This is a genomic window from Alcaligenes sp. LTN-3, assembly GCF_059735605.1.
In genome coordinates this window covers 112,183-227,525 of the sequence record NZ_JCAPDN010000003.1, presented here as the reverse complement: position 1 = coordinate 227,525, position 115,343 = coordinate 112,183, and the positions used below count along the sequence as shown (strand labels likewise).

The 115,343-nt window shown below is 57.6% G+C and carries 96 protein-coding genes (3 of these 96 cut by a window edge); 57 read left to right on the top strand and 39 right to left on the bottom strand.

Going from position 1 to position 115,343, the window contains the following annotated elements:
* Positions 1-2 carry a 2-nt sliver of an ABC transporter permease gene (locus tag AC6I6N_RS13960; protein WP_094195152.1) on the top strand. The gene continues 1,657 nt to the left of window position 1, outside the view, so just 2 of its 1,659 coding nucleotides fall inside the window; its start codon lies beyond the left edge, outside the window; the stop codon is cut by the window's left edge — 2 of its three bases fall inside, at positions 1-2.
* Positions 1-1,225, top strand: the 3' portion of a protein-coding gene (locus tag AC6I6N_RS13955) for a pyridoxal phosphate-dependent aminotransferase (protein ID WP_094195153.1). 2 nt of this gene lie to the left of the window's left edge; only the last 1,225 of its 1,227 coding nucleotides appear in the window; its start codon straddles the left edge of the window (only 1 of its three bases is visible, at position 1); it ends in the stop codon at positions 1,223-1,225. The genes AC6I6N_RS13960 and AC6I6N_RS13955 overlap by 4 nt, the downstream gene beginning before the upstream one ends.
* Before the next feature lie 19 nt (positions 1,226-1,244).
* The gene (locus AC6I6N_RS13950) at positions 1,245-2,123 is read left to right on the top strand and encodes a phosphonopyruvate hydrolase (RefSeq protein WP_081251413.1); all 879 of its coding nucleotides are present in this window, start codon (positions 1,245-1,247) and stop codon (positions 2,121-2,123) included.
* Between the two features lie 68 nt (positions 2,124-2,191).
* On the top strand, positions 2,192-3,250 hold the full coding sequence (locus tag AC6I6N_RS13945; protein WP_094195154.1) for a CobW family GTP-binding protein: 1,059 nt from the start codon (positions 2,192-2,194) through the stop codon (positions 3,248-3,250).
* 185 nt (positions 3,251-3,435) lie between these two features.
* Positions 3,436-4,509: a zinc-dependent alcohol dehydrogenase family protein gene (locus AC6I6N_RS13940; RefSeq protein WP_094195155.1), complete on the top strand. Its 1,074-nt coding sequence runs from the start codon at positions 3,436-3,438 to the stop codon at positions 4,507-4,509.
* Positions 4,510-4,641: 132 nt separating this feature from the next.
* Here the strand turns inward: AC6I6N_RS13940 and AC6I6N_RS13935 are convergent, their stop codons facing one another.
* From AC6I6N_RS13935 to AC6I6N_RS13925, 3 genes are all read right to left on the bottom strand, one after another.
* Positions 4,642-5,619 carry a tripartite tricarboxylate transporter substrate binding protein BugD gene (locus AC6I6N_RS13935; RefSeq protein WP_094195156.1) on the bottom strand — a complete coding sequence of 326 codons (978 nt, stop codon included), beginning with the start codon at positions 5,617-5,619 and terminating at the stop codon, positions 4,642-4,644.
* A gap of 209 nt (positions 5,620-5,828) precedes the next feature.
* Positions 5,829-7,349, bottom strand: coding sequence for an MFS transporter (locus AC6I6N_RS13930; protein WP_234354365.1), 1,521 nt, complete (start codon positions 7,347-7,349; stop codon positions 5,829-5,831).
* Positions 7,350-7,433: 84 nt separating this feature from the next.
* Positions 7,434-8,135: a glutathione S-transferase family protein gene (locus tag AC6I6N_RS13925; protein ID WP_094195157.1), complete on the bottom strand. Its 702-nt coding sequence runs from the start codon at positions 8,133-8,135 to the stop codon at positions 7,434-7,436.
* Positions 8,136-8,258: 123 nt separating this feature from the next.
* Here AC6I6N_RS13925 and AC6I6N_RS13920 point away from each other — a divergent pair, with 123 nt between their 5' ends.
* Positions 8,259-9,254, top strand: a complete 996-nt coding sequence (locus AC6I6N_RS13920; protein ID WP_094195158.1) for a 5'-nucleotidase — start codon at positions 8,259-8,261, stop codon at positions 9,252-9,254.
* A gap of 134 nt (positions 9,255-9,388) precedes the next feature.
* On the opposite strand, the gene AC6I6N_RS13915 is transcribed toward AC6I6N_RS13920, so the two are convergent.
* Positions 9,389-10,129, bottom strand: a complete 741-nt coding sequence (locus AC6I6N_RS13915) for an IclR family transcriptional regulator (protein WP_094195159.1) — start codon at positions 10,127-10,129, stop codon at positions 9,389-9,391.
* A gap of 252 nt (positions 10,130-10,381) precedes the next feature.
* Between AC6I6N_RS13915 and AC6I6N_RS13910 the strand changes: the two genes are divergently transcribed.
* Positions 10,382-11,977, top strand: coding sequence for a sulfatase-like hydrolase/transferase (locus AC6I6N_RS13910; RefSeq protein WP_094195160.1), 1,596 nt, complete (start codon positions 10,382-10,384; stop codon positions 11,975-11,977).
* A gap of 61 nt (positions 11,978-12,038) precedes the next feature.
* Entirely contained in the window at positions 12,039-13,022 is a 984-nt protein-coding gene (locus AC6I6N_RS13905; protein WP_094195161.1) for a Bug family tripartite tricarboxylate transporter substrate binding protein, read from the top strand.
* A gap of 217 nt (positions 13,023-13,239) precedes the next feature.
* Here the strand turns inward: AC6I6N_RS13905 and AC6I6N_RS13900 are convergent, their stop codons facing one another.
* Positions 13,240-13,698, bottom strand: coding sequence for a MarR family winged helix-turn-helix transcriptional regulator (locus AC6I6N_RS13900; protein WP_009463827.1), 459 nt, complete (start codon positions 13,696-13,698; stop codon positions 13,240-13,242).
* Between the two features lie 199 nt (positions 13,699-13,897).
* Here AC6I6N_RS13900 and AC6I6N_RS13895 point away from each other — a divergent pair, with 199 nt between their 5' ends.
* The 16 genes from AC6I6N_RS13895 (at position 13,898) to AC6I6N_RS13820 (ending at position 32,771) form a co-directional block, all read left to right on the top strand.
* Positions 13,898-16,108, top strand: a complete 2,211-nt coding sequence (locus tag AC6I6N_RS13895) for a thiamine pyrophosphate-dependent enzyme (RefSeq protein ID WP_094195162.1) — start codon at positions 13,898-13,900, stop codon at positions 16,106-16,108.
* A gap of 23 nt (positions 16,109-16,131) precedes the next feature.
* Positions 16,132-17,637 carry an indolepyruvate oxidoreductase subunit beta family protein gene (locus AC6I6N_RS13890; RefSeq protein ID WP_094195163.1) on the top strand — a complete coding sequence of 502 codons (1,506 nt, stop codon included), beginning with the start codon at positions 16,132-16,134 and terminating at the stop codon, positions 17,635-17,637.
* Between the two features lie 233 nt (positions 17,638-17,870).
* Entirely contained in the window at positions 17,871-18,386 is a 516-nt protein-coding gene (locus AC6I6N_RS13885; protein WP_009463824.1) for a MarR family winged helix-turn-helix transcriptional regulator, read from the top strand.
* 95 nt (positions 18,387-18,481) lie between these two features.
* Positions 18,482-18,925: an acyl-CoA thioesterase gene (locus tag AC6I6N_RS13880; protein WP_094195164.1), complete on the top strand. Its 444-nt coding sequence runs from the start codon at positions 18,482-18,484 to the stop codon at positions 18,923-18,925.
* A 131-nt stretch (positions 18,926-19,056) separates the two neighbouring features.
* Positions 19,057-21,393 (top strand): bifunctional salicylyl-CoA 5-hydroxylase/oxidoreductase, encoded by a 2,337-nt coding sequence (locus AC6I6N_RS13875; RefSeq protein ID WP_094195165.1) that lies wholly within the window; start codon positions 19,057-19,059, stop codon positions 21,391-21,393.
* Positions 21,394-21,414: 21 nt separating this feature from the next.
* On the top strand, positions 21,415-22,539 hold the full coding sequence (locus AC6I6N_RS13870) for a cupin domain-containing protein (RefSeq protein WP_094195166.1): 1,125 nt from the start codon (positions 21,415-21,417) through the stop codon (positions 22,537-22,539).
* A gap of 95 nt (positions 22,540-22,634) precedes the next feature.
* Positions 22,635-23,558: a fumarylacetoacetate hydrolase family protein gene (locus AC6I6N_RS13865; protein WP_009463820.1), complete on the top strand. Its 924-nt coding sequence runs from the start codon at positions 22,635-22,637 to the stop codon at positions 23,556-23,558.
* 15 nt (positions 23,559-23,573) lie between these two features.
* Positions 23,574-24,602 carry a carbon-nitrogen hydrolase family protein gene (locus AC6I6N_RS13860; RefSeq protein WP_108727025.1) on the top strand — a complete coding sequence of 343 codons (1,029 nt, stop codon included), beginning with the start codon at positions 23,574-23,576 and terminating at the stop codon, positions 24,600-24,602.
* Positions 24,603-24,850: 248 nt separating this feature from the next.
* The gene (locus tag AC6I6N_RS13855; RefSeq protein WP_108727026.1) at positions 24,851-25,639 is read left to right on the top strand and encodes a cyclase family protein; all 789 of its coding nucleotides are present in this window, start codon (positions 24,851-24,853) and stop codon (positions 25,637-25,639) included.
* 329 nt (positions 25,640-25,968) lie between these two features.
* Complete coding sequence (locus AC6I6N_RS13850) at positions 25,969-26,937, top strand: PDR/VanB family oxidoreductase (RefSeq protein ID WP_094195169.1); 969 nt, start codon at positions 25,969-25,971, stop codon at positions 26,935-26,937.
* Between the two features lie 23 nt (positions 26,938-26,960).
* Positions 26,961-28,295: an aromatic ring-hydroxylating dioxygenase subunit alpha gene (locus AC6I6N_RS13845; protein WP_094195170.1), complete on the top strand. Its 1,335-nt coding sequence runs from the start codon at positions 26,961-26,963 to the stop codon at positions 28,293-28,295.
* A gap of 2 nt (positions 28,296-28,297) precedes the next feature.
* Complete coding sequence (locus tag AC6I6N_RS13840; protein WP_009463815.1) at positions 28,298-28,780, top strand: aromatic-ring-hydroxylating dioxygenase subunit beta; 483 nt, start codon at positions 28,298-28,300, stop codon at positions 28,778-28,780.
* A 19-nt stretch (positions 28,781-28,799) separates the two neighbouring features.
* A complete protein-coding gene (locus tag AC6I6N_RS13835) occupies positions 28,800-30,431 on the top strand; it encodes an AMP-binding protein (protein WP_497943579.1) in 1,632 nt (543 codons plus the stop codon).
* A gap of 4 nt (positions 30,432-30,435) precedes the next feature.
* The gene (locus AC6I6N_RS13830) at positions 30,436-31,617 is read left to right on the top strand and encodes a thiolase family protein (protein ID WP_094195173.1); all 1,182 of its coding nucleotides are present in this window, start codon (positions 30,436-30,438) and stop codon (positions 31,615-31,617) included.
* Positions 31,617-32,018 carry a Zn-ribbon domain-containing OB-fold protein gene (locus AC6I6N_RS13825; RefSeq protein ID WP_094195174.1) on the top strand — a complete coding sequence of 134 codons (402 nt, stop codon included), beginning with the start codon at positions 31,617-31,619 and terminating at the stop codon, positions 32,016-32,018. The genes AC6I6N_RS13830 and AC6I6N_RS13825 overlap by 1 nt, the downstream gene beginning before the upstream one ends.
* Before the next feature lie 21 nt (positions 32,019-32,039).
* Entirely contained in the window at positions 32,040-32,771 is a 732-nt protein-coding gene (locus tag AC6I6N_RS13820) for an SDR family NAD(P)-dependent oxidoreductase (protein ID WP_094195175.1), read from the top strand.
* A gap of 38 nt (positions 32,772-32,809) precedes the next feature.
* Here AC6I6N_RS13820 and AC6I6N_RS13815 read toward each other — a convergent pair whose 3' ends face one another.
* Positions 32,810-34,231 (bottom strand): MFS transporter, encoded by a 1,422-nt coding sequence (locus tag AC6I6N_RS13815; RefSeq protein WP_094195176.1) that lies wholly within the window; start codon positions 34,229-34,231, stop codon positions 32,810-32,812.
* 68 nt (positions 34,232-34,299) lie between these two features.
* Between AC6I6N_RS13815 and AC6I6N_RS13810 the strand changes: the two genes are divergently transcribed.
* The 4 genes from AC6I6N_RS13810 (at position 34,300) to AC6I6N_RS13795 (ending at position 38,036) form a co-directional block, all read left to right on the top strand.
* Positions 34,300-34,740 carry a helix-turn-helix domain-containing protein gene (locus tag AC6I6N_RS13810; RefSeq protein WP_094195177.1) on the top strand — a complete coding sequence of 147 codons (441 nt, stop codon included), beginning with the start codon at positions 34,300-34,302 and terminating at the stop codon, positions 34,738-34,740.
* Positions 34,741-35,047: 307 nt separating this feature from the next.
* Positions 35,048-35,551, top strand: a complete 504-nt coding sequence (locus tag AC6I6N_RS13805) for a TRAP transporter small permease (RefSeq protein ID WP_094195178.1) — start codon at positions 35,048-35,050, stop codon at positions 35,549-35,551.
* 15 nt (positions 35,552-35,566) lie between these two features.
* Positions 35,567-36,856: a TRAP transporter large permease gene (locus AC6I6N_RS13800; RefSeq protein WP_094195179.1), complete on the top strand. Its 1,290-nt coding sequence runs from the start codon at positions 35,567-35,569 to the stop codon at positions 36,854-36,856.
* A gap of 142 nt (positions 36,857-36,998) precedes the next feature.
* Positions 36,999-38,036: a TRAP transporter substrate-binding protein gene (locus tag AC6I6N_RS13795; RefSeq protein WP_094195180.1), complete on the top strand. Its 1,038-nt coding sequence runs from the start codon at positions 36,999-37,001 to the stop codon at positions 38,034-38,036.
* A 214-nt stretch (positions 38,037-38,250) separates the two neighbouring features.
* Here the strand turns inward: AC6I6N_RS13795 and AC6I6N_RS13790 are convergent, their stop codons facing one another.
* The gene (locus tag AC6I6N_RS13790) at positions 38,251-39,639 is read right to left on the bottom strand and encodes a DUF6056 family protein (RefSeq protein WP_094195181.1); all 1,389 of its coding nucleotides are present in this window, start codon (positions 39,637-39,639) and stop codon (positions 38,251-38,253) included.
* Positions 39,640-39,970: 331 nt separating this feature from the next.
* Between AC6I6N_RS13790 and AC6I6N_RS13785 the strand changes: the two genes are divergently transcribed.
* The 5 genes from AC6I6N_RS13785 to AC6I6N_RS13765 are packed head-to-tail and all read left to right on the top strand — an operon-like array spanning position 39,971 to position 45,195.
* Complete coding sequence (locus AC6I6N_RS13785) at positions 39,971-40,858, top strand: SphA family protein (protein WP_094198222.1); 888 nt, start codon at positions 39,971-39,973, stop codon at positions 40,856-40,858.
* A 21-nt stretch (positions 40,859-40,879) separates the two neighbouring features.
* The gene (locus AC6I6N_RS13780; RefSeq protein ID WP_094195182.1) at positions 40,880-41,662 is read left to right on the top strand and encodes an SDR family oxidoreductase; all 783 of its coding nucleotides are present in this window, start codon (positions 40,880-40,882) and stop codon (positions 41,660-41,662) included.
* 57 nt (positions 41,663-41,719) lie between these two features.
* Positions 41,720-42,964, top strand: coding sequence for a styrene monooxygenase/indole monooxygenase family protein (locus AC6I6N_RS13775; protein WP_094195183.1), 1,245 nt, complete (start codon positions 41,720-41,722; stop codon positions 42,962-42,964).
* A gap of 25 nt (positions 42,965-42,989) precedes the next feature.
* On the top strand, positions 42,990-43,601 hold the full coding sequence (locus tag AC6I6N_RS13770; RefSeq protein WP_123050694.1) for a flavin reductase family protein: 612 nt from the start codon (positions 42,990-42,992) through the stop codon (positions 43,599-43,601).
* Between the two features lies 1 nt (position 43,602).
* On the top strand, positions 43,603-45,195 hold the full coding sequence (locus AC6I6N_RS13765; protein WP_125277912.1) for a phytoene desaturase family protein: 1,593 nt from the start codon (positions 43,603-43,605) through the stop codon (positions 45,193-45,195).
* Between the two features lie 22 nt (positions 45,196-45,217).
* Here AC6I6N_RS13765 and AC6I6N_RS13760 read toward each other — a convergent pair whose 3' ends face one another.
* On the bottom strand, positions 45,218-46,195 hold the full coding sequence (locus AC6I6N_RS13760) for an AraC family transcriptional regulator (RefSeq protein WP_094195186.1): 978 nt from the start codon (positions 46,193-46,195) through the stop codon (positions 45,218-45,220).
* 161 nt (positions 46,196-46,356) lie between these two features.
* On the opposite strand from AC6I6N_RS13760, the gene AC6I6N_RS13755 reads away from it, so the two are divergent.
* Positions 46,357-46,974 carry a flavin reductase family protein gene (locus AC6I6N_RS13755; RefSeq protein WP_094195187.1) on the top strand — a complete coding sequence of 206 codons (618 nt, stop codon included), beginning with the start codon at positions 46,357-46,359 and terminating at the stop codon, positions 46,972-46,974.
* Between the two features lie 333 nt (positions 46,975-47,307).
* On the opposite strand, the gene AC6I6N_RS13750 is transcribed toward AC6I6N_RS13755, so the two are convergent.
* Positions 47,308-48,087: an ABC transporter ATP-binding protein gene (locus tag AC6I6N_RS13750; RefSeq protein ID WP_094195188.1), complete on the bottom strand. Its 780-nt coding sequence runs from the start codon at positions 48,085-48,087 to the stop codon at positions 47,308-47,310.
* Between the two features lie 262 nt (positions 48,088-48,349).
* On the opposite strand from AC6I6N_RS13750, the gene panD reads away from it, so the two are divergent.
* Positions 48,350-48,910, top strand: a complete 561-nt coding sequence (gene panD / locus AC6I6N_RS13745) for an aspartate 1-decarboxylase (protein ID WP_094195190.1) — start codon at positions 48,350-48,352, stop codon at positions 48,908-48,910.
* Between the two features lie 168 nt (positions 48,911-49,078).
* Here the strand turns inward: panD and AC6I6N_RS13740 are convergent, their stop codons facing one another.
* From AC6I6N_RS13740 to AC6I6N_RS13720, 5 genes are all read right to left on the bottom strand, one after another.
* Positions 49,079-50,083 carry an ABC transporter ATP-binding protein gene (locus AC6I6N_RS13740; protein WP_086069875.1) on the bottom strand — a complete coding sequence of 335 codons (1,005 nt, stop codon included), beginning with the start codon at positions 50,081-50,083 and terminating at the stop codon, positions 49,079-49,081.
* The gene (locus AC6I6N_RS13735; protein ID WP_026483910.1) at positions 50,080-51,054 is read right to left on the bottom strand and encodes an ABC transporter ATP-binding protein; all 975 of its coding nucleotides are present in this window, start codon (positions 51,052-51,054) and stop codon (positions 50,080-50,082) included. Before AC6I6N_RS13735 ends, AC6I6N_RS13740 begins: the two co-directional genes overlap by 4 nt.
* A 3-nt stretch (positions 51,055-51,057) precedes the next feature.
* Positions 51,058-51,972 carry an ABC transporter permease gene (locus AC6I6N_RS13730; protein WP_094195191.1) on the bottom strand — a complete coding sequence of 305 codons (915 nt, stop codon included), beginning with the start codon at positions 51,970-51,972 and terminating at the stop codon, positions 51,058-51,060.
* 1 nt (position 51,973) lies between these two features.
* Positions 51,974-52,960 carry an ABC transporter permease gene (locus tag AC6I6N_RS13725; protein ID WP_094195192.1) on the bottom strand — a complete coding sequence of 329 codons (987 nt, stop codon included), beginning with the start codon at positions 52,958-52,960 and terminating at the stop codon, positions 51,974-51,976.
* 155 nt (positions 52,961-53,115) lie between these two features.
* Positions 53,116-54,687 (bottom strand): ABC transporter substrate-binding protein, encoded by a 1,572-nt coding sequence (locus AC6I6N_RS13720; RefSeq protein ID WP_094195193.1) that lies wholly within the window; start codon positions 54,685-54,687, stop codon positions 53,116-53,118.
* Positions 54,688-54,905: 218 nt separating this feature from the next.
* On the opposite strand from AC6I6N_RS13720, the gene dinB reads away from it, so the two are divergent.
* The 6 genes from dinB (at position 54,906) to AC6I6N_RS13690 (ending at position 62,815) form a co-directional block, all read left to right on the top strand.
* Complete coding sequence (dinB, locus tag AC6I6N_RS13715) at positions 54,906-56,075, top strand: DNA polymerase IV (RefSeq protein WP_257790045.1); 1,170 nt, start codon at positions 54,906-54,908, stop codon at positions 56,073-56,075.
* A 74-nt stretch (positions 56,076-56,149) separates the two neighbouring features.
* The gene (locus tag AC6I6N_RS13710) at positions 56,150-56,701 is read left to right on the top strand and encodes a sigma-70 family RNA polymerase sigma factor (RefSeq protein WP_335641216.1); all 552 of its coding nucleotides are present in this window, start codon (positions 56,150-56,152) and stop codon (positions 56,699-56,701) included.
* On the top strand, positions 56,698-57,678 hold the full coding sequence (locus AC6I6N_RS13705) for a FecR domain-containing protein (RefSeq protein WP_234354366.1): 981 nt from the start codon (positions 56,698-56,700) through the stop codon (positions 57,676-57,678). The genes AC6I6N_RS13710 and AC6I6N_RS13705 overlap by 4 nt, the downstream gene beginning before the upstream one ends.
* A gap of 78 nt (positions 57,679-57,756) precedes the next feature.
* Positions 57,757-60,291 (top strand): TonB-dependent siderophore receptor, encoded by a 2,535-nt coding sequence (locus AC6I6N_RS13700; protein ID WP_497943578.1) that lies wholly within the window; start codon positions 57,757-57,759, stop codon positions 60,289-60,291.
* Complete coding sequence (locus AC6I6N_RS13695; protein WP_094195197.1) at positions 60,291-61,352, top strand: serine hydrolase domain-containing protein; 1,062 nt, start codon at positions 60,291-60,293, stop codon at positions 61,350-61,352. The genes AC6I6N_RS13700 and AC6I6N_RS13695 overlap by 1 nt, the downstream gene beginning before the upstream one ends.
* Before the next feature lie 272 nt (positions 61,353-61,624).
* Positions 61,625-62,815 carry an acetylornithine transaminase gene (locus tag AC6I6N_RS13690; protein ID WP_497943577.1) on the top strand — a complete coding sequence of 397 codons (1,191 nt, stop codon included), beginning with the start codon at positions 61,625-61,627 and terminating at the stop codon, positions 62,813-62,815.
* Positions 62,816-62,947: 132 nt separating this feature from the next.
* On the opposite strand, the gene AC6I6N_RS13685 is transcribed toward AC6I6N_RS13690, so the two are convergent.
* Positions 62,948-63,760 (bottom strand): alpha/beta fold hydrolase, encoded by an 813-nt coding sequence (locus AC6I6N_RS13685; RefSeq protein WP_406611675.1) that lies wholly within the window; start codon positions 63,758-63,760, stop codon positions 62,948-62,950.
* 377 nt (positions 63,761-64,137) lie between these two features.
* On the opposite strand from AC6I6N_RS13685, the gene AC6I6N_RS13680 reads away from it, so the two are divergent.
* The gene (locus tag AC6I6N_RS13680) at positions 64,138-64,650 is read left to right on the top strand and encodes a 2,4'-dihydroxyacetophenone dioxygenase family protein (RefSeq protein WP_026483888.1); all 513 of its coding nucleotides are present in this window, start codon (positions 64,138-64,140) and stop codon (positions 64,648-64,650) included.
* Here AC6I6N_RS13680 and AC6I6N_RS13675 read toward each other — a convergent pair.
* Both AC6I6N_RS13675 and AC6I6N_RS13670 read right to left on the bottom strand, forming a co-directional pair.
* The gene (locus tag AC6I6N_RS13675; RefSeq protein ID WP_406611676.1) at positions 64,647-65,654 is read right to left on the bottom strand and encodes an AraC family transcriptional regulator; all 1,008 of its coding nucleotides are present in this window, start codon (positions 65,652-65,654) and stop codon (positions 64,647-64,649) included. The two genes, AC6I6N_RS13680 and AC6I6N_RS13675, sit on opposite strands and share 4 nt — an antisense overlap.
* 243 nt (positions 65,655-65,897) lie before the next feature.
* Positions 65,898-66,644 carry a sulfite exporter TauE/SafE family protein gene (locus AC6I6N_RS13670; protein ID WP_497943576.1) on the bottom strand — a complete coding sequence of 249 codons (747 nt, stop codon included), beginning with the start codon at positions 66,642-66,644 and terminating at the stop codon, positions 65,898-65,900.
* A gap of 89 nt (positions 66,645-66,733) precedes the next feature.
* On the opposite strand from AC6I6N_RS13670, the gene AC6I6N_RS13665 reads away from it, so the two are divergent.
* Positions 66,734-67,627, top strand: coding sequence for a LysR substrate-binding domain-containing protein (locus AC6I6N_RS13665; RefSeq protein ID WP_497943575.1), 894 nt, complete (start codon positions 66,734-66,736; stop codon positions 67,625-67,627).
* Between the two features lie 262 nt (positions 67,628-67,889).
* Here AC6I6N_RS13665 and modD read toward each other — a convergent pair whose 3' ends face one another.
* From modD to AC6I6N_RS13645, 4 genes are all read right to left on the bottom strand, one after another.
* Positions 67,890-68,792, bottom strand: coding sequence for a ModD protein (modD, locus tag AC6I6N_RS13660; RefSeq protein ID WP_108727049.1), 903 nt, complete (start codon positions 68,790-68,792; stop codon positions 67,890-67,892).
* Positions 68,789-69,442: a molybdate ABC transporter permease subunit gene (gene modB / locus AC6I6N_RS13655; protein WP_497943574.1), complete on the bottom strand. Its 654-nt coding sequence runs from the start codon at positions 69,440-69,442 to the stop codon at positions 68,789-68,791. The genes modD and modB overlap by 4 nt, the downstream gene beginning before the upstream one ends.
* 11 nt (positions 69,443-69,453) lie before the next feature.
* Entirely contained in the window at positions 69,454-70,164 is a 711-nt protein-coding gene (modA, locus tag AC6I6N_RS13650; RefSeq protein WP_230019513.1) for a molybdate ABC transporter substrate-binding protein, read from the bottom strand.
* A 281-nt stretch (positions 70,165-70,445) separates the two neighbouring features.
* Positions 70,446-72,611, bottom strand: a complete 2,166-nt coding sequence (locus tag AC6I6N_RS13645) for a malate synthase G (RefSeq protein ID WP_497943573.1) — start codon at positions 72,609-72,611, stop codon at positions 70,446-70,448.
* 999 nt (positions 72,612-73,610) lie between these two features.
* On the opposite strand from AC6I6N_RS13645, the gene AC6I6N_RS13640 reads away from it, so the two are divergent.
* Both AC6I6N_RS13640 and AC6I6N_RS13635 read left to right on the top strand, forming a co-directional pair.
* Positions 73,611-75,113: an AMP nucleosidase gene (locus AC6I6N_RS13640; protein ID WP_108727053.1), complete on the top strand. Its 1,503-nt coding sequence runs from the start codon at positions 73,611-73,613 to the stop codon at positions 75,111-75,113.
* An 18-nt stretch (positions 75,114-75,131) separates the two neighbouring features.
* Positions 75,132-75,590: a PaaI family thioesterase gene (locus tag AC6I6N_RS13635; protein ID WP_264672279.1), complete on the top strand. Its 459-nt coding sequence runs from the start codon at positions 75,132-75,134 to the stop codon at positions 75,588-75,590.
* Positions 75,591-75,676: 86 nt separating this feature from the next.
* Here the strand turns inward: AC6I6N_RS13635 and AC6I6N_RS13630 are convergent, their stop codons facing one another.
* The 4 genes from AC6I6N_RS13630 to AC6I6N_RS13615 all read right to left on the bottom strand — a co-directional run bounded on the left by AC6I6N_RS13630 (position 75,677) and on the right by AC6I6N_RS13615 (position 79,690).
* Positions 75,677-76,702 (bottom strand): DctP family TRAP transporter solute-binding subunit, encoded by a 1,026-nt coding sequence (locus AC6I6N_RS13630; RefSeq protein WP_094195222.1) that lies wholly within the window; start codon positions 76,700-76,702, stop codon positions 75,677-75,679.
* Positions 76,703-76,747: 45 nt separating this feature from the next.
* A complete protein-coding gene (locus tag AC6I6N_RS13625) occupies positions 76,748-78,049 on the bottom strand; it encodes a TRAP transporter large permease (protein WP_497943572.1) in 1,302 nt (433 codons plus the stop codon).
* Positions 78,046-78,567, bottom strand: a complete 522-nt coding sequence (locus tag AC6I6N_RS13620) for a TRAP transporter small permease (protein WP_230019508.1) — start codon at positions 78,565-78,567, stop codon at positions 78,046-78,048. The genes AC6I6N_RS13625 and AC6I6N_RS13620 overlap by 4 nt, the downstream gene beginning before the upstream one ends.
* A gap of 331 nt (positions 78,568-78,898) precedes the next feature.
* Entirely contained in the window at positions 78,899-79,690 is a 792-nt protein-coding gene (locus AC6I6N_RS13615) for an SET domain-containing protein (RefSeq protein WP_497943571.1), read from the bottom strand.
* Positions 79,691-79,746: 56 nt separating this feature from the next.
* Between AC6I6N_RS13615 and ilvB the strand changes: the two genes are divergently transcribed.
* From ilvB to AC6I6N_RS13585, 6 genes are all read left to right on the top strand, one after another.
* Positions 79,747-81,516: a biosynthetic-type acetolactate synthase large subunit gene (gene ilvB / locus AC6I6N_RS13610; RefSeq protein ID WP_108727057.1), complete on the top strand. Its 1,770-nt coding sequence runs from the start codon at positions 79,747-79,749 to the stop codon at positions 81,514-81,516.
* Between the two features lie 110 nt (positions 81,517-81,626).
* A complete protein-coding gene (locus AC6I6N_RS13605) occupies positions 81,627-82,592 on the top strand; it encodes a TRAP transporter substrate-binding protein (RefSeq protein WP_162988219.1) in 966 nt (321 codons plus the stop codon).
* Between the two features lie 12 nt (positions 82,593-82,604).
* Positions 82,605-83,102 (top strand): TRAP transporter small permease, encoded by a 498-nt coding sequence (locus AC6I6N_RS13600; protein WP_094195228.1) that lies wholly within the window; start codon positions 82,605-82,607, stop codon positions 83,100-83,102.
* A gap of 70 nt (positions 83,103-83,172) precedes the next feature.
* Positions 83,173-84,450: a TRAP transporter large permease gene (locus AC6I6N_RS13595; protein ID WP_094195229.1), complete on the top strand. Its 1,278-nt coding sequence runs from the start codon at positions 83,173-83,175 to the stop codon at positions 84,448-84,450.
* Between the two features lie 29 nt (positions 84,451-84,479).
* Positions 84,480-84,914 carry a CopD family copper resistance protein gene (locus AC6I6N_RS13590; protein ID WP_460196655.1) on the top strand — a complete coding sequence of 145 codons (435 nt, stop codon included), beginning with the start codon at positions 84,480-84,482 and terminating at the stop codon, positions 84,912-84,914.
* Positions 84,915-85,151: 237 nt separating this feature from the next.
* Positions 85,152-86,324, top strand: a complete 1,173-nt coding sequence (locus AC6I6N_RS13585; RefSeq protein ID WP_094195231.1) for a Fic family protein — start codon at positions 85,152-85,154, stop codon at positions 86,322-86,324.
* Positions 86,325-86,414: 90 nt separating this feature from the next.
* Here the strand turns inward: AC6I6N_RS13585 and AC6I6N_RS13580 are convergent, their stop codons facing one another.
* On the bottom strand, positions 86,415-89,021 hold the full coding sequence (locus AC6I6N_RS13580) for a DNA topoisomerase III (RefSeq protein ID WP_108727062.1): 2,607 nt from the start codon (positions 89,019-89,021) through the stop codon (positions 86,415-86,417).
* 113 nt (positions 89,022-89,134) lie between these two features.
* Here AC6I6N_RS13580 and AC6I6N_RS13575 point away from each other — a divergent pair, with 113 nt between their 5' ends.
* Positions 89,135-91,750: a GDYXXLXY domain-containing protein gene (locus AC6I6N_RS13575; protein ID WP_497943570.1), complete on the top strand. Its 2,616-nt coding sequence runs from the start codon at positions 89,135-89,137 to the stop codon at positions 91,748-91,750.
* Between the two features lie 247 nt (positions 91,751-91,997).
* On the opposite strand, the gene AC6I6N_RS13570 is transcribed toward AC6I6N_RS13575, so the two are convergent.
* From AC6I6N_RS13570 to AC6I6N_RS13535, 8 genes are all read right to left on the bottom strand, one after another.
* Complete coding sequence (locus tag AC6I6N_RS13570; protein ID WP_042484796.1) at positions 91,998-92,456, bottom strand: Smg family protein; 459 nt, start codon at positions 92,454-92,456, stop codon at positions 91,998-92,000.
* Between the two features lie 417 nt (positions 92,457-92,873).
* Positions 92,874-93,767, bottom strand: coding sequence for a tRNA glutamyl-Q(34) synthetase GluQRS (gluQRS, locus tag AC6I6N_RS13565; protein WP_497943569.1), 894 nt, complete (start codon positions 93,765-93,767; stop codon positions 92,874-92,876).
* 110 nt (positions 93,768-93,877) lie between these two features.
* A complete protein-coding gene (locus AC6I6N_RS13560) occupies positions 93,878-95,890 on the bottom strand; it encodes an acetyl/propionyl/methylcrotonyl-CoA carboxylase subunit alpha (RefSeq protein ID WP_497943568.1) in 2,013 nt (670 codons plus the stop codon).
* Positions 95,891-95,904: 14 nt separating this feature from the next.
* Positions 95,905-97,512 (bottom strand): carboxyl transferase domain-containing protein, encoded by a 1,608-nt coding sequence (locus AC6I6N_RS13555; RefSeq protein WP_094195235.1) that lies wholly within the window; start codon positions 97,510-97,512, stop codon positions 95,905-95,907.
* Between the two features lie 72 nt (positions 97,513-97,584).
* Complete coding sequence (locus AC6I6N_RS13550; RefSeq protein ID WP_230019501.1) at positions 97,585-98,766, bottom strand: acetyl-CoA C-acyltransferase; 1,182 nt, start codon at positions 98,764-98,766, stop codon at positions 97,585-97,587.
* Positions 98,759-100,627, bottom strand: coding sequence for a bifunctional isocitrate dehydrogenase kinase/phosphatase (aceK, locus tag AC6I6N_RS13545; RefSeq protein ID WP_108727066.1), 1,869 nt, complete (start codon positions 100,625-100,627; stop codon positions 98,759-98,761). Before aceK ends, AC6I6N_RS13550 begins: the two co-directional genes overlap by 8 nt.
* A gap of 12 nt (positions 100,628-100,639) precedes the next feature.
* Complete coding sequence (locus AC6I6N_RS13540) at positions 100,640-101,818, bottom strand: isovaleryl-CoA dehydrogenase (RefSeq protein ID WP_094195238.1); 1,179 nt, start codon at positions 101,816-101,818, stop codon at positions 100,640-100,642.
* 81 nt (positions 101,819-101,899) lie between these two features.
* Positions 101,900-102,292, bottom strand: coding sequence for a MerR family transcriptional regulator (locus AC6I6N_RS13535; protein WP_094195239.1), 393 nt, complete (start codon positions 102,290-102,292; stop codon positions 101,900-101,902).
* Between the two features lie 116 nt (positions 102,293-102,408).
* On the opposite strand from AC6I6N_RS13535, the gene AC6I6N_RS13530 reads away from it, so the two are divergent.
* Positions 102,409-103,485 (top strand): MBL fold metallo-hydrolase, encoded by a 1,077-nt coding sequence (locus AC6I6N_RS13530; protein WP_497943567.1) that lies wholly within the window; start codon positions 102,409-102,411, stop codon positions 103,483-103,485.
* Between the two features lie 113 nt (positions 103,486-103,598).
* A complete protein-coding gene (gene metC / locus AC6I6N_RS13525) occupies positions 103,599-104,795 on the top strand; it encodes a cystathionine beta-lyase (RefSeq protein WP_230019500.1) in 1,197 nt (398 codons plus the stop codon).
* 226 nt (positions 104,796-105,021) lie between these two features.
* Here the strand turns inward: metC and AC6I6N_RS13520 are convergent, their stop codons facing one another.
* The 4 genes from AC6I6N_RS13520 to AC6I6N_RS13505 form a co-directional block, all read right to left on the bottom strand.
* Positions 105,022-105,663 (bottom strand): thiol:disulfide interchange protein DsbA/DsbL, encoded by a 642-nt coding sequence (locus tag AC6I6N_RS13520; protein ID WP_094195242.1) that lies wholly within the window; start codon positions 105,661-105,663, stop codon positions 105,022-105,024.
* An 89-nt stretch (positions 105,664-105,752) separates the two neighbouring features.
* Positions 105,753-106,496: an SPOR domain-containing protein gene (locus AC6I6N_RS13515; protein WP_125277889.1), complete on the bottom strand. Its 744-nt coding sequence runs from the start codon at positions 106,494-106,496 to the stop codon at positions 105,753-105,755.
* Positions 106,497-106,510: 14 nt separating this feature from the next.
* Positions 106,511-108,196 carry an arginine--tRNA ligase gene (gene argS / locus AC6I6N_RS13510; protein ID WP_094195244.1) on the bottom strand — a complete coding sequence of 562 codons (1,686 nt, stop codon included), beginning with the start codon at positions 108,194-108,196 and terminating at the stop codon, positions 106,511-106,513.
* Between the two features lie 130 nt (positions 108,197-108,326).
* A complete protein-coding gene (locus tag AC6I6N_RS13505) occupies positions 108,327-112,079 on the bottom strand; it encodes a phospholipase effector Tle1 domain-containing protein (RefSeq protein ID WP_497943566.1) in 3,753 nt (1,250 codons plus the stop codon).
* 97 nt (positions 112,080-112,176) lie between these two features.
* Here AC6I6N_RS13505 and AC6I6N_RS13500 point away from each other — a divergent pair, with 97 nt between their 5' ends.
* The 3 genes from AC6I6N_RS13500 to AC6I6N_RS13490 all read left to right on the top strand — a co-directional run bounded on the left by AC6I6N_RS13500 (position 112,177) and on the right by AC6I6N_RS13490 (position 114,090).
* Positions 112,177-112,524 (top strand): DUF1840 domain-containing protein, encoded by a 348-nt coding sequence (locus AC6I6N_RS13500; protein ID WP_094195246.1) that lies wholly within the window; start codon positions 112,177-112,179, stop codon positions 112,522-112,524.
* Between the two features lie 86 nt (positions 112,525-112,610).
* Positions 112,611-112,931, top strand: coding sequence for a hypothetical protein (locus tag AC6I6N_RS13495; protein WP_094195247.1), 321 nt, complete (start codon positions 112,611-112,613; stop codon positions 112,929-112,931).
* 394 nt (positions 112,932-113,325) lie between these two features.
* On the top strand, positions 113,326-114,090 hold the full coding sequence (locus AC6I6N_RS13490) for a YwqG family protein (RefSeq protein ID WP_121737680.1): 765 nt from the start codon (positions 113,326-113,328) through the stop codon (positions 114,088-114,090).
* 388 nt (positions 114,091-114,478) lie between these two features.
* Here the strand turns inward: AC6I6N_RS13490 and leuA are convergent, their stop codons facing one another.
* On the bottom strand, positions 114,479-115,343 hold the 3' portion of the coding sequence (gene leuA / locus AC6I6N_RS13485) for a 2-isopropylmalate synthase (RefSeq protein WP_199827894.1). The gene runs 830 nt beyond the window's last position; the window shows 865 of its 1,695 coding nt (coding positions 831-1,695); its start codon lies beyond the right edge, outside the window — the gene reads right to left on this strand; its stop codon occupies positions 114,479-114,481.

The window sequence follows — 115,343 nt, the reverse complement described above, 5'->3', positions numbered from 1 at the left end:
GAGCTTTGTGCAATGTCAGGAAGAGATCGCGCTGGCCCAGCGCGTGTTGGGAGCCAAGGCATCGGCCACCAAAGAGATGACGCGTCTGGCCAATCAAATGAGGCAACAGGGACAGTCTGTGATTACCCTCAGTCAGGGCGAGCCGGACTTTGCAACCCCCGAGCATGTGCGTCAGGCGGCCAAAGAAGCGATTGATCGCAATGAGTCCCGCTATACCGAAGTAGCCGGCACCCTGGCCTTGCGTGAAGCTGTGGTGCGCAAGTTCGAGCGTGACAATGGCCTGCATTTCAGCCCGGATCAGATCCAGGTGGGTTGCGGGGCCAAGCAAGCCTTGTATAACGCCTTGCAGGCCACCGTGCAGGACGGGGATGAGGTCATCATCCCTACCCCTGCCTGGGTGTCTTACCCTGAAATGGTCTTGTTGGCAGGTGGCCAGCCGGTCATTGTGCGTTGCAGTGCCCAAGCCGGTTTCAAGCTGCAAGCCGACCAGCTTGAACGTGCCATCACCCCCCGTACCAAATGGCTGATGCTCAATTCTCCCTCCAATCCCAGTGGTGCCGTGTATTCACGGCAGGAACTGGAAGCGCTGGAGCAAGTGCTGTTGCGTCACCCGCATGTTTGGGTGATGGCCGATGATGTATACGAAAAAATTCGCTATAGCGATGAACCCTTCGCAACGCCTGCTGCCTTGTCTCCATACATGGCGGCGCGCACCTTGACCATCAATGGTGTCTCCAAGGCCTATGCAATGACTGGCTGGCGGGTGGGGTTCGCCGCCGGTCCGCTGCCTCTGATCAAGGCCATGAATCTGGTGCAGTCGCAAGCGACGTCCCATACCAGCTCCATCAGCCAGGCAGCGGCCGTGGCCGCACTGGATGGCCCCATGGATTTTCTGCCCGAGTTTGTGGAAGCGTTCCGCCGTCGCCGTGACAAGGTGGTAGCCGCGCTCAATGCCATGCCAGGCATTGAATGCGATCTGCCCATGGGGGCGTTTTACGTTTTCCCCAGCTGCCAAGGCGTATTGGGCCTGCGGGACCCGTCAGGCCAGTTGATCAGTACCGACAGGGACCTGTGCATGTATTTCCTGCGTAGTGCGGGGGTGGCCGTGGTGCCCGGTTCGGCGTTTGAACTGCCGGGCCACTTTCGGGTGTCTTATGCCTCCAGCGATCAGGAGCTGGAGGAGGCGATGAGCCGCATTGCCCAGGCCATTGCGCGACTGAGCTGATTCCTTACGGAGAAATAGTGTGAATAGCAAAAAAAACCAGGTGTTGAAAGAAGCGTTCTCCCAAGGGCGTTTGATGACGGCAATGGCCGCACATAATCCCCTGTCTGCCCGCCTGGCTCAGGATGCCGGTTTCGGGGCAATTTGGGGTAGCGGTTTTGAGTTGTCAGCCAGTTATGCCGTGCCTGACGCCAATATCCTGTCGATGGGAACCCACCTGGAGATGATGCGGGCGATCGCCTCGACCGTAGACATTCCTTTGATTGCCGATATTGATACCGGCTTTGGCAATGCGGTGAATGTCAGCTACGTCATCCCGCTGTACGAAGCAGCGGGCGCCAGTGCCATTGTGATGGAGGATAAAACCTTCCCGAAAGACACCAGCCTGCGGGCGGACGGGCGTCAGGAACTGGTACGCATTGAGGAGTTCCAGGGCAAGATTGAAGCGGCGTGCGCGGCACGCCGTGACCCTGACTTTCTGATCATTGCGCGGGTCGAGGCCCTGATTGCTGGCCTGGGGCAGGAAGAAGCCCTGAAGCGAGGGCTGGCTTACGAGCAGGCGGGTGCAGATGCCATTTTGATTCACTCCAAACAAGCCACGCCAGACCAGATTCTGTCCTTTGTGCAGGCCTGGACCGGCAAGGTGCCGCTGGTGCTGGTGCCAACGGCCTATCCTCAACTGACCGAGGCGGACATTGCGCAACTGGGCAAGGTGGGCGTGGTGATTTACGGCAATCATGCGATTCGTGCGGCCGTAGGGGCCATGCAAGCTGTATTCGCCCAGATTCGCCAGGATGGTGGCATTCAGAATGTGGATGCCGGTCTGCCTTCCGTCAAAACCATTATTGGTTTGCAAGGTGATGCCCATATGCGTCAGATCGAGGCCCGATTCCTGCGCTAGAAGGGGCAGCATTGGGCTTCGTATAATGGCTGATGGCCCGATGGCGGGCCCTTAGCCGGATAAATGCGATGCCCCAATCTGCACAAGGCCCTATCCCGGTCACGCTGTTGACCGGCTTTCTGGGCAGTGGGAAAACGACCCTGATCAATCGCGCTTTGCAAGAAGCGCAGATGGCCGACACGCTGGTCATCATCAATGAGTTTGGGCAGACGGCGCTGGACCATCTGCTGGTGGCGCACAGCCAGGAAAGTCTGGTGCAGGAGATGGGCAATGGCTGCGTGTGTTGCACCATACGGCGCGATCTGGTGCAGACCTTGCGCGATATTACCTGGCGGTTTTCCAGGGCGGGTCAGCGACAGTTTAGTCGAGTGTTCATTGAAACAACGGGGCTGGCTGATCCCGCCCCTATTATTCATACCTTGCTGGGCGAGCCTCAATTGGCGGGCAAATATCGTCTGGATGCGGTGGTTACGGTCGTTGACCTGGAGCATGCCAGCGAGACCTTGCGTCGCGAGGAGCTGGCCCGGCGGCAAGTCGCCTTAGCCGATCTATTGGTATTGAGCAAACGCGACTGCGTCGATGCCGATCGTGAGCAGGAGGTCAGCCAGCAATTGGCTGGATTGAATCAGGCCGCTCAGCGTCTGGTTTTGGATGTTGGGCAATCTATGGCGCCCTATTTGCTGGCACTGGGCGACCAGCAAGGCCAGTGGGCTGCGTGGGAGGCGTCCAGCCATGATTGTCTCCATGAGCATTATCACGACCATCATCACGACCATGGCGCCGGTGGTGCGCTGTCCGGGCAAGCGCGGCATGGGCATGCTGTCAGTGCGATCAGCGTAGCCGTGCCGGAGGCACTGAATGCGCAGCATCTGTCGGATTGGCTTGATGAGCTGTGTCGTTGGGCGGGTCCGCGCTTGTTGCGTTTGAAAGCGGTCTTGGCCGTGCAGGGCCGGGAGACGGCGCAGGTAGTGCATGCCGTGCAGCATCGGGTCTACCCGTTCGGATCCTTGTCGCAGTGGCCTTGGCCGCAACGGCAAGGGCGTCTTGTACTCATTACGCAGGATCTGGAACCAGCTCAAGTTTGGCAGCGGCTGTGTCAGTTGGATGCGTCGGTTCGTGCGGTGTGAGGTGCATTTTCCCCGTTCTTTGGCCGTTGATGGAAAACAGCCCATGAGATTGGTGAGTTTGATGGTCGTCAGTGTTTCCAAGAATATGGCTGGGTGCCGTAATTTCTATTTATAAAAATAAGATTAAGATGCATTTAGTCGATACACCTGTCTTGTAACGGCCCAGCACCTTGAAAGGAGTGATCATGAAGGCAATGGTTTATTACGGTGAAAATGACATCCGCTTTGAAGAACGGGAGAAACCGGACCTTCAAGCACCTACCGATGCCATTATTCGCATGGTTAAAACCACAATTTGTGGTACGGATCTGGGTATTTGGAAGGGAAAAAATCCAGAAATCCGTCGTGTGGCCGAAGAAAAAACCGGCAGTTTCAATGGCCGTATTCTCGGGCACGAAGGGGTGGGCATTATTGAGCAGGTTGGCTCAGCGGTAAAAAACGTCAAAGTGGGCGATAAGGTCATTGTGTCGTGCGTGAGCCGTTGTGGTACCTGCGAGAACTGCCAAAAACAACTGTACGCGCACTGCCGCAATGACGGCGGCTGGATTTTGGGCTACATGATTGACGGTACACAGGCTGAATACGTGCGCACCCCCTTTGCCGATACGTCCCTGTACCCTTTGCCTGCCGAACTGAATGAAGATGTGGCCGTGTTGCTATCCGATGCTTTGCCCACTGCGCATGAAATTGGCGTGCAGTATGGCAATGTGCAGCCGGGTGACACCATTGTCATTGTGGGAGCCGGCCCAGTGGGTATGGGGTGCTTGTTGACCGCCCAGTTGTATTCGCCCAGCCAGATCATCGTGGTAGACATGGACGAGAACCGACTGGCTATGGCCAAAGAGCTCGGTGCCACGCACATCATTAATTCGGCCAAGGAAGACCCCGTGGCTCGTATTATGGCCATTACCGATGAGCGCGGCGTAGATTGCGCGATGGAAGCGGTGGGCGTTGAAGCGACCTGGAATGTGTGCCAGCAAGTGGTCAAGGAAGGTGGTCATTTGGCCAATGTGGGTGTGCATGGCAAATCGGTGAATTTCTCGCTAGAAAAATTGTGGATCAAAAATTTGACCATTACCACCGGTCTGGTCAATGCCAACACGACAGGCATGCTGCTCAAAACATGCTGCTCGGGCAAGTTGCCCATCGAGAAACTGGCAACCCACCACTTCACGTTTGATCAGCTTGAAAAAGCCTATGATGTGTTCAAACATGCCGCTGACGAAAAAGCAATGAAGGTGATTGTCGACTTCGCCTGACGATTTTATGCCGACCCTGCCACGTAAAGCGCCTGTTTATTGCAGGCGCTTTTTTGTGGTTATGCAGATGGGGTAGGTTTTAAAAAAAGGACGCCTAAGCGTCCTTTTCAAAAGCCGTTGGGCTAACAGACTTTATTGGGGCTCTACGCCCACTTTCTTGAACAAGGCGGCCCACTGGGGAACTTGTTGTTCCACTTTGGCTTGCAAGGCGGCCGGGTTGGCTTCTTTGTCCATGACCGTCGCTCCCAGGGTGGACATGCGGCTTCGGAAGTCCTTGTCGGCCATGCCGGTCTGCAAGGCTTTCACCAAGGTGTCCACGACAGGCTGGGGGGTGTCCTTCGGTGCCCACATACCGTGCCAGATACCAACTTCAAAGTCCTTGAAACCGGACTCCTGCATGGTGGGGACGTCCGGTAAGGTTGGGACGCGTTGCGGGCTGGTCACGGCATAGACCTTCACTTTGCCGGATTTGATTTGTTGGGTGGTATTGGTGGTTTGGTCACACATGACGTCCACCTGCTTGCCCATCAAATCCGCAATGGCCGGGGCGGTGCCTTTATAGGGGACCGTCAGCAGCTCGATACCCAGCGCTTCGGTGAGCATGGTGCCGCACAGGTGGCTGGCTGCGCCAATCCCGGCGTTGGCCAGGGAAACCTTGTCCTGGTTGTCCTTCAAGTACTGCACCAGTTCCTGAATGTTGTTGGGCGGGAAGTCCTCGCGGGCAATGATGGTCATGGGAACGTCGACCACCAGACCGATGGGGGACATACCATTGATGGCGTCGTAGCCGGGTTTTTTGTACAGCGAAGGAGCCGTGGAAAAGCCGATGTGCATCAGCAGTATGTTGTAGCCGTCCGGTTTGGCACGGGCGACCTGGGAGGTGCCAATGGAGCCTCCGGCACCGCCCTTGTTTTCGACCACGATGGTTTCACCCAAGGCTGGGCGCATGGCTTCGGCCAGAGCGCGTGCCACGTTGTCCGTGGGGCCGCCCGCCGCAAAAGGGACCACCATATTGATGGGGTGGTCCGGATAACCCGCTGCCTGCGCGGTGACCGAGCAGGCCAAGGCCGCGCCCAGACTGACAAACAGCTTGTTTAATGCAACAGCCATAATGCCTCCTTGATAAGGATTGCTTATTCTTTTGGGAGATACCTGGATCCGGTCGCGTGGTGTTGCGAAGCGTTGCAGGAGTGGCTTTATTCTACTGAGTGCAAACGCCTTTCTTGTTCAGGTCTAACCCTAGTAAGAGGCGTAAATCGGCTAGGGGAATATACGGGGGCAAGCCACGACCTAAGGTGGTGGCTTGCCCAGGGACGGGTTCACGCAGAGGTCGGTTTATGCAGGACCGGCGTTAGGTAGGCGATGATGGCAACCGTCAGGGCGGCAGTGGCGACCAAGCTGCAAAAGATCATCAGACCCTGATCCAAGCCTAAGTGGTCGGCCAGCCAGCCCAGGCCCAAAATAGGCAAAATGGCACCCAGGTAACCCGTGATCAGGTAGGTGGAGGTCAGGCCGGCACGCTGGTGCGGGGGGGAGACACGTTGCACGATGGACATGCCGCCGTACATGCACAGGCCGTGGCCAAAGGCGGTCAGCAGTACGCACACAATGAACAGTAGCGAGGAGCTGGCCCACAGATTGATCAGCAAGGCGATACAGGCCAGGGTGAAGGACAGCAGCCCCACAATGACGCTGCGCTTGGCGGGCCAGCGGCGGATCAGTAACTGGAAACCCGAGGACAGAAACAGAATAATCCCGATGGAAAAGCCGCTGGTGGCCGGGCCGTGCCAAGGCACCATTTGCGCCATGAAGCTCGGTGCCAGAGAGGCAAACAGACTGAACATGGCAAAGGCGCAGCAGGCAGACAAGCAGCCAATCAGATAGGGGCGTCGTAAATGGGTGGCGGGCAGCGTCAGGCGCGGCATCCAGGTGCGCCAACTGTTCTTTTGCGGAACAGGCTGTTTGCTGGCAATGGGCTTGATCTGAAACAGGGCATAGATGGCCAGTACGCCCAGGATCATGGAGGGGATATAGCTGGAGAACAGTGGGTTCGGTATCCATTGTGCGATCAGGCCACCTACCACTGGGCCCAGGCCAAATCCAAAGGCCAGCATCAGCGAGGTAGTGGCCGCAGCGCGTTGCACATCCCCGCCCCGGTTAAATTGCCCCAGACCGATGGAGGCCGAGGTCACAATCATGCTGGAGGCCATCCCGATCATGATGCGGCTGAATAGAAAGCTGCCCACATCCCAGGCAAAGGCGGACAGGGTTACGCCGCTGGTGACCAGAATCAAGCCGGTACGCAGCACGGGCATAAAGCCTTTCATGTCGCTTAAGCGGCCCAGAAACAGCAGGCCCGTCAAGCCGGAGGCCATATACGCCACGTAGAGTTGGGTGATGTGGCTGGCGTTCAGATCCCAGCGATCCTGGTACAGCGGATACAGGGGGCTGGCCAAGGCCGTACCCATTACCCCGATACACATGGCGATACTGATCCACACGTAAGGGTCCCACTTGCTTTTCTTGCAGGGGGGCCGTGCCGTTGCGGGTTTGTCAGCGTCCGCTGCTTGGCTCGGGTGGCTCAGGTGATGTTCGACTCGTGCCTGTTGCAGGGTCTGGGCGGGGGCACTGGCGTGAAAGTCCTTGCAGCTTTGGGCGTCTTGCCAGCTTTCGTGCAGCACCCAGTGTCCGGGGGGCTGGTCCTTGCGCAATACATCGAAGCGTAAACAGGCGGTGTTGGCTCGGGCTTGTTCAGCCAGCGAGCCTGTATAGGTATCCTGCGCTTGCAGATCCAAATCGGTGAAATGGTAGTGTGTAGTACGAAAGTACGTATCGCCCATGCGACGCAATCCTTGACAGCGAAATCATTCGGGACCATCAAGGATACTCTTTCGTGTCTGTACTTACATGGCAAATAGCTGACACTAGGTTGGCTGGCGCAAATCCAGATGTACCTCAGCCACATGCAAGACCTCGGCCTCGTGGTCCGGGTCGCGCCAGGTGTCCTCACAGGCCATTTGATGCCAGTGTTGCATGGCAGGCAGTGCCAATAAGCGACTCATGTAGCTTTGGCACGTCTTGTCCAGCGTCAAACCATAGGTTTGCAAGCGAAATACCACGGGGGCGTAAAAGGCATCGACCGCGCTGAATCGCTCGCCGGCCAGGAAGGGGCCACCAAAACGGCTCAAACCTTCTTGCCAGAGGGTTTGCAGGCGATCCAGTTCACCTTGCAGGCGCATATCGTGCTGATGGTGATGGGCCCGCAAGGCAACGGCAAAGGGACACAGATTACGTAGCGAGGAAAAATTGGCGTGCATCTCTGCACTGGCGCTGCGAGCCCAGGCGCGTGCAATGGGGTCAATCGGCCAGACGCCGGGGTGCTGTTCGGCCAGATATTCAGCAATGGCCAGGCTGTCCCAAATAGTTTGCCCATTGGTATGCAACACAGGGACCTGGCCTGTCGGGGCCATTTCGTGAAAGGCCACAGTGCTAAAGGGATGGCCAAAGTTGAACCAGCGCACGTTAAAATCCATGCCCAAGTGGCTCATTAATAACCAGGGTCGCAAAGACCAGGACGAGTAGTGGGGATTGCCCAGGACAAGGGTATAGTTTCTGGAAGCTTGCATGGTGGCACGGGTTTACGAAGGGGATGGTGGTTGCACTGTAGTTGGCTTTGATCTGTTTGGGTAGTACTGGCGCCGTCTTGCCGTTTTGGTACGTGGTTTTTTTACTGACTTGTGGAGTCGTCCATGGCGTATGACCTGGAAAAACGATTGGTCATTGGCCTGGCCTCCAGTGCCTTGTTTGATCTGAGCCAGTCTCATCAGGTCTTTCTGGAGCAAGGGGAGGCGGCCTATCGCGATTACCAGTTGGCACGCGAGCACGAACCGTTAAAGCCGGGTGTGGCTTTTTCCTTTATCCGGCGTTTGCTGGCCTTGAATGATTTGTCGCCCGACGATCCCTTGGTGGAGGTCGTGTTGCTGTCGCGTAACGATCCCAATACCGGTTTGCGGGTTATGAATTCCATCCGCCATCATGATCTGGACATTACGCGGGCGGTGTTTTTGCAAGGGGGCGACCCCAGCCCTTATATTCAGCCGCTGTCTATTAGCCTGTTTCTGTCAGCCAACCAGGAGGATGTGCACCGGGCGGTGCAGCAAGGTTATCCTGCAGGCCAAGTGTTGAATTCATCCTACGAGGATGCCTACGATGACCAGCCTATCCGGGTGGCCTTTGATTTTGACGGGGTGATCGCGGACGACGAGTCCGAGCGCGTGTATCAGCAAGAAGGCGGCCTGCCGGCCTTTTTCGAGCACGAAGTGCGTTTGGTGCAAAAGCCCCATAATCCGGGCCTGTTGCAGGCGTTTTTGCTGAAATTGGCGCATATTCAGGAAGTGGAGCAGCAGCGTCAGGAGCAGGATGCCAGCTATGTGCCGCGTTTGCGGATTGCGATTGTGACAGCGCGCAATGCCCCGGCCCATGAACGCGTAATCAATACCATTCGTAGCTGGGGCATTGAGGTGAACGAGGCTTTCTTTCTGGGCGGCATTGAAAAGCGGCGGGTGCTGGAAGTCTTGCAGCCGCATATCTTCTTTGATGATCAGACCACGCACCTGATTCCGACCGCGCAGACCTTGCCCTCCGTGCATATTCCGTTTGGGGTGGTGAACCATCCGCCGGTGAAAGTGGCGGAGCCGGAGAAAAAGAAGGGTCGGAAACAGGAGCAGCGGAAATCAAAGCCGTAGATCAGGTGCTGTGATTGGCTAGTGCGGCTGCAGCGGGCTTAGTGCCAAGTGCGTTTGGTTTTAAAACCGCCCAAGACAAAGCCGCGAGCTGATGCGGGACCAGGCGCGGCTTGGTTCTTGTCGGCTCACAGTTCTCAGACTTGGGCCAGAGCGCGGCTAACAGCGCGTGCAGCGGGTTGAATCAGGCTGGCCAGGGCGTCGGGATTGATGGCCTCAAAGCGCTCCAGGCTTCCCAGCAAGGTCAGGCTGCCGAAGATTCGTTTGGCATCGTCAAACACAGGCGCGGAAATCCCGGCGATACCCGGATTGATCTGCTCCTTGGTAATGCAATAGCCCGCGCGGCGTAGCTCCTGCATATGGGCCGAAAAAACCGGCCATTCCTTGCCCAGGCCTTGCACATAGTCAATATGTTGATTTTTCTCGTACAGACGACGCAGATGGCGGGTGGGCAGATAAGCGGTAACGATACGCGCCGTGGAACTGCGGAACATGTCCATGGTTCGGCCACGGCCAAACAGCAGCTCGAAACGCCCCGGCCCGGTTTCCTGATGGGTGGTCAAGATGCGTTCGCCGTATTGCTGGCCGATCAGTACGTCCAGCCCGGTTTGCTCGACCAGCGAGCGCAACAGGGGGCGACAGCGGCTGACCAGCGGATCAAATTCGCGGATCAGCAAATCCATTTCTATAAACCGTGGCCCAGGGGCGTAGCCTTCTGGGCTGCGAATCAACAGGCCGCTATTGCACAGCTCTTTCAGATAGCGATAGGTGGTGGCGGGAGGGTAGCCCAGGCGGGTGCAGATGGTCTCCACATCCAGCACCGGCGTATGTGCACCGTACAAGTCCAGAATTTGCAGCATGCGTCGTAGACTATTCATGTGCCCTCGTAAAAACGGAGTGGTTGATTCCCTATTCTAACCACGCTCAGGCCTGTCAGTGGGGAGCAACAGCGAGCCTTACTCCGATCTACTGGTTTATACCTAAACAATCGGATTATTCGGAAATTTTTCTCAGACTGCGGTAATAATCGGGAATATAAGCGGGTCTGTTCTGTATTTGCTTACACATGGCCTACTCTTTTTGTGACGCTGGGCACCTTATGGACCCGGCCCCGGTTTGACGAGGTGGACATGGATCAGGCACAGCACAGCCAAGTGTCGTTGGAAATTAAAAATGTACTGTTCATCATGTGTGATCAGTTACGCGCCGATCATCTGTCCTGTTATCGCCCTGGTGGTGCGCTAAAGACGCCGAATCTGGATCGTTTGGCGGCGATGGGACTGCGGTTTGATCGCGCCTATGTGAACTCGGCTGTCTGCGGACCGTCACGCGCCTCGTACTACACCGGCCGCTACCCCTTGTCGCATCGGGTCACCTGGAACCGCGTCCCTCACCCCATCGACGAGCTGTATCTGGGCGATTATCTGGCCCAGTCGGGAAGGGACTGCCATCTGTTGGGCAAGACGCACCATGTACCGGACCCAGCTGGCGCCAATGCTCGACGGTTTCAGGTTCAGCCCGAGGCTGCCGAGCGTTTCTGGCAAGGTGGTTTTACCGCGATTGAGCGTTATGACGGCCATTTTGAAATGGGCCCGGATAGCGAATACCGCCAGTATTTGCAGGCCCAGGGTTACGACAGCGAGCGTCCCTGGGAAGACTATGTGATTGGCAGCCAGGATGCTCAGGGGCAGTTTGCGTCCGGTTGGTACATGCGCAATGCCAGCCTGCCCGCACGGGTACAGGCACAGGACTCTGAAACCGCGTACTTCACCCAGCGGGCCATGGATTTCATCACGGCCAAAGGCGAAGAACCCTGGACCTTACACCTGTCTTTCATTAAACCGCACTGGCCTTATAAAGCTCCGGCACCCTACCACGACTGTTTCGGCCCGGAAGACGCCTGTACCCCCTTGCGTGCGGAACACGAGCGCCAGAATGCGCATCCGGTGCATGCGGCCTATCAGCAGCATGAAGAGTCCCAGTCTTTTGCCCAGGACGAGGTCTGGCGCACCATCAAGCCCGTGTATATGGGCCTGGTCCAGCAGATTGATGATGAAGTCGGCCGTTTGCTGGACATGCTCGAGCAGCAAGATCGCCTGAAAGATACCCTGATCATTTTTAGCTCCGATCATGGCGATTTACTGGGCGACCACTGGCTGGGCGAGAAAGAGTACTTCTTTGAAAGCGCCATTCGCGTGCCGCTGATCGTGGTGGATCCACGAACCTCCGCGAATGCCACACGCGGCCAAAGCAGCGATGCCTTTGTGGAGTGTGTGGATGTCACCCCCACGATTCTGGATGCCTTGCATCTGCCCGCCCAGGAACACCGGGTGGAGGGCCGTTCCCTGATTCCGCTTTTGCACGGTCAGTCGGACTGGGCACGTGAATACACCGTGGCCAGCCTGGATTATGCCTATCGGGAAGCCCGCCAGATTCTGGGTCGTGGCGTGGACGAATGCCGTGGCCTGATGTTGCGTGATGGCGAGTATAAATACATGCATTGGCAGGGTTACCGGCCACAATTGTTCGATTTGAGGCAAGACCCTGACGAGCTGCACGATCTGGGCGCAGACCCGGCGTATGCAGCGGTTTGTCGGCGTATGAAAGAAGGCCTGCTGGACTGGCACGACACCCTGAAAGGACGTGCCAGCGAGAGCTGGGCTGCGGTAGAGGATCGTACCAATGCGCACGAGCGCATGATGAATATCTTGATTGGACGATGGTAAATGCGCTGCGGGGGCTACCAGTGGGTGGCGGACCGCAATCAATAACGATAAGGAGTGGACAATGAAGCAGCTTAAAAATACGACGCTGGCCCTGTTGGTGGCAGGTGTGGGGGCCTTGGCCCCGATGATGGCTCAGGCTGCCTGGCCGACGACGGATCAGGTTCGTATTGTGGTCCCTTACCCACCCGGCACTGAGCCTGACATTCTGGCCCGCGATCTGGGTGTGCATTTGAACAAGGCCACCGGCAAGGTGTTTGTGATTGAAAACCGCCCGGGTGCCAATGCCATTATCGGTACTGATAATGTTGCCAAAGCCAAGGGTGACGGTTCTGCCTTGCTGATGGTGGACAGTCTGGCGGTCTCCACCAATCCCCTGCTCTACAGTAACCTGCCCTACAAATGGGAAAAGGACTTAAAGCCGGTCACCACCGTAGCCGGTGTGAATCTGTACCTGCTGGTGCGTAATGACTTCCCGGCCAAGGATTACAAGGAGTTCATTGCTCAGGCCAAGAAAGCCAATGGTGATACCAATGTGGGTACAGGTGGTCGCGGACACGTTACGCACCTGGGTATGGGCTTGCTGGCCCGTGAAGAAGGCGTGAACTTCACCTACATTCCCTATAAGGGTATGGCCCCGGCCACAAATGCCATTTTGGGCGGTGAGACCGATGCCATGCTGGTTGGCGGTATTCTGGCTTCGCAACACGTGGATGGTGGCAAGGTGCGCGTGCTGGCGGTAGGGGCAGACAAGCGTACGGAGTTGCTGCCCAACGTGCCGACGGTGCAGGAAGCAGGCGGTCATGCCAACAGCATCCCCACGACCACCTTTGCGCTGTTCGCTCCTGGTACCACACCGGATGACACCGTAAAGGAGATTCAGGAACAGGTCGATGCGGCCCTGAAAACGCCCGAGATGCTGGCCGCTTTCAAGAGCCGTGGACTGGCCCAGTTCTACACCACCCCGGCCCAGACTCTGGAGCGCGTGCAAAATGACTCCAAGGTCTATGCTGAGTTGATTCCTACACTGGGTATTCAGCCTGAATAGGCGGGTTGTTTGATCGCACCCTGTGCCGGCCTGTTGGTCGGACAGGGTGTGATGAGACTGAATGGCTTGAGCGGACAAAAAAACACCACCCACGCACTGTTCCAGTGGTGCGCGGGTGGTGTTTCATGACGTTGGCGACCGTTAAAGACCGGACTCGAACCGTCAGAGCAGCCCCTTGCAGGGTTTGAACCAATAGTGTGACGGGTGTCGCTGCGTTTTACTGATCGTTGTAGTCGTGCTGCTCGGAGATCAGGCGCCGCAAGGTGGTCTTGAGGGCACCGACATCCAGTGGCTGCAGGCGCTGCACCACTTCCTGCTCGTGCAGGCGGGCCTTGGCAATCAGACCGGAGATCAGGGTTTGGCCTTCTTCGGTAATACGGACCAGCGTGATACGGCGGTCCACATCGTGGGCCACGCGGCGCAGCAAACCCTGTTTTTCCAGTCTGTCCAGCAAGCGGGTGACGGTCGGTTGTTTGGTCGTTGCAATACGAGCCAAGTGGCCGATACTGACTTCGCCCGCGCCCGACAGGGTGGACAGGACACGCCACTCGGAAATGGACAAACCGTTGCTTAGCACCACTTCGTGGAACTCGGCAGAGATCAGTTGGCTGGCCTGGGCCAATAAGGCGGGCAGGTAGTTTTCGACAAAGACGGTGTCGTGTTCGGTGGGGCTCATGTGCTTATTGTCATTACGGGCTAGTGGGTGCCACATGGTGGCAACAGGGCTCACTATAACCAAGCTGTCCGTTTGCGTGTCGCAAATAGTTTGCTGACTTTACTAGGGAAAACCATGAGGATGGATATGTTGAGATATAAACATATTCATATGAAAATAAATACCATGTTCATAATGAGCGGTAAGTAAGGAAAGAAAAATGGCTGAGCGATCGTTTGTCGAAGAAGTCAAAAAGCTGCGCCTGGGTGATGGAGACGTATTCAGTGGCGAAGGCATCCTGGCGGTGACCAAGGCCCTGCTGGAATCAGGCGTGTCCTACGTGGCCGGTTACCAGGGTGCACCTATCTCGCACTTGATGGACGTCTTGGCCGATGCCCAGGACATTTTGCAAGAGAACGGAATCCGTTTTGAAAACAGCGCCAGCGAGGCGACGGCGGCGGCAACACTGGCTGCGTCGGTTAACTACCCGCTGCGTGGCGCCATTACTTTCAAAGCAACGGTAGGCACCAACGTGGCCTCGGACGCGCTGGCCAACCTGGCCTCGGGTGGGGTCAAGGGCGGTGCGCTGATCATTGTGGGCGAAGACTACGGTGAAGGCTCGTCCATCATGCAGGAGCGTAGCCACGCTTTTGCCATGAAATCCCAGATGTGGATGCTCGATCCCCGCCCCAACCTGCCCTGTATTGTGCAAGCGGTTAAAGACGGCTTTGATCTGTCCGAAGCGTCCAATACCCCGGTGATGTTGCAGTTGCGGATTCGCGCCTGCCACGTGCATGGCCAGTTTGTGGCCTCGGACAACCGCCGCGCCAAGTTCACTATTAAAGAAGCCATGGAGCAACCCACACGCGATATCAATCGCATTGTGTTGCCGCCTGCCAGCTTCATGCACGAAAAAGAAAAGATCGAACAGCGCTGGCCTAATGCCGTCAAGTTCATCGAAGAGCGTCAGCTGAACGAGTTCTTTGCAGATGGCACCGATGATGTGGGCTTGATCGTTCAGGGCGGTGGCTACAACACCGTGATCCGTGCGCTGGAGCATCTGGATCTGGCCGATGTGTTCGGCGAATCCAAAGTGCCCATGTATGTCATGAACGTGGCCTACCCCTTGATTGAATCTGAAGTCGTTCGCTTTTGTGAAGGCAAGCGTGCGGTGCTGGTGCTGGAAGAAGGTCAGCCCAACTTTGTGGAACAGAACATCTCCGACATCGTGCGTCGTCACAATGTGGATGTGACGCTGCACGGCAAGGATCTGCTGCCATTGGCCGGTGAGTACAACACTGCCACCATGTTGAAGGGCCTGCGTGCCTTCATGGAAAAATACGGCCGCGTCGAGCCTCTGGCCCCTCGCAAGCCACGCGTGATTCCGATGAAAGTCGAGACCGTGGAGCGTCCTAAAGCTGAACAAGCCAGTCTGGTGGAAGTCGAAGCGGCTGAGATCAAACCCTTGGGCAGCCTGGACGAGAACGTCCACGCCCGACCCCCCGGGTTTTGTACCGGCTGTCCCGAGCGTCCTATCTTTACTGCCTTGAAGCTGGTGGAGCGCGAATTGGGCGAACACCACGTGTCGGCCGACATTGGTTGCCACCTGTTCTCCATTTTGCCGCCCTTCAACCTGGGTAACACCACCATGGGTTACGGCCTGGGTGGCGCCGGTTCGGCTGCTTTGAATGTGGATTCGGACAAGCGCGCGATCTCGGTCATGGGTGACGGTGGTTTCTGGCACAACGGTTTGACCAGCGGTATTGCCAACGCCGTGTTCAACCGCAGTGACAACCTGACCATTGTGATCGACAACAGCTACACCGCAGCCACGGGTGGTCAGGATATTCTGTCCTCCAAGGCCAAGAACGAAACCCGCAGTACCGGTCACCTGATCGAGAAAGCGGCGCGGGGTGTGGGTGTGGAATGGCTGCGCATGATTCGTCGCACCTACGACCTGAAGACCATGACGGCCACCTTGCGTGAAGCCCTGACGACCAAGGAAAAAGGTCCCAAGGTGCTGGTGGCGCAAAGCGAATGTATGTTGAACCGTCAGCGGCGTGAGAAAGGCCAGGTACGTAAAGCCGTGGCTGCTGGCGAACGTGTGGTGCGCGAGCGCTTTGGTGTGGACCCGGATACATGTACCGGCGATCACTCCTGCATTCGTTTGTCCGGTTGCCCTTCGCTGTCGATTCGCCCCAATCCGGACGCCCTGCGTCAGGACCCCGTAGCGAATGTGATGAACAGTTGTGTGGGTTGCGGTCTGTGTGGTGAGGTTTCCCACGCCGCGATTCTGTGCCCGTCTTTCTACCGTGCACAAGTGGTCAGCAACCCGACAGGCTGGGACAAGTTCCGCGAAAAAACCCGCCGTGGCTTTATCGGTTGGTTGCAGCGTCGTGACGCTGCTCGTCGTGATCGTCTGGCCTTCTAAGTACACCCGTAGAGATTCTTATCATGCAGATCAAACCAATCAAGATTGCTATTTTGGCCATGGGTGGCGAAGGTGGCGGCGTGTTGGCCGACTGGATCGTCAATCTGGGCGAACAAAACGGCTACTTTGCACAGACCACCTCGGTTCCCGGCGTGGCTCAGCGTACCGGCGCCACGATTTACTACGTGGAACTGTTCCCGCATTCGGCGGCTGTGGATGGCAAAAAGCCGGTGCTGGCCCTGATGCCTATGCCCGGTGATGTGGATGTGGTGCTGGCCTCCGAGCTGATGGAAGCCGGTCGCGCCGTACAACGTGGGCTGGTCACCGAGGACCGCACCACGCTGATTGCCTCTACGCACCGTGTCTATTCCATTGCCGAAAAATCGGCCATGGGCGATGGCCGTGTGGACGACAATGCTCTGATTGCGCACGCAAGCCAGGCGGCCAAGCGTTTTGTGTACTTCAATATGGAAAAAGCGGCCGAGGACTCGGGCAGCGTGATTTCCGCCGTGCTGTTTGGCGCCTTGGCCAGCACCGGCGTGCTGCCCTTTAGCCGCTCGCAGTTCGAGCAGACCATCGAGCGCGGTGGTGTGGGCGTCAAACCCAGCCTGAAGGCTTTTGGTGCCGCTTACGCCCGTGTCGCTGAAGGCGATGCAGGCAAATCCGATTCGGAAACCAAGCCGGTTGATATGGCTACGTTGGCCCCTCGCGATCCTGCAGTGGCCAAGCTGATTGACCGTGTCCGTGCCGAAGTGCCCGAGCAGGCCCAGCCTATCGTGGTGGAAGGGGTGCGTCGGGTTCTGGACTTCCAGGACGTGGCCTACGCCAATCTGTACCTGGACCGCCTGAAAAAGATCAGCCAGTTTGCCCGTCCTGACGATGTGGCCCTGATCCGTGAAACAGGCCGTTATCTGGCGTTGTGGATGTCCTATGAGGACGCCATTCGCGTGGCCGAACTGAAAACCCGCTCCAGCCGTTTTGACCGTGTACATAAAGAAGTGCGTGCAACTGACGGCCAGATCGTGGCAATCAATGAATACATGCATCCCCGTGTGGAAGAAATCAGCGAAATCCTGCCTTTTGCCAGTGTGGGCCGTTGGTTGATGCGTCCTACCTGGGGCAACAAGCTGGTGAAGTCGCAGACCAAATCCGGTCGTGTTATTCAAACCAGTTCGGTGCGCGGTTTCATTCCTTTGTACGTACTGTCGGGCTTTAAGCGTTGGCGTCGTCGTACGCTGCGTTACCAGGCCGAGCAGCAGCGTATTGAAGGCTGGCTAAAGCAGATCGAGCAGGCTGCCGATGCCCACCCGGCTTTGGCGCTGGAAATTGCTCAGTGCCAGCGTCTGGTCAAAGGTTATGGCGATACGCATGTCCGTGGTTTGCGTAATTACCAGACCGTGATGTCGGCGCTGGAGCGTAACCCCAGCACCCTGTCACCTGCCATCTTGGGTGCCTTGCGTGATGCGGCATTGGCCGACGAGCACGGCACCAAGCTGGAGGCGGCACTGCGCCAGTACGCTCTGGTGTAAAGGGTCACACCGGGCCGCTTTCGGGCGGCCTCGGTGAAAACCCTTGAGGACACGGATTTAACCCCCCAAATACTTTATTTCTAAAATATTCATAGTAGAATATAAATTCGGATTGGCACTGCGACCAAGGCCCTGAAAGCCATAGATCCTGTGTCTACTTGGCCACTTGTTCAAGCAAGAATATCCCGCCTGTTGGTCAAACTGAATTAGCCAAAGCTTGGGGGAAAAACAATATGAATCAAAGCGAAGCAGCACTCGAATTTTTGGTAGAGCCGGCCGATGCCGGTTTTGAAGGGCGCGTCGGTCCCAAGGACCCGGCCAGCCTGAAACTGTGGTTGCGCATGCTGACCTGCACCAAGCAGATCGAGGACGAAATCCGTCGCCGCCTGCGCCAGAATTTTGATATTTCGCTGGCCCGTTTTGACTATATGGCCCAGTTGTACCGCTACCCGCAGGGCCTGAAGATGGGTGAGTTGTCGCGCTATCTGATGGTGACCGGCGGCAATATTACCGGACTGACTGACGAGCTGGCCCGCGAGGGCATGGTGTCTCGTCAGAGTAGCCCGACAGATCGACGTGCCTGGGTGTTGCGACTGACCCCCAAGGGCAAAAGCAGTTTTGAGGCGATGGCCCAGGCCCACAGCGACTGGATTGCAGAAATGTTTGAAGGACTGGGTACCGAGGAAGTCGTGCACATCCATCAGCATCTGGGCCTGTTGCGGGTCCATCTGCAAAGCGCTGCTGGCTAGCATAAGGTGCATCCTGCCAGGCCTGTGAACCGGGCAGGATGCGGATAGCGTCACGAACAGGCGCACAAAACACTTGCTAAAAAGGTGTCTACAACATGGTTTCCAAGCTGTACGAACAAGAACATCGCATCCGTTTTTCGGAATGCGATCCAGCGGGTATCGTTTTTTATCCGCAGTACTTTGTGATGTTTAACGACCTGATGGAAGCATGGATCGACTCCATGACCCCCGAGGGTTTTCACAACATGATCGCCAGCAAACGGGTAGGCATGCCCTCGGTGCATATTGAGGCCGAGTTCAAGTCCATCAGCCGTATGGGTGATGATGTGGTGATGAGCCTGGGTGTGGAACGCATTGGCAATAGCTCCTTGACGCTGCTGTTGCGTTGCATCGGTAAAGATGGTGTGCTGCGTATGCAAGTGCGCCAGACCGTGGTGACCACCTCGCTGGAGACGCACCTGGGTATTTCTATCCCTGATTTTCTGCGCAACCCCATGCAAGAGTATGTGATTGCCCAGCCAGAAAGCAGCAAGGCTTGATCTAGTTTGAAGTAGTAGCAGGCAGTGTGCAGGTCAGCTATTTTTTTTTGATTTAAATAGTTGACTTGTATAATATTTATTAATAAATATACTATGCTCGAAAGCATGTATTCAGACCATACGGACATATCATGAATATCGTATGTATTGGCGGAGGCCCAGCCGGCTTGTATTTCGGTTTGCTGATGAAGTTGCAAAACCCTCAGAACGAGGTTTTTGTTGTCGAGCGCAACCGACCGTACGACACCTTTGGCTGGGGTGTGGTGTTCTCGGACGCCACCATGGAAAACCTGCGTGAAGCTGACCCCGTGTCCGCGCAGACCATCGGTGACGCGTTCAACCACTGGGACGACATTGAGTGCCATTTCAAAGGTAGCGCCGTGCGCTCCAGCGGTCATGGCTTTATCGGGATTGGTCGCAAGAAACTGCTGAACATCCTGCAAGCTCGCTGTGAAGAAGTGGGCGTCAAGCTGGTGTTCGAGACCGTGGTCACGGACGAAGCTGAATTGGCCCGCAAGTACAACGCCGATATCCTGATCGCTTCTGACGGCATCAACAGTGCTGTGCGTACCCGTTACGAAGACGTGTTTCAGCCTGATATCGACACCCGTAACTGCCGCTTTGTGTGGTTGGGTACGGAAAAAGTGTTCGATGCCTTTAACTTCATCTTTGTTGAAACCGAGCACGGCTGGTTCCAGGCTCACGCCTACCGCTTCCAGGACGGTCTGTCCACGTTCATCGTGGAAACGCCTGAAGAGACCTGGCAGAAAGCCGGTATTGGCGAAATGTCGCAGGAAGATGCCATTGCCTACTGCGAAAAGCTGTTTGCCGACCACCTCGATGGCAACAAGCTGATCAGCAATGCCACCCACCTGCGCGGTTCGGCCATCTGGATCCGTTTCCCACGCGTTATCTGCAACAAGTGGGTGCACTGGCAAGATTACGGCACCGGCAAGAAAGTTCCTGTGGTGCTGATGGGCGACGCCGCTCACACCGCTCACTTTTCTATTGGTTCCGGCACCAAGTTGGCCCTGGAAGATGCCATCACCCTGGCCCAGCACATGGACCACGAGTCCATGGAAGAGGCCCTGAAAGATTACGAAGCCGCTCGTAGCGTGGACGTATTGCGTATTCAGAATGCTGCCCGCAACTCGACCGAATGGTTCGAGAACGTGGCCCGTTACGCCAATATGAAGCCCGAGCAGTTCACCTACTCCATGCTGACCCGCTCGCAGCGCATCTCGCACGAGAACATGCGCATGCGTGACGCCGCCTGGCTGGAAAAATACGAGCGCTGGATGGCGACCGAAGCCGGCATGACGCTGGCCGACGGTGAAAAGGCCCCTTCGCCTATGTTTACGCCCTTCAAACTGCGCGATATGCAGTTGAAGAACCGTGTCGTGCTCTCGCCCACCTTGATGTACAGCGCCAAGGACGGTATGCCCGGTGCTACGCACCAAGTGCATTACGGCAGCCGCGCCATGGGTGGTGCTGGCCTGATCATGGCTGAAATGACGGCGGTGACGCCTGAAGGCCGTGTCACTCCCGGTTGTACCGGTCTGTGGAACGACGAGCAGGCCAATGCCTGGAAACCTGTAGTGGCTTTTGCCCACGAACAGGGTGCCAAGATTGGTGTGCAACTGGGCCATGCGGGCCGTCGCGGTTCGACGCAACTGGGCTGGGAAAAAGCCAATCAGCCGCTGGCTGAAGGCAACTGGCCCTTGGTGTCGGCTTCCGCCCTGCCGTATCAGGCGGGCGTAACTGCCGTGCCTGCCGAGATTACCCGTGCCCAGATGGACGAAATTCGTGACGCCTTTGTGGCTGCGGCCAAGCGCGCCGATCAGGCCGGTTTTGACTGCATCGAATTGCAAGCGGCCCACGGCTACCTCTTGTCCAGCTTCATCTCGCCGCTGACGAATCAGCGTAGTGACGAGTTTGGTGGTAGTCTGGAAAATCGCATGGCTTACCCGCTGGAAGTGTTTGCGGCTATCCGCGCCGTCTGGCCAGAGAACAAGCCCATCATGGTGCGTATCTCGGCAACCGACTGGGCCGAAGGCGGCAACACGGCGGACGACGGTGTGGAAATTGCACGCCTGTTCAAGCAAGCCGGTGCCGATCTGATCGACGTGTCCTCGGGTGAAGTGGTGCTGGAGCAGCAGCCAATTTACGGCCGCATGTACCAGACACCATTCTCCGACCGTATCCGTAACGAAGCCGGTATCGCCACCATGGCGGTGGGTTCGATCATGGAAGCGGATCACGCCAACAGCATTATTGCTGCAGGCCGTGCTGACCTGTGTGCCCTGTCGCGTGGCTTTTTGGCCGACGCAAACTGGCCTCAGCGTCAGGCTGCGGAGCTGGGTTACACCGACCTGGCCTGGCCCGTTCAGTACGAATGGGGCAAGGACTGGTTGCAGCGTCAAATCAAACGTGCGCCAGTGGCCCAGGACGGCCCTGCCAAGTCATAAAACACAGAAGGAGACAGCATCATGTCGGAAGAACGTTTTGACACCCACCGCGAAAGCGTGCTCGGTCGTGCAGATGTTGAGGACACGCCCGAATTGGTGAAGTACTACCAGGATTTGACTCAGTTTGAGGCCGGCGCCCTGTGGACCGTGGCCAACAAGATTGAGCCCTGGGAGCCCAAGTCTGACTCCGTGCCAGTGGTCTGGCGCTACCGCGACCTGCGCGACTACGTGTTGCGTTCGGTCGATCTGGTCAGCCCTGAAAAGGCCGGTCGTCGCGTGATTTACCTGAACAACCCCGGTCGCCAGGAAGTCTCGGCGGCGGTGGGTTGGCTGTACTCCGGTTTGCAGGTCATGAAACCGGGCGAAGCGGCTTCCGCTCATGCTCACTCCTCCTCGGCCCTGCGTTTCATTATGGAAGGCCGTGGTGCCTACACCATCGTGGACGGCCACAAGATGACGCTGGGCGCCAATGACTTCGTGCTCACGCCTAACGGCTGCTGGCACGAGCATGGCGTTGAAGCGGACGGCCTGCCTTGCATCTGGCAAGACGGACTGGACATCCCCTTGGTCAACGCACTGGAAGCCGGTTTCTACGCGGTTCACCCTGACTTGTCCCAAGCCATTACGCACCCCGTCAATGACGCGGTGGGTATCTGGGGTGGCCGTGGCCTGAAGCCAACCTTGCACGACTGGCAAAAACCGTATTCGCCCCTGCTCAAGTACGAGTGGGAGCCTACTTACGAAGCTTTGTCGGCCTACGCCAAGGTCACGGACGGCAGCCCATTTGATGGCGTCATCATGGACTACATCAACCCGCTGACTGGCGGCCCTGTCATGTCTACCATTGGCGCCAGCATGCAAATGCTGCGTCCTGGCGAGCACACCAAGGCCCACCGTCACACGGGCAGCATCATGTATCAATGCGCCAAAGGTGAAGGGTATTCCATCATCAATGGCAAACGCTTTGACTGGCGCGAACGCGACATTTTCTGCGTACCATCCTGGATGTTCCACGAGCACGTGAACGGTTCCTCGTCCGATGACGCTTGCCTGTTCTCGTTCCACGATCTGCCCGTGATGCGCGCCCTGAATCTGTACCGCGAAGAAGCGCTGGCAGAGAACGGCGGCCACCAGGTCCTGCTGTAAGACTACTTGTTTAACTTATTTGGACGGCCTGCCAAGGCGGGCCGACCCGATTTATTCAAGCCATCTGCACAAGATGGCCCAATCTGGAGATAGAAATGCGTCTTGTAACGTACCGTAGTGAAGTTGCTGCCGCTGGCCGCTTGGGTGCCATTGTGGGCGATCTGGTGGTTGACCTGGGTTACCTGGGCGACGCCACAGGCCACATGCTGCCTGACAATATGCTCGATTTCATCGACCTGGGCCCAGCCGCTGTGACTTCCACGGCTCGCTTGCTGGAAACCTACGCCGACGATATGCCTTTTGGTGTGGCGCTGCCCCTGGCCAACGTCAAGCTGTTGGCTCCTATCCCACGCCCACGCAAGAACATCTTTGGTATCGGTCTGAACTACGTGGAACACGTGGCCGAATCCAGCCGTACGCTGGACACCTCCAAAGAGCTGCCTAAACAGCCCGTGATTTTCTCCAAGCCACCCACCACCGTGGTTGGCCCTGGCGACGCTATCGAGCACAACAAGAACATCACTCAGCAAATGGACTGGGAAGTGGAACTGGCCGTGATCATGGGCACCCGTGCTCAGCGCGTGGCCAAAGAAGACGCCCTGAAGTACGTGTTCGGTTACTCCGTCATGATCGACGTGAGCGCCCGCGACTGCCGTCGTGCCGGTCAGTGGATTTACTCCAAAGGCCAGGACACCTACGCTCCTTTCGGTCCCGTGATCGTGACGGCCGACGAGCTGACCGATCCTCACAACCTGAACCTGAGCCTGACGCTCAACGGTGTGACCAAGCAAAGCTCCAACACCAAGCACATGCTGTTCAACGTGAACGACCTGATCGCAGACATCAGTGCCGGTATCACGCTGGAACCCGGTGACATCATCGCTACCGGTACCCCAGAAGGCGTGGGCGCTGGCCGTGATCCTCAAGAGTGGATGTGGCCTGGTGACGTGGTGCACGCAGTGGTCGAAGGCATTGGCGAATTGCGTCACCCCATCGTGGACGTGACCCCCCAAAACTAAGTAAAGGAGAGCATGATGCTGGAATTGCGTCAGTTCAAGGCCGCCGCCGTTCAGGCAGCGCCTGTGTTCCTGGACACGAATGCGACCATCGAGAAAGTATGTCGTCTGATCAATGAAGCAGCCGACAACGGTGCCGAGCTGATCGCCTTTCCCGAGGTGTTCGTCTCCGGTTACCCCTACTGGAGCTGGGTGATGAACCCGATCGAGGGCAGCCCGTGGTTCGAGCGCCTGTGCAAATCGGCCATCGAAGTGCCCGGTCCCGAGATCCAGAAGGTTGCGCAGGTTTGCCGCCAGCGCAAGGTCAATGTGGTGTTGGGTGTGAACGAGCGCAGTCCCGTTGGCATCGGCACCATTTACAACACGCTGGTCACCATCGGTGCCGATGGCCGCATTCTGGGTCGTCACCGCAAACTGGTTCCAACCTGGGCTGAAAAGCTGACCTGGGCCAACGGTGACGCCTCCTCGATGCGTGTGCATGACACTACCATCGGCCCGCTGGGTGCCTTGGCTTGCGGTGAAAACACCAACACGCTGGCTCGTTTCAGCCTGTTGTCGCAAGGTGAACTGGTCCACGTTGCCAGCTACATTGCCTTGCCCGTGGCACCAAAAGACTACGACATGGCCGAAGCGATTCGCCTGCGGGCTGCGGCTCACTGCTTTGAAGGCAAGGTGTTTACGGTGGTGGCTTGCTCGACGGTTTCCGAGGAAATCATCGAAGCCATGTCGGCCAGCCATCCTGAAGCACGTGAGCTGCTGGCTCGTCCCAACAGCGCGTTCTCGGGCATTATTGGTCCCGATGGCCGCGTGCAGGGCGAAGCACTGATCGACAAGGAAGGCATTGCCTACGCCGACATCGATCTGTCGCGCTGCATCCAGCCGCGTCAAATGCACGACATCACGGGTCACTACAACCGTTTTGACGTGTTTGACCTGCGTGTGAATCGCAAGGCGCTGACCCCTGCCCGCTTTTACGAAGGCGATGCCGCGTCCCAGCCAGACCTGAATCCTGCCGAGTTCTCCGTTCTGGACGACAAGGAAGTGTAAGCAGGTTCAAGACGGTCCCTTTCCAGTATTGGATCGGGACCGTTTTTTGACGGGTCGCTTTGCTCAAGCGACCGGCTCAAAAAAAACCGCCGTGGCCTGGCCGCAGCGGTTCAAGATGCACACTGCCTTTTGTAAAAAAGGGCAGCGCCGGGCCTGAAGGAGCGGGCTGTTTTAACGGCTGGTCCCTATCCTGCGCCTTGCAGGGCAGGCACTTATAACGATGACATAAGATCTAAGTAGGAGATGACATGAGCGACAAGAACCCATTGGCAGCCTTTATCCAGGCGATCGACAGCAAGCAGGTCCGTTTCGTGGATCTGACCCAGACTCTGTCTCCCAGCTTCCCCGCCTTGCAACTGCCCCCTCAGTTTGGCCAGACGGTGGGCTTCTCGATTGAGCGCATCAGCCAATACGACGAAAACGGCCCAGGCTGGTACTGGAACAACTTCACCTGTGGCGAACACACAGGTACCCACTTTGACGCGCCAGCACACTGGATCTCCGGTAAGGATCATCCCGACAACACCGTCGATACCATTCCGGTGGACAATTTCCTGCGCCCTGCCGTGGTGGTGGATGCTTCTGCTGAAGTGGCCCAGAACGAAGACTTCATCCTGACCTCGGAGTTTTTGCAGAACTGGGAAGCCAAGCATGGCCGTATTCCTGAAGGCGCCTGGGTACTGTTTCGCACCGACTGGTCCAAGCGCGTGAACGACGCCGAGGCGTTCCTGAACATGCGTGAAGACGGCGCTCACACGCCTGGCCCAGCACAGGAAGCGGTGGAGTGGATGATTCACGAGCGCAAGGTTCACGGTTTTGGCGTTGAAACCATCAACACCGATGCAGGTCAATCCTACGCTTGGCCTATTGCCTACCCTTGCCACACCCTGATGCACGGTGCCAACCGCTACGGTCTGCAGTGTCTGTGCAATCTGGATCAACTGCCCCCTCAAGGTGCGCTGATCATGTCGGCCCCTTTGAAGATTGAAGCTGGCTCTGGCAGCCCCTTGCGCGTCGTTGCGCTGGTTGCCCAATAAGTAGAAAAAGGGGGGACAACGGCAGAATTGTGTACAGTACGGTTCTGCTGTTTTCTCACCTAGTGGTTTTCCATTATATTCGGCAGTATATATTTATCCGTAAACTATTCATCAATAAAATAAATTCACAAAAGAATGAATAGCGATCCAGCCGTACAGCCAGTGTGGATGTCAGGCAGCCGGTTTTAGCGGAGACAGTAGACGAGCCTTACGCAGCCTTGATCGGCTACGAGATACCGTCCCATTGCCGCCTGCGGCGCTACATGATGCCATGGCTTGGCCTTTTCGGCTGGGTAATTGATGTAGTCATGCTCAATGGTAGGCACATGATGGATACTTTTGAACTCGTCATCCGGGACATCCAGAACGCATCCCCGCTGATTCGCAGTTTTACGCTCGAGCCTGCCCAGGCCGGTTCCCTGCCCGCGTTTGCGCCGGGCTCGCACCTGCAGGTACAGATCCCTGATCTGAACGATCACCGCTGTTATTCCTTGATTTCGCTGGACGCCGACACGGCACAGGGTCCGACCTGTTACCGATTGGGTGTGCGCCTGGAGGACAACAGCTCGGGTGGTTCGCGCTTCATGCACAGCCTCAAAGTCGGCGATACGCTGCGCGTGGCTGGCCCCAAGAACGATTTTCCCTTGCATGCTGCCGCTGCCGGCGAAACCGAAACCGTGCTGATTGCCGGTGGTATCGGTATCACCCCCATTGCCAGCATGGCCGCTGCCTTGCATCATCAAGGTCGCCCGTACCAACTGCACTATGCCGGTCGCAGCGTGGAACAACTGGCCTTTCTGGACGAGTTGACGGCCCTGTCCGGCCCGGCTCTGCGCCACTACGCGGATGACAGCGAAGGCCGTTTCTGCCTGAATACTTTGCTCGACGGTCTGTCCAAAGACCAGCACATTTACGTCTGCGGCCCCAAAGGCATGATTGATGCCGTGATCGAAGCCTGCAAGCAACGCGGCTGGCCTAGCGACCATGTTCACTTCGAGCTGTTCATTACCGCCGCTCCCCAGGAAGGCGACCAGCCTTTTGAAGTGGAATTGCGCCAGACTGGCGTGACCCTGCACATTCCCGCCGACAAGACCATTGTGGACGTGATGGAAGAGCAGGGCCTGGACCCCATGATCGACTGCAAGCGCGGCGAGTGCGGCGTCTGTACCTGTGATGTGATCGAAGGCGAGGTTGACCACCGTGACTACTTCCTGAGCGACTCGGAAAAAGCCAGCAACAAGGTCATCCAGATCTGTATTTCCCGCGCCAAGACCCCGCGTCTGGTGCTGGATCTATAAGCCCAAGGGCGACGGAGAACATGATGGAAAAGTATCGTGATAATCCCCAGGCCATCCGCGATTTGGTACGCGAGGCCGAGGTCCACAAGGATTTGTACATCAACCAGGAGCTGTTTGAACTGGAGATGGAGCAGTTGTTCGTCAATACCTGGGTCTACGTTGGCCATGCCAGCCAGGTGCCCAATAAAGGCGACTTCTACACCACGACGGTCGGTACGGAGTCCGTCATCATGGTGCGCCATACCGATGACAGCATCCGCGTGCTCTACAACCGCTGCCCGCACAAAGGCGTGCAAGTGGCGGGCGAGACCTGTGGCAACACGGGCAAATTCTTCCGTTGCCCCTACCACGCCTGGACCTTCAAGACCGACGGCTCGTTGCTGTCCATCCCTTTGAAGAAAGGCTACGAAAACACCGGCTTTGAATGCACCGAAGGCAGCAAGGGCATGGCGGCGGTACAGAACGTCAAGGTGTACCGCGATTTCGTGTTCTGTCGCCTGGCCGATGAAGGCGTGAGCTTTGAGGACTTTTTTGGTGAGTCCCTGAGCACCATCGACAATATGGTGGATCGCTCCCCCGAAGGTCGTCTGGAAGTGGCCGGTGGCGTAATGCGCTACATGCACCAGTGCAACTGGAAAATGCTGGTCGATAACCAGACCGATACCTGTCACCCCATGGTGGCGCACGAGTCCTCGGCTGGTACGGCTGTCAAAGCCTGGGAAGCGGCCCCTCCAGGTACGCCCAAGCCCATGGCGGTTGAGCTGTTCGCCCCGTTCATGTCGCCTTACGAGTTCTACGAAGGCATGGGTATTCGCGTGTGGGAAAACGGTCACGGCCATACCGGCGTGAGCAACTCCATCCACGCGGATTACTCCGAGATCCCCGGTTACTGGGACCAGATGGTCGAAGCCTACGGTGAAGAGCGTGCCAAAGCCATTTTGGGTGACACGCGTCACAACACCTGTTACTTCCCCAACATCATGGTCAAGGGCCCGATCCAGACCTTGCGTTTGTTCAAGCCGCTGGCCGCTGACAAGACCTTGGTGGAGTCCTGGACCTTCCGCCTAGTGGGTGCGCCTGACACCTTCCTGGAACGCACCCTGATGTACAACCGCTTGATCAACGCACCGACTTCCATGGTCGGCCACGATGATCTGGAAATGTACGAGCGTGCCCAGCAAGGCTTGCAGTCGCGTGGCCGCGACTGGATGAATCTGGCCCGTCTGGTGGAAAAAGACGAAGACCAGCAAAAGAATGTGGTGATCAACGGCACCAGCGAAATGCAGATGCGCGCCCAGTTCCGTGCCTGGCTGAAGTTCATGCTGCCCGAGCAGCAGGCTAAACAAGAAGAGGAATAACCATGAGCGAAATCAGCCGTCAGGCCCTTATCGATTTTGTGTATGCGGAAGCCCGCCTGCTGGATGAACAGCGCTACGAGCAATGGCTCGACCTGTTTACCGAGGATGGCTACTACTGGATGCCTCTAGTGCACGATCAGCAGGATGCTCGTTTGCATGCGTCCCTGATGCACGAGGACAAACTCTTGCTGCGTATCCGTGTGGAACGTCTTGCAGGCCGCCGTACCTTTTCCCAGCAGCCCAAGAGCCGCAGCCATCACTTGCTCCAGCAACCCACCGTGGAAAGCATGGACGAGGAAAAAGGCGAATACACCGTGCGTTGCGCTTTCCATTACACGGAAACGCGCGGCGACAACCAAGATATTTACGTAGGCTGGAATACCTACACCCTGGTGCGCCAGGACGACGCCTTGAAGATCCGTCTGAAACGAGTGGATCTGCTTAACTGCGACGCGCCTTTTGGCAATATCCAGTTGTTTATGTGACAGGACAGGAGAATTTTTGATGGCCAACACCACGGTCTACCAGGCTTTTCGAGACACCGCCCAGAAATGGGGCGACAAGCCCTTTGTATGTACCCTGCCTGAGACCGCTGAGATCTACGGTATTGAAGCGGGCGAGCTGACCTACGGTCAGGCGCTGGAGCGTATCGACGCCTTGCGCGGTGCTTACGCGGTTGCTGGCTACGGCCACGGTCACCGCGTCGGCATCCTGCTGGAGAACCGCCCCGTGTTCTTCCTGCACTGGTTTGCACTGAACAGCCTGGGCGTGTCCATTGTGCCGATCAATCCAGACCTGCGCGCTGCCGAGCTGGAATACCTGATCGGCCATTCGGAAATGATCATGGCCATTGCCCTGCCCAGCCGCCACCAGGATCTGCTGGAAGCGGCTCAGCGAGCCGGTCAGCCCTTTGCCATCATGGCCGATGGCGACATGCCTCCAATGGTAGAGCGCGCCGCTTGCCGCTCCTGTGATATTCCTGATGAAAACAGCGAATGTGCCCTGTTGTACACCTCTGGCACCACAGGCCGCCCCAAAGGCTGCATGCTGGCCAACCAGTACTTCCACTACGCCGGTGAGTGGTACCGCGACATTGGTGGTCTGGCCTCGCTGGAGCACGGCAAAGAGCGCATGCTGACTCCGCTGCCCCTGTTCCATATGAATGCGATGGCCTGCTCGACCATGGCCATGATCAAGACCGGCGGTTGCCTGATCTCCCTGGACCGTTTCCACCCACGCAGTTGGTGGGATTCGGTACGCGAATCCGGTGCAACCGTGGTGCATTACCTGGGCGTGATGCCCGCCATTCTGATGAAGGCCGAGGCCAGCGAAAAAGATCGTCAGCATAGTGTGCGCTTTGGTTTTGGCGCCGGTGTGGATCGCGGTCTGCATCCCCTGTTTGAAGAACGCTTTGGTTTCCCGCTGCTGGAAGCCTGGGCCATGACCGAAACTGGCGCCGGTGCCAGCATCATCGCCAATCACGAGCCACGTTTTATCGGCACCTCCTGCTTTGGCAAGGAAATGCCCGTGGTAGAAGTGCTGCTGCGCAAGGACGATGGCGAGCCTGCTCAAGCCGGTGAAAACGGCGAGCTGCTGGTGCGTTCGGCCGGTGACAACCCACGCTACGGCTTTTTCTCCGGCTACTGGAAAGATCCAGCGGCGACTGATGAAGCCTGGGAAGGCGGCTGGTTCCACACGGGCGACATTGTTTGCCGTGACGAACAAGGCTACCTGCACTTTGTGGACCGTAAAAAGAATGTGATCCGTCGCAGTGGCGAGAATATCGCTGCCGTGGAAGTGGAAAACATCATGCAGCAGCACCCGCTGGTGCGCTCCATTGCCGTGGCTGCCGTGCCCGACGCCATCCGTGGCGACGAAGTGATGGCGCTGGTGGTGCCGTACAATCCCATCGAAACCCAGGAACAGCGCGAACAGGCTGCCCAGGAAATGGTGCAGTGGGGCCTGACTCAACTGGCCTACTTCAAGGTGCCCGGCTACGTGCTGTTTGTGGATGCCCTGCCGCTGACCTCGACCAACAAGATTCAGCGCGGTGAGCTGAAAACAGTGGCTCTGGCCGCTTTGGAAAACCCGGCCTGCGTGAACACCAATCACCTGAAAAAACGTCAGGAGGCCTGAACCCATGGCCTTGCCGCAAGCAGCCCGCCAGGGCTATGACGATGTGGTGCTGGTCGCCCCGGTGACCATCCCCTACGAGCGCCATTCCGAGCAGACCGCCCATTGGTGGCTGGGTGCGGCATTGGGCCAGTTGCTGGCCCAATCCGGCCTGAAAAAAGCCGATGTTGATGGTGTGTGTGTGTCCAGCTTTACGCTGGGCAGTGACACGGCTGTCGGCGTGATGCAGCATTTTCAGATGAGCCCGCGCTGGCTGGATCACATCCCTATGGGTGGAGCCAGCGGCGTGGTGGCCATGCGCCGTGCGGCGCGTGCCGTGCAGTGTGGTGATGCGTCCATCGTGGCGTGTATTGCGGGCGATACCAATCACCGCGAGTCCTTCAAGAACACGGTGTCGGGCTTCTCGCGTTTCTCGCAGGATGCTGTCTACCCATACGGTGCCGGCGGCCCCAATGCCAGCTTTGCGCTGCTGACGGACTACTATATGCGTCATTACGGTGCCACGCGTGAGGACTTCGGCAAGCTGTGTGTCGCGCAGCGCGACAATGCGCTACGCAATCCGCATGCCCTGATGAAAAAACCGCTGACGCTGGAACAGTACATGGAGGCGCGCGTCATTGCCGACCCCATCCACTTGTTTGACTGCGTGATGCCGTGCGCCGGAGCCGAAGGCTATCTGGTCATGCGTCGTGAACAGGCCGAAGCACTGGGCCTGCCTTATGTCCGTATCCGCTCCACTATCGAGCGTCACAATGCCTTCCCTGAAGACGCGGTACAGCATCGTGGTGGTTGGGCCATGGACAAGGATGCGTTCTACGAACACGCGGGCCTTACCCCGGCAGACGTGGATTTCATGGAAACCTACGATGACTACCCCGTCATCAACGTCCTGCAGTTTGAAGACCTGGGATTCTGCGCCAAGGGCGAAGGCCCGGCGTTCATTCGCAAGAACACCTTTACCGTGGATGGCACTTTTCCTTTCAACACCAGCGGCGGCCAATTGTCGGTAGGCCAGGCCGGCGCAGCCGGTGGTTATCTGGGCCTGGTCCAGGCGCTGCGCCAACTGACGGATACCGCAGGTGATACGCAAGTGGCCAATGCCCGCATCGGTTTGGTGTCCGGCTTTGGCATGATTAATTACGACCGGGGCATTTGTACTGCCGCGGCCTTGCTGGAACGGGGGCAGTGATGAGCGATACCCAAATCTTGCCACCGGGCGCACGCAGCGCCACGGCAGCCGGTCTGACCGAGGCCGCCCAGCGCGGCGAGTTTGCCCTGCAAGTGTGCCCGTCCTGCGGCACGGTGCAGTATCCCGCCCGCGATGTGTGCGGCCATTGCCTGCACACCACGCTGAACTGGCAGGCCGTTGCCAACACTGGTGTTCTGCAGGCCACGACCACTTTGCATCACAGCAACGAACCCTATTTTCAGGCACGACTGCCCTGGCGTATCGGCACCGTTCAACTGGATTGCGGCCCTTTTGCCATCGCCCACTTGCCCGAAGGCGGGCAGGCCGATGAAAAAGTGCGCCTGAGTCTGGAGCTGGATGCCGGTGGCGTAGCCGTGCTGGTGGCGCGCCCTGCGCCTTGAATTTGCCTGGAGACAATCAAGATGACACAAGCTCACTACACCGCCATTGTGACGGGCGGCAGCACCGGTATTGGTGAAGACATTTGCCGCAAGATGCTCGATCAGGGTTACACCGTGATCAGCATGGCGCGCAATGTGCTGCCCTGGACGCACGAGCGTCTGCACTGCGTGCAGGTGGATTTGCTGGATGCGGCGGCAACCGAGAAAGCCGCCAAGGATATTGCTGAACGCTTTGAAGTGACCCACTTCATCCACAACGCAGGCGTGATCTGGCCCGCCTTGCTGGACGAGGTCAAGCTGGAAGACTTGCAGGGCCTGACCCAGATCCATCTGGGCGCGGCCTTGCAGATTACTCAGGCGGTGGTGCCTGGCATGCGCGAGCGCCACTTTGGTCGCATCGTGCTGATGTCCTCGCGGGGCGCGCTGGGTCTGCAAACCCGTACTGCCTATGCCGCGACCAAGGCTGGCATGTTGGGCATGGCCCGCACCTGGGCGCTGGAACTGGCTGACCAAGGCATTACCGTCAACGTGATTGCCCCTGGCCCCATCACCACCAATATGTTCTACGACGTGGTTGAAGCCGGTAGCGAACGCGAAGCCAAGCTGGCGGCCGCAATTCCTGTGAAGCGCCTGGGCCGTGCCGATGACATCAGTCGCGCCACCCTATTCTTCTCCGATCCTGAAAACAGCTTCATTACGGGCCAGACCCTGTATGTTTGCGGTGGTGCCAGCGTGGGTACGTTGACGATCTGATTGTCGGCTAGCGCGGATCGCCCTTGCGCTTGCATCAGTCATGGTTCACCTTTTGATGACATTGCGATGGATGTCGGTCGCTTCTTCCCCACGAAGAAGGTCACCATGGCAAGTCCGAACGAGGCTGCTGCCAAGAGAAACGTGTGGGAGAAGGCCTCGCCGATGGCGATTCGGGAACTTAAGGCCATCTCTTCATCACCCAGGAGCGAGGCAAAAAGTAGCGGCATCAGTGCTGCGCCGGTCATGAATCCAAGATTGCGTGACAGGCCTATCAGCCCGGAAACCATGCCCCGTTGAGCGTCTGGAGCGGCTGCCATAGTGGCGGTGTTGTTGGCGGCCAAGAACAGTTGAAAGCCCGGCGTTGTTAGTATCAGTGCCATGACGTAGCCGGGAATTCCAACTTGAAGGGGCAGCAGTGCGAAGCAGATCAGTCCGCCCGTCGCAAGCACCAGACCAGCAAGCACAATTCGATTGGTGCCGAATCGGTCCGTGAGCTGGCCGGCGGGTACACCGGACAGCGCGGCGGCAGCAGGACCGGCCGCCATTACAAGGCCCGCCATCAGTTCATTCAGGCCAAGGCCAAATGCCAGATAGAAGGGGCCAACCACCAGCGTTGACATCATGATGGCGCTGACAATCAGGTTCATGATCAGTGACGATGCAAGGACTCGATTACCCAACAGGGCCAAGGGCACCAGTGGGTGACTGGCGCGTCGTTGGAAGCCGACAAAGGCCGTCAGCGCGATGGCAGTTGCGGCGAGTAACATCCAGAGCGGAATGGCCATTCCGACCTTGCTGCCAGTGGCGGACATTGCGAAGAACAGCAGTGCCAGGCACAGCCAGAGGCTGCCCATCCAGTCCATACGCGCCGTCGTGGTGGTCGGTCCTTGCTGCTTGGGGATACCGATCGCCGTAATGGCGATCATGCCAAGGGCGCACACAAGCAACAGAACAAAGACCGAGCGCCAACCCAGAAGCTCAATCAAGCCGCCGCCAAGAGAAGGACCCAGCGCGGTCCCGATGGCCGACATGGTTCCTAGCAACCCCATCACCGCCCCCATGCGCTCTTTGGCGATCAGGGCTTTGGCAAGCGACATGGGTAATGCCATCAGGACTGCAGCAGCCAGACCTTGCCCCACCCGGCCCGCGAACAGCCAGCCCAGGTTCGGTGCTACAGCACAAGTGATTGAGGCCAAGGCAAAGAGCACCAGGCCGGAAAGCAGTACACGGCGACTTCCGTACAGATCTCCCAGGCGTCCGGCGGACACGATAGCCACCGTCAGCGAAACCAGATAGGCGAGCACGACCCATTGCACCTGTTGTACCGAGGCCGAGAAGACGGAAGCCAATGTTGGGAGTGCCACCGTCGTGACACTGATGCCCAGTGAGGCTAGCAGAATGGAGCCCGCCAGTGCGGCCAAAGCGAGCTTGTTGCCAGGTGGAAACGTCGGTTCTTTCATGTGTCTGACCCTTGATCTAGGCTTGGTTGCCAGCTAGTATCCAACTTCAAGTCAACTTGAAGTCAAGCATGAACCTCATTGATATCGGCATACTTTCAAAGACCAGTGGTGTCGCCACATCGACTCTGCGCTATTACGAGGAAATCGGCCTGATCCGATCCGTTACCCGAAACGGATTGCGTCGGCAGTACCGTGAGGACACACTCGTGCAGCTCGCTTTGATTGCCTTGGGCAAGAGTGCGGGTTTTTCGCTGGAAGAGATTGGTAGCATGTTTGACAAGGATCGAAAGCCAAACCTGCCCAGATCTACATTGAGTGAGCGTGCCGATGAACTCGATCGTCAGGCACAAAGACTGAAGACCTTGAGCAACATGCTGCGGCACGTTGCAGAATGCCCCGAGCCATCTCATCTGGAGTGCTCCAGATTTCAGAAGTTGCTTCGCGCGGCTTGCCCTACAGAGGCTGCCAGGGACGTGTTGCGACACGCTGTCAGAGAAAGTGATGCGTAACCCTTCACATTATTGAAAATATCTGGCCCGGCCCTTCAAAAGGGGAATATGGGTATCTAACTTCCAGCGTGATAGTCCTTGTTTTTACACAGGACAAGGGCTTTCGTTTGTGACTACCTTTCTTACTATGTGAGACCAAAATCCCAAATCCATGATTCTGGATGGAATTAAGGGTTTCTTTCTATTTACCTGCATTGGTTCATCTATAAACTATTTAGAACAAAAATATAACAATGCTCGCCGGTTTTTCGGGGGGCATGATGACCCAAAAAACAGGCCTACGCAGGCCAGAAAGAGTGGAGCTGTAATGAACGACGATCTGCCAGGAATGGAGCTGGTGCGTTCACGTGGAGTAGTACGGGTTGTAGAGACAATTCTGGATACTGCCTGTGTGGTCATCTTGATCCTGATGACTGGTGTCACGACCGTGGACGTGATTGGCCGGTATGTATTTCATGCCCCCTTGCTGGGAGCCTATGAGGCCAGCGAGATCTTGCTGGGCGTGCTGATTTTTGCGGCCTTGCCCCGCGTGACCTGGCATCAGCAACACCTGACTGTCAGTCTGTTGGATGCCTGGCTGGGGCCGTGGGCACGACGGGTGCAGCAATGCCTGATCAATATTCTCTCTACCCTCATGTTGGCCGTGCTGACCGTGTATCTGTGGCACCGGGCCAATGAGCTGGCTGAATATGGTGATATGAGCAATGCCCTGCAAGTGCCTATTGCGCCGTTTGCCTATGCCATCTCGATCATGACCGGCATCGCAGCGTTGGCTGCCTTGCTGCAGATTTTTCGCTCCCCTCGCCGATAAAGACGGAGTTGTTTCATGTTGATTTCTATTATCGGACTGCTTGTCCTGTTGGCTAGCTTGTTCATGGGTTTGCCCATTGCGTGGGGGATGCTGCTGGTTGGAACGGTGGGTTTTGCCCAGTTCACGGGCATGGAAGCGGCTCTGATCATGGCTGCGCAAACCAGTTTTGACACTGCCATGAGCTACAGCTTTACGGTGCTGCCGTTGTTTATTCTGATGGGTAATCTGGTCAATGCGTCGGGCCTGTCCAAAGACCTGTACAAAGCAGCCCACGCATTTATTGGTCACTTGCGTGGTGGCTTGGCGATGGCCACGATTGTTGCCTGTGGTGCCTTCAGTGCGCTCTGTGGTTCCAGTATGGCGACCACGGCTGCCATGGGCCGCGTGGCCATGCCCAATATGCGCAAATATAACTACGATGATCGTCTGGCCACGGGCAGTATTGCCGCCGGCGGCACACTGGGTATTTTGATTCCGCCCAGCGTCATGATGGTGGTCTATGGGATCTTGACCGAAACCGACATCGGCAAGCTGTTTGCCGCCGGTTTTTTGCCCGGCCTGATCGCCATGTTGATGTACCTGGTGACGGTCACCATCATTACTGCCATCAACCCCAATCTGGGCCGTCCGGGCGAGAAAGCCAGTTGGCGTGAACGCTTTGAGGCGACCAAAGGGGTGATGGCCATTACGGTGCTGTTTATCGTCATCATGGGCGGTATTTACGGGGGGGTGTTCACCCCGACTGAAGCGGCTGGTATTGGCGCGGCTGCCACTTTTTTGCTGACCTTGAAGCGTCGTGGCTGGCAGCCGCGCATGTATTTGACGGTGCTGATCGAGGCCGCCCAGACCACCGCCATCATGTTCGCTTTGGTGATCGGGGCTTTGGTTTTTACCAACTTTCTGTCAGTGGCCGGTTTGCCCAGTGAATTGCTCAGTTTCATCGAGGGCTTGGATGTCTCCCCGATTGCGGTGATTTTGATCATTTGCCTGATTTATCTGGTGTTGGGCTGTTTTCTGGAAACGATGTCCATGGTCATGCTGACCGTGCCCATCTTTTATCCGATTGTGGCCTCGCTGGGTTTTGATCTGGTGTGGTTCGGGGTGATTGTGGTGGTGGCCGCTGAAATCAGCCTGATTACCCCGCCGCTAGGATTGAATATTTTCATGATCAAGAACGTGATGTCTGATGTCTCCCTGGGCACGATTATTCGGGGTGTGACACCTTTTGTTCTGACCGATATTGCCCGCTTGTTGTTGCTGGTGTTTGTTCCCTGGATTGTTCTGGTTATTCCGAACAGTATGTAAAAGCGGCCCGGATGCCGTTGTGATCCGGGCAGCAGTAAAAGCCGCCGGGCGTGCAGGTCCAGGACCTGTTTCATGTTCCGTCGGGCGGTCAGAAAGCCGGGCTGCAGTGGCCCGGCAGCAAAATAATTTACGAGGAGTCGAGATGCGTGTTTTCAAGAAATTGGCCTTGAGCCTGGGCCTGGCTGCCGCAGCCCTGGCGCCGACCCTGCCGTCGGTTGCCGCCGAAGTCACTACCTTGCGTTTTTCGCAGTGGATGCCGCCCGGTCACTTTATCGTGACCAATATGTTCGAGCCCTGGGCACAGGAAGTGGAAAAGGTGACAGAGGGCCGTGTCAAGGTGGAGTTCATCAATGCCCTGGGCAAGCCCCAGGCCCATCTGGACTTGGTCCGTAACGGTATTGCAGATCTGGGTATGTCGGTACACAGCTACACCGCCAACCGTTTCCCATTGATCGAGTTTGCCGAATTGCCTTTCACAACAGATGACGGCGGCGTGAACTCGGTCGCCTACTGGCGTACCTATGAAAAGTTCATGATGGATGCCAACGAGCACAAAGGCGTGAAACTGTTAGGTATGTGGACCAGTCCTGCTACGGTCATTTTTACCCGCAAGGAAGATGTGCAAAGCATCGAGGATCTGGACGGCCAGAAGTTGCGCTCGCCCAGCCCGCTGTTCGATGCCATTGGCAAAGCCTTGGGTATTGTGACGGTGAATGCGCCGGCCTCAGACAGCTATGAAATGCTGTCGCGTGGTGTGATTGACGGCATGTATTTCCAGTACGACCAACTGGATAACTGGAAGCTGGACAAGCTGATCAAGACAGCGGTTTCTGTTCCTGGCGGGTTTGGTAAATCCAGTCAATACCTGTTCATGAACGAGCGTAAATGGAAGAGTCTGTCCGAGGCTGATCGTGCGGCCATCGAGAAGATCAGTGGCGAGTGGATTGCCAACGATTTCGGTTCCAAATGGCAGGCTGCCGAGCAGCAAGCTATTGAAAAGCACACGGCAGCGGGCTTGAAGACACTGCGCATCGAAGGCGAGGCGGGCGATAAGCTCAAGGAACGTCTGGCTTTTGTGGAAGAGGACTGGATCAAAGCCGCAGACAAAAAGGGCATTGACGGTAAAGCCGCGCTGGCCTACTTCCGTGAGCAGATCAAAGAGCTGAGCGCTGCCAAGTAATACGCAGCAAGAGACACACTACAGTTTTGGCCCCGCTTTCCTTTGGGAAGGCGGGGTTTTTTTATGTTTTTTTGGGGGCTGTGGTGAGGGTGGAGGATAGGCAGCCGGGTTGCTGCTGCAGTCCTGGTCGACGTTTCTCTCTGTAAAACGCCGCTTCAGGCCCGCCGGGGCCTGAAGCGGCTTGTAGCGGAGTAAATGCGCACGTTTTACAGCTTCAGGGGGCGGGTGGGGGTGCCCCTGTCTCCAGGTCATAGTACTGATGGACGGCATATTCGTTGATCACCGCTTTGCTCCCGTAGTATCGGGCCATGGCTTTGGGGTTGAAGTGCATATCAAAGCGATCCCGCGAGCGCAAAGTGGGTAGGAAATAATACTTCGGCAGTGCGACATGCTGGTACTGATGTTTGTGGGCATCGACCAAGAGCGCGCGCCGCACCTGATCCTGCTCCCAGGTACCGTGATAACTGCGTAACATGAGGCCGCTGGATACCAGCCAGAGTGTGCCGCAGACTCCTAATGTCACCGACAGGCTGCGCTGCATAGGGATGGCGCGCTGCCCTTGCGCCAATAAATCATGCGCATAAATAGACAGGGCCACCAGCAGATACATCAAGCCGCCATTCAAGGCTCGCTTGGGGATATTGGGCGCCAAAACCAGAATGGCATTGGCTAGAAGTGACGCGCCAATGAGCAGCCATATTGCCCGGCGTGCTGATTCAGAGCTGGCAGGCCCTGCGGCAAAACGCCAAACCAGCATCACCAGAATGACCCCCCAGTAACGCAGTATCGCGTCCGGGAATCGACGAGCAAAGTGCTCCCCAATGCGCCATAACAAAGGCTGGTCGTACCAATGGGCAAAGAACTCTGCGCGTATTTGATTGCCCGGTGCCAGGACCAGTACGGTGATCCCCAGCCCCATACAGAGCAACCAAACCAGATGCCATGGGCTTAGCGAGCCTGTGCGCTGATAGTGCCTCAGGCTCAGATACGCGAGCAAGCCCCAACTGATAATCCCGGTGTTCTCATTGGAGCAACCGGCCAGCACGCCCAGAATGCAGAGCGCCAAGCCTGTGACGACAGAGGGCCTGCCTTTTTGCAAATACCACACAAAGGCCAGTGCAAAGCCAAAGTTGAACAGATTGGGCCACAGGTAGTTGGCAGCCCCTACCAACCAGAAGGTGGTTTGTCCCAGATTGGGATTGACCAGCCAATACAAGGTAAAGACCAGCAGCAGCAAAGAGGGGCGCAAGGCTCTTCCAGCCAGTTGCGCGCCGAGCGCCGTCAGTACCGTGATCAGGCCTAGCAGGGCTGCCGTATTCAACGTGGCTTTCAGCCACCCCGGGGCTAGGTTGAGCATGGCGCTCGAGAGCGTGTCCGAGACCAGTCGACCGCTCCATTGCAGGTAATGTTGTTTGATCGACGTCCACGCAATGCCTTTGTTGGCGTAGTTGAAGTCGTCCGAAATCATGGGGGTGAGCCAGTAAAGGGTCCACGTCGCCATGACGGCCAGCATTGAAAACAGAACAAAGGCCCAGGCACCGGAACGGCGGCTGAATAAAGGCTGGCCGAATCGGGATTCAGCAAAAGAGAGATTGGGGCTCATCGGTATGAAGAGACGAAGGTGTGGCCAGGTCCACGACGACGGTATGACACATCGTTCGCTGCTCTGGATGTGGAGGTCGCGGTGATAGTACTTATTCATCGCGCGAGAAGCGAGGAAATTATGTCTGGTAAGCGTTGAAACACAGCGTTTAACGGCCTTGCTGATCGCCATCCTTTAAATCTAAACCAAATCGGGGTTTTCCCTGCTTTTGCGGCTTCTTGCGCTTATTGGCTAGGTGCTGCGCAAAGTGGATATACCGGCACAAACGGCACTTCTACCATTGGCCTCATCGTCATACCTAAAAAACAAAAGGAGAACGGACGTGGGGGACATCAATAAAACAATAGCAGCCGTTGTACTGGGAGCAGGCGCATTGGGCGCCGGTCCAGCCTATGCCATTGAGGGTAATGGCCTGCCTATTTATCCCGACGGTTTGGAAAATTTCATGAGTGGCGCTTTGCCACCACCCGGTGTGCACTTGCTGATGTACGGCGGTGCCATGCGTTACGACTCGGTGCGTGACCAGAACGGTGACAAGTTGCCTATTCCCGACTTCAAAGTGGATGTGGCGATGGTTGCGCCTCGTTTGGTTTGGGTGACGGACCAGCAAGTGTTGGGTGGGCAATTGGCGTTCCACGCGCTGGCCCCCTTGCTGACCGTCAAGGCGCAAGCCGCTGGCCAGTCCCAGCGCCGCAGTGGTCTGGGTGATGTAGTGTTTGGTCCTGCTCTGGGTTTTCATCCCAGCGAGAAGATGCACTACATCCTGGGCGTGGACTTTGTCGCCCCTACCGGCCGCTACAAGGTGACCGACAGCGCCAACCTGGGCCGCAACTACTGGGCCATTCAGCCTGCTGCTGCGTTCAGCTACACGCAGCCCAGCGGCATCAACTGGGATTTGAAGATGATGGTGGACTTCAACTTCCGTAACAGTGACACCGAAACCCGTACGGGTAAAGCCATTCACGCGGATTACGCCGTGGGCTGGGGTTTTGGCAATGGTCTGGTGCTGGGGGTGGGTGGTTACGCCTATCAACAGATTGAAAGTGACCGTGGCCCGATGGCTGGCGATAGCAAGGCACGTGCCTTTGCCATTGGTCCCAGCCTGCGTTACGCCAATGAGAAAGGTCTGCTGATTACGGCCAAGTACCAGCAGGATCTGGGCGTGCGTGGCCGTCCTGAAGGAAAACAATTTTTTGTAAAAGTGGCGGTGCCTTTCTAAGGCCCGCGGCAGGAGAGCGACATGAAAGGACTGAAGGATAAGGTAGTCATCGTGACCGGCGGCGCAACGCGTGTTGGCGCAGGCGTGGTCGAGGTGCTGATGGGCTACGGCGCACGTGTGGCCGTGTTTGATATTGATGCCGCAGGTGGCCAGCAAGCCGTGGGCAACGATGCCGCCAAAGCCAAATTCTGGGAAGTGGACATCACCAGTGATCAAAGCCTGAATGCCGCTATTGAGCAGGTCAAGGCGCATTTTGGTCGTGTGGATGGCCTGGTCAATCTGGCCTGTTCCTATCTGGATGAGGGCATGGCCTCCAGCCGTGAGGACTGGCTCAAGGCATTGGACATCAACCTGGTCAGCGCGGTGCAAGCGGCCAAGGCTGTGCGCCCCTTGTTGCCGCGTGGTGGCTCCATCGTCAACTTCACGTCCATTTCATCGTCGATCGCACAAACCGGACGCTGGTTGTACCCGGTCTCCAAGGCCGCCTTGTTGCAACTGACGCGCAGCATGGCGCTGGACTTTGCTCCAGACGGTATCCGCGTCAACTCGGTCTCGCCCGGCTGGATCTGGTCGCGGGTGATGGACGAGCTGACTGGCGGCGATCGCGCCAAAACCGACCGCGTGGCCTCGGCATTTCACATGCTGGGCCGTGTGGGTGATCCCCAGGAAGTCGGTGAAGTTGTCTCCTTCCTGTTGTCGGATTCCGCCAGTTTCGTGACCGGTGCCGATTATGCCGTGGATGGCGGCTATTCGGCCATGGGCCCCGAGCAAGGTGTACCCGCCATTCCCAAATTGGCTGAATAAGAAAAACCGGGATGCCGCTACGGTGGCGTCCCTCGCTCCCTCAGAAGGAAAAAAATCATGCGTAAAGTTGCTATTGTGGGCGCTGGCCAAGCTGGCATGCCCGTTGCATTTGGCCTTTTGGCCCAGGGCTACGACGTAGCCGTTTTCACCAACCGTGGTCCTGACGATATTCGTGGTGGCCGCGTGATGTCCAGCCAGTGCATGTTTGCCGAGGCGCTGGACGTCGAGCGCCGTCTGGGTTTGAACTTCTGGGATGACGAATGCCCACCTGTACAAGGTATCGGCTTTGCCCTGCCCAACCCCGAGCAGCCTGACACCAAGGCCGTGGATTGGAGTGCTCGTCTGGACCGTGAAGCTCAAGCTACCGACCAGCGCGTGAAAATGCCTTACTGGCTGGAATTGTTCGAGCAGCGCGGCGGCAAGCTGATCATGGAAGACGTGGGCGTGGCCGAGTTGGAGCGCATCACTCAGGAATATGATCTGACCATGCTGGCGGCCGGTAAAGGCGAAGTGGTCAAACTGTTCGAGCGTGACGATCAGCGCTCCATGTACGACAAGCCCCAGCGCGCTCTGGCCCTGACTTACGTACACGGTCTGGAGCCTACGCCCGAATATTCGCGTGTGTCCTTTAACTTCATCCCCGGTGTGGGCGAATACTTTGTGTTCCCATCGCTGACCTTGTCCGGCCCTTGCGACATCATGGTGTTTGAAGGCGTGCCCGGTGGCCCATTGGATCGCTTCCGTGATGCCAAGACGCCTGAAGCGCACCTGGAGCAAAGCGTGTCCTTCCTGCGTGAATTTTTGCCTTGGGAAGCCGATCGTGCCCGCAATGTGGAACTGACCGATGCCCAGGGTTACCTGTCCGGCGCTTTCCCTCCCACGGTACGCAAACCCGTGCTGACGCTGCCGTCGGGCCGTATGGTGCTGGGTCTGGGCGATGCTGTGGTCGTGAACGACCCGATTACCGGCCAGGGCTCCAACAATGCGGCCAAAGCCGCCCAGGTATATCTGGACAGCATCTTGCAGCGCGGTGAAGGCGCGTTTGATCGTAACTGGATGCAGGAAACGTTCGAGCGTTACTGGGATTACGCCAACCTGGTCGTGCGCTGGACCAACTCCATGTTGAAGCCGCCAACCGACTCCTCGTTTGCCTTGTTGACCTCGGCCCAGCAATCGCCTGCCCTGGCCCATTTCCTGGCCAACAGCTTTAACCACCCGCCAGTTCTGTTCCCGGCCTGGGAAGATCTGAGTGCCGCTCAGGCATTGATCGAGAAGACTCGCAGCCAATCTGTGGCCGCCTGATAGATAGTATTCAAGGAGACGTATCATGACCCCCACCGCAACGCTGCAAGACTGCCCGTCCCAAACCGCTGAGCAGCGGCAGGCCGTGTCTGCCCAAGCGTTGGCAGCCGCTGACGCCAAACCCACACCGTCCAATCTGAATGTGGTCGATAGCCGTGCGTTTCGCCAGGCACTGGGCCATTTTCCAACGGGTGTGGCCATTGTCACGACTCGTTGTCCCGATGGCCGGGCGGTGGGTCTGACCATCAATTCCTTTACCTCCCTGTCGCTGGAGCCGCCTTTGGTGATGTGGAGCTTGGTGAATCATTCGCCCAGCCTGGAGGTTTTTGAAAACTGCAGCCACTTTGCCATCAACGTGATCAGCCAGGAGCAAGTGCCCGTGGCCCTGGGTTTTGCCAATTCTCAGGTCAAGGACAAGTTCTCGCTGGTCTCTCATGTGGATGGGGAAGAAGGTGTGCCACTGCTGGACGATTGTGTGGCGACCTTTGTGTGCGAGAACTACCGTCAACATGAAGGCGGCGATCACACCTTGTTTATTGGCCGTGTGGTGCGCCACACCACGCTGACCGAACACGAACCGGCGGTGTTTCACCGTGGCCGTTTCGCCAACCTGACAACGCCTAGCGGAGACCGTTGAAATGAGTGACGCGCACAGCGCTGATGTTGTCATTGTCGGCAGCGGGATGAACTCCCTGACCTGCGCTGCCTTGTTGGCGCAACGGGGTTTGTCGGTCACGGTGCTGGAGCGCAACGCCGTGGCCGGGGGGTGTATCCGTACGCAGGAGCTGTTCCCCGGTTTCACTCACGATGTGTTGTCCAGTTGGTATCCCCTGTTCATGGGGGGCGCTTCTTATGCCGCCCTGGCCGAACCCTTGGCCAAGGCCGGTTTGGAGTTTGTCAAAGGCCAGTACAGCACGGGTTTGGCAATTCCTGGTGGTCCTAGTCTGGCTTTGCGCCAGGATATGGACGACACGGTGCGTCGTTTCAATGATTTGATGCCCGGTGAAGGCGATGCTTTGGGGGCGATGGCGGCACGTATGTTTGGCCCGGATGCCGGTTTGGTGTTTGGGTTGCTAGGCGGTGAGCCTTACCGCTGGCCCATGGCCAAACTGGCGTTTGGCGCCTGGCGGGAACGGGGTCTGGACGGTTTGATGTCCTTTGGCTCGCAAGCCCTGGAAAGCTTCCGGCGCTGGGCCATGCGCGATCTGCGCAGCGACCTGGCTCGCGCCATGATTGCTCCCTGGGTGTTGCATAGCGGCTTGGGCCCGGATGAGGCCAGCTCGGCCCTGATCGGCAAACTGACTTTCAGCGCCGTGGTCAGCGGTGGTATGCCGGTGGTCAAAGGCGGCAGTTACCAGATTGTGGAAGCCTTTACCCGCATTATTGAAGATGCTGGTGGCGCGGTACTGACTCATTCCCATGTGGATCGCGTGTTGGTGCAAGGCAATAAAGCCATCGGGGTGTGTGTTGGCACACAGCGCTATCTGGCCCGCCGTGCGGTGGTCTGCAATGTGACGCCCGGTCAACTGTATGGCGACCTCTTGCCTGAAGTTGAGCCCGAGCTGTTGAAGTCCGCCCAGGATTATCACTATGGTCGCGGTGGCATGCAGATTCACTTTGCCTTGAATTCCCCACCCGACTGGGTGGATCCGGAACTGTGCCATGTACCCATGGTTCACGTGACGGAAAGCATGGAGCAGGTGTGCTCCTCCGTGGTGACGGCCAGCAATGGCTATCTGCCCGCCAAACCGACCTTGGCTGTGGGCCAGCCGGTGGCGGTGGATGTAACTCGCGCACCGGAAGGACACTGGATCTTATGGGTGCAAATGCAGGAGCTGCCGCGCCATATCAAAGGTGATGAGGCGGGCGAAATTCCTGTGCCGGCGGATGGTCGCTGGAATGAAGCCGTGCGCGAGGCGATGGCTGACCGTGTACAGGCCCGTCTGGAAACCGTTATGCCCGGTCTGGCTGGCAAGATCATCGGGCGACATAGCGTCAGCCCGGCGGATCTGGAAGCCTTGAATATGAATCTAGTGGGGGGTGACCCGTATAGCGGTGTGTGCTCACCCGATCAGTTCTTTTTCATGCGCCCTTTTGCCGGACACAAGAACGCGCGCAGCGGCACGACGCCCTGGCGCAATCTGCATCAAATTGGTGCAGCGGTGCATCCGGGCCCTGGCCTGGGTGGTCAATCCGGCTATCTGGCCGCCCAGCGTATCTTGAAGGGGTGACAGGACGAATGAGGCGGTCCGCTTAGTGCTGACCGCCGCGCACTCGTTGCAGGGTCTCGCTAGGCGTTTCGCCAAAGCGGCTGCGGTACTCGGCGCTGAAACGGCCTTGGTGTGCAAAGCCCCAGCGCATGGCCAGATCGGCCAGCGTCAGATGAGGCTCGTTGGAGTGGATCAGTTCGTGGCGTAGACGGTCCAGCCGCACTTGGCGCAGATATTGCATGGGGCTGACGCCATAGTGCTCCTTGAAGGCTTGTTGCAAGGTACGCGAGCTGACGCCAGCGATGGTGCTGAGCTCGTCCACCGTGACGGGCAAATGGGCCTGTTCATGCAGATGGCTGGCGACTTTCTTAAGATGGCGCGGCAAGATGCGGGTGGGGTTCAGCGCCTGAATTTGAGCCGGTGGGTGTAGATCCAGCAGGGTCGTCACCGCCAATTGCTCCAGCTGGTTGATTATCAGCGGGGAGCGTCGGATGTACTCGTAGTTGCGGGCACAGTCCAGCACGTAGCGCAGCATGATCTGCCAGGAAGGTTGGGTGTGAGCCTGCAGGCGTACCGGAAACAGCAGGCCTTGCGGGCCGACATCCAGACCCAGACCACGGGCAGCCTGTTCCACCAGATTGCGGTCTATCTTGAGCATTAATTGCTCATTATTGGCGTGCCAGACCATATCCACGTCCTCGTTGGGGTTCAGGATCGTGGCGGCGTAGGGGCTGGAGTCCACAGTTTGGCCACCGCAGCGGATTTTGGCGGTGCCGTATTGGGGCATCTGAACCAGGTAAAACCCGGCCAGGTGATCAGGCTGTATGTGTACGTCGGCGCCATAGCCTAGGCGGCTCAAGGCGACCTGACCAAACTGGGCATGGCGCAGTCGGGTTTGCAGGGTCTGATCGGCACGTAGCTGCTTGAGCTGGTGCGATTTGAACATGTCGCTGACAGATTTGCGCACGTGTTCCAGGTCAGCAGACGCTACACGTGCCCAGTGATCGGGCTTATTTTCCATGTTTCATATGCCTAGATGGTTCTGAAAGGCAGGAAGGAGACGTAAAACCTTGAGTTTCAACGGTTTGCAGCAGCTTTATTTTAGTTGTAAAGTATATCAGTGGGCCACCGGGATTTCCCGCAGTCCTGTTTAGTTTGTTGTGTTTATTAACAGAGAGAACCGTGCAGAAAGACTTTCACTTTTATGAACCCACTCAAGGCCATGGACTGCGCCACGACCCGATCAGTTCTATTGTGGGTCCCCGTGTTATCGGTTGGATCGGCACCAAAAGCAAGGACGGCGTGCTGAATCTGGCCCCCTACAGTTTCTGCAATGTGTTCAACTACCGCCCGCCTGTCATCGCATTTTCCAGCGTGGGCTACAAAGACAGCGTGCGCAACGCCATTGAAACCGGCGTCTTTACCTGGAACCTGGCGTCGCGTGATCTGGCCGAGCCCATGAACATGACCAGTCTGGAACAGGATGTGCGCGAGTTTGAAGTTGCGGGCCTGACGCCTGCGGACTCTCGACTGATTGATGCCCCCCGCGTGGGCGAGAGCCATGCCTCGCTGGAGTGCAAGGTGACGACGCACTTTCAATTGAAGGATTCGGAAGGCAAGGACCTGAACACCTGGATGGTGCTGGGCGAAGTGGTGGGTGTGCATGTGTCGCCCAACTGTATCGTGGATGGCATTTACCGCACCGCGATCCCACGTCCGATTCTGCGTGGCGGTGGTCCTGGCGATTACTTTGAAATTACCGACCTGACCTTGTTCGATATGCCGCGTCCCAAGTCCTGATAGCAGGGTTGTAGTCAGAAGCTGCTGGTTGGCGGCTTCATTGGAGTGACTGCCAATGCATAACGGCGCCAAAAGGCGCCGTTTGCTTTATGTCTGCTCAGAGTGTGGCCGAAGTCTTTGGGCTGTTTTGCCTGTTGATGTACATTCGGCTGTCTGGCATTCTGGTGGCCCGGCGATCCGGCTTTTCGATGTTTCCGTCGTGTCGCAGTCTGGCAGGCTCAGCGAACCTACTGCTTCGCGATTGCTCGGTGACTGGACGATCCAACCGACCCAAGGGGCAGAATAGCCAGTCACAGCCCCGTCAAACTGCTCTGCGTGCCGTAGGCGGGCATCTTAGCCCTTTGACGAACCACCTGCCGCCAGGAATTGCGCCAAACGAGGGCTGCGTGGCGATACCAGCACTTCTTCCGGTGGGCCTTCTTCTTCGATCTGGCCTTCGTGCAGGTACACCACCTTGCTGGAGACGTTGCGGGCAAAGCTCATTTCGTGGGTAACGACCACCATCGTGCGCCCTTCTTCGGCCAAATTCTGCATAACGCGCAAGACTTCGCCCACCCGTTCCGGGTCCAGTGCCGAGGTCGGCTCGTCAAACAGCATGACTTCGGGCTCCAGTGCCAGCGCACGGGCAATGGCCACACGCTGTTGCTGGCCGCCGGACAAGAAGGCGGGGTATTGCTTGGCCAGATCGCGCGACAGGCCTACCTTGTCCAGATACAGTTCGGCTTTGGCAATGGCCTGAGCCTTGTCCATTCCCTGCACATGAATAGGCGTGGCGGTAATGTTCTCCAGCACTGTCATGTGGGACCACAGGTTGAAGTGCTGGAACACCATGGCCAGGCTGGTACGCAGGCGCTTGAGCTGTTGTTTATCGACTGCAACCAGTTCGCCCGTTTTAGGGTCCAGACGGGTTTTCAGCTCCTCGCCCTTGATGACGATACGGCCCGAGTTGGGCGCTTCCAGAAAGTTGATGCAACGCAGGAACGTACTTTTGCCCGAGCCACTGGAACCGATCAGGCTGATGACATCGCCCGGCTCCGCGCTTAGAGAGACTCCCTTGAGGACCTCCAGGGTGCCATAGCGTTTGTGAATATTCTCGATGAGCAGGTTGGGCATGGAAAGCGGTATCGTATTGAAAATAAAAAAGACCGGTGCGACGCGGCAGAGGGGATTACAGCACAGACTGGCCGCCAGGCAAATCATTGGGCTTGTGGTTTTCCCGTACAAATCTGTGGGTCTAAACGGATTTGGGCGCATTTCTGGGTTTATGATGCAGTCTTTCCCGCAGCCCTGATCGGGCTAAGGGCGTAGCGCAAGCCGCGTTTTAGCCAAGTTTAGGTGTCCGTTTTTAGGGGACCTGTTTCTAGAGAGTGTTGTCATGAAAAAAGTGGTTCGTGCCAAGCTGCATGGTATCAAGGTGACCGGTGCCGACTTGAACTATCACGGGTCGATCACCCTGGATCCGGAAATCTGCGAACAAGCGGGCATTTTACCCATGGAGTTTGTGGAAATCTGGAATAAGGACAGCGGTGCCCGTATTTCTACCTACGTGATCTTCGGTGAACCCGGTTCGCGCTGTGTAGTCCTGAATGGCGCGGCGGCTCGTACCTGTCAAAAAGGCGATACCGTCATCATCTGCGCAACCGAATACGTGATGAACTCCGAAGACCTGTATTCCCTGCGCCCTACCGTGCTGACCTTCACGCCAGAAAACGAAGTGGACGAAGTCATGCACTACGAAGTGGCCAAGACCGCCCAGCGCGATTACGACTTTCGCGTGGTGCGTGACGACCGCCCTCGTGGTGCCGAGCGTCCTCTGGCCCGTGTGGATGTGGACGCCCTGTCTGCTGACTTGCGCTCTCGTGGTCTGGATGATCGTGCCATTGCGGACATCCTGTCTTGCCATCTGGCCGATTTCGCGCCTGCGACTCAAAACTGATATTTTTGCGCCGGGCCGCAATGGTCCGGCTGCTCATTAGAACATCATCACCCTGGGTATTTTCCAGCCCTGCTTTCCGACCAGGAAAGGTGTGTTGCTCAAGAATAATCAGCGGTCAAAAAAACGCTGCAGCCACTGCCAAAGGCAGTAGATGCAGCGTTTTTTACATCAGGCCTGATCGCGCCCTTCTTCTACAGCATGGCAAGCCACTTCGTGCTGCCCGGTTTGCAGCAAAGCCGGGGCTTCGCGGCGGCAGCGATCATTGGCCAGCGGGCAGCGTGGATGGAAGGTACAGCCTGATGGCGGGTTCAGCGGGTTGGGCACTTCCCCCGCTACCGGAATGCGACTTTTGCCCGCCCCGCTCATGTCGGGAATGGCTCCCAGCAACATGCGCGTGTAGGGGTGGCGAGGCTGCGCGAACAGGTCATCGCGTGGCGCAATTTCCACAATCCGGCCCAAATACATGACGCCAACCCGATCGGCCACGTGGTGTACCACAGCCAGGTTGTGCGAGATGAACAGGTAGGTCAGCCCCAGCTCGCGCTGTAAATCCTTCATCAGGTTCAGTACCTGTGCCTGCACTGACACGTCCAGCGCCGAGGTCGGCTCGTCACAGACGATAAATTCAGGCTGCAGGGCCAGCGCACGGGCAATGGAAATACGCTGGCGCTGGCCGCCGGAGAACTGGTGCGGGTAACGCTGAGCGTCGCTGGGGTTCAACCCTACTTGCGTCAGCAGCTCGGCTACTTTGGCCTCTTGCTGGGCGCTGCTCATGTCGGTGTGCGTGACCAGTGGTTCGGCAATGATGCGGCCCACGCGCCAGCGCGGATTCAGGCTGGCATAGGGATCCTGGAAAATCATCTGACGACGCTTGCGCATGGCCTTCTGGCTGGCCTTGTCCATGGTTTTCAGGGACTGACCATCAAACAGAATCTCGCCGCGTGTCAGCGAATACAGACCCGTCAGTAAACGGGCCACGGTAGATTTGCCACAGCCGGACTCACCCACCAGTGCCAGCGTTTCACCCTTGTTCAAGGTGAAACTGACGCCATCGACCGCCCGCAGGTTGACTTTGGGTTTGCGGTAAACCAGGCGTTCCAGCAAGGGCGGGGACACATCAAACCAGCAGGCAGCGTCCTTGACCTGGACCAGGGCTTGTTTAGGGGCGCTCATGCGGACTCCTGTGCATGCAGCCAACAGGCCGCCTGTGTTTGTGGGGGAACAGGCAACAGCTCGGGGCGTTCGACCAGGCAACGATCAAAACGGCGGTCACAACGCGGATTGAAGGCACAGCCCGGCGGGATGGCGTTCAGGCGCGGCATGCTGCCGGGGATTTGTTCCAGACGTTCCAGTCCGGCGTGCAGATTGGGGATGGAACGCATCAAGCCACGGGTATAGGGGTGGCTGGGTTTCTGGATCACATCCTGAACAGGGCCAATTTCGATAATGCGACCGGCGTACATCACGGCCACGCGGTCGGCAGTCTCGGCAATCACCCCCATATCGTGGGTAATCAACATGACCGAAGTGCCTTGCGAGCGACAGAGTTTTTTCAGCAGGTCGATGATCTGTGCCTGAATGGAGACGTCCAGCGCAGTGGTGGGTTCGTCCGCCACGATCAGCTTGGGCTCGGCCGCCAGTGCCAGCGCAATCACGACCCGTTGGCGCATGCCGCCAGAGAACTGATGCGGATAGTGGTCGATACGCTCGCGCGCTGCCGGAATGCCGGTGGCTTCCAGCAACTCGATGGCGCGTTCCCGTGCCTGTTTCCAGGACAGGGGCAGGTGCGTGACGATGGTTTCAGCCAGTTGATGGCCCACGGTGTAGAGCGGGTTCAGCGAGGTCAGCGGGTCCTGGAAGATCGCGCCAATCTTGCGGCCACGAATCTTGCGCATCTGGTCCTGGTTCAGATTGTCGATGCGCTCGCCTTCCAGCAGGATCTGGCCGCCGCTGATGCGACCAGGGGCATCGAGCAAACCAATAATGGAGGAACCCGTCAGGGACTTGCCGGCGCCCGATTCGCCCACCACACCCAGCACTTCACCGGGGGCGATGGAAAAGGACACATGATCCAGGGCTTGGAGCACCCCACGCCGGGTCGGAAATTCGACACACAGGTCTTGGACAGTTAAGAGTGCAGTCATGGCTTAGCTCAATTTGGGGTTCAGGGCGTCACGCAACCAGTCGCCCAGGAGGTTGACCGACAGCACCAGCAGCACCAGCATCAGGCCAGGGAAAATCGTGATCCACCATTCGCCCGAGAACAGGAAGTCGTTACCGACCCGGATCAGGGTGCCCAGGGAGGGCGAGGTGGCCGGTACGCCGACACCCAGAAAGGACAGCGTGGCTTCGGTAATGATGGCAGTGGCCAGATGCACGGTGGCCAGCACCAGCACGGGGCCCATTACATTGGGCAGCACATGGCTGAACATGATGCGTGGCGAGGACACGCCAATAACGCGGGCAGCCTGCACGTATTCACGGTTTTTTTCCACTAGCGTGGAGCCGCGCACGGTACGGGCATATTGCGGCCAACCGGCCAGTGCAATGGCCCCGATCAGTACCGGAAAGGCGACCACATCGTGCATGCTCAAGGGGAACACCGCACGGGCCACACCGTCGATCAGCAAGGCAATCAGAATGGCTGGAAAGGACAGTTGTACATCGGCCACCCGCATGATGAAGGCATCCACACGGCCACCGGAGTAACCGGCCAGCAGGCCCAGCACAATGCCGACCACCATGGACAGAGTCACCGAGGCCAGACCGATCAGCAAGGAGGTGCGCGTCCCGTATAACAGGGCTGAATACAGGTCACGACCCTGGCTGTCTGTTCCCAACCAGTATTGGGGCGAGCCGTTCTCCGACCAGGCCGGTGCCAGCAAGGCATCCATCAGGTCGATAGAGGTCAGATCGAACGGGTCGTAGGGGGCCACCCAGCGGGCACCCAATGCACCGATAAACAGCAGCAAGGCCATGATGGTGGCCGCGATGGCCACGGGGGAATGACGCCAGGACCAGACCAGATCGCTATCCCAGGCGGTTTTCAATTTAGCGAACATATTAGTGCCCCTTGGCGCCCGACAATTGGGTGCGCAGACGTGGATCGACCAGGAAGTACAGCAGGTCTACCAGCAGGTTGATCACAACAAATACCAGGGCAATCAGACAGAGGTAGGCCGCCATCACAGGGATGTCGGCAAATTGCACGGCCTGGATAAACAGCAGACCCATGCCCGGCCATTGGAAAACGGTTTCCGTCACGATGGCAAAGGCGATGATGCCGCCCAGTTGCAGACCCGTGATGGTGATAACCGGCACCATGGTGTTTTTCAGGGCGTGGCCAAAGTGGATGGCGCGTTGTGACAAGCCACGGGCACGCGCAAATTTGATGTAGTCGGCGCGCAGCACTTCCAGCATCTCGGAGCGCACCAGACGCAGGATCAGCGTGAGCTGGAACAAACAGAGCGTGATGGCGGGCAGGATCAAATGCTTGATGCCGTCCCAGCTAAGCAGGCCGGTGCTCCACCAGCCAAACTTCAGGACTTCCCCCCGGCCATAACTGGGCAGCCAGCCCAGTTGCACGGAAAACACCAGGATCAGCAAGATACCAATCAGGAAGGTGGGCAGGGATATGCCCAGCAGGGAAAAGGCCAGAATGCTCTGTGCCATGAAACCATTGCGCTTCAAGGCGGTGTACACGCCCAGCGGCAGGCCGATCAGCAAGGCCAGTATGGCGGCCACCACGGATAGCTCGACGGTGGCAGGCAGGCGGTCTTTCAGGAGCGTGGAGACAGGCTGGGCTTGCCGCAGGGACAGGCCAAATTCACCTTGTACAGCCTGGGACACAAAGCGTCCGAATTGCACGGGGGCGGGTTGGTCCAGCCCCAGGCTGGCACGCAGTTCCACGCGATCTTGTTCGGTGGCGTCCTGTCCCAGCATGATGGTGACCGGGTCACCAATGTAGCGGAACAGCACAAAGGCCAGAAGGCTAACCGTCAGCATCACCAGAACAGCCTGGATCAGACGGCGAATAATAAATACCAGCATAGGCGGTCTCCTGGTAGAGCGCGAGGATCACTCGCGACCAGTGTCGTCCTTAATGTGTAGAAAGGGCCCGGCAAGGGGGCTGGTGTAGAAACGGATGACTACAGCGTAATGGGAACCAGCCCCGCACGGAGGCGGGGCTGGGGTGGGGAAAAAACTTAGTCGATGGTGGTCCACTGAGCCAGCAGGCGGTTGTCCGCACGATGAATCACGTTGACCTTCTTGGCCATGGCCCAAGGAATGATCTGGTCATGCAAAGGGATATGACCCACTTCCTTGGCATGGATTTCCAAAACCTTATGGATGGCGGCATCGCGCTTGGCGGTGTCGGTTTCAGTCTTGATCTGGTCGATCAGGGCGTCCACTTCGGCGTTTTCGTAGCCACCAAAGTTAAAGGAGCCGTCAGCGCCCTCGCCCTTGCTGTGCATCAGGCTTTGCAGGGTGTACAGCGCGTCAAAGGTGGGCACGCCCCAGCCAAACATGTAGGCGCTGGAGTCAAAGCTTTGTACTTTGGGGAAGTAGGTGGCACGTGGCATGGCGTTCAGGTTGGCCTTGACGCCGACCTTGGCCCACATACCCACAATGGCCTGGCAGATGGCTTCATCGTTGATGTAGCGGTCGTTCGGGCAATCCAGGGTGAAGGTCAGGGAATTGTCGTAACCGGCTTCTTTCAGCAGTTTCTTGGCGCGATCCTGGCTGTAAGGCAGGCGCTGGGCCAGCTCTTTGGTGTAGCCGTGAACCTGAGGGGCCACCATGGTGCCGGTGGGGGCGGAGGAACCGCGCATCACGGCTTTCTTGATGGCTTCGATGTCGATGGCTACGTACAGGGCTTCGCGCACACGCTGATCAGCAAAGGGGTTCTTGCCCTTGATGCTGCTGTACTTCAGTTCGGGGTTCTTCTGGTCCAGACCCAGGTAGATGGTGCGGTATTCATTGCCTTCCACAATCTTGGTTTGCTGACGCAGACGCTGCAAATCTTGTGCCGGTGGGTCCAGAACCAGATCCACTTCGCCAGACAGCAGGGCGGCGGTACGGGTGGCGTTCTGTTTGATGGGCACGTAGATCACTTCGGTGACATTACCCACCTTGTTGCCCTTGTTCCACCATTCTTCGTTTTCTACAAAGACGGTGCGCACATCCACTTCACGCGATTTCAGCTTGTAGGGGCCAGTACCGTTGGTGTTGCGAGCCGAGAAGGTTTCTTCGTTTTTGTTGAAGTCCTGGGGCTGGGTCACATTGTTCTTTTCCGACCAGGCCTTGTTCATGATGAACACGCTGGTCAATTGGCGCAGCAGAACCGGGTTGGGAGCGGCAGTAATAATGTCCACGGTCTTGTCGTCAACTTTTTCTGCCTTGACGATGCCGTTCACGTAGGCCTTGAAGTTGGACGTTGGCGCCATGGCGCGCTCAATGGAGAACACCACGTCATCGGCGGTAAAAGGAGCGCCATCGTGGAATTTCACCCCTTCGCGCAGCGTAAAGCGCCAGACGGTGGGCTCACGTTGTTCCCAGGCCGTTGCCAGGCTAGGCACAATCTGGAAATCCTTGTCGTAGTCCACCAGCGCCTCATAGATATACATGCTGCCTGTGATCGTGAGGTTTTCGTTCTGGGCGTGGGGGTCCAGGGTCATGAAGTCGCCCTGGCTGGACCAAGTAAGCGTCTTGCTGTGGCCTACCAGGGGCAGGGCGACCAGAGCTGCCAGCGCAGCAGCCAATACTGTTTTTTTCATGAAAACCTCCTGATGGGATGGTTGGTGTCGGCTCATAGTGAGGCTGCATAGTAACCGGGCGCTTGTTGCCGATTCAATATGTAGTTTCAGCCTGCCGTCAGCTTACTTAATAAGTATTAGTGATTTATATCATCTCTACGCTTATTCAGGCCGGATCAGCGCGGGGCAGACTTGTCGCTATAATGGTGTACATATATACAGTTAACAGGCTGATCAAGGTGGCGGCACAAGAAGAAAAACCCCTGCAGCGGCGTATCGCTCATGTGGATATGGATGCGTTTTACGCCTCGGTAGAGCTGCTGCGCTACCCGCATTTGCGTGGCAGCCCCGTGGTGATTGGCGGGCGCAGTGCGGATACGCCGCGCCAATTGCCCGATGGTAGTTGGCAACATGCCCGTCTGGCGGATTATGTCGGGCGCGGGGTCGCTACGACGTCGACTTATGAAGCCCGTCAGTTGGGTGTGTTCTCGGCCATGGGTTTAATGAAGGCGGCCCAACTAGCCCCTGATGCCATCTTGCTACCTGCCGATTTCCAAGCCTACCGTCATTATTCGCGCTTGTTTAAACAGGCCGTGGCGACGGTTTCAGACCATATCGAGGATCGGGGTATCGACGAGATCTATGTAGACCTGAGTCATAAAACCGAAGACAGCCACGAATTGGCCGAGCAGATCCGCCAGGCGGTGAACCAGGCCACGGGCCTGACCTGTTCGGTAGGCATCACGCCCAATAAGCTGCTCTCCAAGATTGCTTCGGAATTGAACAAGCCCAATGGGGCCTGTGTGCTGACCATGGACGATGTCCCCACCCGCATCTGGCCACTGGCCGTGGGCAAGATCAATGGTATTGGTCCCAAGTCGGTCGTGAAGCTGACGGAAATGGGCATACGGCAGATTGGTGAACTGGCCGCCACGCCGGCAGAAAAATTGCAGGAACAGTTTGGCTTGCGCTACGCGCAATGGCTGATGGCCGTGGCACAAGGCCAGGACGAGCGCCCCTTGTCCACCGATCGCACGCCCAAGTCGATCAGTCGTGAAACCACCTTCGAGCGTGATCTGCACGTGCGCATGGATCGGTCCCGTCTGTCTGCCGTACTGGAGTCCCTGTGTGAAAAGCTGGAGCAGGATTTACGCAAATCCGCCATGTGTGCCCAAACCATAGGCATCAAGCTGAAGTTCGAGGACTTTAAAACAGTGACGCGTGACTTGTCCCTGTCTGCCCCGGTGCTGTCGGCGGATGCCATCTTGGCCGCTGCCCGTCAGAATCTGAAACGTGCCGTGTTGGACAGACGTTTGCGCTTGCTGGGGGTAAAAGCCAGCGCCTTGCTGCCGATCAGTGAAATGCCACAGGAGCAGCCTCGCCAGTTGGATCTGGACGGCTTGTTCTGATTCAAAACTAGGCAGACCAGCCGCATATCCATATAATGAGACTCATTCTTATTTGAGTTTCAGGATAGTCGCCCGTGAACGAGCGCCCCACCACCGAAGTGATGACCGTCGCTCAGATGCAGCAACACATGCATGTGTTGTATTGCCAGCACCGTGGCTGGCTGCACGATTGGTTACGGCGACGTTTGGGCTGTTCTCACCATGCGGCCGATCTGGTGCATGACGCTTATGTGCGTGTCATGAGCTCGGGCCGCATCCCCGGTCCGGAGCAGGCCCGCCCTCACCTGATGCAGATCGCCAAGGGGCTGGTCATTGATCGCTACCGCCGTCAGCAAATTGAGCAGGCGTATCTGGATGTCTTGGCGCATATGCCGGAACCGACGGCGATCTCTCCTGAAGAACGTGCCCTGACCCTGGAAGTGCTGCTGCGTATTTGCGCTGCCTTGGACGGGCTGCCCGGTCGCGTCCAGCAAGTATTTTTATTGTCGCGCTACGAGGGCCTGACTTACTCGGCCATTGCTCAGCGTCAGGGCATTGCTGTGGCGACAGTACGCAAATACATGCTGCAGGCCACTCAAGCCTGTTTTGCTGTGATGGCTGATCTGGACGCGAGCGCCCTGCCGTGAGCACACCCCGTCCCGCCATGAGTCCTGTTGATGCCCAGGCCCTGGAATGGCAAGTCGTCTTTTGGTCTGGTGAAGTGCAAGAGCACGAGCAGCAGGACTTTCAGATCTGGCTGGCGGCCGACCCCTTGCATGAGCAGGCCTGGGCCCGTATCCAGCAGTTTGGTCAGCAAATGCAGCTTGCGCCGCAGGAGGTGGCGTCGCAGGTCTTGCAGGTTGGTTTGTCCGCCCAGGCTGTACAGCGGCGTCGTGCCATTTTGCGTAGCTTCCTGTTGTTGGTGTGTGGCGGGCTGGGCAGTTATGGCGTGAGTCGCACACCCCAATGGGCGGCCTGGAATGCAGACTACCGCACTGCATCAGGCCAGCGTAAAGAGCTGACTTTGCCCGATGGCACCGCGCTGGCCCTGAATACGGCCAGTTCCTTGAACGTGCAATACAGCGAAACGCAACGCAGTGTCGTCTTGCTGGGTGGCGAGGTTTTGATCAGTACGGCATCCGACCCGCAAATCCGGCATCGGCCTTTTGTGGTGCAGACCCCCGAAGGGGAAGTTCAGGCGCTGGGTACCCGTTTCCTGGTGCGACATTGGCCTTCTAAGGCGCGTGTCTCGGTCCAGGTTTATGAGGGGGCGGTAGAACTGCGCCCCCGCCATGTCGGTCAGCGCACACGCTTGCAGGCCGGACAGCAGGTCCTGTTCAGCAAGCAGCAAAGCTATACCCCAGAACCAGCCAATGAGCAGGCCAGCGCCTGGCAGCGTGGTTTGCTGGTTGCAGAGCGCTGGCGCTTGGGTGATTTTCTGGCAGAAGTCGCCCGCTATCGGGCTGGAGTCTTGCGCTGTGATCCGGCGGTGGCTGGGCTGATGATTTCGGGCGTCTACCCCTTGCAGGATACGGACGCGATTTTGCAATCGGTGTCGCAGGCTCTGCCCGTGCAGGTACGGATGATGACGCCGTATTGGGTCACGGTATCGGCGTCGGCGTAGCACTTTTTGATTCTCGTTCGGGATATATGCAAAGGCCCGGTTTTTGTTCTGGGCTGCTTATTCCTGAAGAGAGAAGCCATGTTGATTAAATCCATGCGTTCTGCGGTCCGGCCCAGACGTTTCACTATTGCCCGTTCGGCCCTGGGGCCTTGCCTGCTGGCGGCATGCCTGGCGGGCACCTTGTCGATGTCCAGCGTTCAGGCTCAAAGCATGAGTAGTCAGCAAATAAGCTATGACATTGCCGCAGGCACTCTGGATCAGGTCTTGAATCAGTTTGCGGCGCGTGGCGGATTTTTACTGGCTATTGATGCGTCTTTGACTGCCGGCAAGACCAGCATGGGCTTGAGGGGCGCTTACACACCGGAACAAGGTTTACGGCAGATTTTGCAAGGTAGCGGTCTGGAGGCCGTGGCGGATGGTCGCGGTTATCGTTTGCGCGCTGCGCCTGGCTTGAGCACACGCAGTCACCAGGAGCTGGAAGCGGTACGTGTGCAGGCTCAACGCGAAAGCGCAACCGGGCCCGCGAATGGCCTGCTGGCAAGGCGCAGCGCAACGGCGACCAAGAGCGATGCGGACATCATGGACACGCCGGCCTCGATCGCCGTCGTGACGCAGCAACAGATCGAGTCTCTGGCCACTCGCACGGTGGGCGAAGCCTTGCGTTACGTGCCGGGCGTGGCGGTGGAATTTGATGGGGTGGATTCACGTTTTGACACTATGTCCTTGCGTGGCTTCAATGCAGATTCCGTGGCGTGGCTGGACGGCGTGAAGCTGGCCGGCGGCAGCGGTGCGGGCAATAACTGGACCTTGCCGCAGGTTGATCCTTTCATGCTGGAGCGCATTGAAGTCCTGAAGGGGCCGGCCTCGGTGGTGTATGGTCAGGTGGTGCCGGGCGGTATGGTCAATATGGTCAGTAAGCGCCCTACTCAAGTGGACCAACGCAATATTGAACTGACCTTGGGGGCGCCGCGTCAGCTACGGGGCAGCGTGGATCTGGGCGGCGCATTGGGTCAGGATGGCGTCAGTGCCTGGCGCGTGCTGGCACTAAGTTCCGATACCGAAAGCCGTACTGATCACGTCAAGCGTAAACGCCTGTTGTTGGCCCCTTCCGTCACCTTGCCGCTGGGCGAGAACGGTGAAATCGTCCTGATGGGTTCGGTGCAACGCGACCGTGGCGGCAGTGACTATATGTGGTTGCCCGCCTACGGCACCTTGTTTGACAACCCCAACGGCAAAATCCCCCTGTCGCGCTTTATCGGCGAGCCGCATTTTGACCGCTATGACCGCGATCAGGATATGGCCGGCTGGGCTGCGGTCTACGACATCAACGACAACTGGACACTGCGCCAGAACTTGCGCGTGCAACGCATCAAGTCCGTGATGGAGTCGGTAACCAGCGATATGTACTCCTTCGATGACCCCAGCGCAGGCGGTTGGGATTGGCGCACGCTGGAGCGTTACGCCAACCGGGGGACAGGAACATCCCGCTCTTTGGGCGTGGACACGCAGTCCGAATGGCGCTGGAACCTGGGAGAGGCCGAGCACACCGTGCTGCTGGGTCTGGATTATTACCGGGGCACCTTTGATGCCCGCCGCCAGACAGCCTCGGTAGGACCGGAAGGCAGCGGGGGCTTGCTGGATTTGTATGACCCGCAGTACGGCGCAGCGATCGGGCCTTTTACAACCTTGAGCGAAGTCAGCAACCGGCGCCGTCAGACCGGCGTGTATCTGCAAGACCAAGTGTCATGGGGGAATTGGCGTTTTGTGGCCGGTCTGCGTCATGATCGCTCCTCCGTCAGTGGCACCAGCCGCCGCCGGTCCGGAGAGGATGATTTGGGCCAGAGCGACAAGGCCACCACGGGTCGCCTGGGTGCCTTGTATCGTTTCGATTCGGGTTGGGCACCGTATATCAGCTATGCCACCTCGTTTGAGCCTGTTGCCGGTGTGACGGCAGACGGTGTGGCCTTCCGGCCCATGAAAGGCAAGCAGACCGAAGTCGGCGTCAAGTATCAGCCCGAGGGCGCGAACTGGATGGCCAGTGCCGCCGTGTTTGATTTGCGCCAGACCAACAGGCTGACGGACGACCCGATTCACGGCTTCCCGGATCAGGTGCAAACCGGAGAACTGCGTTCGCGCGGTCTGGAGTTAGCGCTCACAGGCCGTTTGTCGCCTAACTGGTCTGTGATAGGCAGTTATTCCTACCTGAATACCAAAGTGCTTAGCAGTGAGATCCCTGAAGAACAGGGCAAACCGGCCTTGTATACACCGCGCCATCAAGCCGCCTTGTGGGTGGATTACACCTTTACCGGGCGCACAGCGCTGGCTGGCACGGTTATGGGGCTGGGGATCCGTCATGTGGGCTCGTCCCACGGCGGGGACATTGATGTGGCCGGTGGTGGCTACGCCAGCCTGCGCATCCCGGCCCATACCGTGGCGGATTTCCGGATGGCGACGCAGTTGGGCTGGATCTCGCCTGAGCTGAAAAACAGCGAACTTTCTTTGAATGTGACCAATATTGCCGACAAACAGTACGTCAATGGCTGCGGTTCCTTGTGGACTTGCGGTTGGGGGCTGGGTCGACAGGTGTCTTTAACTTTTTCAGGACGATTCTGATGAGACGACTGATAGGGCTAGCCCTGCTGGGCCTGGGTTTGAGTGTCAATGCAAAGGCCAGTCCCCTGCTGAAACCGGGTTGCGCCTGGACCTTGCTGCATCCGGAGCAAGGGGAACGCACAGGAAGCTGGGGGTGGGCGGATCTGGAAAAACGTCAGTACATAGACGAGCACACGCGCTTTAATCTGGCCTCCCTGTCCAAGCAGTTCACTGCCTTGGCTGTCCTGATGCTGGTTCGGGATGGAAAATTGGCTTTGGATGAACCCGTGGCCCGGTATTGGCCGGACCTGCCCGGTGAACTGGGCAAACCCACTGTTCGACAAGTTCTGCGTCATACCGGTGGTTTGCCGGATTACATCGAGCCCTTGTACCAGGCAGGCCGAGAGCATGAGACGGTCACCGTGTCTGAGACGCTGGAGGTTTTGGCTGCCCATCCCGCTTTGCGCTTTACGCCGGGTGAGCGGTTTGAATACAGCAATACCGGGTATTTTCTGCTGGCCCAACTGGTGGAGCGGGTCAGCGGTCAGCCACTGTCCCGGTTTTCCCAGCGCTATATTTTTGAACCTTTGGGCATGGACGAAACCGCGATTGTGGATCGCTACCCGTCTGCGTTGCCACAATTGGCTCGTGGCTATCGGGTCAAGGATGGGCAAGTACAAAACAGTGAATCAAGCTGGGAGCAGACGGGGGATGGTCAGGTGCACAGCAGCGCAGCAGATATGTGGCGTTGGTTGCAGCATCTGGAGCAAGACACGGTCTTGCAGAGCCCGCAGGGACAGCCGCTGACAGGGCTGCGTAGCTTGCTGACGCAATCGGCCCCTACCGAACCCAAAAATAATTACCAGTTCGGGCTGGAAACGGTGCAACTGGGTGAGGACTATGCTGCCTGGGGACATGGTGGAGGCTGGGCGGGCTATCACAGCTTCATGGCCTACTCACCGGAGCGGCGTCAGGGGGCGGCGGTGATGTGTAACGCGATTCATTGGGATGTGCGTGCCATGGCCGAGCGGCTGCTGCAGACCGGTATCGGGCAGTTGGAGCCTATTGTGTATCGACCTTGATGGTACGACTTGACCGGGGCCCTGTTTGATATGGCAGCGTAGCACCTGAAAACAAGCCTTCAGGCCTCAAGCAAAACAGCGCGTCTCCTGTTGATAAGTCAGGAACCGCGCTGTTTTCGCATCAAGCTGTACCAGAAAAGGGACAATCCACGGCCAGATGGACATTGTCCCAGGCATAAGCGTCCTGCCGGGGGTGGGCTGCGTTAGAATTAATTGTCCAGCCGCCGGGCTGGCTTATTTTTTTTCTTTCATTTTCATCAAGGTTTGCCGTTATGGAATTCGATCGGGCCGGTGTACGTGCATTAATGGAAATTACCCAGCGTCCGGAGTTGGTCTTTGTGCGAGGAGAAGGTTCTTGGCTGCAAGATCACAACGGCAAGCGATACCTGGACACCGTCCAGGGCTGGGCCGTGAACGCGCTGGGCCACAGCCCTGCCAACGTGATCAAGGCGATCACCGAACAAGCGTCCAAATTGATCAACCCCTCGCCGGCGTTCTACAACGAGCCCTCTATCGCGTTGGCCAAACGCATCGTGGAACACTCCTGCTTTGATCGTGTGTTCTTTGCCAACAGCGGTGGTGAAGCCAACGAAGGCGCCATCAAGCTGGCGCGCAAATGGGGTCAGATCAACAAGAACAACGCTTACAAGATCATTTCTTTTGAGCACTCTTTCCATGGCCGTACCCTGGCCACCATGTCCCTGTCCGGCAAACCCGGCTGGGATCGCATGTTTGCGCCTCAGGTTGAAGGTTTCCCCAAAGCCAAGTTGAATGATCTGGAATCCGTGCGCGCACTGATTGACGATCAAACCGTGGGCATCATGCTTGAACCCGTACAGGGCGAGGCCGGTGTTATTCCCGCGACCGTGGAGTTCATGAAGGGCCTGCGCGCTCTGGCCGACGAGCACAAATTGCTACTGATCGTGGATGAAGTGCAAACCGGCATGGGCCGTACCGGCACTATGTTTGCTTACGAACACTCGGGCATCCGTCCTGACATCATGACCTTGGGTAAAGGTATTGGTGGTGGCGTGCCTTTGTCGGCACTGTGCGCACGCGAGGAAATCTCCTGCTTTCAACCTGGTGATCAGGGCGGTACCTACAACGGTAATCCCTTGATGACCGCCGCTGGCGTGGCGGTGTTTGATGAACTGACCGCTCCTGGCTTCCTGGATTCGGTCAACGCCCGCGCCAAGCAACTGTCCGAAGGCTTGCTGGCCATCAGCGCCAAGTGGGGCATGGATGGTGAACGTGGTGAAGGCCTGCTGCGTGCCCTGATTCTGGATCAGGATGACGGCCCGGCAATCGTGGCTGCTGCCCGTGATCGCTCTCCAGAAGGCATGTTGCTGAACTCGCCCCGCCCTAACCTGTTGCGTTTCATGCCCGCATTGAACGTCACGGCCGACGAAATCGACCTGATGCTGGCTTGGCTGGACGAAATTCTGGTCCAGGTTCGCGGTTAAGCGATTAGCTTGCAGTGAAGAAATCCGCCTTCGGGCGGATTTTTTTTGGTCTTTGCACGAGAGGGCCTGTGTTCCTGCAACAAAGCGGATAAGGCGACGGTGAGTATTACCACTCTCTGAGGACAGGCGTATTTACACTGTTTCTAAATGGGCTTTCAGAGCGGTAGCCACTAATTCAGGGTGGGAAATATGCATGCCATGGCCTGCTCCTGCGACGGTGTGAATAGTGGCGCGTGGCACTAGTTCCGAAATTTTCTGAATGACCGCCGCGTAGGTTGGTAGTGTTGCGCTGCCGGTTAGCAATGTCATCTGACCGGGAAATGTGGCCAAGGAGTTGACATTGACCGCCAAGCGATCCGGGTCCCGGAACTGATCGAGCCACGTGTGTGCATTGGACAGGATGGTGGCACGGGCCTGCGAGTCGAATACTTCACGCCAGGCCTTGTCTCCGAAGGCGACTTTCTCGATGAAAAGTTTTGCGCCTGCTTCGACCTGTCCCTTTTCTATCATCATGGCGGCTTGTTTCATCAAGTCGCTTGCCTCCAGTCTGAGGGCCTCGTTTTCGCCTTGCAAAAGGCTGAAAACCGGGGGCTCCAGCAACATCAGCGAACTGACTCGCTCCGGGTGGCGGCTGGCCAGAACGATGGAGACATTGGCCCCATAAGAGTGTCCGAGGACATGAGCTGTTTGCAGGTTCAGATGGTCTAAAAGTGCGATGACATCGCCAACATCTTCGCTCAGGCGACCTTGGCCTTTGGGAGCGGAGCTTTGGCTGTGGCCACGGCGGTCGTAGCGCAGGAGCGTATGGTCAGAGAGCTTGTTGGCAACGCCGTTCCAGCTTTGGTGATCATCCCATGAGCCATGTATACAAATGATAGGGGTTCTGCCGTTTGTGGGGGGGTGGAGATAGGCGAGACTGAAATCCTGAAAATCTATTTTTTTCATTATGTTTCGCATGTTTAGGAGCCCTTTCTCGCTGTTTTCAGTTGGTTTCGATGAAACATGAGGTATATACCATAATTGTAGATAGTATACCAAACGGGTGGATAGCCTCTGTTAGGGATATTCCTGCCTGGCTGGGCCGATGTGCAGCAATAGGGTTGAATGTGAGTACGGGTTCTCGGATAGCCACCACTTTTTGTGCTGGGTGGCAGTGAAGGACAAAAGCAGTGCCAAAACTGGATAATCCGCCATCGTGTTGTGCCAGAGCTGGATAGTTTGGTGCCAAATTGGTTCATAGAATAAAAACCAGCCAATCCGGGGGATTGGCATCCGACTGTGTCACACACGCAGCGGTTTTATTTCTATGAGAGAGACAAGTCATGACCCAAAACAGCACCCCACCCTACATCGAGATCGAAAAGCGCATCGACAAGGTCCGCGACGAATACGCTCTGGTTGAAGGTCACTTCGATACGTCTGAAGAAACCTCCCCCTGGATTCCTTTCGGCCCCAATATCTGGCTGCGTCACCTGAGCTTTGATATTCGCAACAACACCTCGGTACACATCATGCGTGCCGACAAGGGTGGCTCCCTGGGTCGTCACCGTCATCGCGCTGTGGTGACTGGCTACATCTTGTCCGGCAGCCTGCGTTACGAGGAGTACGACTGGGTGGCTCGCGCTGGCCATTACATCCACGAAAGCCCCGGCCGCACCCACACGCTGGTGTCTGATGAAGGCATGGAAACGCTGTTCCACCTGGGCACGCCCATCGAGTTCCTGGACGAGAACGACAACATTCTGGAAATCATCGACGTGTTCTGGATGATCGACCACTACACCAGCTACTGTAAGAAGCACAATCTGCCCATCAACCAGTCCATGTTTATCTAAGACTGTTTGAGGCTTGTGTGCCGTGTCTGCCCCGTTTGATGGGGCAGCTCCTGGAAGCGTTGCTGATAGTAGGCAGAAAACCGGCCCAGATGCCCAAAGCCATGCGCCAGTGCCACCTCGGTGACGTTGGGGCGGGGTCGGCTTTGCAGCACCTGATGGGCGGCGTCCAGACGCAGATTGCGTACCCAGCTCATGGGGGACTGCTTGTAGTGACGACGGCACAGCAGATGCAGGAAGCGGGGACTCACACCTGCTGCCTGCGCCAGATCATCCAGTGAGATGTTGCTGTGCAAATGCGCCAGCACATAGTTTTTGGCCTGGAGCAGACGCATTTGCCCTGCCCGGGCTGCGGCTCCCATGGACTCATCCACCAGAGCCTGCACAGCTTGTTTATCGGCGGGATGACAGAGCAGGAACAAAGCCAGGCTGCTTTCGATATGCTGCGTCCAGGAGGCTGAACGGTCGCTGTGCTGCGCCGGGAGCAGAAGCAGGTGCTGGATGAGGTTGGCCCATTGCGGGCCCATACAGGGGTCCAACTTGTAGACACAGCCCCGAGTCATGCCCTCGTGCGTCAGCGTCTGATGACCCACGCCATCAAACAGGCTGTAGGGGATTTTGACGATTAACTGCTCGCAACCGGCTTGCCATAAGGTGCGCACATGATGGCGGGGGGATACCACCGCAATATCGCCGGGATAGGCTGTTAATTTGTGATGACCATCACTGATGAATTCGGCCGTGCCTTGCAAGGGCATTTGCACCAGACAGAAGTCGCCGAAGGCATCGGCCTGGATTTCCACTTCGGCACCGTAGCCCAGCCGCATCAGGCTGATCTGATCAATATCGCGGCGGTACAGGCTGGTGTTGATGCGCCCGCGACCCCAATGCAGAGCATGCCGGGAAATGGCCCGGCTCAGTGGCTGATGGGACAGCTCGGCGCTGTGTGAATGAAAGATTGGATGACGGTACAACACCGACAGATCCAAGCCATTTTCTGCCGACATTGGGAACCCCTTGTTCCAGAGCATAAGGATGCGTGTGACCAGCGCCTAGTGTAAAAGTTGCGCGGCTGGGCGGGCATGGGGGCTATCCCTGATCGGGGATTGTCGGTTTCAGAATATTCTTTATTTACAGAGGGATAGTCGGTTTTCTATTTTATTTAGGCTTAAAATAAGCTGCCTGATTTTTGGCGTTGTGATTGAGGTTTGAAGAAGTGAGCCATAGGTCTTCAATGTCGTGAGCTGACCTTAGATAAAAGGACGAATAATCAGTTGCAAGCCCAATACCGCCAGGAACAGCAACAGACATTGCTTGAAGCGTCGCGGGCTGATGCGCACGCGAACTTTTTGCCCCAGCCACATGCCCAGTAAAGCTGGAACAATCACCACGGTGGACAGGCTCAGCTGATTTGGCTTGAACACATCGTGCATGAACAGGCCACCTGCCAGCGCGAGGGTGGAGATGGTGAAGGACAGCCCCAAGGCCTGTACCAGCTCATCCTTGTTCAGATTCAGGGCCTGTAAATAAGGTACGGCAGGCATCACAAAAACGCCGGTAATGCCGGTCACGACGCCCGTCACCAGGCCAATCAAGGGTGCAAGCCAGGGCTCGAAGCGGGGTGACACCGTCAGGGTGGGGGCGATAAGCGCATAGCCTGCATAAACCAGTAGCGCGATACCCAAGGCCATACTTGATAGCTGCGGTGAGGTATTGGCCAGCAACGACGAGCCCCAGAGCGTGCCCAGCACAATGGTCAGCATCATGGGCCAGAGCCTGCGCAGCAAAGCCAGCATGGACGGCCCGGCAAGGCATTGCCAGACATTGGTGATGAAAGAAGGCAGCACCAGCAAGGCGGCGGCCGAGGCGGGTGACATCACCAGACCCAGCAAGCTCATGGCGACCGTAGGCAGGCCCATGCCGGTAATGCCTTTGACCATGCCCGCGACCAGGAAGGTGGCGCCGATCAGAAGAAAGAAAGTGAGAGATTCATGCATGCCTGTATTGAAGCGTGGCAGGCAGGCGTACACAATGTGGATTTAAGACGGTATCCTTCGGTTTATCCGAAGGGTTTTCAGGAGTGGTCATGCGACTGGGTCTGGCAGATCTTCACTTGTTCTTGAGCATTGTGGAGGCAGGTAGCATCACACAGGGGGCGGTACGCGCGAATCTGGCATTGGCTTCGGCCAGCGAGCGTTTGCGTCGTATCGAGGACGACGCGGGTGTTGCCCTTCTGGAGCGTCTGCCGCGTGGAGTAGTGACCACGGAGGCGGGTGAGGCTCTGGCCCACCATGCCCGTTTGATGTTGCGTCAGCATGATTTGCTAAAGGGCGAATTGCAGGATTTCGCCCTTGGCGCGCGGGGGACCTTGCACCTGTATGCGAATACGGCGGCCTTGACCGACTTTCTGCCGCCCCGTCTGGCGCCCTGGTTGGCGCAGCGGCCCAATCTGCACATCGAACTGAAAGAGCGCACCAGCACAGACATTGTGCGTACGGTGGCGGCAGGTTTGGCCCAGGCCGGTGTGGTGTCGGATGCGGTGCAGGCACCGGGGCTGGTGCTGGAGCCGGTGGCCAAGGATCATTTGGTGCTGATATTGGCGGCGGCTCATCCTTTGGCGGCGCTCAGCAAATTGAGCTTGCAGGAGGTTCTGCATGAGCCCTTCGTGGGCCTGATGCCCGGTAATGCCTTGCAAGACCATCTGGACGAACATGCTCGCGCTGCGGGCCATGCTTTGGCGCAGCGTATCCGCATGAAAACTTTTGAAGGGCTGTGCCAGATGGTGGCCCACGGTGTGGGCCTGGGGATTGTGCCGCAAGGAGTGGCCAGCCGCTACAAGCGCCGTTATGGCTTTGTAGCGCGGCCTTTGAGTGACGCCTGGGCCAATCGCTCCTTGTGCCTGTGCTATCAGGATTGGGATGCCCTCTCCAAACCCATGCAGCGTTTGTTGCAGCATTTGGGGTCGACGAAGGTCTGCTGAGTCCACGCTTTTTGCGGGAGCTTATTCACTGGCCTTATGTGTTTTTCAAGCAGCCAGTGGGCCGGTGTTAGGCGTAGGCCTCGTGCTGGTTTCTGCATTTTTTGTGGGATTCTTCTGTGGGATTCAGCGGCCCGTTTATTTTGTCGCTGGTGCTGTGTAAATCTGTCGTTTGATTACTTGCTCTAATGCGGGAGCTTATCTTCCTGGCTTTCGTTTAACCCCCGAGCGGACAATGCTGATAAATAGCGGGCTGCTGGCGTTCTTATTCCAGCTCCTCCATCTTGTTAGCTGCAAGTGGCTCTTGCGATTCTGCTGGCTCCGCCAAGCTGATCTTCACCCCAATATCGGCCGGTTTCGCGTAGTGCAGGCTGCTGGTCACCAAGGCATTCACGCCCGTTGCGGCATAGGCGGCTGCGTTACCTGCATGAATCCCGCCTGCCGCCAGAATGGTGACGTTAGGATGCGCCCTGCGCAGCGCAGGCACGATTTGCGTCAGAGTTTCAGGCGGGACTTTATCGAACTGCACCACGTCCGCGCCAGCCTGGGCCGCGCGATAGGCTTCGTCCAGATCGGCTGCTTCAATTACGATTTTTTTCTCGCACAAGGCGTATTTGTGGCGGGCAATTGCACGGCCTACCTCTTCCCAACCGCCCATCAGGGCGCGGTGCTGCGGGAAGATCAAAATGGTTTCACCCAGGCCCAGCCGATGCGGCATGGCACCGCCCGATAGTGTGGCTTTCAAGGCCAGCTTGCGCACACCAGGCGCGTGTTTGCGGGTGGTCAGCACCGCTACCGAGGCATCCACCGTTTGCACGGCCTGCACCACTTGATGTGTCAGAGTGGCGATACCGCAGGCAAACTCCAGCAGGTTCTGGCCGACTTTCCAGGCGCGCAGCACGGCTTGGGCGGGGCCTTGGGCCAGCAAGATGGTCTGACCGGGCATAGCCGCCACGCCGCTGGGGGTGTAGTGCTGGGTCTGGCCGCCGCAAGAGCGCACAATCTCGGCCACTTCTTCAGTGCCTGCTACGCGGATAGGGTCACGCACGACGTAACGCAGTGTGGTGTTCTGCTTGTGCAGGCCCAGCATATGGCTGGTCAGGTCCAGGTAGGACGCATCTTCGCCAATCCATTGGTCGATTTGGCTTTGTTCAAAAAAAACCGTCATTTTTGATTCCCGTAGCGCCGTAGCGCCCAAAAACAGGCTAATGCCGTCAGCCCCAGCATCCAGGACAGTGCATTGGCGCAGTCTGTGTCGCCATCGAGCACGGCGTTGTAGATAGATAAAGACAGGGTTTCGGTACGGCCCGCGATATTGCCACCCAACATCAGCGAGATCCCGACTTCGCCCAGCGCCCTGCCGCCCGACAGAATCAGGCCCGTGGCCAAGGCGGGCCGCAGCAAGGGCAGCTCCACCCGGAAGAAGTAGGACCAGGTACCGTGGCCCAGCGTGGCCGCTGCTTCACGCAGCCGTGGCGACAGGCTATTCATGCTGTTTTGCACGGGTTTGACCATTAAAGGCAGCCCGGCGATAAACGCGGCAATCAACAAGGCCGCAGGCTGAAAAACAATATTGGGTGACCAGCCGGTGGCACTGGCCAGCCAGCCTTGTCTTCCCAAGGCAAGCAGCAGCAAATAACCGATGACAATCGGTGGAAAAACCAGCGGCAGGCTCACCAGCGAATCGAGTAATCCGTGGCCCGGAAAGCGTTTTCTGGCCAGGACCCAGGCCAGTGCTACCCCCAGAGCCAATTGGGCCACCAGGGTGGCGGCCAGCACATAGACACTCAGGCCCAGCGAGCTGCTGGAGCAGCTCATCCAGGCAGACATCACAGGCCGTGGCGCTCAAGAATGGACTTGGCCTTGTCCGAGCCCAGGAACTGGGTCCAGGATTGCAGCGTGGGACTGTCAGGGCGGTTCTTGAGCACGGCCAGACTCAGATCAATCGGATCGTGGCAGTGGGCGGGCATGGGCAGGATGGTGCCTAGTTTGTCCTTGTGGGCCAGTGCTTCGCTGCGGTTGATGAAACCGGCATCCACTTCGCCGTTCAGCAAGTAAGTCGATACTTGCGGGAGCATGGCCACTTCAAGGGTGCGACCATCGGCCTGGATTTTTTCGCGTTCCATGCAGGTGGTGGCGGCACGGCCGTAAACCGTTTTCTTGGCATCGCCAATCGCGATGCGGGCGTAGCTGGGCTGCTGCAGATCCTGGATGGAATCAATGGTCTTGCCCTTGGGCACGGCCAGCATCAGGGCACCCTGACTGATGTTTACGAACTGCTGGGCAATGCCCATGGGTTCCAGAAAAAAGCGGTCGCCAATGATGGCGGCAATGTCCGGGTTTTGCTCGCTCTGGGCGCGGACCTGCTGCATATTGCCAAAGCTGCTTTCCACCGTCAGGCCGGTTTCTTTATTGAAGGCTTCCATCAATTCCGTGACGGGCTTGCGATAGCCTGCACCAGTGGCAATCAGCAGATCGGAAGCGTGGGCCGTGGTGGTGATCGCCAGCAGGCAAGCGGCGGAAAACAGCAAAGATTTCATGGGGTTTCCTGTCGGTCAAATTCGTTATGAGCTCAAGTTTATAACGAGAAGGGACTGACAGGGACTACCGGGGTGCTTTTAGGCCGTGGGTTTGACAACGGTTGCAGGTGTTGTGGTTCGACAGCGTGTTTGGGTGTTTTGGGGAGGGGCAAGTCGCGATCAAACAGGAAAGCTCAGCAAAGGCATACCCTTAAACGAAAAAATCCCCATCCTGCATCAGCAGGATGGGGATTGGGGGGCACCCGCCACCCGGAGTCAGGCTCCGGGCGACATCGTGTGCTTTAGGCTTGAGCGGCTTTGAAAGCCAGACGCCATTGGTGCAGCAAAGGCTCGGTGTAGCCGTTAGGCTGTTCCAGACCCTTCAGAACCAGATCCTGAGCGGCGCGGAAGGCAAAGGAGCCTTCAAAGTTGCCGGCCATGTTCTGGTAGGCGGGGTCGCCCGCGTTTTGCTGGTCTACCACAGCCGCCATGCGCTGCAGGGTTTCAACCACTTGTTCGTGGGTGACGATGCCGTGCAGCAGCCAGTTGGCGATGTGCTGGCTGGAGATACGCAGGGTAGCGCGGTCTTCCATCAGGCCGACATTGTGGATGTCAGGCACTTTGGAGCAACCCACGCCCTGGTCAATCCAGCGCACGACGTAACCCAGAATGCCCTGAGCGTTGTTGTCCAGCTCTTCCTGGATTTCCTTGGCGGACCAGTTGGTGTCCGTGGCTACAGGAATGGTCAGGATGCTGTCCAGGTAGTCGTTGGTGTCGCCTTCCAGACCTTTCTGGACGTCGACCACGTTGACTTGGTGGTAGTGCAAGGCGTGTAGCGTGGCAGCAGTAGGCGATGGCACCCAGGCGGTGTTGCCACCAGCTTTCACGTGGCCAATTTTTTGCTCCAGCATTTCTGCCATCAGGTCAGGCATGGCCCACATGCCTTTACCGATCTGGGCGCGACCGCGCAGACCGCATTGCAGGCCGATCTGAACGTTGTTGCGTTCATAGGCAGGCTGCCATTCGGCTTGTTTCATGTCGGCCTTGCGCACCACGGCGCCCGCTTGCATGCACGTGTGGATTTCGTCGCCAGTGCGGTCCAGAAAGCCCGTGTTGATGAACACAACGCGCTCGGTGGCCTGGGCAATGGCTGCCTTCAGGTTCACGCTGGTGCGGCGCTCCTCGTCCATGATGCCCAGTTTGACGGTGTTGGGAGCCAGACCCAGCAGGCCTTCCACACGGTCAAAAATTTCGCTGGCAAAGGCCACTTCGTCAGGGCCGTGCATTTTGGGTTTGACGATGTACAGCGAGCCGCTGTGCGAGTTTTTCTTCAGTTGCAGATCACGCATGCCGATCAGGGTGGTGATCACGGCGTCCAGAATGCCTTCAGGGATCTCGCGACCTTCGCCGTCAATGATGGCGGGGTTGCTCATCAGGTGACCGACGTTACGCACGAACATCAGCGAGCGGCCAGCCAGAGTCTGGGTAGCGCCCTTCAGGTCGGTGTACTGGCGATCATCAGCCAGGCGGCGGGTGAAAACCTTGCCGTCTTTCTTGATTTCTTCGGTCAGCGAGCCGGTCACCAGACCCAGCCAGTTGCGGTAGGCCAGAACCTTGTCGTCGGCGTCCACGGCAGCCACGGAGTCTTCGCAGTCCATGATGGTGGTCAGCGCGGCTTCCAGAACGATGTCTTTCACGCCAGCCGGGTCGGTCTTGCCGATGGCGCTGTTGGGGTCGATCTGCAGTTCAAAGTGCAGGCCGTTGTGCAGGAACACGATGGCCTCAGGCGCATCGGGCTGACCACGGTAACCCAGCAGGGTCGATGTATCTTTCAGGCCGGTGGTGCCGCCGTTTTCCAGGGTGACGCGCACAGCGCCGTCAGCGATGGTGTAGGAGGTAGCCTGGTCGTGGCTGCCTTGAGCCAGAGGAATAGTGTCGTTCAGGAACTGGCGGCCAAAGGCGATAACCTTGGCACCGCGCACGGCGTTGTAGCCACCGCCACGCTGGGCACCGTCGGTGTCAGGGATGGCGTTGGTACCGTACAGGGCGTCATACAGGCTGCCCCAACGTGCGTTTACGGCGTTCAGCGCGTAACGTGCGTTCATGATGGGCACAACCAACTGAGGACCACCTTGTTCGGTGATTTCAGTGTCGACGTTGGTGGTGTTGACCTTGACGTTGGCAGGCGCCTCTTTCAGATAGCCGATGGAGCTCAGGAAGCTCTTGTAGGCAGGCATATCGGTGATGGGGCCTGGATTGGCCGTGTGCCACTTGTCCAGTTCGACTTGCAAGCGGTCGCGTTCGGCCAGCAAGGCGCGGTTTTTAGGTGCCAGATCATGGACCAGCTTGTCGAAACCAGTCCAGAAGGCTTCGGAGGAGATACCTGTGCCGGGCAGGGCTTCTTGTTCGATGAACTGATGAAGCACCTCGGCGACTTGCAATCGCTGGCAGGAGATTCGAGTGGTCATGTGTACCCTTGCTGATAGTTAAAAGTGATTCGGTACAGCGGCAGGCCAAACGGCCTTGCTAACTGCGATTACCTGGTCAAGAGCGCATTCAGAACTTGCTGAAATCGCGGGTGGATAGACCCACGCGGCGCCAGGACACAAATGACATCAGAGGGCGAGCAGATTGCTTGAAGCGAAAATCATTAAAATACGCTAACCCATTGTAAATTAGCCTAAATACAAGCTAATTTGCGCGATGACGAGCTATGTCTCACACGCATGCCGAGCACACTGCCAGGTTGGATAACTTAAATTATGAAGGACTGACGCAAGCTGGATTTAATACTAAAAGTATTAAGACTACATACTTAATGTATTTACTGGTTTTGGGCAAGTCTTATATATGAGGTAGAAGACGTAGCTGACTTTCCCTTGTCATCATAAGCCGCCACATCGAGTATTGCTTGAAATACTTGAAATGCCTGTCAAGCCGCTTGTATAGGGCCTTTGACATCAAAGCGGGTTCTGGGGGGCAGGCGTACGTCAGGGTGTCCTTGGCCGAATCGGTGAAAAGTGAAATGTGCCCAAAACCGGGGAAAAGGCGCTGATCCAAATAGGGACCGTGAGTGAATTCCGTCTGAAAACCACAGAGAGTCGCGTCCATTGTGTGGACAGGAGGGCTTGTGATTCAGTCAAAAACCAGTGACGACATTTGCTTTGGGTTGGGTGCTGCCTTGGCCATCCTGCGCGGATACGGCAAGACGCTGTGGGCTGACCGAGCCATTTCAAAGGTAGATGGGTGATGGCTGTAGGTGTAGGCGAAAACGATAGCCGGGCTTCTGCCTCGGGTGGTGGTGGTCTGCGAAAGCGGCGGACGGCCAGGCATGTTTGTTTGGCTGGCACATAAGCGTGCGAATCAGGCAGTTGAATTTGTCATAGAGCCGTGTAGGAGGCCAGACAATAAACAGCTTATGATGCTTGCAGATCTGCTTGTCTTTGTTTCCCCTTGGAATACTTGTTATGTCTGATCCCAGCGGTTTTTCCCGTATCACGTCCACGCCTGAGTTGATTCCGTTCAAGGCTTATCAGGACGCCGGCCAGGCTTTGGAGCAGTTGCGCCATATCTACGATCGCAATACCGCTTTTTTGCGTGATTCTTTTGCCCAGTGCCTGGAAAGTGGCTTTCCACGCGGGCAGCGGTTCAGAGCCTGCTACCCTGCGGTGCGCTTGCGCGTCGATACCTATCAGGAAGTGGATAGCCGTCTGTCTTACGGGCACGTGGTTGAACCTGGTGTGTACATGACCACCATTACCGCCCCTGGCCTGTATCACGATTACTTGCTGGAGCAGTTGGAGTTGCTGCTGCGCAATCATGGTGTGCAGGTAGAAGTGGGCGAGTCATCCGTGCCTATTCCATTGCATTTCGCCCTGAACAATGGCGTGCAAACTACCGTGACGACTGTGCCCGAGTCCCCCGGTGACACCTTGCGTGACCACTTCGACGTGCCCGATCTGGCGTATATGGACGATGCCATTGTCAACGGCACGTGGGAGCGTGTGCATAACGAACCTTTGCCGTTGGCCCCGTTTACCGCGCCGCGTATCGACTACTCCTTGCATCGTTTGCAGCACTACAGCGCTACCCGGCCCGAGTACTTCCAGAACTTTGTACTGTTTACCAATTACCAGTTCTATGTGGACGAGTTCTGCCAGTGGGCGCGTGAAGTGCTGCAGGCCGACGAGCAGGGGTATATCGATCTGGTGGAACCCGGCAATATCATCACCCCGGCGGGCGCGAATGCTTCAACAACAGGTTCGCCCCTGGCCCGTGCGCCGCAGATGCCCTCTTACCATTTGCGCCGGGCTGATCACTCTGGCATCACGCTGATCAATATCGGTGTGGGGCCGTCCAATGCCAAGACCATTACGGACCACGTTGCCGTCTTGCGCCCTGCCGCCTGGCTGATGCTGGGCCACTGCGCGGGGTTGCGTACTACCCAGCGTTTGGGTGATTACGTGCTGGCACATGGCTATGTGCGTCAGGATCACGTGTTGGACGAAGATTTACCCACCTGGGTGCCTATCCCTCCCTTGGCTGAAATCCAGGTCGCTCTGGAGCAAGCCGTGGCCGAGGTGGCCGGGCTATCGGGTTGGGAACTGAAACGCATCATGCGCACGGGCACGGTGGCGTCCATTGATAACCGTAATTGGGAATTGCGTGACCACCACGAGCCGGTGCGACGTTTGTCGCAGTCGCGGGCGATTGCACTGGATATGGAGTCCGCCACGATTGCTGCCAATGGCTTTCGCTTTCGCGTACCGTATGGAACCTTGCTGTGCGTGTCGGACAAGCCCTTGCATGGCGAGCTGAAACTGCCGGGTATGGCCAGTGAGTTCTATGCGCGTCAGGTTGGCCAGCATTTGCACATCGGCATCCGGGCGCTGGAATTGCTGCGCGAGATGCCCAAGGAAAGGCTGCACTCGCGCAAGCTGCGCAGCTTTCTGGAAACGGCGTTTCAATAAGATATTGCAGGCACCAATATGGATAAAGCGTTTCAAGACTTTTATGCCGATAACTTCAGCCACTGCTACGGTTGCGGCAAACATAATCCCGACGGGCATCAGCTAAAAAGCTATTGGGACGGCGACGATACCGTGGCTCGCTACACACCCAAGCCGATTTACAGCGGTGGTGTGCCCAATCATGTGTATGGCGGCTTGATTGCGTCCCTGCTGGACTGTCACGGTACGGCGTCTGCGGCGGCCTTCATTTACCGGGATTTGGATATCGAGATGGGCACCAGCGAGGAGCCGATTCGTTGCGTGACCGCTTCCCTGAAAGTGGAGTTTCGGCGTCCTGCTCCAATGGGGACAGAGCTGACCGTGCAGGGCAAGTTGCGTGAGCTGGATGGGCGCAAGGTCTGGGTAGACCTGTCGCTAAGCGCAAATGGTGAGGTCTGTGCGACGGGTGAAATGCTGGCGATACGTTTCAAGGAATAAGCGGGTTTTTGGGCTTGTGTGGCAGCCAGACAATAAAAAGCCGGGCCTGAAATAGGCCCGGCTTTTCGTCTTTCAATCCCAGCTAATTAGCGGCTGGCAGCAATGGCGTCACGCGCTTTCTTTACCAGATCTTCACCAATGGTTTTGGTCCATTTTTCGACCACACCTTCGGTTGCCTTGGCAAAGGCGGCATGCTGCTCAGGAGTCAGGGTGGTGATTTTTACACCGTGGCTTTCGATCTCTTTGAGCAGGGACGGATCTTCAGCCGTGATGCCGGTGCGCGCAATGACGATCTCACGTTTGCCAGCTTCCATAGCGGCTTCACGCACGATCTTCTGATCCTCTTCGCTCCAGGATTTCCACACATCGCGGTTCACCACAAACACCAGTGGATCCGACACGTAGTTCCACAGGGTCAGGTATTGCTGCTGCACGTCGTACAGCTTGGCACCGGCGTAGATGGACAGGGGGTTTTCCTGGCCGTCCACGGCCTTATTGGCCAGTGCTGGCTGTGCGTCAGCCCAGCTCATTTGTGTGGGGTTGGCGCCCAGGGCACTGAAGGTGTCCATGTACAAGGGCGAACCCACCACGCGTAGTTTCAAACCTTTCATATCCTCAGGCTTGGTCACTTCGTGCTTGGAGTTGCTGAGCTGACGGAAACCGTTTTCACCCCAGGCTAGAGGCACCACACCGGCTTTCTCGATGTAGCCAAACAGATCCTTGCCCACTTCACCGTGGATCAAGGCGTCGGTGGCTTTGGCATCGGGCTGAAGGAATGGCAGGGAGAACAGGTTCAGTTGTTTGATCTGGGGGGACCAGTTGATGGTGGAACCCACGGCCATATCAATGATGCCTTGGCGAATGGCGGTGAACTCGCGTGTCTGGTCGCCTTGCACCAGCGAGGTACCCGGGTAGATTTTGATATTGATGCGGCCATCGGTGCGTTCGCGCACCAGGTCGGACCAGATCACCGCACCTTGGCCCCAAGGGAAGGAGGTGCCCACCACGATGGACAACTTGTATTCGGATTTGTAGGCGGCTTGCGCTGCCGGAACCACGGCCAGGGTGGCGGCTGTACATGCCAGAGCGGCCAGAATGTGACGGAATTTCATGGGTCAGGTCTCCCTTTCTATGAGTTGTGTTGCAGTCTTGTGGTTTTAGTTAAAACCCAGGTAGCGTGGCAGCCACAGGGCGATTTCGGGCTCTATGATCACTAGCATCATGGTGGTGCCCATACCCAGCAGCAACCAGCCTACCCAGCGCAGGGTGCTTTCCATGGGTACGCCTGCGATACGGCAGGCCACCATCAGGTTCACGGCGACGGGTGGGGTGAATTGGCCCAGGGCGACATTCAACGTCAGCAGAACCCCAAACCAGACGGGGTGCCAGCCAAAGTTGTAGGCAATCGGCATGAACAGCGGCACAAAGATCAGGAAGATCGAAATGCCATCCAGGAACATGCCCAGCACAATCAGCATGACAATCATCAATGCCAGAATGCCGTACTCGCCCAGACCGGAATGGATGATGGCATTGGTGACGGGGTCAATAATGCTCAGGGTGGATAAGGCCCAGGCAAAAATACCGGCCAATGCCACGACCATCATGATGACGGCTGATAATTCGGCGGCTTCTCGCAGGATCAAAAACAGATCGCGGAACTGGATGCTGCGATGGATGACCATACCCACAAACAAGCCGTAGAACACGGCCACCACAGCCGCTTCAGTGGGGGTGAACAGACCCAGGCGCATACCGCCCAGAATAATGACCGGCGCAATCAGGCCCCAGGCGGCTTCTCGCAAACTACGCCAGAATGGCGGGCGCGGCAGTTCGGCTTCGGCCAATCCCAGCTTGTGACGACGTGACAGCCAGATGGCTGGAATGATCAGGCCTATCCCTGCCAGCATGCCTGGAAACATACCGGCAGCAAACAGGGCCGGTACCGAGGCTTCCGGCACCAGCACCGAGTAGATAATGAACGCAATAGACGGTGGAATCAGAATGTCAGTGGCAGCACCCGCGCCCACAATACTGGCGGCAAAGGGGCCTGGATAGCCCGCGCGTTTCATCGCGCCGATCATGACTGCACCTACGGCGGCGGCGCAGGCGGGGCCGGAACCGGAAATACCGCCCAGGAACATGGCCACACCAATGGCGACGACGGGCAGCATGCCGGGACCACGGCCAACCAGCGCCACGGCAAAGTTCACCAGACGGCTGGCAACGCCCGAGCGGTCAAAAATGGAGCCCACCAGCACAAACATGGGGATGGCCAGCAAGGGGTATTTGGCCAGGCCGGCGTAAAAACTTTGCGGCACCGCCATCAGGCCAAACCAGTGCGTGTCCAGGTTCGACATCAGGATGGCAAACGTACCGCCTATGCCTAGCGATACGCCAACGGGTACGCCTACCAGCATCAAACCGATAAAGATGATGAACAGCAAGCTTGCAATCATGGTTTGGCCTGCCAACGACGGATCCACATGCCCAGTAAACGCAGACTCAGGGTTGTGGACAGGATGGGCAGCCACATGCTGTACCACCAGGTGGGCACGCCAATGGAGGGAGAGGTATCGCCCCACTGGAATTCATCTAAGGCCATGCGGCCCGACAGAATGGCCATGCCAATAAAGAACAACAGGCTCATGCCAATGCTCAACAAGGCCAGGCGACGTTGCCGATGCTGTGTACCTGCATCGGCAAAGACTTCAATGCGAATATGCAAGTGGCGCACACAGGCACTGGCACCTGCATTCATGGTCAGGACCACCAGCAAGAAGATGGAGATTTCCTCGGTCCAGGCAAAGGAGCTATTGGTCAGATAGCGGACAAACACGTTGGCGAACGTAATTAAGGCCAAGGCCGCCATAATCAGGACCGATGCCCAGTCCTCTATTTGCAAAGGAATACGCAGGCCTGATTGGGTCGGCGTGGCAGCGTGATGGGAGGGTGTATCTGTAGAACTTGAATCCATGAGATCGGTCGGATTGGGCAATAAAGCTACATGCTAGCGGTCAAAGACGGGGCTGGCAGTGAGTAATTTCCCCCGGTGCACGAGCACTGACGGGCCATTGCTGGCCCTGAGGGGAGACGATAGGAATCGAGGGCGAGGGCACACGCGGTACGGGGTTGGTGCTTCGCCTAGCTGAGGAGGTGTAAAACCTGGCCCGGCACGACAGATGGGCCTGTGTGTGGCGCTCTGAGAGAGCCCGGCAGGGGTGTGGCCGGGCCTGCTGTGCGGGGCGATTAGCAAGGGTGCAGGCTGCCGGTGAGGCAGCCTGGGCTAATGCAAGCTGGAGGACAGCTTACTCTTTTTTACGGTCCTTTTTTCCCTTTTTGCCTTCTTTGTCCTTTTTGGACGATTTTTTGTCTTTATTTTTATTCTTGTGTTTGGCTTTGTCTTTCTTCTTCTTTTTGCTCTTTTTGTCTTTTTTATCTTTGTGCCCTGAAGACTCTGTATCGTCGTCTTTATCCTGATCGGGCTCGTCCTTTTCCACTCCCTGTTTAGGGGCGGCGGCTTGCAGATCAGCCGTTTTTTGCTTGACCGAGACAGGGGCTTTGCGGGCTTGCTCCATTTCTGCATCCAACTCGGCGGCCACGTCACGCAGCTCGTCTGCCACAGCCTGGGAGCGATCCGATTGCAGGGCAATCATGGTGCCACGGCATTGGGCCGCGCCACACAGACAGCGATAGTTCTGCTTGAGCTCTTCGGTAATTTCATCGTCGATGACCAGCGAGTAGTCATACAGAAGCTCTTGCCCGGCAGGGATATCGCGCATGGCCACAATGAACACGCGTGAGCCGTCTGCGTTCTCGTGACCTTCACAGTTGGGTGCGCAAGAGTGGTTGATCCAGCGCGAGTCGTTGCCCCTTTGGCCACCGTCCACAATTTTGCCGTTGCTCAATGCAAAGAAAAAAGTGTGAAAGGGCTCGTCGGGATTGACCGGGAACAGAGCATCGGCCTGTTCGGGTGTCAGCCGCTTGCCCGCGTATTGCAGAATGCGCGTTCCGGCAGGAATATCGCGCAGCGCAAAAACGCCATTGCCATGCAGTTTGGACGGTTTGACGACATGCCAGGGTTGGCGTTGAGTGACCATGGGGAATCAGCCTGTAAAAGGGGATAAACTGGACGGCGATCTCTATCTTACAAAACATGCAGGGCTACGCAACCATGTCACTTGAAACGACCGCCCATAACGGCGCGCAAATCTTGCTCGAAACCTTGATCGCTCAGGGTGTGGATACCATTTTTGGTTATCCTGGCGGAGCGGTGTTACCGCTCTATGATGCGCTTCATGCTCAACCGCGAATTCGTCATATTCTGGTCCGTCACGAGCAAGCTGCCGTACACGCGGCCGAAGGCTACGCCCGTAGCACCGGTAAACCTGGCGTGGTGCTGGTGACATCAGGACCCGGTATGGCCAATACCACCTCCGGTTTGCTCGATGCCTTGTGTGATTCTATTCCTGTCCTGTGCATTAGTGGTCAAGTAGCGACCACCGCAATTGGGACTGCTGCGTTCCAGGAGTGCGATGCCATTGGCATTTCCCGCCCTGTGACCAAGTGGAATGCCCAGGTGCGTCGTATTGAAGATGTCGCCTCCCTGACAGCCAAAGCCTTGCGCCTGTGTACCCAGGGTCGCCCCGGCCCGGTGTTGCTGGACTTTCCCAAAGATATTCAGATCGCCACCTTGCCGGCTGCCAGCAGCGAATCACCCGTTCAGGAAGAGGCCGACAGCCTGTTGGCACCTGCCGCTCCGGCCCCTGCTCAGGAAGCGGCGATTAAACGCGCGGCTGCCATGATCGCCCACGCTCGTCGCCCCGTCTTTTACGGCGGTGGTGGCTTGATCAACTCCGGGGCTGATGCCAGCCATGCCTTCACCAGCCTGGTTCAGGAAACTGGCGCACCTTGCACGCTGACCTTGATGGGTTTGGGCGCTTATCCTGCGCGTGACGAACAGTTTGTCGGCATGCTGGGCATGCACGGCACCTTGGAAGCGAATCTGGCCATGCACCATGCCGATCTGATCATCTGTGTGGGTGCGCGTTTCGATGATCGCATTACCGGCCGCCTGTCTGACTTCTGCCCCCATGCCAGCAAGATTCATATTGATATTGACCCCGGTTCCATCGACAAGGTCGTGCGTGCCGATGTGGCCTTGGTGGGCGATTGTTATCCCCTGCTACGCGCCTTGCGCAAAGAGCTGTCGCATCACGAATTGCCCGAAGGCCGCTTGAACGACTGGTGGCAGCGTATTGGCGTGTGGCGTGCGCAAGAGTGCTTGAACGTCACCCCGCGCAGCGATGCGATCTTGCCGCAGCATTTGCTGCAACGGTTGGACGCGCATTTGGAAGGCCGCGATGCCATCGTGTCTACCGATGTGGGCCAGCATCAGATGTGGGCGGCACAATACATCAAGTTTGATCGCCCCCGCCGTTGGCTGACCTCCGGTGGTGCGGGCACCATGGGGTATGGCGTGCCCGCCGCGTTTGGCGCGCAGATTGCACATCCCGACAAGCTGGTGGTGTGTGTCAGTGGTGACGCGTCGGTGCTGATGAATATTCAGGAACTGGCCAGCGCCGTGCAGCATCGCACGCCGATCAAGGTGATTTTGTGCAATAACCGCCACATGGGCATGGTGCGCCAGTGGCAAGAGCTGATCCATGATGGCCGTTACAGCCACAGTTATAACGAAGCCATGCCGGATTTTGTGGCGCTGTCACGCGCTTTTGGTTGGGAAGCTGAGCGCGTGGAGCATCCCGATCAGTTGGATGCCGCGCTGGAGCGCTGTCTGGCTCATGACGGCCCCTTCTTCCTGAACGTGGAAGTGCTGGCGCTGGAAAACTGTTTTCCCATGATGCCAGCGGGCTATGGCCACCAACAGGTCATGTTGTCCGAAGATAACTGGTATGTAGAAGAATAAGGTGTCTGGCGGGGGCACAGGCGTAAAAACCCCTATGTCCCAGCCCGGGCACTACGCATTAAATACACTGATCCATTCAGACAGGAGGGGCATGCATGATGTACCGACACATGAAGAACCGTCTTTTGGCCGCAGGTTTGATGCTGGGCTTGGGCCTGGCGGCGGGGGCGGCTACGGCTCAGACTTCCTTGAAGTTGGCCTACGCTTTGTCCACCAGTTCCCACTACGGTGCGGGCGCCAAAGCCTTTGCCAGTGCGCTGGAAAAGGATGGCAATTACACCATCGAGGCCTTTCCCAACAGCGCCCTGGGCGGCGAACGCGAAGTCATTGAAGGCCTGCAACTGGGCACAATTGATCTGGCCATTGTCTCGACCGGCGCAACCTTGAACTTTGTGCCCAAGACCGGCGTATTCGATATTCCTTTCCTGTTTCGCGATCTGCAACATGCCCGCCATGTGCTCGATGGCAAGATCGGTCAGGACATGCTGGCTGAATTTCCCAAACGCGGGATTGTGGCCTTGGCCTGGGGTGAGCAAGGCTTCCGTCACCTGACCAATAATGTGCGTCCTGTGACGACCCCGGCCGATGCCAAGGGTTTGAAGATACGCACGACAGAAAACCCTATTCACATTGCCGCTTTCCGCGAGATTGGCATTCTGGCCACGCCCATGGCCTGGCCAGAAGTGGCGACTGCCCTGCAACAAGGCACCATCGACGGCCAGGAAAACCCCTTGTCCGTGATTGTGTCGGCCAAGCTGCCGCAGTTGCAAAAGTATCTGTCGCTGACTGCTCACGTGTACGGCCCGGCCCTGGTGCTGATGTCCCCGGCGGTGTATGACGGCCTGTCCGATCAGGACAAGCAGTTGATGAAAGATGCCGGTGTGACAGCCGCCCAGGCCATGCGTGATTACGTGGACGACATCGAGAAAACCGGCGTGGATGCCGTCAAGGCTGAAGGCATGCAGGTCAATACCGTTGACCATGCGGCGTTTGCCAAAGCGGTCGAGCCTGTCTACCCCCAGTACTACAAACAGTTCGGCCAGGAACTGGTCGAGGCCATTCGTCAGGCTCAGTAAACGGCGCTCATCATGAAAGTGCTGCTGTCCGTTCTGGATAAGGGCCTGTTCCGTCTGGTGTCCTGGGTGACGCAGTTGCTGCTGCTCTCGGCAGTGGCGGCTGCGTTCTATCAAGTGATTGCCCGTTTCGTACTCCAGTCGCCCGCCGACTGGAGCGAAGCCTGGTCGCGTGCCGCCCTGATCTGGACGGTCATGCTGGGGCTGTGTCTGGCCTTGCGTCAAGGCGCCATGCTGAGCGTGGATGTGCTGCGGCTCTGGGTCGGGAAGCGAACTCAGCATTGGCTGGATGTGGCCGTGCTGTTTACTTGCCTGGCTTTTTTCGGCCTGCTGACCTGGGTCGGCATTCAAATGACCTGGCGGGTGCGGTTCCAGACCATGCCCAGTCTGGAGTGGTCCATTTCCTGGGTGTATATCGCGATCCCGATTGGGGCCGTGCTGGCCATTTTGGGCCTGCTGGCCCGTTGGCTTGAAAGACCGGCACCTGCTGTGGTGGATCACACGCAGCTTTGACCCCTTGTCTTTAAAGCACCACCGAACGTTGGATGCCAGGCAGGCATCTGTTTAGACCGGAGACCGTATCGTGCCCCAGATCATGCTTGTGTCCATGCTGCTGTTTTTTGTATTGACGGTGCCCGTGGCCATTGCCGTGGGGCTGGCCAATATGGCGGGGGTGGCGTGGGAGGGGCGCATGACGTTTCTGGTGATCGCCCAGCAGTTGTATGCGGCCCTGGACAAGTATCCCCTGGTGGCGGTGCCTTTCTTCATCCTGGCGGGCAATTTGATGGAATCGAGCGGCATGTCCAGCCGTATGGTCGAGTTTGCCAAAAGCCTGGTCGGTGGTGTGCAAGGTGGCTTGGCCTGCAGTTGTGTGCTGACCTGCATGATTTTTGCCGCTGTGGCCGGCTCCAGTGTGGCAACCACCTTTGCGGTGGGGGCGATTTTGATTCCTGCTATGGTCCGGCACGGCTATCCGGCGCCGTTTGCGGCGTCCTTGCAGGCATCTGCTGCGGAGCTGGGGGTGATTATTCCCCCTTCCATTCCCATGATTCTGTTTGCCGTCTCAACGGATACTTCGGTGGGCGAGCTGTTTGTCGCGGGGATTGGTCCAGGCTTGTTGATCGGTGGTGCCTTGATGCTTTACGTGTGGCTGTATGCGCGCCGTCATGGACTGGGCCTGCAAGATGGTGTGGGTCGTTTGGGCGTCTGGACGGCCTTTCGTCAGGCGTGGCTGGCCTTGTTGATGCCGGTGATCATTCTTGGTGGGATCTATGGGGGTATTTTCACGCCGACCGAGGCCTCGGCCGTGTCGGTCGTTTATGCCTTGATCGTCAGCATGGTGATCTATCGCAGCGTGAAGTGGAGCGATTTGTCCAAGGTGCTGCATCGTTCCGTGGTATCCACGGCGGTCATTATGTTCATTATTGCCAATGCTGGTGTATTCGGTTTCTTGCTCAATCGCACCGGCATTCCAGCCGCCTTGGGCACATGGTTGGGGGAGTTGTTTAGCAGCCCTGTGCTGTTTTTGATGGGGATAAATGCCGCCTTGTTCGTGGTGGGCATGTTTGTCGAGACCTCGGCCTCAATCGTGGTTCTGGCCCCTCTCTTGTTGCCGGTGGCCGTGCAGTTTGGCATTGATCCGGCGCATTTTGGCATCATCATGGTGGTCAATTTGGCATTGGGAATGATAACGCCCCCCTTTGGCGTGAATTTGTTTGCCGCCTGCTCAGTGGCCGGAATTTCCTTGGAAAAACTGGTGCGCCCCCTGCTGCCCTTCGTGGCGGCTATTTTGGCCTGCTTGATGCTGATCAGCTATGTGCCAGAAGTCAGTTTGTGGGCGCGAGACCTGGTGTACCGTTGATGAATTGTCTGCTTTTCTGAGCACTGTTCATGAGCTATTTCCTGCTGTTGTTGGTCCATCTTTTGGCTGCGATTTTTTTCATCGGCACGGTGTTTTTCGAGGTGCTGATGTTGTCGCCTCTGGCGCGCCATGTCTCCCGGCCATCGATGCGGGAGTTCGAGCATGCCTTGGGGCGACGGGCGCGCCGTATCATGCCTTGGGTCTTGTTATTGCTTTACGGTGCGGGTTTGAGTCTGGCCTGGCAGCATCGGGCCCTGTTTGAGGTGGGTGGGGCCCGTGCCTGGATTTTGGGCTTGAAAATCGCCTTGGCGTTAAGTGTATTTGGACACTTCCTGTCCGTCATGGTGATGAGCCGGCGCAAGACCATGACGGCGCGGCGCTCACGGATTATTCACCTTAGTGTTCTTGCTCACGTATTGTTGATCGTGGTGCTGGCTAAGGCTTTATTTTATTGGCCGCTTTAAGGTTCGGGCTGTTGTCGTCTATGCCAAAACCTGACAACTGTCCGCTTTCTATTGGCGTTTCCATATGCTGCGCTATTGCTATGTTGATATTGATGTACAGCCGTAAATCTGGCCGGTATAAAGACCGGAAAAAAAGGCGGCAAATATACGTATATTAACTAATGTAAAATTCATATAAAATCTATTAATATCAATATATTGAGATGTGATCGCAAGCGGAATTTAAGGCGGCAAAAAATGTATGATTCTCCTCATCAGTTCGACCCTCTTGTTCCGGCGAGCTTACCTCAGGCTTTGATCGAGAAAGCGGCCGATATTGCTCGTGATGCAAGCCGTTTGGCGGGTGTGGCTCACCCGCGCGCGCGTGAAAGTATTCGTGAGCTTGTACGATCCATGAACTCGTACTACTCGAACCGGATTGAGGGACAAAGTACTCATCCGATCCATATTGAGGATGCTTTACACAAGCAGTTTTCAGATAAGCCAGACGTTGCTCGACTACAGCGCGTCGCGTTGGCGCATATCCAGGCGGAAAAAGATCTGGAGGAGTTGCTTGATCAAGGAGTGTCTCCGATGAACTCGGAGTTTCTGCTGATCGCTCATGAGAAGTTGTACTCGCAACTGCCTCAGGAGGACCGGCTTACCGAAGATGGCCGAGTCATTATTCCTGGCAAACTTCGAGAGGAGACGGTGCAGGTTGGCCGACACATTCCTCCGGTCGCCACATCTTTACCCCGTTTTATGAAGCGCATGGACGAGGTCTATGACCAAAGCCATTCTTGGGATCGACGACTTATTCTGGTCGCCTGCTTGCACCACCGTGTCACATGGGTGCACCCCTTTTTGGATGGTAATGGCCGCTCTGCCCGCTTGCAGACGCATTGTGCTCTTTGGCCTTTATCCGAAGGCTTGTGGTCGCCCAGTCGAGGGCTGGCCCGTGCCACGCAAGACTATTACGTTCATTTGAATAATGCAGATTCGGCCCGCCGTGGGGATTTGGACGGTAGAGGCAATTTGAGCACTGCCGGTTTGAATGAATGGATTGAGTTCTTTCTTGGTATTTGCCAAGACCAAGTGAAATTCATGGGACGTATGCTGGATTTGGATGATATGAAGCGACGCATTGAGGCGCTCATCATATTTCGCCACGCTCATGACAAGGAGGTGCGTAAAGAGGCTATCTTGCCTCTCTATCATTTGTTTGCAGCGGGTCCTCTCAAGCGCATGGAGTTTGCGCAGATGACGGGTTTAGGCGAGCGTACAGCACGCTCCTTGATGTCGAAGCTGTTAAAAAGCGGCTTGCTTGTCAGTGATACTGCATCTGGGCCAGTGCGTTGGGGCTTGCCACTTGATAGCTTGCAGTTCTTGTTTCCGGAGTTATATCCGGAAGCCGCAACCAAGCCGGATTAAGTCTCGCTATCTTGTCAGGCGATATGGCGTTGTATAAAAAAATGGCCCCCCAAAAAAGGGAGGCCATTTCTTCCAACTAAGCCGAGCTTTTTACTCTGCCTTGCTGGCCGTCTTTTTAGCAGTCGTTTTCTTGGCTGCCGTCTTCTTGGCCGCTGTTTTCTTCACTGCCGTTTTCTTTGCTGCTGTTTTTTTAGCCGCTGCTTTAGTCGCCGTTTTCTTGGCGGCTGATTTACGACCTGGCTTCTCTGGGCGCGGCTCGAACTCAAAGCCGATCTTGCCGTCTGCCTGACGCACCAGGAAGGCTTTGAACTTGCGGTTGGTGCGCGAGGACACGAAACCATCCAGCAAGTCTGTCTTGCCCTCACCCAGCAACTTGGCCATCTGCTCGCGGGTAATTTCCTGCTGCAAAATCACCTTGCCGCTACGGAAGTCGCAGCTCTTGGATGGGCCAACGGACTTTTCGCACAAGTAACGCAAGCCATGCTCAAAGACGGAGGACTGGCACTTGGGGCAGGGACCGACCGGGGTCTGGCCGCTGAAATCCAGGGTTTCGTCATCATCGTCGTCGTTCTGGCCGAAGTCGAACTCCAGCTTGTACTCGTCGGTGATGCGCAACAGTGCCGCAAAGGGGCGCCCCATTTTGCTGATGAAACCAGGCAGAGGGCCCAGTTCCTTCTTGGCCAGCAGCTCTTCGACTTCCGGCAGTTCAAAGGTGCGACCGCCGGGGTGTTTGCCAATCGAAAAATCGCAAGCCGTGCAGGCATAACGACGGTAATTTTCTTTGACCACACCGCCACATTTAGGGCATGGCGTCTGCAAGGTTGCGTAGTCGCCAGGAACGGTGTCGCGTTCGTACTCTTTCGCACGTTTGACGATCACTTGCGTCATTTGCGCGATTTCACGCATGAACACGTCGCGGTCCAACTGACGTTGCTCGATCTGCTTGAGCTGGTGCTCCCACTCGCCTGTCAGTTCGGGCGAAGTCAGTTCGCTAACGCCCAGACCGGACAACAAAGTCATCAGTTGACGTGCCTTGGCGCTAGGCACCAGTTCGCGGCCTTCACGGCGCAGATAGGCTTCGTTCAGCAGACCTTCAATAATGGCGGCACGAGTGGCTGGTGTACCCAGACCGCGCTCGGACATGGCTTCGCGCAAGGCTTCATCGTCGACGAGCTTGCCCGCGCTTTCCATGGCCGACAGCAAGGTCGCTTCCGTAAAGCGTGCAGGCGGCTTGGTGGCCAGTGCCTTGGTGTTCACATCTTCAGTGCGGACCTTCTCGCCATCGGCAACGGGCACCAGGGACGCGTCTTCGCCTTGAGCATCGCGGCCATAAATAGCCAGCCAGCCCGGTTTGACCAGCACTTTGCCTTCCGTCTTGAAATGGTGTCCCGACACCTGCGTGATACGTGTGGTGACGCGGAACTCCGCGGTCGGAAAGAACACGGCCAGGAAGCGACGGCTGATCAGCTCGTAAATCTTGTGTTCGGCATCGCTCAGCTCCCGGGGTACCTGCAAGGTGGGGATGATGGCAAAGTGATCCGACACCTTTTTGTTGTCGAAGATCCGACGGTTGGGCTTGACCCATTTTTGTTCGACCACTTCCTGCGCAAACGGCTGCACCGAAGCACTGGCAGGCGTGCCGCTGTCAGCCAGCGCACGCATGGTTTCTTGCACCGTGCTTATATAGTCTTCGGGCAAGTAGCGCGAATCAGTACGGGGGTAGGTCAGCGCCTTGTGACGTTCGTACAGCGTCTGGGCCAAGGACAAGGTGGTCTTGGCCGAGAAGCCAAAGCGCGAGTTGGCCTCGCGTTGCAGCGAGGTCAAATCAAACAAGGCGGGCGACATCTGCGTGCTGGGCTTGGATTCCTCGGTGACCACACCGGGCTGCTCGCGGCAGGCAGCCACAATGGTCTGAGCGGCAGCCTGGGACCACAGACGCGAGTCTTTCTTCTCGGGGTCGTGTTCGTCCTTGGTGAATTTGGGGTCAAACCAGCGGCCGGAGTACAGGCCGGCAGCGGCGATAAAGTCCGCGTGTACTTCCCAGTAGTCGCGTGATACGAACTGGCGAATGCGGTTCTCGCGCTCGTTCACGATGGCCAGCGTGGGGGTTTGCACACGGCCCACGGGGGTTTTGAAAAAGCCGCCGTCCTTGCTGTTGAAGGCGGTCATGGCACGAGTGCCATTAATGCCCACCAGCCAGTCAGCCTCGGCACGCGAACGGGCCGCTGCTTCCAGCGGTTTCATGTCCTCATCATCACGCAGGTTTTCAAAGGCTTCACGAATCGCCGATTGTGTCATCGAACGTAACCAAAGCCGTTGCACCGGCTTTTTCGCTCCGGCGTATTGCATAATGTAGCGAAAAATCAGCTCACCCTCGCGCCCTGCGTCACAGGCATTAATGACAGCGGTGACATCTTTTCGTTTGATGAGCTTGACCAGCAGTTTCAAGCGTTCAGTCGATTTTTTGTCTGTTGGGTTGAGCTCAAACTGAGGGGGTATAACAGGTAGATGTGTGAAGCTCCACTTGCCGCGAACCGGATCATTAGGGGCCACCAGGCCCAGCAGATGGCCGATGCTGGAGGCCAGCACATAGCGATCGCTTTCAAAATAATCACCTTCTCGAGTGAAACCGCCCAATGCCCGCGAGATATCTACGGCGACTGAAGGTTTCTCGGCAATGATTAGTGTTTTATCCATATGATTCCAGTGACAGCAACTGCGCTGCAATGCGCGAAATGATACGAGGTGCTTATCCCTCTATGCAAGTTATGAGACCTGACAAGACTAACGTATGGCCAACTGACTGGCGAGTGTTTCTGACAAAACTGGCCTGGGGTTTGGCCGTTTTGCTGCTTGCCAGTGGTCTGGTGACCTGGATTGCGGCCAATTGGGAAAACTGGGGGCATGCCGCCAAATTTGCCCTGGCTCAAGGTGCCGTGCTGATTTCAGCAGGACTGGCCTTGCTGTTTCGCCGACGTTCCGGTGGCTGGGGACATGATCTGGGAGTGCCTGCTGCTTTGACCGGCCTGGCCGCCGTGGCCACGGGCGGTTTGCTGGCCCTGATTGGCCAGACTTATCAGACTGGCGCAGACCCTTGGCAGCTTTTCGCATTGTGGACTGTGCTGATCATACCTTGGGTATTCACCGTGCGCAGTGTCTTTCTGTCCGTGCTGTGGCTGGTACTGATCAATACGGCCTTCTACCTATGGATAGATGTGGCCCGTCTGGACTGGTTTGGGCGCAGCTACACCACGCAGACCTTGCTGGCTCTGGCCGTCAATGCGCTGCTGTTGCTGGCAGCCGAAACCATCTGGCGTGCGCGTCATGACCCGTGGCGCATCGTGCCGCGTGTAGCAGCGATTGCGGTGGGCTTTTTCATCGGTGCCCAGGTCATGGAAGGCAACTTCCTGCTCGGTCTTGCCTTGTTCCTGGCGTTGTACGGTGTTTATCGCTACCGTCGCCCGGATTTGCTGATCATGTCCTTGGCCTCGTTCGGCGCGTATGGTTCCTTGAGCATGCTGATTATCGAGTATGCAGGCGATGCGTTCCTGCTGATCGTGGTGGTGATTGTGGGCCTGGGTCTGGGGCTGCTGCGTTTCTTGCAGCAGCAGGTCGTCCATTGGCGACGGACTCATGGCGGCGAGGCGCTGGCTGTTAAAGATGATGTGGTGTCAGATGTCACCTCGGGGACGGTCTTGGCAACGGATGCAGCAGCGACCAACGCCACGACCAAGACAAATGCTGGAACCGAAGCGGCCGCAACTCAAGCATCAGTAAACGCAGCAATGGCAAGCAGTCCTGCCGCCTCAACAGCACAGATCCTGGCCAACACACAGGTTAGTGTTCACGCTGACGCTCAGGACAGTGACGAGCATCACCCCTGGTATCTGCGCGTGATCAAGCTGTTCCTATACCTGCTGTTACCACTGATTATTCTGCTGTACCTGGCTGTTTCTCTGGACTTGAGTCTGGAAGCGCTGGGTGTACTGGGCGGCATCATGGCTCTGGTGTCCCCCGTGCTGTTTGCCAAGGCCCAGACGGTATCCAGCCGGGATCTGGTCGGCGGCTGGGTTGCGTGCGCGGTGCTCTTGCTTAGCGTGCCGCTTGTGGACATACGTTACCCCTGGCCACATGAAGTCAGCGCCATGATAGCCGTCGTGATCAGCACCTTGCTGTACAGGCTGGCCAAAGGACAGTTCGTATTGCGCATGTTGCTGGTGATCTGGGCACTGGCCGCGATCGAGTTTCTGGTGATCGAGCGCTTGTTTGATCGCTGGGCCATGATGCCTTATTGGGTGCTGGAAATGCCCGCTGCATTCATGTTCTTTGCCGCCTTGTCGTTAGGACATCTTTATTTGTGTGGTGAGCGCAAGCCGCATTTCTGGCTGCCCTTGTTCTGGTCCTTGCTGCTTGCTTCCCAGATTCATCTTGTTTTGGCGGGCACGCTGTTTTATTCCATGCCCTTCTGGGACGAGTCGCGGCCTTACCTGACCGTGGCTGGCTTTTTGCTGGCGATGGCTCCTTTGGCGATACTGGCGTTTTATTGGCGCGGCTGGCGTGACCAGCCTCTGGTCTATGGCATTGCCTTGCTGGGTCTGGCAGCCTTGTGTGCGGTCTGGACACCTTATCCGCCGGTGGCTCTGGCCTTGAGCTGGATTCTGGTGGCTTATGCCTGGCGCTATCTCAGCTTGTTGGCCGTGGCCGTGGCAATGGGCCTGTTCTGCCTTTGGCGTCTGTATTACATCCTGAACATCAGTCTGCTGGACAAGGCCGAACTCTTGCTGGCAACGGGCGTAGGCTGCTTGGTGTTTGCGTATCTGGGTCAGCTAGGTCGCAATAAAGTGGTGGCCGACGCGCCGGTGCAGGCGGCTCCCAAAGGCATTCTTGCCAGCGTTTTGTTGGGGACGGTGCTGGTGCTGGGTGTGGCCAACGTCGCTATCGTGCAAAAAGAACGTATCTTGAGTGATGGTCAGACGGTGTTGCTGGAGCTGGCTCCGGTGGATCCCCGTTCGCTGATGCAGGGCGACTATATGTCCTTGAACTTTGCCCTGTCGCAGAACTTGTCTGCCCTGTCCTGGGGCTTGCCCAAGGATGCGCTTGCCAAGATGGACGCTCAGCAGTGGGTGGTTGTGGCGGTGCAGCTGGATGAGAACAAGGTGGCGCAGCTCAAGGGTGTTTATCTGGAGCAGGACGGCCAGGAGCGCCTGTGGAGCGAAGAAGGCCCTGTGGCTGAACCTTCCGATGTGATGCGCTTGCGCATGCGCCGTCACCGCAGTAACTGGACGCCTGGAACAGATGCCTGGTTCTTTGCGGAAGGCTCGGCAGATCGCTTCGATGCCGCCCGCTACGGCGAGTTTGCCGTGGTCGAGGATGGTCAGAGCCTGTTGCGCGCGATGCTGGACAAGGACAGGAAGGAAATCAAGTGAGCCTGATCTGATCAGTTGCGCTCAATAGCCTATAGCCGGATTGCCCCTATCTAATACAGACAATCCGGCTTTCTTGAGTGTCTGCCGTATCCACAAAGAAGGTTAAACACCGTCCAAGCGACAGCAAGACCCATCAAAAAGGCCCGAATCCGATGAAGTGTCGGAGTCGGGCCTTGGTTTTTTGTGTGGAAGGACCCTCTTTATCGGGGCCGTTTCTTGAACAAAAAATAGGTTCCTGTGTATCAGCTTAGTGGGACTGACGGGTGGAGTCGTCGCTGAGCAGCTCTTCAAAGATCAGATGATCGATTTCGGCTTCGTGGCTCCACAAAACCATCAGGGCGACAATTTTTATTTTGTCCAACGAGACCGGGCTTTCGTCCACTGTCATGGCGCTTTCAATCAGAATTTCGCGCAGGTGGGCGGTAAGAGCGCCGGAATTTTGCAAAAAGGTGATGAAACCCATCGCGTCAGCGCCCAGCACATTCTGTTCGTGCTCAGAAAAAATACGCTGACTGTTGGGACTGAGTTGAGCGGTAGGCTGACACTGTTGCGAGGTCTCGCCCAGTGCATGTAGCCAGCCCAGTGCGTCGTTGATGTCCTCGTCTTCAAAGCCAATAGCGGCCAATTTGTGGGCCAGAACCTCCGCCTTGGGACAGGACTGGGGGTTGTAATACGTCTCGAAAAGATAAACCAGGATATCAAACATGGGTATAAGGTTGCCGTCCTAAGTGATTAAAAAAACTGCGTGAATTCGGTAACCAGTGACCAAACTTTACGCTGATTTGCGGTAGGGGGCAAATGGGGGGTTCAGGGCTTGGGTGGGTTCTGCCGTGAGCGGTGAGGCCGATTTTTACCGGGTTTTGCTCTGGCAGACGCCCTGTGCGGCGGGGCGTCTTTATGATTGAAACATAAATCGATTGTTCGGGCAGAAACTGTCGTTTATTTGAAACCTAATAAGCTGGCACAGAGAGCCGACGGAGGGGCACACTGGTTGGCAACAGGCAACAGGCAACAGGCAACAGGCAACAGGCAACAGGCAACAGGCAACAGGCAACAGGCAGCAGGCAGCAGGCAGCAAGGAATCAGCGCTCAGAATCCAGTGTGCTGCTTGGATACCCGGATTTTAGCTAAGCGATAAGGGGAAGCGCCGTGCCCAGGCGCAGGTGGCCTGGCTCCAGAACTCGTCCAGTGTGTTGGCAACCAGGGGAGCAAAGCCCAGAAAGGCCCAGACTCGTTGCAGCGTTTCCATTGGATGGTCCAGATCAAAGGCTGGGGCATGGTTCTGTTTGGAAAGCTTGCGGCCTTGCTCATCGCAGGCCAGCGGTACGTGCAGGGTACGCGGGAGCGGTAGGCCCAGGATTCTTTGCAATACCCGCTGGCGGGCCGTGGAACTGAGCAAGTCTGCGCCACGCACGACATCGGTGATCTGGCTGTCCGCATCATCAATGACCACCACAAACTGGTATGCCCAGAGTTTGTCGGCGCGTTTAAGAATGTAGTCCCCTACTTCTTTGGCTACGTCCTGCTGTTGCGGCCCGGCCCAGCGATCCGTGAAGTGTTCCACCTCTTCCGGTACGCGTAGCCGCCAGGCTCGTACGGCGCGATCTGCCGGGATGCCGTGGCGGCAGGTGCCTGCATAGGGATATTCATGCGAATCCGGGGCAAGCGGCATGGAGGCGGCCAGAATCTCCTGACGGGTGCAGGTGCAGCCGTAGACCAGATCCCGCTCGCGCAGGCCGTCAAACACGTCCTGATAGCGAGCCAGCCGCTGGCTTTGCCATAGAACTTCGCCATCCCAGTGCATGCCCAGGCCCCGCAGTTGCTGCATGATGATCTGGTCTGCCCCGGCGACCACGCGCGGCGTGTCTATATCTTCAATGCGTAGCAACCAGCGCCCGTTCTGGGCGCGTGCATCCAGGTAGCTGGCCATGGCCGCAACCAGTGAACCCTCGTGCAAGGGACCACTGGGACTAGGCGCAAAGCGACCACAGTAGGGGGTAAGAAGCTGGGCGGTCATGAGTCGTTCTTAACGGCAAGAGCCCCTGGAAGGGGGCTCTTGGTAATGCGACTTTACGCCTATTTTTCTAGCCCGGCAATGCGTTTTGCGCGGGCTGGAAAGAAGAGGTTTTAGCTCTCCATGGTGACCAGCTCTGCGCCTTCGGGCACTTGATCGCCCACCGCAAAGAACAGTTCGGCCACGGTGCCATCGGCAGGTGCCTGAATGGAGTGCTCCATTTTCATGGCTTCCATGACCAGCAGCACATCGCCCTGCTTGACACTGTCACCTGCAGCCACATTCAGGGCAATAATCTTGCCCGGCATGGGAGCGGTCAGGTGGCCACCGTGCGCTTCCTGGCCGCTGGTACTGGCGCTGGCCAGGGTGTCGACCACGGCCAGGGTCCAGTCCGAACCGGCCTGGGCCACTTGCAGATGGTCGCCATCTTGCAGCACCTGGGCACGGTATTCGACCTGATCCAGCCACAGGCGTACGGTCAAGGTCTGGGCTAGACCCGCCGTTGCCTCGGCTTGCCAGCGCAGCGCGTGTTGAGCTTCGCCCAGCGTGATCTGCCACTGGTTTTCACGACGTTGCAGCAGCACGTCGTGGGCTTGTTCACCCAGTTGCAAGGCTACTTTCTGATCGTAGTCCCCACTGAGGCGCCAGCCGTCATGTACGGCCCACGGGTCGGAGTTGGGAGCTTGCCCGCTCAGACCCTGGTGAGTCAGTACGGCGCAGGCGGCAAAGGCCAGCACAGAAGCCGGAACGTCCTGATTGCTGGGGAACAGCGCATCGTGACGGCGTGGGATCAGGCCCGTATCCAGATCGGCCTGGGCAAAGGCGTCATCGCCCAGCAGACGTTGCAGGAAGGTCTTGTTGGTGTGAACACCGGCCACCTGAGTGTCCGCCAGCGTGCGAATCAGGCGACGACGAGCCTGTTCACGATCAGCACCATGAGTGATGACCTTGGCGATCATGGGGTCGTAGAAGGGGCTGATGACGCTGCCTTCACGCACACCGCTGTCGATACGCACCTCACCGGAGGTGAAGGACGCATGGGCGGGGTACTGCAAGCTGCGCAGCGTACCGATGGACGGCAGAAAGTCCTTATCAGGATTCTCTGCGTAAATGCGAACTTCAATGGCGTGGCCATTAATGCTCAGCTCGTCCTGTTTGGCCGGCAAAGGCTGGCCATCGGCCACACGCAGTTGCCATTCCACCAAGTCGTGGCCAGTAATCAGTTCGGTGACGGGGTGCTCCACTTGCAGACGGGTATTCATTTCCATGAAGTAGAAACGTCCATCTTGCTCGGCAATGAATTCCACCGTGCCTGCGCCCACATAGTTCACGGCGCGGGCCGCTGCAATGGCGGCTTCGCCCATGGCCTGGCGACGCTCGGGCGTCATGCCTGGGGCGGGCGCTTCTTCAATCACTTTCTGGTGACGACGCTGTACCGAGCAATCGCGCTCGAACAGGTAGACGTAGTCACCATGCTGGTCACCAAAGATCTGGATTTCGATATGGCGTGGTTTGGTGATGTAGCGTTCGATCAGCACGCGGTCGTCGCTAAAGCTGCTTGCGGCTTCGCGCTGGCACGAGCGCAAGGCTTCCAGGAACGCGCCGGACTCTTCCACAATACGCATGCCCTTGCCGCCGCCACCGGCACTGGCTTTGATCAGCACGGGGTAGCCGATATTGTCGGCTTGCTGGTGCAGGAAGTCGGGGTCCTGGTTGTCGCCGTGGTAACCGGGCACCAAAGGCACACCAGCTTTTTCCATCAGGGATTTGGCGGCGGACTTACTGCCCATGGCCGCAATGGCTTGAGCGGGTGGGCCTACAAAAATAATGCCGGCTTGTTCACAAGCGCGAGCAAAGTGCTCGTTCTCGGACAGAAAACCATAGCCAGGGTGGATCGCGTTCGCGCCAGTGGCACGAGCGGCTTCCAGAATGGCGTCGATCTTCAAGTAACTGTCGCGTGGCTCGGGGCCACCGATGCGCACGGCTTGATCACAAGCACGTACGTGCTGGGCGTCCGCGTCCGCGTCGGAGTAAACCGCAACGGTACGCAGCCCCAGGCTGCGGGCAGTGGCGGCCACCCGGCAGGCAATTTCACCGCGATTGGCTATCAGCAGGGTCTGAAACACAGTGTCTCCTTGTCTTACATGCGGAACACGCCAAAGCGGGTGTCTTCAATAGGGGCGTTCAAGGCGGCGGACAAACCCAGGGCCAAAACGCGCCGGGTGTCCGAAGGCTGGATGATGCCGTCATCCCACAAACGCGCAGTGGCGTAGTAGGGGTGGCCTTCATGTTCGTATTGTTCGCGGATCGGGGCCTTGAAGGCTTCCTCGTCCTCGGCACTCCAGGTCTGGCCACGGGCTTCCAGGCCATCACGGCGCACGGTCGCCAGCACGCTGGCAGCTTGCTCACCACCCATGACCGAGATACGGGCATTGGGCCAGAGAAACAGCAGGCGCGGGCTGAATGCGCGGCCACACATGCCGTAGTTACCGGCACCGAAAGAGCCGCCCAGAATCACGGTGAACTTGGGTACGGCAGCCGTGGATACGGCGGTGACCAGTTTGGCGCCGTGGCGGGCAATCCCTTCGTTTTCGTACTTGCGGCCCACCATGAAGCCGGTGATGTTCTGCAGAAACACCAAAGGCGTCTTGCGCTGGCAGCACAGTTCAATGAAGTGGGCGCCTTTTTGAGCCGCTTCCGAGAACAGAATGCCGTTGTTAGCGATGATGCCCACGGGCATACCGTGGATATGGGCAAAGCCGGTCACCAGCGTGGTGCCAAAGCGGGCTTTGAATTCATCAAAATCCGAGTCATCCACAATGCGGGCGATCACTTCGCGCACATCGTAGGGCTTGCGGGTATCGGCGGGGATGATGCCGTTCAACTCTTGCGGGTCGTAACGTGGCTCGCGTACTTCTTTCAGCGGCCAGGGCAGTTTTTTCTCGCGGTTCAGGCGGCCGACGCAGCGGCGTGCCAATTCCAGCGCATGCAGATCGTTCTCGGCCAGATGGTCGGCCACGCCGGACAGACGGGTGTGCACATCGCCACCGCCCAAGTCTTCGGCGCTGACTTCTTCACCCGTAGCTGCTTTGACCAGGGGTGGGCCACCCAGGAAGATGGTGCCCTGGTCGCGCACGATAATGGACTCATCGCTCATGGCCGGAACATAGGCACCGCCAGCGGTACACGAACCCATCACCACGGCGATCTGTGCAATCCCCTGGGCCGACATATTGGCCTGGTTGTAGAAGATGCGGCCAAAGTGGTCCCGGTCCGGGAAGACGTCTTCCTGGTTGGGCAGGTTGGCCCCGCCCGAGTCCACCAGGTATACGCAAGGCAGATTGTTCTGCTGGGCAATTTCCTGGGCACGCAAATGCTTTTTAACAGTCAGCGGATAGTAGGTACCGCCTTTGACCGTGGCGTCGTTGCAGACCACCACGCATTCAATGCCCGCAATGCGGCCAATGCCCGTGATGATGCCCGCGCCGGGAGACTCGTTGTTATAGACGTCCTGGGCAGCCAGAGGCGAGAGTTCCAGAAAGGGAGTACCGGGATCAAGCAGCCGTTCGACGCGCTCGCGGGGCAGCAGTTTGCCGCGACCCACATGGCGTTGCCGGGAGGATTCAGACCCGCCCAAAGCGGTTTTCTGTAGCTTTTGGCGCAGATCAAGGATCAGGGCCTGCATGATCGAGGCGTTGTCCTGAAAGTCTTGGGAACGCGGATTGATGCGGGATTCAATAACTGACATGGCGTGCCTGGAAAGAGAACAGAGAAAAGCCCATAAAATCAGCCGGGCCGCAGCCCGGCTGATGAGCTTGCTTTAAACCAGCTCGACGGCCAGGGCGACCGCTTCGCCACCGCCAATGCACAGCGAAGCAATACCACGCTTGCCGCCGGTCTTGCGCAGGGCGCCGATCAAGGTCGCCAAAAGGCGAGCACCCGATGCACCGATGGGGTGGCCCAGGGCCGTGGCGCCACCGTGGATGTTGACCTTGTCGTGCGGGATGTTCAGCTCTTTCATGGCGGCCATGGTGACCACGGCAAAGGCTTCGTTGATCTCGAACAGGTCCACATCGGCCACGCTCCAGCCGGTTTTATCCAGCAGCTTCTGGATAGCGGCCACCGGTGCGGTGGTGAACCAGGCGGGTTCCTGAGCGTGCTGGGTGTGAGCCACAATGCGGGCCAGCGGTGTTGCGCCCAGTTCTTTGGCCTTGCCTTCAGTGGTGATCACCATGGCGGCGGCGCCGTCCGAAATGGACGAGGCGTTGGCAGCGGTAACCGTGCCGTCTTTCTTGAAAGCGGGACGCAGCGTGGGGATCTTCTCGGGCATGGCTTTGGCAGGGGCTTCGTCCTTGGCAATGACGACATCACCCTTGCGACCCGCAATGGTCACGGGCGCAATTTCCCATTCAAAGCTGCCGTCATCGCTGGCTTGGCGAGCGCGGCGCAGCGATTCCAGCGCGTAAGCGTCTTGCTCTTCGCGGCTGAATTCGTATTTGCTGGCGCAGTCTTCGGCAAACACGCCCATGGCGGTGCCACGGCTGTAGGCATCTTCCAGACCGTCCATGGCCATGTGGTCATAGACGGTGGAATGGCCGTAGCGGTAGCCCTGGCGGCCTTTAAGCAGCAGATAAGGGGCGTTGCTCATGCTTTCCTGACCGCCAGCCACCACCACGTCCACACTGCCTGCTTTGAGCAGATCGTGGGCAAACATAGCGGCTTTCAGACCGGAACCGCACACTTTGTGAATGGTGGTGCAAGCCACACCCTGGGGCAGACCGGCGCCCAAGGCAGCCTGGCGCGCGGGGGCCTGGCCCTGACCGGCTTGCAGCACATTACCCATGATCACTTCATCGACCTTGTCGGCCGGAATGCCCGAACGCTCCATGGCCGCCTTGATGGCGACGGCGCCCAGTTCGTGGGCGGCCAGATCGGACAGGCTACCCATCATGCCGCCCATAGGGGTGCGGGCGATCGAGACGATGACAACGGAATTAGTCATGAAAGACTCCTGGTTGCAAAGAGGAGACCGGCGCGCGTTTGGCAAACTCGTGCAGCTGCCGATCTTTGTTGTACGGAAAAATATTTTCGATCCGACCTTGTGTTACCCGCAAGCGACATTGGGACCACCACTCAGGTTCGAGCAGTTCTGCATGGTGGGCCATGAAGGCTTTGCGAATGCGTGGGTCGGTTAGTAGAAAGTAGCCGAATTCTTCAGGAAATACATCGTTCGGGCCGATCGGATACCAGGGTTCGCTGGCCATTTCGGCTTCTTCGTTCGGTGCGGGTGGAATGGCGCGAAAGTTCATCTCGCGCATGTGCTGGATTTCGTCGTAGTCATAGAAGACGACGCGGCCCAGGCGGGTTACACCAAAGTTCTTGAACAGCATATCGCCTGGGAAAATGTCGGCAGCAGCCAGCTCGCGGATTGCTTTGCCGTACTGGTCGACAGCGGCATTGAGGGCGGGGTCGCTGGCCTTGTTCAGATACAGATTCAGCGGGGTCATGCGTCGTTCAATGTAGACGTGACGCAGCAAGATGGTGTCCTCGGACTCTTCCAGCAGGCTGGGCACTTCGCGGCGCAGTTCTTCCAGCAAGGCGTCGGAAAAGCGCGCCTTGGGTAAGGCAACCTGGGCGTAATCCCAGGTGTCGGCCATGCGTCCGACACGATCATGCTTTTTGACCAACTGGTATTTGCTGCGTACCGTGGCATGGTCCATGCCCTGCTTTTGAATACGGTCGCGGATCAGTTTGAACACATAGGGGTAGGACGGCAAGGTAAATACCGTCATCACCATACCGGCAATACCGGGAGCCAGATCAAAGTGATCGTGCGAGTGCGACAGGTGATGCAGAAAGTCGCGGTAGAACAGGGTCTTGCCCTGCTTTTGCAGACCGATGGCGGTGTATAGCTCGGCCTTGGGCTTGCGCGGCAGCAGGCTGGACAGGAAGTCCACATAGGCCGACGGCGCTTCCATATCGACCAGGAAATAGGCGCGCGTAAAGCTGAACAGCGTGGACAGGTCGTCCGTGGTGTGCAACAAGGCGTCTATATACAAGTGTCCCGAGGGGCGATGCAAAATGGCCAGGGAGAACGGTAGCACTTCGCCCTGGTTGATCAGTCGGCCCACCACATAGGCACCCTTGTTGCGAAAGAACAGGGAGTTCAGCACCTGAATCTGGCAGTCCGAGCCAATGCGCGAGCCATAGCCGCGCGGCAGACGGCGGCATAGTTGACGCACGGCCATGCGGGCCAAGGTGCGTACATCGCGCGGCAGGTCGGCAAAGGGGGCAGCCAGACCGAAGTCGGCCAGCATACTGGTCAGACTGGCTTCCAGACCCTCTTGGGTGGGGTAATAGACGCGATATGAAGGCAGCGCGCCGTCCAGGTAATCCGTGGCAACGGCTGGGCGCACGAAAATGAATTCGTTGCGAAAGTAGTGCCGGTGCAGCACGCGGCAGGAGACGGAGTTGAAGAAGGTCTCCGCACATTCGGGCTGACGGTGGCCCGAGAGCAAACGCACAAATTCAGCTTTGGCCTGCAACCACAATTGCTGCTGGGCATCGTCCAGATGGGCCGGATCGGATGGCGTAGGCTGATGCAGACGCAGGTTCTGGCTAAGCATGGCCGCGCATTCGCGCACCCGTGTCGCGTAGTACTCGATACGCTCGCGCGAGAGCTGCTGAATGCCATGCCAGTCGCCCGATTCGTACAAAGACTTGGCGCGCTGGGCGCTGTAGCGAAACAGTGCATAGTGGCGATTGAAACCATTGAGCATGGTCTGGGCCACCTGGATAGCGGTCATCCCCGGTTTCTGAACCGGGGTGATGACAGTCGTTTCGCCAAAATCAGGGTTGGACATGCCTGTGCCTTTTTAGGCGGTTTCGGCGAACAATTCGCGACCGATCAGCATGCGGCGGATTTCGCTGGTGCCCGCGCCGATCTCGTACAGTTTGGCATCGCGCCACAGACGGCCTGTGGGAAACTCGTTGATGTAGCCGTTGCCGCCCAGAATCTGGATGCCTTCACCGGCCATCCAGGTGGCTTTTTCCGCGCTGTAAAGAATCGCGGCAGCGCAGTCTTTACGCACGGAACGCACGTGGCCGGCACCCAGACGATCCAGGTTCTTGCCCACGGCATAGCACAGGGCGCGGCTGGCTTGCAGGGTGGTGTACATATCGGCCATCTTGCCCTGAATCAGCTGAAATTCGCCAATGGCCTGGCCGAACTGCTTGCGATCGTGAATGTAGGGAATCACGACGTCCATGACGGCTTGCATGATGCCCAGTGGACCACCGGCCAGGACGGCACGTTCGTAGTCCAGGCCGGACATCAGTACTTTGACGCCACCATTGAGCTGGCCCAGTACGTTTTCTTCCGGTACTTCGCAGTCCTGGAACACCAGTTCACCCGTGTGGCTGCCGCGCATGCCTAGCTTGTCCAGCTTTTGGGCAACGGAGAAACCAGCAAAATCTTTTTCGATCAGAAAGGCGGTAATGCCGCGCGCACCGGCTTGCGGGTCGGTCTTGGCGTACACCACCAGGGTGTCGGCGTCCGGGCCGTTGGTAATCCACATTTTGGAGCCATTGAGTACGTAGCGATCGCCCTTCTTTTCGGCGCGCAACTTCATGCTGACGACGTCCGAACCGGCACCGGGCTCACTCATGGCCAGGGCACCGACATGCTCGCCGCTGATCAGCTTGGGCAGGTATTTCTGCTTCTGGGCCTCTGTCCCGTTGCGGTTGATCTGGTTCACGCAGAGATTGGAGTGCGCGCCATAGGACAGGGCCACCGAGGCGCTGGCACGAGAGATTTCTTCCATCGCGATCATGTGGGCCAGATAGCCCAGGTTGGCACCACCGTATTCTTCGCTGACGGTCATGCCTAGCAAACCCATCTCACCGAACTTCTTCCACAAGTGCATGGGGAACTGGTCATCGTGATCCAGTTGAGCCGCTAAGGGGGCAATTTCGGCCTGGGAGAAGTCGGCGACAGCGTCGCGCAGCATGTCCAGGTCGGAGCCAAGATCGAAATTCAGGCCGGGCAGGCTCATGAGACACTCCGTGGAAATAAATGGGTTGTGGAATCGTATTTATATTACGTTTACGTAAACGTCATATATATGGGTTTTCCCTTATCGGGACTCCAGCTTCAATTGTTCGCTCATGGTGTGACAGATATCGAGCTGATCCTGAATTTCCTGCAAGGTCTGGTCCAGATCCTGCCGTTGTCGCTCCAGACGCAGGCGGTGCTCGGTCAGGACCTCCTGATAATGCTTAAGCTGGGAGGCGGTGTCCATCGGGGATTCATACATATTGATCAGTCGCAGAATCTCCGATAACTGCAGTCCCAGCCTTTTGCCGCGCAGGGCCAGTTTCAGGCGGGCGCGATCACGGGGCTGATAAATGCGCTGTGTACCTTGACGCAGCGGGCTCAAGATTCCTTGATCTTCATAGAAGCGCAGGGTGCGAGGCGTGATGCCAAACTCGTGCGCCAGATCCGATATTGTCCAGGTTGTCGTTGTCATTTTTAGTGTGATTTACGTAAACGTAAACTATCATGCCATAGAGCCGGGGTGCGAACCAGGGCCTTTTAGTATGGACAGCCCTTACGCCCTACAAGAGCCATTCTATTGGAGCGAGCATGAATCCTAACGAACAAAAATTGAATTATCCCTGGGCAGATACCCTGCCCCCAGCGGGCGGCAGCCTGGAAGTGGCGCCGGGGGTGCGTTGGCTGCGCATGCCTTTGCCCTTTGCGCTGGATCACATCAATCTGTGGTTATTGCGCGACCAGATCGACGGGCGCGAGGGCTGGACGATTGTGGACTGTGGCGTGGCCCGCCCCGAAGTACGCGAGCTGTGGGAACAGGTTTTTAACAATGAGCTTCAAGGCTTTCCCGTTCTGCGCGTGATCGTCACTCACATGCACCCGGATCACATCGGTTTGGCGGACTGGTTGTGCCAGCGCTGGAATGCGCCGCTGTGGATCAGCATGACGGACTACGCAATTGCCAAGCTGTGGTCGGGTACAGGTGGACGCCAGACGGGTGCGCAAGCCGGTGGCCCGAATGGCGCGGCCGCAGAAGCGCACTTTGTCCGTCATGGCCTGCAGGACGAGAAAGCCCGTGAGCAGATTCGCAGCCGTGGGGATTACTACCCGTCCATGGTGCCTTCGGTGCCCGAGCGTTTTGTACGCTTGATGGATGGTCAGCGTGTGGTGATTGCCGGTCGCCCCTGGCGTTTGATCGTGGGCTATGGCCATGCTCCCGAGCATATGTCCTTGTATTGTGAAGAACTGAAGGTGTTGATCTCTGGTGACATGCTCTTGCCGCGTATCTCCACCAATGTCAGCGTGTTCGATACCGAGCCCTTTGCCAATCCTTTGCCTTTGTACCTGAACTCGTTGCTGTCCTATCAGGATCTGGCCCCGGACACCCTGGTGCTGCCTTCGCACGGCAAGCCTTTCCGTGGCATGCACGAACGTATCCGTCAGCAGCAGGAGCATCACGCCGAGCGTCTGGAAGAAGTACTGCAAGCCTGCTCCCAGCCTTGTACGGCCGCTGACATTTTGCCCGTGCTGTTCCACCGCAAGCTGGACTCGCACCAGATGACCTTTGCCATGGGCGAGGCCATTGCCCACCTGCACGCCTTGTATTTTGATGATCGTTTGCGTCGCGAGATGGGCGAGGATGGGGTTTACCGTTTTCAGCGTATCTGAATACCGGAGCGCCTCTTAATAAGAGGGGGCAATATAGCGACTGTCGGCATAGGGGACCGGGCCTGCTGGCCTGTGGTAGCGTAGAGCTTTTCTTGCTACCGCCTGCCGACACTATGAGCTCTGATCTCGCCCTGGATACTGCCCTGCAACACACGGGTCTGGCCCCGTTCGATCCGCATACGGATGCCGCGCCAGTGGCCGTGCCCATCATGCGCACCAGTACGGTGCGCTTTCGTAATCTGGACGCTCTGGATCGGGCTCAGGCTGACAAGGCAGATCCTGAAAAACGTTCGGTCACTTACGGGCGCTCGGGTATGGATACCCATGCCGCGCTGGAACAGGTGTTCTGTCAGTTGGAGTCTGCCACCCAGGCCTTGCTGGCGCCGTCGGGTATGGCGGCCATTACCTTGGGTTTGTTGGCCTTGCTGGACTCGGGCGATCACGTGCTGATTGCCGACAGTGCGTATGGCCCGGTGCGCTATCTGGAAAAAACCGTGCTGCGTCGCATGGGTATACAGGCTACATTCTGCGCACCGACTCCCGAGGAAATGACCCGTCATCTACAGGACAACACCCGCATGGTGTATGTGGAATCACCCGGTTCCTTGCTGATGCAGATGCTGGATATGCCCGCCTTGGCCGAGTTTGGTCGCAAGCATGATTTGCTGCTGGTCACCGACAATACCTGGGGCTCGGGCTATATCTACCGTCCACTGGAATTGGGCTTTGATGTGTCTATCGTGGCGGGTACCAAGTACGTGGCAGGCCACTCCGATTTGATGTTGGGGGCAGTCATGTCCACCGACCCTGCCATCAACAAACGCCTGCACGATAACCATTATGCGCTGGGCTTTTCCATCAGTGCGGACGATGCCTGGCTGGCCCTGCGTGGTGCACGTACCCTGCCCATCCGTATGCGTGAAAGCGCCGCCAATGCGCTGGCCGTGTGTCAGTTTCTGGATAGCCGCCCTGAAGTTAGCCGTATTTATCACCCGGCTTGGCCTCAAGATCCGGGCCATGCTTTGTGGCAACGCGACTGCACCGGCTCTAATGGCATGTTGTCGGTGCAACTGCGACTGAACAATGCGCAGGCTCGTGTGTTTGTGGATGCCCTGACGCTGTTTGGTATCGGCTTTTCCTGGGGTGGCTTTGAAAGCCTGGTGCAACTGGTGGATACCGCATTTTTAAGCGGCCACAGCTATTGGCAAGAAAGCCAGGACAGCCTGGTGCGCCTGCATATCGGCCTGGAATCGACCAAGGATTTATGTGCAGACTTGGCACAGGCTTTTGAAAAGGCGGCGCAGGCTTAGGCCTTTAACTGACTGCTCTAGCCAGGGACGCACCCTGGCTTTAATAACTGGCTCAGACTTGCAATGACGTTGGAATCCCGTACCTTCTTGTAAGCCGCTGTTATCGAATGACTGACGAGCTATCGGCAGCTAATAGATCACAGATATAGAAACACCAAGGGCCCTCAAAACCGGAACGAATCCAGTCTTGAGGGCCCTTGGCCGTATGGCTCAGCCAGAGCGCCAATTAGCGATTGGTGACCATTTTCAGCAGCTCTTGAGCCTTGCTGATGCTTTCGTCGTAGCCATTGGCCAGTGCCGGCGAAGTCACGAACTTGCCGCCCACAGCCAGACTAGGTGTGCCCTGGATCTGGTAGGTGTTGGACAGTTCGTTGGCTTTATTGGCCTTGGTCTGTACGCCAAAGGAGTTGAAGGTCTGCTCGAAACGAGCCTTGTCTACGCCTTGTTTGGCAGCCCAGGCCGTGATGGTCTTGGCATCAAAAATGCGCTCACGCTTTTGATGAATAGCTTCAAACACCTTGGGGTGCAGGTCCAGACGGTCCATGGCTTCCAGGGTGTAGTACAGCTTTTGCAGATCGGTCATGCCGGCATTGAAGGCGACAGGCACACGGCGCAGCACGACATTGTCTGGCAGGGTCTTGGCCCAGGTTTCGACCTTGGGTTCCAGGATGGCGCAGTGTGGGCAGCTGTAGGAGAAAAACTCCAGCACTTCGGTTTTACCGACGCTGTCCGAGGGCTGAGCCGCAGGCAGGGTGACGTAGCCCTGGTTGGCTTGTTGAGCCAGCGCGCTGGTGGCGGGCAACAAAGTCGCCCCAGCCAACAGACTGGCACCGACCAGGGATCGTACAAACAATGCGTTCAGCTTCATGAATCAATTTCCTTAAGGGGGAAGATGAGGTCTATGACCTGTGCAATGGCGGAAAAGTTCACCTTGGGCCTACCCAGGGTGCAACTTGTTCAGGGCCGTACCACCGAGCTATCAATTTTTTCCTCGGCCAGACGGCTGCGAGCCCGGTTCATTTCGTCTATGCCTTTGAAGGGACCCAGGCGTACCCGGTTTATCGTGCCGCCATTGACCTGGGCACTTTGTACCGAGGCATTAAAACCCAACATCAACAAGCGGGCTTTCATGGCTTCGGCATCCGCATTGTTGCGAAATGCACCTGCTTGCAGGTAGTAGGGGGTGGATGTGGTGGCTGGCTTGGCGGGCGCCGGGGGCGCAGCAGGTGTCGGTGTAGCCGGTTTGCTGGTGGCCGGTGCCGGAGTGCTTGGTGCGGCAGGTGTTGTGGCTGGTGGTGTTACGGCAGGAGCGGTAGTGCGAGCCTCTGGCTGACGGGCTGGTTCCGTACCCATGGCAGGCAGGGTGGCAATCAAATCACCCAAGGCATCCGGAGCGGCAGGCTTGGAAGAGATGCTGGGCAAATTGGCCGGTGGCAAGGTCAATCCGGGGATGGTGTCGCCCGGCGCAGGCGTCTGCCCGCTGGAGCTGCCATACAGACCCCGGTTCGGGTCCAGCAAGTCTCGCCCTTCAGGCAAGGCAACGGTTGGTTTGTCCCGGCTGGCCTTGTCCACAAAGGGCATGGGTACTTTGGTGACAAACAGGGCGACGGCCACCGCCGCGCCCAGACCCAGAATCAGGCCAATCAGAATGCCGGTATAGGTACCGCCGGAACTACTGGATTTTTTACGTGCTCTTGCCATATCTGCCTATGGGTTTACATACGTTCGGGTGCGGACACACCCAGCAGGTTCAGACCATTACGAATGACCTGGGCGCAGGCCTGGGCCAGGCGCAGACGGGCCAGACGTAAGGCCGTGTCGTCGACCGACACGCGCTCGGCGTTGTACCAGGAGTGGAAGTCCGCAGCGCAGTCGCGTAGCCAGAAAGCAATGTGGTGAGGGGCCAGTTCGCGAGCGGATTGGGCCAGCACATTGGGGTATTCGGACAGGCGTTGCATCAGAGCGATCTCGGTGGGGGCGGTCAAAGGCGTGATGTCGGCCTGAGGCACTTGATCCAACAGTTCTGCCGACTGGTTCAACACGGAGTTGATACGGGCATGTGCGTACTGGATGTAGTAAACCGGGTTTTCTTCGCTCTTGGACAGGGCCAGATCGATATCGAATACGAATTCGGAGTCGGCACGGCGCTGGATCAGGAAAAAGCGCACGGCGTCCTGGCCTACCCATTCGATCAGGTCACGCAAGGTGACGTAGCTGCCTGCGCGTTTGGAGATTTTCACCTCCTGGCCATTGCGCATGACTTTGACCATCTTGTGCAGGATGTAGGCCGGAAATTCCTTGGGGATACCCAGGCCCAGACCTTGCAGACCAGCGCGTACACGGGCAATGGTGCCGTGGTGGTCGGAGCCCTGAATATTGATGGCGTGGTGGAAGCCGCGCTCCCACTTGGCCACGTGATAGGCCACGTCCGGCACGAAGTAGGTGTAGCCGCCTTCGGATTTACGCATCACGCGGTCTTTGTCGTCGCCTGTGCCCAGTTCCGTGGTGCGCAGCCACAGCGCGCCGTCCAGCTCGTAGGTGTGACCGGCGTCGATCAGGGCCTGCACGGTTTTTTCAACCTTGCCGGAGGTGTACAGCGAGCTTTCCAGATAGAAGTTGTCGAACTTCAGGCCGAAAGCCTGCAAGTCCAGATCCTGTTCGCGGCGCAGGTAGGCCACGGCGAAGCGGCGGATGTCTTCCAGATTGTCCAGATCACCACTGGCGGTGACAGAGGCGCCATCGGCAGCCTGAACGGTTGCACCGGCCTGATAGTCGCGGGCGATATCCAGAATGTAGTCGCCCTTGTAGCCGTCAGCGGGGAATTGCTCGCTGTCGGGCTCGATGCCACGAGCACGGGCATGCACGCTGGTGGTCAGGTTGTCGATCTGGTTACCGGCGTCGTTGTAGTAGAACTCGCGGGTAACGTCGTAGCCTTGCGAGCTGAATACGCGGCACAGGGAGTCGCCCAGCGCCGCTTGGCGGGCGTGGCCCACGTGCAAGGGGCCGGTCGGGTTGGCCGACACGAACTCCACCATCAGTTTTTCCTGGGTAGGAGCAACGTGGCCAAAGTTATCGCCTTGCTCGGCAATAGTCTTCAGGACGGCCTGATGGGTGGCCGTGGACAGACGAAAGTTGATAAAGCCCGGGCCGGCAATTTCCGCGCCTGCCAGCAAAGCAGCGGCGTTCGGATCGGCCAACAGGGTATCGACGATTTGCTGAGCCAACTCGCGCGGGTTACGACCGGCGGGTTTAGCCAATTGCATGGCAATATTGCAGGCGGCATCACCGTGCGCAGCCACTTTGGGGCGCTCCAGCGTGATGTTGGGTTCAGCCTGGGGCAAGATGGCACGGACGGCAGCCTGTAGGCAGGCGATTAATTGAGATTGTTGCTCAGCAAGCATAGGAAAGGTCTGGATTGGTAGAAAGACAACTGGGGCGAGTTGATCTCGCCTCAGATGGAAGGCGCGACATTGGCCCGCCGGATAGCCCCACATGATAGCGTGATTTGACGCCAAATTCTTTTCAAGCACCCTAGCGTTCCCATCCCAGGTGGTTATGTAGCCACGCATCGTAAGCATCCATGTCTACCCAGCCTACTTGATTGTCACCGCGCAGGCGCCAGTCATTAAAGCGTGTGATCAGGTTTTCCAGGGTGTTGCGCACCTGTCGGCCCAAGGCAGGGTGCGAGTCCTGATACAGCAGATCCTGACCCTGGTCGTGGTAGTCAACGCGGCGTACTCCCTGTGTGCTCAGACGCAGTCCGGGTGTACGCATGTCCTGCAAGATGGGATGCCTGATCTGCAGATCGGTTTGAGGCAGTTCGGCCAGCGTCAAGCCGGCGGCGGTGGCTTGCCAGTGCATCCAGGCCAGGGCCACTTTGTCCAGGTCGCTGATGCTGTTGTCATCGGGCAGTACACCACCACCTATCTGGCTATGAGCGCCGATAAAAGGCATTTCCACTGTGTTCATGGCCTGGGCCAAGCCGCTTAAGGGAAAGAGCACGCGGTGTTCGTGCATTGCTACGGCGTGGGCCACCCAATTCCAGGCTTGCGAGACGCCCAATCGGTATTGAGAGTTGCTCCAGCCGCCCAGCCCAAATTGCGCCACCGTATCGAAAAGCCCTAGAAAGCGGGGGGTGATGCAGGCCCGGATGGCCCCACGCTGCGAATCATTCAGCACAAACCAGCCTTGCTGGGTGTAGTCCAAAATGCGATTGGAAAAGTCTCTGGCCAGCGCTGCTCCCCGTGAAAAACCCAGCAAGTCCACCGGTACGGCGCGAGCTGCGGGCCCCTGCTCCTGCATGCGGTTCAGAAAGCGGTTCCATTGCGCCTCCAGAATGCGACCTGCTCGCCACGCCGTCAGCGCATCCAGATCCGTGCTCACAGGATTGCCGGGACCCTCGCTGTAATGCACCGCCCCATCCTGATACAACTGCGACAGTTTCCAGACATTGCTGTTGGTGATGGGGGCTTGCCGTGTGCCATCAAACGCGAACAGCAGCAGGCCGGTGGGATCAATATGGCGCAAGGGCTGTTGCTGGGCATAGCCCACTGCCTGGGTGTGCGGCCACGGGCCCAACGGGTCCGCTTCCAGATAGTGACCGCGATCGGGGAGATAGGTACGCAGCAGATTGTCGTGCCAGCCGGTAGCGGACTCTGCATACTGCCCCGGCAGGCGTAAGTTGAATTCCAGCGTTTCGAGTAAAGGCTCGGCCTTTCCCAACGGGTTCAGATCTGCGGCCCAGATTGGCCGGGTTTGGTGGTCGCTAATCAGTCGGACGGCGCCCATCAAATCACTATGCAGGTAGTACAACTGCCCTTGCCCATCTGGTTGATAAACAATCATCCCTACGGGCGTCAGCCCGGCATACAGATAGCGCCGGGAAATGAGCTGGCCGGGCGCAGCGGCTAAATCCAGTTCAGCCATTAATTGCTGGCCGTGAAAGAAGAAAGCGCGCTCTTGATTGCCTTGCTTGCGCCAGATGCGCTGGCCAAAGGCATCGTGCCGGTACTCGACCAGGGTGGAGTTGGCCGTGTGCACGCGCCGTAAGCGACGGTTGGGGCCGTAGTCCAGATTCAAGGCTCCGACGGCTTTCGCCGTGCCGGTGGAGGAACGCTGAATGGAAGCGGCTGGCTTCGGGTAGCGCGCAGCAAGTGCGCCGCTGTGGCTCCAGGCCAGCCATTGTTCTGATTCTGTCTTGCCTTGACGCAAGGCAATCATCCGGTTCTGGGCGTCGTAGTGCAAAAACCAATGGCGTATTTGCTGTAGCAGCGGGTAGTCGTGGCGGTCCTCCAGTACATTTCCTTGTGCATCCAGGCGGCGGGTTTGTGTCCAGGCAGGTTTGCCATCCGGCTGCAAAAGCATTGCATCCACAGCTTGACCAGTGCTGTTCGCATGGCTGATCAGTTGTAGGCCATTGCCCCAGGCATAGCCCACCTCTTGTGCGTGGATGACAGTCTGGACTTGCCCGGTTTGCTGGATCCATTCCAGAGACTGTAGACGTCCATGAGCATCCCAGCGGTAGCGTAGTTGTCCGCCTTCCGGCAGTGAGTGCAGCGTCAGCCTACGCTGCTCGTCATACTCAAAGCGATCGGTCCAGTTTTGCCCAGGGCTATGGCTACGCTCCAGGCGACGTTCTTGTAATAAACCCGATCGTAACTTCAGCCATTGTGTTTCCGTGGGGTGACGAATACGTAGCGCGCCAGGCCCCAACCAGTCCAGTTCACTGCGTTCAACTTCATGGCCTTGTTGGTGTTCAAGACGGCTCAAGCGCCCCTGCTGATCGTAGTGAATCTGAAGCGAGCCTTCTTCTGCGTAGTCAATGCGCGTCAGCTTGCCATCCGGGCTCCAGTAGCGGGCTTCGCTTCCATGCTGGCTGGACGCCCACCGTTGCAAGCGCCCTTTTTCATCAAGCCCTAGGCTTAGCGACCCCCAGCCACCCTGCTTTTGCTCCAGCCGTGACACCGTTCCATTTGTACGGCGCTGCGCTGTCCACGGCCCAGCCTGCAACCAGCGTCCTTGCGGATCGTACTGCCATCGCGTGCTATAGGCCGGGCAGTCCTCGCACAAGCGGCTTTCCAGTTTTTGTAGCCGCTGCTGGCCTTGATAGTCGCGGTAATGGAAGCGATGTCGTTCTGTGCCGATGGACCATTCACTCAGGTTCGGCCCATAGTGTGCCGTCCAGTCCTGATTGAAGGCATGAGAGATCAGACGGCTGACTCGGCCTTGGGTGTCGTATTCCCATTGCTGTACTGACTGGGCAGCTTGTCCAGGCGCTTGCAGGCTGCTGCCGCCTAAACGATTCGACCAAGGCGCGGGGGCTGGATGGTAGAGGCGCTGCATGCCATCGGGTCGGCTGACGCCGGCCAGCCAGACTTGTTGGTCGTGCTGTTCCAGAAGCAGGCGAAACGGCCCGGCTGGGGTTTTAATACTGATGGCTGTGGCTGTGGCTGTGGCTGTGGCTGTGGCTGTGGCTGTGGCTGTGGCTGTGGCTGTGGCTGTTGGCGTGGTTGTGACCATCGCCATCGCCACTGTCGCAGTTGCTGCCGTTTCCGCTGCTCTTACCGCCGTTGTGACATTGGCTAGGGGCCTGGTTTTGGTGTGGGATTGAGCTTGTCTTGGAGTCTGAACCTGAGCTTGGTTTTGCCCTTGCCCCTGTGGCGACGCCTGCTCCTGCACTTGGCTTTGCCATTCAAACACCAGCGTTTGGCCCAAATGATTACGCACAGTCTTAACCGCATACGCCTGCGGATGCGTGCCGGGAAAGCGTTCTATATCCAGCCACTGCTGTGTCGAAACACGCACATGGATTAGCCAGCCCTGCTCGTCAAACCTCAGAATCAACCCATTCGGGCCTTGCCAGAACCAGCCCTTACTTTGCACGTGTGCCGGTGGGTACAAGCGGGTCTGTCGTCCATCCGGCATGAACAGGGCATGTCCTTGCTGCCGCAATTGCAGGTCGTAACTCAAGGCCCAACCTGTGTGTCCCAGCGTCGGCGTAGGATTGCGCCCCCACCCATTCCAGTGACGCTGCAATTGCAGCAAAGGCCAGGCTTGGCTTAGCGGTAAGTCGGTATCGCTTTGGTATTTCTGCCCGCTCAGCAAGTCCACTGGATTGAGCAAACCCATATCGGCTGCGGGTTCGCCCTGTTCCCCTAAGGCGGCTGCTGGCGCGCAGCGGGTGGATGACGGGGGCAAGGGACATTCAAGCGAGCTTTGTGACCAGGCCAGGGATGGGCAGGTGATCAAGAGCAAGATTAGCCAAGGCAGGAATGCGGCAGGCATGAAGGACTCTCCAAGACGGGGAAAATCCTGCTATCTTGCAGGGGTGTGTATCCTGAAAGTCGAATCGGAAACACAAAGATCCATAAGGAGAAACCGTATGCTAGTCGTCTTTAAAAGCAAAGCCGCCGCCGATGTGCTGATGTTCTCCGAACATGCCATGCCTATTCTCCGGGCCGCAGGGCGCTCCTACCCCGATGGTTTGCCCGAGCGTGGTGTGTTCACGGCAGAGCAATTGTCCGAAGCCATTGGCAATATTGAACGAGCGATTGGGCAAGACCGGGAAAACAAGCATTCGCCCCACGAGGACGAAGACGAGGAAAAGGAACACCCGATGTCCCAGGTCGTCAGCTTCAGCCAACGCGCCTATCCTTTGCTGGATATGTTGCGCCAGGCAAATAACACCGGCGTGCCGGTCATGTGGGAACCGGCAGATAGTTCCTGGTAGTCCCTGGAATGTCGGCCTGCCGACAATTTGGTAGGCCTTCTTTGCTTAAGCTCCAGAGTTGATCTATTTTTTTTCGGAGATCGTCTATGAGCGCTATGGTGCTTGTGATCTTTAGTCCTCGCCAGCACATAGAGCTGGTCACTCCTATACAAACCATTGATCCGGAAAGCGGCAAGCAATCGCGCGACTGGTTCGATCGCACCTGGCAAGAGCTGGGCTGTGAACCCCTGCGAGCCAGCGGCAAAGTCCTGTTGTTGGACAAAATCATGGGCGTGGCTGATGCCATGGGTTATACGATGCTGTCGCAGGACGATGAACGCGCCCAGGAATTTGCACGCCATTGCTTGCAAGCGGTGGGTTCCATGCAGGTCACCGTGGATTTGCCGGGTTTGGCGGTCACGTACTGATCAGGCCAAGGCAATGGAAAACCGGCTCTGTAGGGCCGGTTTTTTTATGTTTTTTTGAATGCTTTTGGGCTTGTAAGGCGGTTGGTTTGCAGTTGATGCTGCCGTCACAGTCACAGTCACAGTCACAGTCACAGTCACAGTCACAGTCACAGCCACAGCCACAGCCACAGCCATAGCCACCGTCACCGTCATCATCGCCGTTATTGCCGCTGCCAGCGCCACTACACGGGGCAGGTATACCTTAATCATTTGAACGGCTGTCGGCCTAGCCTTGTTCCTGCCTGAGCTCCAGTTACACAATGCATAGGCTCAGTCCCCAAGGGCTTATTACAATCCAGCAGATTCAGACTTGGCCTTAGCCGGCATAGTCAGCAACCCTGTCACCCGAAGCAATATGGATCTCAAAACGCTAGAAAAACACCTTGATGCCTCGCCGCTGCTGCAAGCGCATAAACAGTATTTCCTGGATTTGGCGCAGCCAGCGGTGGCTATCCATTTGGGTAAGGACAAGGGCCAGCCCTTGCAAAGTCGTTTTGGTGGTCAACCTATGGTGCCTCCCGGTTTTACCTGGCCCGAGCATCCTGACGGCCATTATCTGTTTGTTGGCCAGATCAACTTCGCGGAATTGCCCAAGGGGCCGGATCGCCCGGCTGATTTGCCCAGCAGCGGCCTGCTGTCACTGTTCTACGGTTTCGATGAAGACGATGCCATTTTCTGGCGTGACCAAGACTACCTCAAGGCTTACTACTGGCCAGACACCAGCGGTTTTCAGGAGATCCAGGCGCCCCACCGCTGGAGTACCCGTAGCTGGGCGCTGCAGTTTGAAAACTGCATCGACATTCCGCGTCATGAAGAACTGCGTCAGGATTGGCCAGTGCCTTTCGAGGAACTCTACGACTGGTTCGATAAGCTGGAAGAAAACGGTGATTTGCCTGGCGACTATCTGTTGGGCCGTCCTTCCTGGGACAGCCTGGCTTATGACCCTACGCCCAATCAGGTGGAGCATCCAAGTCAATCGCGCTGGCGCTCTTTGCTGACCGTACAGTCGCACGAAAAACTGCATTGGTGCTGGCAGGATGGTGCACGCCTCATGGCTTTTATCGAGGACGATAAATTACGGGCCAAAGACTTCAGCCGTTTGCAGGTTGACTGCGGTTAAGGGCAATCAAGCTATTGAAGGCATGGCTGGTTGCGTTGACGCGAAATAACAAAGGCTGAGGATATTTCCCCTACGCTCTGTTGCCAAGCCAAGCCAAGCCAAGCCAAGCCAAGCCAAGCCAAGCCAAGCCAAGCCAAGCCAAGCCAAGCCAAGCCAAGCCAAGCCAAGGTGGATGTTTGCGCCATTGTTGATGCGGGTTGCACTTCGTTGCTGGGTTTGCCGCGTGTTGAGATGAGCAGTCATGCTGCGCCCACGAAAAACCCGCCTTGTGGGCGGGTTGCAGGCAGAGCGACGATAAGTCGGGCTGCGAAAGCGGGTCAGGCGCGGCCGGGATGGGCCGGGCGGGCGCTGGAGTGGGATCACCACCCCAGTCGCGACATAAAGATCGTTAGGCGGTGGTCGCTTCAGCTTCTTGCTGGGCGATGGTGTGGCGGTTAACCGCGCTCAAGATCGCCAGGAAGGAGGATGTCACGATGTCGGCGTGAACGCCCACACCAAAGCCCGATGGACTGTCACCGATACGCATTTCCACGTAAGCGGCAGCGCGGGTTTCCGCACCGGAACCAATGGCGTGTTCGTTGTAGTCCATGATCTTGATGGACATATCCAAAGCATTCACAAAGGCAGAGATCGCGCCTTCGCCCGACCCCTTCAAGGTGCGAACCTGACCGTCGTGTTCCACATCCACTTCAATCGTGAATTGCTGGCCGCTGTCGGCGTGCGGCTGGCTGATGATGTTGTGCTTGAGCAGCTTGTAGTGCTTTTTGCAGTTCAGGTATTCGGACTCGAAAATGCCGTACACATCTGCAGGTGTTACTTCCTTGCCGGAAGAATCGGTCACGCGCTGAATGGCACGGCTGAATTCGATTTGCATGCGGCGTGGCAAGACCAGACCGTGCTCTTGTTCCAGCAGGTAGGACACACCGCCCTTGCCTGACTGGCTGTTGACGCGAATAACCGCATCGTAGCTGCGGCCCAGGTCGGCCGGGTCGATTGGCAAGTAAGGCACTTCCCACAGTTCGTCGGATTTTTGCTGTGCCAAGCCTTTCTTGATGGCGTCCTGGTGGGAGCCGGAGAAGGCGGTAAACACCAGGTCGCCCGCGTAAGGATGGCGTGGGTGCACGGGCAACTGGTTGCAGTACTCGGCGGTGCGGCGCACTTCGTCGATGTCCGAGAAGTCCAGCTCAGGGTTCACACCCTGGGTGTACAGGTTCAGGGCCAAGGTCACCAGGCAGACGTTGCCGGTGCGCTCG

Coding starts and splice junctions, on each gene's coding strand:
- AC6I6N_RS13945 (WP_094195154.1), top strand. CDS start 2,192: ATGCCCCAATCTGCACAAGGCCCTATCCCGGTCACGCTGTTGACCGGC.
- AC6I6N_RS13940 (WP_094195155.1), top strand. CDS start 3,436: ATGAAGGCAATGGTTTATTACGGTGAAAATGACATCCGCTTTGAAGAA.
- AC6I6N_RS13935 (WP_094195156.1), bottom strand. CDS start 5,619: ATGGCTGTTGCATTAAACAAGCTGTTTGTCAGTCTGGGCGCGGCCTTG.
- AC6I6N_RS13930 (WP_234354365.1), bottom strand. CDS start 7,349: ATGGGCGATACGTACTTTCGTACTACACACTACCATTTCACCGATTTG.
- AC6I6N_RS13925 (WP_094195157.1), bottom strand. CDS start 8,135: ATGCAAGCTTCCAGAAACTATACCCTTGTCCTGGGCAATCCCCACTAC.
- AC6I6N_RS13920 (WP_094195158.1), top strand. CDS start 8,259: ATGGCGTATGACCTGGAAAAACGATTGGTCATTGGCCTGGCCTCCAGT.
- AC6I6N_RS13915 (WP_094195159.1), bottom strand. CDS start 10,129: ATGAATAGTCTACGACGCATGCTGCAAATTCTGGACTTGTACGGTGCA.
- AC6I6N_RS13910 (WP_094195160.1), top strand. CDS start 10,382: ATGGATCAGGCACAGCACAGCCAAGTGTCGTTGGAAATTAAAAATGTA.
- AC6I6N_RS13905 (WP_094195161.1), top strand. CDS start 12,039: ATGAAGCAGCTTAAAAATACGACGCTGGCCCTGTTGGTGGCAGGTGTG.
- AC6I6N_RS13900 (WP_009463827.1), bottom strand. CDS start 13,698: ATGAGCCCCACCGAACACGACACCGTCTTTGTCGAAAACTACCTGCCC.
- AC6I6N_RS13895 (WP_094195162.1), top strand. CDS start 13,898: ATGGCTGAGCGATCGTTTGTCGAAGAAGTCAAAAAGCTGCGCCTGGGT.
- AC6I6N_RS13890 (WP_094195163.1), top strand. CDS start 16,132: ATGCAGATCAAACCAATCAAGATTGCTATTTTGGCCATGGGTGGCGAA.
- AC6I6N_RS13885 (WP_009463824.1), top strand. CDS start 17,871: ATGAATCAAAGCGAAGCAGCACTCGAATTTTTGGTAGAGCCGGCCGAT.
- AC6I6N_RS13880 (WP_094195164.1), top strand. CDS start 18,482: ATGGTTTCCAAGCTGTACGAACAAGAACATCGCATCCGTTTTTCGGAA.
- AC6I6N_RS13875 (WP_094195165.1), top strand. CDS start 19,057: ATGAATATCGTATGTATTGGCGGAGGCCCAGCCGGCTTGTATTTCGGT.
- AC6I6N_RS13870 (WP_094195166.1), top strand. CDS start 21,415: ATGTCGGAAGAACGTTTTGACACCCACCGCGAAAGCGTGCTCGGTCGT.
- AC6I6N_RS13865 (WP_009463820.1), top strand. CDS start 22,635: ATGCGTCTTGTAACGTACCGTAGTGAAGTTGCTGCCGCTGGCCGCTTG.
- AC6I6N_RS13860 (WP_108727025.1), top strand. CDS start 23,574: ATGCTGGAATTGCGTCAGTTCAAGGCCGCCGCCGTTCAGGCAGCGCCT.
- AC6I6N_RS13855 (WP_108727026.1), top strand. CDS start 24,851: ATGAGCGACAAGAACCCATTGGCAGCCTTTATCCAGGCGATCGACAGC.
- AC6I6N_RS13850 (WP_094195169.1), top strand. CDS start 25,969: ATGGATACTTTTGAACTCGTCATCCGGGACATCCAGAACGCATCCCCG.
- AC6I6N_RS13845 (WP_094195170.1), top strand. CDS start 26,961: ATGGAAAAGTATCGTGATAATCCCCAGGCCATCCGCGATTTGGTACGC.
- AC6I6N_RS13840 (WP_009463815.1), top strand. CDS start 28,298: ATGAGCGAAATCAGCCGTCAGGCCCTTATCGATTTTGTGTATGCGGAA.
- AC6I6N_RS13835 (WP_497943579.1), top strand. CDS start 28,800: ATGGCCAACACCACGGTCTACCAGGCTTTTCGAGACACCGCCCAGAAA.
- AC6I6N_RS13830 (WP_094195173.1), top strand. CDS start 30,436: ATGGCCTTGCCGCAAGCAGCCCGCCAGGGCTATGACGATGTGGTGCTG.
- AC6I6N_RS13825 (WP_094195174.1), top strand. CDS start 31,617: ATGAGCGATACCCAAATCTTGCCACCGGGCGCACGCAGCGCCACGGCA.
- AC6I6N_RS13820 (WP_094195175.1), top strand. CDS start 32,040: ATGACACAAGCTCACTACACCGCCATTGTGACGGGCGGCAGCACCGGT.
- AC6I6N_RS13815 (WP_094195176.1), bottom strand. CDS start 34,231: ATGAAAGAACCGACGTTTCCACCTGGCAACAAGCTCGCTTTGGCCGCA.
- AC6I6N_RS13810 (WP_094195177.1), top strand. CDS start 34,300: ATGAACCTCATTGATATCGGCATACTTTCAAAGACCAGTGGTGTCGCC.
- AC6I6N_RS13805 (WP_094195178.1), top strand. CDS start 35,048: ATGAACGACGATCTGCCAGGAATGGAGCTGGTGCGTTCACGTGGAGTA.
- AC6I6N_RS13800 (WP_094195179.1), top strand. CDS start 35,567: ATGTTGATTTCTATTATCGGACTGCTTGTCCTGTTGGCTAGCTTGTTC.
- AC6I6N_RS13795 (WP_094195180.1), top strand. CDS start 36,999: ATGCGTGTTTTCAAGAAATTGGCCTTGAGCCTGGGCCTGGCTGCCGCA.
- AC6I6N_RS13790 (WP_094195181.1), bottom strand. CDS start 39,639: ATGAGCCCCAATCTCTCTTTTGCTGAATCCCGATTCGGCCAGCCTTTA.
- AC6I6N_RS13780 (WP_094195182.1), top strand. CDS start 40,880: ATGAAAGGACTGAAGGATAAGGTAGTCATCGTGACCGGCGGCGCAACG.
- AC6I6N_RS13775 (WP_094195183.1), top strand. CDS start 41,720: ATGCGTAAAGTTGCTATTGTGGGCGCTGGCCAAGCTGGCATGCCCGTT.
- AC6I6N_RS13770 (WP_123050694.1), top strand. CDS start 42,990: ATGACCCCCACCGCAACGCTGCAAGACTGCCCGTCCCAAACCGCTGAG.
- AC6I6N_RS13765 (WP_125277912.1), top strand. CDS start 43,603: ATGAGTGACGCGCACAGCGCTGATGTTGTCATTGTCGGCAGCGGGATG.
- AC6I6N_RS13760 (WP_094195186.1), bottom strand. CDS start 46,195: ATGGAAAATAAGCCCGATCACTGGGCACGTGTAGCGTCTGCTGACCTG.
- AC6I6N_RS13750 (WP_094195188.1), bottom strand. CDS start 48,087: ATGCCCAACCTGCTCATCGAGAATATTCACAAACGCTATGGCACCCTG.
- panD (WP_094195190.1), top strand. CDS start 48,350: ATGAAAAAAGTGGTTCGTGCCAAGCTGCATGGTATCAAGGTGACCGGT.
- AC6I6N_RS13740 (WP_086069875.1), bottom strand. CDS start 50,083: ATGAGCGCCCCTAAACAAGCCCTGGTCCAGGTCAAGGACGCTGCCTGC.
- AC6I6N_RS13735 (WP_026483910.1), bottom strand. CDS start 51,054: ATGACTGCACTCTTAACTGTCCAAGACCTGTGTGTCGAATTTCCGACC.
- AC6I6N_RS13730 (WP_094195191.1), bottom strand. CDS start 51,972: ATGTTCGCTAAATTGAAAACCGCCTGGGATAGCGATCTGGTCTGGTCC.
- AC6I6N_RS13725 (WP_094195192.1), bottom strand. CDS start 52,960: ATGCTGGTATTTATTATTCGCCGTCTGATCCAGGCTGTTCTGGTGATG.
- AC6I6N_RS13720 (WP_094195193.1), bottom strand. CDS start 54,687: ATGAAAAAAACAGTATTGGCTGCTGCGCTGGCAGCTCTGGTCGCCCTG.
- AC6I6N_RS13700 (WP_497943578.1), top strand. CDS start 57,757: ATGTTGATTAAATCCATGCGTTCTGCGGTCCGGCCCAGACGTTTCACT.
- AC6I6N_RS13695 (WP_094195197.1), top strand. CDS start 60,291: ATGAGACGACTGATAGGGCTAGCCCTGCTGGGCCTGGGTTTGAGTGTC.
- AC6I6N_RS13690 (WP_497943577.1), top strand. CDS start 61,625: ATGGAATTCGATCGGGCCGGTGTACGTGCATTAATGGAAATTACCCAG.
- AC6I6N_RS13685 (WP_406611675.1), bottom strand. CDS start 63,760: ATGAAAAAAATAGATTTTCAGGATTTCAGTCTCGCCTATCTCCACCCC.
- AC6I6N_RS13680 (WP_026483888.1), top strand. CDS start 64,138: ATGACCCAAAACAGCACCCCACCCTACATCGAGATCGAAAAGCGCATC.
- AC6I6N_RS13675 (WP_406611676.1), bottom strand. CDS start 65,654: ATGTCGGCAGAAAATGGCTTGGATCTGTCGGTGTTGTACCGTCATCCA.
- AC6I6N_RS13670 (WP_497943576.1), bottom strand. CDS start 66,644: ATGCATGAATCTCTCACTTTCTTTCTTCTGATCGGCGCCACCTTCCTG.
- AC6I6N_RS13665 (WP_497943575.1), top strand. CDS start 66,734: ATGCGACTGGGTCTGGCAGATCTTCACTTGTTCTTGAGCATTGTGGAG.
- modD (WP_108727049.1), bottom strand. CDS start 68,792: ATGACGGTTTTTTTTGAACAAAGCCAAATCGACCAATGGATTGGCGAA.
- modB (WP_497943574.1), bottom strand. CDS start 69,442: ATGAGCTGCTCCAGCAGCTCGCTGGGCCTGAGTGTCTATGTGCTGGCC.
- modA (WP_230019513.1), bottom strand. CDS start 70,164: ATGAAATCTTTGCTGTTTTCCGCCGCTTGCCTGCTGGCGATCACCACC.
- AC6I6N_RS13645 (WP_497943573.1), bottom strand. CDS start 72,611: ATGACCACTCGAATCTCCTGCCAGCGATTGCAAGTCGCCGAGGTGCTT.
- AC6I6N_RS13640 (WP_108727053.1), top strand. CDS start 73,611: ATGTCTGATCCCAGCGGTTTTTCCCGTATCACGTCCACGCCTGAGTTG.
- AC6I6N_RS13635 (WP_264672279.1), top strand. CDS start 75,132: ATGGATAAAGCGTTTCAAGACTTTTATGCCGATAACTTCAGCCACTGC.
- AC6I6N_RS13630 (WP_094195222.1), bottom strand. CDS start 76,702: ATGAAATTCCGTCACATTCTGGCCGCTCTGGCATGTACAGCCGCCACC.
- AC6I6N_RS13625 (WP_497943572.1), bottom strand. CDS start 78,049: ATGATTGCAAGCTTGCTGTTCATCATCTTTATCGGTTTGATGCTGGTA.
- AC6I6N_RS13620 (WP_230019508.1), bottom strand. CDS start 78,567: ATGGATTCAAGTTCTACAGATACACCCTCCCATCACGCTGCCACGCCG.
- AC6I6N_RS13615 (WP_497943571.1), bottom strand. CDS start 79,690: ATGGTCACTCAACGCCAACCCTGGCATGTCGTCAAACCGTCCAAACTG.
- ilvB (WP_108727057.1), top strand. CDS start 79,747: ATGCAGGGCTACGCAACCATGTCACTTGAAACGACCGCCCATAACGGC.
- AC6I6N_RS13605 (WP_162988219.1), top strand. CDS start 81,627: ATGAAGAACCGTCTTTTGGCCGCAGGTTTGATGCTGGGCTTGGGCCTG.
- AC6I6N_RS13600 (WP_094195228.1), top strand. CDS start 82,605: ATGAAAGTGCTGCTGTCCGTTCTGGATAAGGGCCTGTTCCGTCTGGTG.
- AC6I6N_RS13590 (WP_460196655.1), top strand. CDS start 84,480: ATGAGCTATTTCCTGCTGTTGTTGGTCCATCTTTTGGCTGCGATTTTT.
- AC6I6N_RS13585 (WP_094195231.1), top strand. CDS start 85,152: ATGTATGATTCTCCTCATCAGTTCGACCCTCTTGTTCCGGCGAGCTTA.
- AC6I6N_RS13580 (WP_108727062.1), bottom strand. CDS start 89,021: ATGGATAAAACACTAATCATTGCCGAGAAACCTTCAGTCGCCGTAGAT.
- AC6I6N_RS13570 (WP_042484796.1), bottom strand. CDS start 92,456: ATGTTTGATATCCTGGTTTATCTTTTCGAGACGTATTACAACCCCCAG.
- gluQRS (WP_497943569.1), bottom strand. CDS start 93,767: ATGACCGCCCAGCTTCTTACCCCCTACTGTGGTCGCTTTGCGCCTAGT.
- AC6I6N_RS13555 (WP_094195235.1), bottom strand. CDS start 97,512: ATGTCAGTTATTGAATCCCGCATCAATCCGCGTTCCCAAGACTTTCAG.
- AC6I6N_RS13550 (WP_230019501.1), bottom strand. CDS start 98,766: ATGACTAATTCCGTTGTCATCGTCTCGATCGCCCGCACCCCTATGGGC.
- aceK (WP_108727066.1), bottom strand. CDS start 100,627: ATGTCCAACCCTGATTTTGGCGAAACGACTGTCATCACCCCGGTTCAG.
- AC6I6N_RS13540 (WP_094195238.1), bottom strand. CDS start 101,818: ATGAGCCTGCCCGGCCTGAATTTCGATCTTGGCTCCGACCTGGACATG.
- AC6I6N_RS13535 (WP_094195239.1), bottom strand. CDS start 102,292: ATGACAACGACAACCTGGACAATATCGGATCTGGCGCACGAGTTTGGC.
- AC6I6N_RS13530 (WP_497943567.1), top strand. CDS start 102,409: ATGAATCCTAACGAACAAAAATTGAATTATCCCTGGGCAGATACCCTG.
- metC (WP_230019500.1), top strand. CDS start 103,599: ATGAGCTCTGATCTCGCCCTGGATACTGCCCTGCAACACACGGGTCTG.
- AC6I6N_RS13520 (WP_094195242.1), bottom strand. CDS start 105,663: ATGAAGCTGAACGCATTGTTTGTACGATCCCTGGTCGGTGCCAGTCTG.
- AC6I6N_RS13515 (WP_125277889.1), bottom strand. CDS start 106,496: ATGGCAAGAGCACGTAAAAAATCCAGTAGTTCCGGCGGTACCTATACC.
- argS (WP_094195244.1), bottom strand. CDS start 108,196: ATGCTTGCTGAGCAACAATCTCAATTAATCGCCTGCCTACAGGCTGCC.
- AC6I6N_RS13505 (WP_497943566.1), bottom strand. CDS start 112,079: ATGCCTGCCGCATTCCTGCCTTGGCTAATCTTGCTCTTGATCACCTGC.
- AC6I6N_RS13500 (WP_094195246.1), top strand. CDS start 112,177: ATGCTAGTCGTCTTTAAAAGCAAAGCCGCCGCCGATGTGCTGATGTTC.
- AC6I6N_RS13495 (WP_094195247.1), top strand. CDS start 112,611: ATGAGCGCTATGGTGCTTGTGATCTTTAGTCCTCGCCAGCACATAGAG.
- AC6I6N_RS13490 (WP_121737680.1), top strand. CDS start 113,326: ATGGATCTCAAAACGCTAGAAAAACACCTTGATGCCTCGCCGCTGCTG.